Raw genomic sequence first — 94,450 nt, 5'->3', positions numbered from 1 at the left:
GCCCGCGCGTTCGCCGATGCGGCGCCGCGCACGCGTGCCGGCGGCGCGCTCGCGGCGCTCGTCGAACGCATCGCGCGCGGCACGCACGCCGATCGGCGGGGCCCCGATCCCGAGCTGATCGACTACTTCCGCACGACGTGGTCGAAAATCCGCACCGAGCAGCAGTATCGCCAGTCGCTCGACCAGGTGCCGCGCAATGCAGGGCCGCTCAATTCGAACAGCCTCGTGCATCGGTCGCTGTCGACGATGCGCGCGTTGTCGCCCGACTACCTTCAGCAGTTTCTGTCGTACGTCGACGCGCTCGCATCGCTCGAAGATCTGACCGGCGGCGTCGCGCAGCCCGACAAGGACGCGTCGCGCGCGAAGGCGGCGAAACCGGCAAGGAAGGCTGCACGCACGAAGGCGCGCTAGGCGCCCGCCCGTGCGGCGCCGCCGCGACGGCCGCCGCTCGCCACGTCACGCGGTCGCGTGACGCCCGCCGAACGCGTGCCGGATCCGCGCGAACAAGCCGTGCTGCGCGATCCATTCGGCGTACGCGCGATAGTCGGGATCGCGCATCAGATGACGCTCTTCGGTCTTCGCGCGCAGATAGTAGATCAGGTTGACCGCGACGAGCGCCGCGCAGTGCATCAGCGCGACCTGCCAGCCGAGCGGCTCGACGAACGGCACCGACACCATCCAGTACGACAGGTTCTTCGCGATGTACGCGGGATGCTTCGTGAAGCGGTACGGACCGGACGTGATGATTCCGCGGTTCGTCAGGTTCGAGAAGCGCAGCCCGAACGAGATCGTCGACAGCGCGTAGGTCATCAGCAGCAGGATGATCGCCGTGCCCCAGATCACGCGGATCGTCGGCGCGGACAGCAGCCAGTTGTCCCAGAACAGCGAGCCTTCGTAGCGGATGTAGTTGGTCGAGATCAGCGACCAGAACGGTTGATAGCAGATCAGCGCCGCGAGCCAGCCGAGCGTGGTCGGCTCGACCGAGCGCACGTGGCTGTCGAGGATGCGGAACGTGCACAGATAGCCGACGGTGCCGAACATCAGATCCATCGTGAACGACAGGTCGTACAGGAACACGAACGTCGCGAGCGTCATCGGCGCATGCAGCGCGTTCGCGAGCGACGCGCTCAGGTGATCGGCGTCCTTCGACAGATACACCGTCATCAGCGGCAGGAAGAATGCCTTCACGCCCCAGCCGGCGAGCATTTCGCGCACCGGCTGCCAGTTCGCCGGCTTTTCGCGGCGGAACAGGAAGCGGCCCCACAGCAGGTACGCGTCGTCGGTTTCGCGCTGGTGGCGGTCCATCCACGCGAAGTAGAACGGCGCGGCGACGATCACGTACGGCGCGAGCGAGCGCAGCAGCGACCAGAACGGCAGGTAGAACGCGCCGTGATATTCGGGCAGCAGCCAGTAGATCGCGCCGATGCCCGCGTAGATCGACGCGAGCGCGCCGAGCCGCGTCGCGACGCGCGCGATGCCGAGCGGGCGCACCGCGTGCCGCGACAGCCCCGCGCTCGGGCGCAGATAGACGCGCGAGATGAAGATTTCGTGCAGCGCGATCGTGCCGATGATCGCGAGGCTCGCGATGACCGCGCGCGTCGCCGCATCGAGGGCCGGCTGATCGCGGGTGATCCACAGCGCGAAGAGTCCGGCCGCGATGCCAAGCAGGCCGGCGCGGAAAGGCGTGGCGGAACGGGGCGGGCGGTCGTGGACCGCGGCGATGCCGTCGAGTGTGGAATTCATGATCGAATCCTCGTATGGGTGAGGGCCGGCGCCCCCGCTTTGCGGGTGACACCGGCCGTCGGCCGGGCATTGGAATGGTGTGCGCCCGGCCATTGGCCTGTCGTTCTGATACGTGAAGCGTTACTTCTTCGTGCCGCCGCCCAGCAGACCGCCGAGCAGGTTCGTGACCGGCGCGAGCAGGTTGTTGGTCGTGCCTGCCGTGCCGCCGTTCGAGCTGCCACTCAGCCCGGTCGACACGGTGCCGCTGCCGGCCGGCGCAGTCACCGTGCCGCCCGTACCGCCCGCCGGCGACGTCAGCGAGCCCGTCAGCGTGCCGACCGGTCCGCTCGACAGTAGCCCGCCGAGCGTGCCCGTCACGTTGCCGCCGGGCGTCGTGACGGTGCCGGTCAGGCTTGCGCCGAGCGGCGTCAGGGCGTTGACGAGGTTCGTGACGGGAGCGAGCAGGCCGCCTGCGCCCGAGCCGCTGGTGCCGCTCGTTCCGCCGGTGCCGCTGGTCCCGCTCGAGCCGACGCTGCCGAGCGCGCCGGTCAGCGTGCCGAGCAGGCTGGTGACCGGCGCGAGCGGGCCGCCGCTGGTGCCGCTCGTACCGCTCGATCCGCCGGTGCCGCTCGAGCTGCCGCCGCCGAGGCCGCCGGTCAGCGTGCCGAGCAGGCCGGTGATCGGTGCGAGCGGATTGGTGCCGCTGCTCGAGCTGCCGGCGTTGCCGCTGTACAGCAGGCCGCCGCCCGACGCCACCGTGTTGCCGAGCTGCGTGACGCCGCCGCCGACGCCCTGGCCGACCGGCGTGTCGGTTGCGCCGCCGATTCGGGTGCCCGCCAGGCCGAGCCCGCTGCCGAGCGTGCCGAGCAGGCCGCTGAGCGGCGCGCCAAGCAGCGTCACGTTGCCGAGCGTTTGCGTGACGCCCGGCGTCGTGACGCCGCCCGTCAGCGTGTTCGTGATCGGGTTGATCACCTTGCCGACCTGCGTTTCCAACTGCTGGACCGGCGCGCTGTTCAGCGCGGTGTTCAGGTTCGTCGCGGTCGAGTTGACTGCCGTGCCGACGGTGTTGAGCAGGTCGCCGACGAGCGTCGTCACCGGAGACAGCGGCGACAGCGGTCCGGAGCCGAGGCTCGTCACAGCGTTGCCGAGGTTGTTGACTGCGCCGCCGGTGCCGGTCAGCAGGCCGGTGGTCGACGTGAGCGTCGGGCCGAGCGGGTTCGACGACACGCCGATCGAGCCGAGGCCCGCGGCGATACCGTTGCCGAGCGACTGGACGCCGTTGCCGAGGCTCGAGACGGCATTGCCGATGCTGGTGGCCGTCGTCGAGTTCGTGCCGGGGATCTGCACGCCGCCGATTTGCGAGCCGCCGTTCACGACCGCCGTGCCGAGCGACGTGACGAGGTTGCCGCTTTTCTGGAGCACGTTGCCGAGCGGGGTGACGCTGGTGCCGGAGGTGCCTGAAGTACCGGAGGTGCCGGAGGTGCCCGAAGTACCCGACGTACCGGAAGTGCCCGAGGTGCCGGAGGTGCCGGAGGTGCCGGAAGTGCCCGAAGTGCCCGAAGTGCCGGAAGTGCCCGAAGTACCGGAGGTGCCCGAAGTACCGGAGGTGCCCGAGGTGCCGGAGGTGCCCGACGTACCGGAGGTGCCCGACGTACCGGAAGTGCCTGACGTACCGGAAGTGCCCGATGTACCGGAAGTGCCCGACGTACCGGAAGTGCCCGACGTACCGGAAGTGCCCGACGTACCAGAAGTGCCCGACGTACCAGAAGTGCCCGACGTACCGGAAGTGCCCGATGTACCGGAAGTACCCGACGTACCGGAAGTGCCTGACGTACCGGAAGTGCCCGACGTACCGGATGTGCCCGAAGTGCCGGAAGTGCCCGACGTACCGGATGTGCCCGAAGTACCGGAAGTACCGGAAGTACCTGACGCCCCCCCGGACGTCCCCGAGCTACCCGAAGTCCCCGAGCTGCCGCCGGACGTGCCGCCCGACGTACCTGACGTACCCGACGTGCCGGAAGTCCCCGACGTGCTCGGCTTGACCGTGGGCGGCGTGGTCGGTCCGTCGACCGAACCGCAGCCGTACAGCACGAGCAGCGACGAGACGGCGAGCGACACCGTCGTTTTCTTGAAGTAGTTGTGCATGGTGGCCTCGACATTGGATGATTGCCGGGACCTTTACTGCAAGTTCCGCACCATCCCGATCTTCCACGCATCGCGTCGCATTTCGTTGCGGAAAACCCGCGGTTTGCAGCGATTTAAACGCTATCGCGCGTTATTCACGCGCCAGGCACACGCAGTGCGCCGCGCGGGCGTCGCGATGTTCCGGCCGCGCGGCGTAACGCGCGCGCGGATGTTACGTAGCGTTCCGGGCGACGTCCGGCGGCCGGCGCGCGACAGGGCGGCGGCCGAACCGAGCGCCGCGTCTTTGACGAAACGCCGGGCAGCCGCGACCATCACGCGACACCGATACGCGGCGGTCGCGGCGCCGAAGCCGCGATCGCCCGTCAATCACCGTCTATATGGAAAGGACCGGGAAATGAGCGAACAGGACAGGGAATACGGGAAGGCGCGCAGGATCGACGTGATGGGCGAGGCGTTCGTCGAGCGCGCGATGCGCGACCTCGACGGCTTTTCGCGGCCGCTGCAGGACTGGCTGAACGAACACGCGTGGGGCAGCACGTGGCAGCGCGGCGGGATCGACCTGAAGACGCGCAGCCTGTGCACGTGCGCGATGCTCGCCGCGCTCGGCCGCAGCACGGAGCTGAAGGGGCACGTGCGCGGCGCGCTGAACAACGGCGCGAGCCTCGTCGAGATCCGCGAGGTGCTGCTGCACAGCGCGCTGTATGCGGGCGCGCCGGCCGCGGTCGAGGCGTTCCGCAGCGCCCGCGAAGTGATCTCGGACCTCGGCCTGACGCTGCCGGACGACGAAACCTGACCCGCAGCACCGCGGAGCGGATGGCGAGCGCGGCATGCGGGAACCGTCGTCGGCATGCGATGCCGCGTTCCGCCCGCGTCGCGCGCTCGTCAATGCGCGGTGCGCGCGGCCGGCGCCGCGTCGACCGGCGTGGCCGCGACGTCGAGCAGCCAGTCCGCGGTCGCGTCAGGAATCGTGACCGGCAGCATGTGCCCGCCGTCGACCACTTCGAGCCGCACGCGCGCCGATTTCTTCGCGAGCGCTTCGCCGTGTTCGCGCCAGTTCAGGATCGCGTCGGCCCGGCCGTACAGCACGTCGACCGGCACCGCGAGTTCCGCGTAGCGGCGCTCCATGTCGGGCAGGTCGGCCGGCACCGCGAGCAGATCGGTCGCCGTCGCATAGAACGTGCGCGGCCGCAGCCCGAGCAGCCCGCCGCCCTTGACCGGGAAGTCGCGCGGCACGTCGTCCGGCGCGAACACGAGCCGCACCGCGTTGCGGCCGGTGACGATCGTCAGCGGGATCGCGAACGTCCACGACACGAAGCGGCGCACCAGCGGCGACGGCAGCATCAGCGGCCGGAACGGCGCAGGCGGCGCCGACTGCATGTGCGTGAGCGGCGCGATCAGCGCGAGCCGGCTCACGCGCTCCGGATGATCGAGGCCGACCGCGAGCGCGATCGCGCCGCCGAGCGAGTGACCGACGAGCACCGGCTTGTCGAGCTGCAGCGCGTCGATGAACGCGGCGATCGTCCGGGCCTGCGCGAACACGTTCGCCTGCGATGCCGCGCCGCGCGTCGAGTGTCCGGCACCGGGCCGATCGACGAAGATCACGCGATGCCGTTCGGCGAGCCGCGCGAGCGGCAGGTACGCGAAGTTGCGCCATTGGCCGGCGAGCCCGTGGACGAACACGATCGGCGGCCCGCTGCCGTATTCGACGTAGTGCAGGCGGTCGCCGCCGACGTCGACGAAGCGGCCTTCCGGCGGAAACGCGCGCGTCACGCGCCGCGCGACGTAGCCGGAAAACAGCGCGAGAGCCGCGAGCACTGCGGCGACGGCGATCAGCACGTTCAGGATCAGATGCAGCGTAGGACTCATGTTCGCCTCAGCGGGTGTCGAGTACGGGATCGGCGGCCGGCGCGGCGGCCGCGTCGGCTTGCGCGCGGCGTTCGAAACGCATCGCCGAATCGGCGAGCGCGCTGAACTTCAGCGATGCGAGATCGAGCACGTAGTTCTGATGGAACTTCCACGGCTTGCGGCGCCCCTGCTTCGGCAGGATACCGGCCGCGCGCCGGATGTAGCCGGAACTCAGGTTCACGGCCGGCACGTCGCCGAGATCGCCGGGCGCGAGCCGCGGCACGCACGTGTCGTACCCGTTCGCGCGCATGTGGTTGAGCAGCCGGCACACGTAGCGCGCGATCAGTTCGGCCTTCAGCGTCCACGACGCGTTCGTGTAGCCGAACGACGACGCGAGATTCGGCACGTCGCTGTACATCATCCCCTTGTACGACACGGTGTCGGCCAGATTCACCGCGCGGCCGTCGACGCTCACGCGCGCACCGCCGAGCATTTTCACGTTCAGCCCGGTCGCGGTGACGATCACGTCCGCGTCCAGCTGCCGGCCGCTCTTCAGCCGCAGGCCGGTCGGCGTGAAGCGTTCGATCTCGTCGGTGACGATCGACGCGCGGCCCGCGCGGATCGCCTTGAACAGGTCGCCGTTCGGCACGAGGCACAGCCGCTGGTCCCACGGCTTGTAGCGCGGCGTCAGATGCGTCGCGACGTCGAAGCCGGGGCCGAGCTGGCGGGCGGCCGCGCGAACGATGAACTTCTTCGTCGCGTCCGGCCGGCGGCGCGCGACATTGTAGAAATACATCGTCAGCAGCACGTTCTTCACGCGCACGAGCCGGTGCGCGAGCCGCGGCGGCAGCACGCGCCGCAGCGCGTTCGCGATCCTGTCGCGCGCGGGCAGCGACACGATGTAGGTCGGCGAGCGCTGCAGCATCGTCACGTGCTGCGCGTCGGCCGCCATCGACGGCACCAGCGTGACGGCCGTCGCGCCGCTGCCGATCACGACGACGCGCCGGCCTGCGTACGACAGGTCGTCCGCCCAGTGCTGCGGATGCACGATGCGGCCCTCGAACGTGTCCATGCCGGGCCAGTCCGGCAGATAGCCTGCGTCGTAGTCGTAGTAGCCGCTGCACATGTACAGGAAGCGGCACGTGTAGATCAGCGTATCGGTCGTGCCGCCGTGCGTGTGCTCGACGTGCACGGTCCAGCGCGCGCGACGCGAGTCCCAGTCGGCCGCGACGACCTTCCGGCCGTAGCGGATCATCCGGTCGATCCCGTACGTGCGCGCGGTATCGCGGATGTAGTCGAGGATCGTCCGGCCGTCCGAGATCGCGTTGTCGCTGTGCCACGGACGGAAGCTGTAGCCGAGCGTGAACATGTCGGAATCCGAACGCACGCCCGGATAGCGGAACAGGTCCCACGTGCCGCCGATCGCATCGCGCGCTTCGACGATCGCGACGCTGGCGAACGGACAGCGCTGCTTCAGGTGATACGCGGCGCCGATGCCGGACAGCCCGGCGCCGACGATCAGCACGTCGACGTCGTTGTCGTCGCGATGCGCGTCGGCTGCGGGCGGCGCGTCGCGCCGGTCGGTCGTCGTAGTCGTCGAGGTCATGCGGCGTCCTTGGTCGGCGTGGCCGGGAGTGCGGCCGACGCGTGTGCGCGTTCGAGATTGCGCGCACGCGCGCGGCGCACGTGACGAAGCACCAGCCGTTGATAGCCGGCGCCGAGCAGCCGCGCGAGCCTGTCGAGGCGGCGCGCGTCGGCGCCGATCAGCACGCGGCGCGCATTGCGCTCGACGCCCGCGAGGATCTGCCGCGCGGCGTCGTCGGCCGTCGTCGCGCGGATCATCCGGTTCGCCTGGCGGCGATGCGTCGCTTCGTCCTGCCCGGTGATCGCGCGAATGCCGGCATCGATGCGGCCCGCATCGACGATGTTCGTCGCGACGCCGCCCGGATGCACGCAGGTCGCGCTGACCGGCGCGCCGTCGAGTTCGAGCTCCATCCGCAGCGCTTCGGTGAAGCCGCGCACCGCGAACTTCGTCGCGTTGTACGCGCTTTGCGTCGGCATCGCGACGAGCCCGAACAGGCTCGACGTGTTGACCACGTGGCCGTCGCCCGACGCGCGCAGGTGCGGCAGGAACGCCTGCGTGCCGTGCACGACGCCCCAGAAGTTGATGCCGACGATCCATTCGAGATCGACGAGGCGCGCAGTTTCCGCGCTCGCGGCGAGCGACACGCCCGCGTTGTTGAAGATCAGATTGACCTTGCCGTGCTCGGCACGCACGAAATCGGCCCACGCGAATACCGCGTCGCGGTCCGACACGTCGACGCGCCGCGTCGTCACGCGCATGCCGTGCGCCGCGCACGCGGCGGCCGTGCCGGCGAGCCCGACTTCGTCGACGTCCGCGAGCGCGACGTCGCAGCCGCGCCGCGCGAGCTCGACCGCGAGGCTGCGGCCCATGCCCGAACCGGCGCCCGTGATCGCGGCCACCTTGCCGGAAAACCCGTTCATCCGTGTCCCCCCGTTCCGCTTGCGCTGCGTCGGCGGCGCGTCTATTGTGGTGTCGGTCGTCACCACTTTAGTTTTTCGGGCGTCGCGATGTCAAACAGCGGAATGGAGAAACCACTCGAAACGGAAAAACGCGGCCGGTCGTACGGCGGCGTCGCGCCGGAGGTGCGCGCCGCCGAGCGGCACGACGCGCTGATCCGCGCGGCGACGCGCGTGTTCGGCACGGTCGGCTTTCGCAAGGCGACCGTGCGGTCGATCTGCCAGGAAGCGAAGCTGAACGACCGCTATTTCTACGCGGCATTCGCCGGCACCGAAGACCTGCTGCGCTGCACGTACCTGCATCACGCGCAGCAGCTGCACGATGCGGTCGCGGCTGCGGTCGCCGCGCGCGGCGGCGACCTGCGCGCGCGTATCGACGCGGGGCTCGGCGCGTTCTTCCGCTTTTTGCGCGACCCGTGCGCCGCGCGCGTGCTGCTGCTCGAAGTGATGGGCGTGAGCGCCGATACCGACGCGACGTACCAGCGCATGCTGGTCGACTTCGGCAAGCTGATCATGGCGATCGGCGCGCCGCGCGCGCCGCGCACGGCGGCGCAGCGCACCGAGCATCGGCTGATCGGGCTCGCGCTCGTCGGCGCGATGACGAACGTCGGCGCCGCGTGGCTGCTGACCGGCTATCGCGATCCGGAAGCGCGGATGGTCGCGAGCTGCAGAAAGGTGCTGCTCGGCACGTTGCAGGCGGTGGCGTAGCGCAGTCCACACCGACGCCGGTCGCGAACGGAGAAACGACGTGCGCCGCTCGCGGTCGATCGCGCGGAGCCGAACGATTCGCGTCGTTTCGCCGTATCAGCGTGCGCGGCCTTTCGAACGTTTCGCGCGGGCCGCCGCGGGCCGCGGCGGCGCTGCGCCGAGCTGCGCCTTCATCGCGTCGATGAACGCGCGCACTTTCAGCGACGGCAGACGCGTCGACGGATACACCGCGTGTATGCCCGCCGGTGCCGTGCGCCATGCGGGCAGCAGCCGCACGAGCCGGCCGGACGCGATGTCGTCCGCCGTCGAGAAGTCGGTCAGCAGCCCGAAGCCGCCGCCGGCGAGCACGATCGCGCGGCATGCGGTCGCGGTGTTCGACACGACCGCCGCGACGCAGCGCACCGCTGCGTGGCCGCCGCGCGTGTTTTCGAGTTCGAGCGTGTGCGGACGCGACAGCGTCGACAGCATCACGAACGGCAGCGCGGCGAGCGCGTCCGGCGAGCGCGGCAGCCCGTGGCGCGCGATGAACGCCGGGCTCGCGACCAGCCATTTTTCGTACGTGCCGAGCTGCACCGCGCGATAGTTCGAATCCGCGAGGCGGCCGATGCGGATCGCGACGTCGAGATTGTCGGCGACGAGATCGACGACGCGGTCGTTCGCGATCAGCTCGACGTGCAGCGCCGGATGCGCGTCGCGCAGCGCGACGACGGCCGGCGCGACGACCTGCGCGCCGTAGTCGACCGGCACGCTCACGCGCAGCGTGCCGCGCAGCGGCCCTGCGTCGGACGACACCGCGTCGAGCGCGTGTTCCGCTGCCTGCACGATGTCGCGGCACGCGTCGTAGAACGCACGCCCCGCATCGGTCACGCTGAGCCGCCGCGTGGTGCGCACGAGCAGGTTCGCGCCGACTTCCGACTCGAGGCGCTGCATGTGCGCACTGACGACCGTCTTCGCGATGCCGAGCCGTTCGGCCGCGGCCGTCAGCGAGCCCGCGTCCACTACGGCGACGAAGGTCGCCAGCCGGTTCAGGTTCACGTCGCGCAGATCGGCCATCGTCGATTGTCCTATGAAAGCGGATGATTTTTCCGCGATTATCCGTCTTCTGGCGGTGAACGACGAGCGCTACGCTGGAGCCGTTCGTCGCCGATTCCCGGCGGCGCGAGACTCCGGAGTGTTCCATGTCTGTCGTCAGCAAGCCCGCATCGCCGATTCGCGTGTACTCGTTCCCGCTGTCGGGGCACGCGCACCGCGTCCGGCTGTTCCTGTCGCTGCTCGGGCTGCCGTTCGAAACCGTCGACGTCGATCTTGCCGCCGGCGCGCAGCGCGAGCCCGCGTTCCTCGCGCTCAATCCGCTCGGACAGGTGCCGGTGATCGACGACGGCGGCGTCGTGCTCGCCGATTCGAACGCGATCCTCGTCTATCTCGCGAAGCGCTACGGCGACGCGCACTGGCTGCCGGACGATCCGGTCGGCGCGGCGACCGTGCAGCGCTGGCTGTCGTACGCGGCCGGGCCGATCGCGACCGGGCCGGCAGCCGCGCGTCTCGTCACCGTGTTCCGCGCATCGCTCGATCACGACGCGGCGAAGCGGACCGCTGCGAAGGTGCTCGACGTGATCGATCGCGAACTCGCGGCGAAGCCGTTCGCCGCCGGCACGCAGCCGACGATCGCGGACGTCGCCGCGTACACGTACATCGCGCACGCCCCGGAAGGCGGCGTGTCGCTCGACCCGTATCCGCATCTGCGTGCGTGGCTCGCGCGCATCGAAGCGCTGCCCGGTTTCATCGGCATGCAGCCGACCCGCGCCGGGCTGCTCGCCGCGTGAGCGCGCGGCGGACGCACGCACGTACCGGGAGAACGCGATGAACGCACCGACCGCTGCCGTACCGGGCTGGGACCTCGACACTGCGCCGTTTCACGCGGGCGAGCTTGCCGTGCAGCAGCGCGCGGGCGTGACCGATGCCGCGGGCGCCGCCGGCCGGCGCGGGATCCGGCGCTTCATGCCCGACCAGCATCGCGCGTTGTTCGCGCAGCTGCCGTTCTTCGCGATCGGCGGCGTCGATGCGCGCGGCCAGCCGTGGGCGACGCTGCGCGCCGGCGCGCGCGGCTTCGTGACGTCGCCGGACGCGCGCACGCTGCGTATTGACGCACCGGCGCTGCCCGGCGATCCGCTCGCCGGCGCGTGGAACGTCGGCGCGCCGCTCGGCGGGCTCGGCATCGAATTCGGTACGCGCCGGCGCAATCGCGTGAACGGCGTCGTGCGCGCGGTCGACGGCGATGCGCTGACGATCGCGGTCGAGCAGAGTTTCGGCAACTGCGCGAAATACATCCAGCGCCGCACGCCGACGTTCGTGCCGCGCGACGCCGCCGCGCCGGCCGATGTCGACGTGTCCGACCGCTTCGGCGACGCGGATCGCGCGCTGCTCGCGCGCGCCGATACGTTCTTCGTCGCGAGCGCGAACACGTCGGCCGATGCGGGCGCGGCACGCGGCGCGGACGTGTCGCACCGCGGGGGGATGCCGGGCTTCGTGCGCGTCGACGATGCGCAGACGCTGACCACGCCGGACTTCAGCGGCAACCGCTTTTTCAACACGCTCGGCAACCTGCAGCGCGATCCGCGCGCGGGGTTGCTGTTTATCGATTTCGACAGCGGCGACCTGCTGTATGTGGCCGCGCACGCGGAGATCGTGTGGGACGGACCGCTCGTCGCTGCGTTCGACGGCGCGCAGCGCGTCGTGCGCTTCCATGTGCGCGAAGTGCGGCGTACGCGCGGCGTGCTGCCGTTCCGCTGGTCGGCGGCCGAGCCGGCGCCGCAGTTTGCGCGGGCGGCGGGTGACGGAGCCGGAGCGAGCGCGACCACACACGCGTCGGTTTCGGCGCGCGCCGTAGTGCCGGTGCCAGCGTCGGCGTCGGTATCGGCGAGCGCGTGGCGCACGCTGCGCATCGCGCAGATCGTCGACGAAGCGCGCGCGATCCGCTCGTTTCACTTCGAGCCGGCCGACGGCGGCCCGCTGCCCGCCTACGAAGCCGGCCAGCATCTGACGCTTCGCATCGCGCTGCCGGGCGAGCGCAGCGCGGCGATCCGCAGCTACACGCTGTCCGATGCGCCGGGTCGCACGCATTACCGGATCACCGTGAAGCGCGAAGGGCGCGTATCGGCGTGGCTGCACGATCACGCGCGCATCGGCACGACGATCGATGCGCAGATGCCGCGCGGCCGCTTCACGTTCGACGCGGCGAGCGCGCGGCCGGCCGTGCTCGTGTCGGCCGGCATCGGCATCACGCCGATGTTCGCGATGCTGCGCGCCGCATTGGCAGACGCGGCACCGGCGCGCCGCGTCGTGTTCGTGCACGGCGCGCGCGATCCGGCCGAGCGGCCGTTCGCGGCGGAGTTCGCGGCGATCGCGGCCGCGGATTCGCGCGTGTCGCTCCACTGGTTCGACAGCCGCCCACGTCGCGACCACGCGGCGCGGCCCCGCCGCATCGACGTCGCGCAGCTCAAGCAGATCCTGCCGTTCGACGACTACGATTTCTACCTGTGCGGGCCGTCGGCGTTCATGCGCGACCTGTACGAAGGGCTGCGCGCGCTGAACGTGCCGGACGAACGGATCCGCTTCGAGGCGTTCGGTCCGTCGACGGTCGTGCGCCGCGCGGCGCAACCGGCATCCGCGCCGCAGCATGCGGCGAGCGTGCCGGTCGTGTTCCGGCGCACGGCGCGCGAAACCGCATGGACGCCCGCCGACGGCACGCTGCTCGAGTTCGCGGAAGCGCGCGGCGTCGCCGCCCCGTCCGAATGCCGCTCCGGTTCGTGCGGCACGTGTGCGACGCGCGTGCTGTCCGGTGCGGTCGACTACGTGCAGCCGCCCGATGCGCAGGTCGAACCCGGCTGCGCGCTGCTGTGCGTCGCGCGTCCTGCGGAGCGCGGCACGACGCCGCTCGTGCTCGATCGTTGACGCATGTCGGTCCGCAGGCGCCGCGGTCGAGCGCCGCGCGGCCCGGACGCGCGAATGCGGCCCCCGCACTTCGGTACTTCCGAATGATTCGCCCACCGCGAGCAAGCGCGCGTGGATCGCGAATCGAACGTCTTCTCGGCCGCCCGGCCTGCCGCGTTGGCAGGCCTCCAGCCCGCCCGCGGTAAAATGCGCGCCGCGCCGCGATGTCGCGTGCGTCCGGCATGCCGCGCGAACGGCGCGATGCCGGTGCGTCGCGCGTGCACCGCGGCGTCCGAAGCGTCCGCCGCCTGACGATGCCGCACGATGCGATCGGCGCGACGGATCGGCGGCTGCATCGGCCGCCGGTGCGCCGATGCACCCGAAGTCCCATCCTGCGTGTTCGCGATCGAATCGGCACGGGCGCGATCGCGTCGACGATCGCCGCGTCGATGCGCGCGGTGCGCACGCATCGGTTCGACGCCGCGTCGCGCGGCGACTCGATGCGGATTCGATCGATCAATCGACAGGACCGCGCTTCGCAGTTTCGTAACGAGTTTCGATCGCGCCGAGCGGCGCGTTTTCCATCCAGAACGATGACGGTGAACAGAACAACAGCGTCGCGCGCATCGCGGCGGCGCGCGAAGGTCGGGCGTGGAGTCGGTGTCGGCCTCGCGCTTTTCGCGGCGCAGGCCGCCGCGGCACAGGGCGATGCGCGCGCGTCGGACGCCGACGCGTCGAACGCGACGCTGCCGGCGATCACGGTCAGCGGCGAGCGCGGCGGCGGGTTCCGCGCGCGCGAAGCATCGGTGGCCGGCCTGGACGACACGCCGCTGCGCGACACGCCCGCGTCGGTCAGCGTCGTCACGCGCGCGCAGATCGACGACCAGCAGGCGAAGCGGCTGAGCGACGTGTTGCGCAACGACGCATCGATCGTCAACGCGTATGCGCCGGTCGGCTATTTCGAAGGCTTTGCGATCCGCGGCTTCCCGATCGATCTCGCGAGCGCGATCCGGATCGACGGGCTCACCGTGTCCGGCGAGCAGAACGTGCCGCTCGAGAACAAGGAGCGCGTCGAAATCCTGAAGGGGCTGGCGGGCATCGACAGCGGCGTCGTCGCGCCGGGCGGCGTGATCAACTTCGTGACCAAGCGTTCCACAAACGTTGCGAGCGCAACGGTGGGCACCGACAGCCGCGGGTCGGCGTCGGCGGCCGTCGACGTCGGCCGACGCTTCGGCCCCGACAATCGGTTCGGCTTCCGGATCAACGCCGCGAAAGAGAACATGCATTCGTACATCGACGGCACGAACGGACGACGCACGTTCGGCTCGATCGCCGCCGACTGGGACATCAGCGCGCGTGCGAGCCTGCAGTTCAATGCCGAGTTCCAGCAGTGGATCCAGCGATCGGCGCCGGGCTACCAGCTGCTCGGCGGCACCGTCGTGCCGTCCGTGCACACGACGTCGAAGGCGCTCGGCGCGCAGCCGTGGGCGAAGCCCGTGACGACCGATGCGCTGAACCTGAACGCGCGATTCGACTACCAGTTCGACGACGACTGGAAAGCGTACGTGGCGGTCGGCCGCAGCCGCACGATGATCGACGACAACAGCGCGTTCGCGTACGGCTGCGCGTACGCGCCGAGCTGCGCGGCCGGCACGACGTCGCCGTTCTTCTTCGGCGCGAACGGCGACTACGACGTCTACGACTTCCGCAGCCCCGGCGAATACCGTCGCAACGACGACGTGCGCGCGGTGACCACCGGCAAGTTCGCGACGGGGCCGCTGCGGCACGAGCTGACGCTCGGCGTCGGCGTGCAGCGGCGCGTCGTGCACATGGCCGATGCCGTGTACGACTACGTGGGCAGCGAGAACATCTACGGACCGGACCAGACGTTCGCACCGTCGCCGAACGAGCCCGGGCCGTCGTATCCGCGTCTCGACGCGTGGCAGTACGGCGTGTTCGGTCTCGATCGCGTGCGCATCGGCGAGCGCTGGCAGGTGCTCGCGGGCGGCAAGCAGCTGCTGCTGCGCCAGCGCAGCTGGGACAGCATCGACGGCGCGGCCGCGCACACCGACCGGACGGTGTTCCTGCCGCAGGTCGCGCTCGTCTACCAGCCGGTGAACGCACTGTCGCTGTATGCGTCGTACAGCAAGGCGCTGTCGCTCGGCGATCAGGCGCCCGTGCGCGCGACCAATGCGTATGCGTTCCTGCCGCCCGTCGAATCGCACCAGATCGAAGTCGGCGCGAAATACGACTGGCTCGACCGGCTGAGCCTGACGGCCGCGGTCTTCTCGATCAGCAAGCCGTTTCAGTTCGCGGAGCCCGACGCGTCCGGCACGCGCTACACGTTCGTGCAGCGCGGCACGCAGCGGCATCAGGGGATCGAGCTCGGTGCGGCCGGGCAGCTCACGCGCCGGCTGTCGCTGACGGCGAGCGTCGCGGCGATCCGGGCGCGCGCGTACGATTCGGGATCGCCGGCATACGAAGGGCACCAGATCATCAACGTGCCCGCGTTGCGCGCGTCGCTGTACGCGGACTACGCGGTGCCGGGCATTGCCGGGCTCGACGTGCTCGGCGGCGTCGAATACAGCGCGAGCCGCAACGCGAACGAGGAAGGCACCGCGCGCGTGCCGTCGTGGTTCGTGTTCAATCTGGGCGCGCGCTATACGACGAAGATCGCCGGTCATCGCACGGTGCTGCGCGTGTCGGTGGACAACCTGTTCAACAAGTTCTACTGGCGCGATGCGGGCGAGCAGCAGGGCGATGCGTATCTGTTCCCGGGCGCGCCGCGCGTCGCGCGCGTATCGTTGACCTATGATTTCTGATCGTTGGGCGCGGGCCGCGTAACACGCGGCCGCGGCCCACACACGGGAGAGCACGAACGATGTCCGCACTCGAAATCGCCGGCGTGATCGTCAGCGCGCTCGCGATCTGGCTGACCGCGAAGCGACGGATGCTGTGCTGGCCGATCGGGCTCGCGTCGGTCGCGCTGTACGGCTGGATCTTCTTCGACGCGAAGCTGTATTCGGACATGCTGCTGCAGGGTGCGTTCGCGGTGCTGCAGGTGTACGGCTGGCGGCGCTGGCTCGCGCAGCGCGCGCTCGATGCGAACGGCCGCGCGGCGGCGGCCGAAGGCGACGTCGCGCCCGTGACCGGCGTGCGGCCGCGGCAGATGCTGCCCGAACTCGCCGCGGCCGTCGTCGGCAGCGCGCTGCTCGGCACGACGATGGCGCGCTGGACCGATGCGGCGCTGCCGTTCGTCGATGCGTCGCTGACCGCGTTCAGCCTCGTCGCGCAATACTGGACCGCACGGCGCTACATCGCATCGTGGGGCCTGTGGATCGTCGTGAACGTCGTCTATGTCGGGATGTTCGTGTTCAAGGCGCTGTATCTGACGGCCGGCCTCTATGCGCTGTTCATCGCGCTCGCGGTCGTCGGCTGGCGCGACTGGAGCCGCACCGCCGCGGCGCTGCGCGCGGGCGGCGGCACGGCGCTCGCAGCCGGCGACGGCGCGCGCTGATTCGTCGACGGAGCGACGCCGATCATGTCATTTCCACTCGAGCCGGACCGGCCCGGATCACGCGACGCCGCTGCGCGCGACGTCGCGCCGCCGCAGTTCGGCGTCGACGGCGAGCAAGCCGAACGCGACTGGCCGCTGATCGCGCGCGACGAAGTCGCAGCCGTGCTCGAGCGGATCGACGGCGCAGGCGAGCCCGCGCGGCTCACGTGGCATAGCCCGCGCCCGTTTTCGGCGGCCGTGCTGGTGCGCACGACCGACGGGCGCGCGCTGTTCGTCAAGCGGCATCACGCGAGCCTGCGCGACGTTGCCGCGCTGCACGAAGAACACGGTTTCATCGCGCATCTGCGCGCGCACGGCGTGCCGGTGCCGGACGTGCTGGCCGGCCGCGACGGCGCGACCGCGTTCGCATTCGGCGACTGGACGTACGAGGTGCACGTGGTCGCGCCCGGCGTCGATGCGTATCGCGGCGTGATGTCGTGGAAGCCGTTCGCGCATTCGTCGCACGCGTATGCGGCCGGCCGCGCGCTGGCTGCGCTGCATCGCGCGTCGGCCGGCTACGACGCGCCCGCGCGTCCGGTGCGCACGCTGCTGTCGAGCTTTCGCGTGCTGTCGTCCGCGGATCTCGGCGGCGCGCTGGAACGCTGGGTCGCCGCGCAGCCGCTGCTCGTGCGCGCGCTCGGCGCGCGCGACTGGCGCGGCGACGTCGCCGACGCGATCGGTCCGTATCACGCGCGCTTCGCGCCGCTGCTGCCGGCATTGCCGCCGCTGTGGACGCACGGCGACTGGCACGCGTCGAACCTGCTGTGGACCGATACCGCGCCCGGCGCGCAGGTGCAGACCGTACTCGACTTCGGTCTGGCCGACCGCACGTGCGCGGTGATGGACATTGCGCTCGCGATCGAGCGCAACGCGATCGACTGGCTCGCGCCGGCCGATGCGCGCCGCGTCGAGTACGAGCAGATCGACGCGCTGCTCGACGGCTACGAGTCGCTCGCGCCGCTGAGCGACGCCGCGTACGCGGCGCTGATCGCGCTGCTGCCGATCGTGCATACGGAGTTCGCGTTGTCGGAGGTCGCGTATTTCGGCTGCATCGTCGACGCGCCGGAGATCGTCGACGTCGCATACGACGGTTATCTGCTCGGACATGCGCGCTGGTTCGGCGAACGCGACGGGCAGCGACTGCTCGACTGGCTCGCGCAGCGCCGGCGTGCGAAGAACGAAGGCGGATAAAGCCGGCGGCCGGGTCGCGCGACCGCACCGAGCGAACGATCGCTGCTTGCGGTCGCGATGCGCGCCGGGATGCTGCGCGCACGCGCCGTTACGTGCGGTTATGCGCCCGCCCCGACCCGCGTCGCAGCGCCGCTGCGTCGAAAACCGCCGCGCATCGCCCGTTGTTGCGATGCACTCGACGCGTCGGGTGAGCGTCTCTCGGATTACCGACATTACCAACCGTAAGCGTTCAGTTTTGCGCGGAAGCAGGTGATTATTTCCCGGTGTCGTGCGTCATACTTGCCGTCACGGAGCTCAACCGGAGAGAACGAATGTCCACCGTGTGCAAGCAGGCTGTCGTGAGCGGTAAAACTGTCCAGGTGGTCCTGATTTCCGACGCCGCTACCGCCAAAATTTACATCGTCGACGACGAAGACGGCCCGCTGCCGCCTCGAACGATGAGCGTCGAGCAGTATGCGCGGGCCGGCATGTCGAGCGAGGAAATCGCGCGCCACGTGCTGCATGTGGTCAGCACGTCGATCGAGCAGCTCGCGCGCGTGCAGGCGACGCACGACGACGCGGCAGCGCAGTCCGGCTAGCGGTCGCCGTTCGGCGCAGGCGCGCCGAACGAACGGGACGCTGCGCACGCCGCGTGCGCGTCATGCGTCATGCGTCTCGCCGATGCCGCACTTCGGCGTCGACGCGTTTGAGCAGCTCGTCGAGCGCGCTCATCGAGATCGGTTTCGCGAAGTGGTCGTTGAAGCCGGCGCGCTGCGTATTCGCGCGGTCCGACGAACGGACGTGCCCGGACAGCGCGACGCACACGGTGCCGGCCGTCGCGTCGCTCGACCGCACTGCGCGCAGCACGTCGAAGCCGTCCGGTTCCGGCATCGTCAGATCGATCAGCATCAGATGCGGCGCGTACTCGCGCGCGAGCGCTATCGCGTCGCGGCCGTTGTACGCGACGCGCGGCGCATAACCTTTCACGCGGAGCAACGTGCCGAGCGTGTCGGCCGAATCGACGTTGTCGTCGACGATGACGATGCGCAGCCGGTTCGGATCGGGCAGCGGCGTCGGGTTCGGCGCAGGCGCCGTGACGTCCGCGGACCCGAATCGTTCGATCGGCAGCCGCACGACGAACGTCGAGCCCTGGCCGACGCCCGCGCTTTCCGCCGCGATGCTGCCGCCGTGCAGTTCGACGAGCTTCCGGCTGATCGCGAGGCCGAGGCCCAGCCCGCCGGACGTCTCGCCCGCTGCGCCGCCCGGCTGCTCGAACATCCCGAACACGCGCTCGAGCGCATCCGGCGCGATGCCGATCCCGTGATCGACGACGCGGATCTCGGCCGTATCCTGATCGACGCGCACGTCGACGCCGATGCGCGCGTTGCGTGCGGAGAACTTGGACGCGTTGTCGAGCAGGTTGTACAGCACCTGAACCAGACGCGCGTCGTCGCCGCGCACCGTGACCGCGCTGCCGGGCAGCGTGACGTCGACGCGCTGTCCGCGCGCGTCGAGCTTTGCCTGCATCCCGTCGACGCTGCGCGTGACGACGTCGCGCAGGTTCACCGACGCTTCGTCGAGCGTGACCTTGTCGGACTTGATGCGGCCGATGTCGAGCAGATCGTCGACGAGTCGAACCAGCTGCGTGATCTGCCGGCCGGCGACGTCGCGGCAATGCGCGAGCGCGGGCACCAGCGCCGAAGACGGCAGGCTCTGCAGCACGCCGACCGTGTTCTGCAGCGGCGCGAGCTGGTTTCGCAGTTCATGCGCGAGCGTCGCGATGAAGACGTCCAGCCGCTGTGTCGCGACCTCGAGTTCGTCGAGACGCTTGCGCTCCGTCATGTCGCGCGTGATCTTGATGAAGCCGCGCAGGCTGCCGCTTTCGTCGTGAACCGCCGTGACGGTGACGAATGCCCAGAATGCGGAGCCGTCCTTGCGCACGCGCCATCCTTCTTCCTCGTAATGGCCGTGCTTGGCGGCCTGCTCGAGCACGTACGACGGGCGGCCGGCCGCGATCGCGCCGGGCTGGTAGAAGCGCGAGAAATGGCGGCCGATGATTTCGTCGGCGCGGTAGCCCTTGATGCGCTCCGCGCCGGCGTTCCACGTGACCACGATCCCGTTTCGGTCGAGCATGAAGACCGCGTAGTCGGTCACCGATTCCACGACGGTCTGGAAGCGGAATTCGGCAAATTTCTGAACCAACGCGTGAGCGTCGTGCAGTTCTTCCGGTTCGCTGGAATCGACCGGATGTGATGAGCTATCTGGCATGTCTGATCGGTCGCAGCACACAGGTTGCAAGATCAATCTCGCGAAGTCGGTATCGAATCGCAAAAACTCCTTCGCGGGAATGCGTTCCTTCGCAAGGATAGTTGATGCTGGCGAACGAGTGGGGCCAATTTAACGGTCGATTTCGAATGGATCAACGCCGCCGTGTGCAGCGGCGGCGTTGCGCGTGTGGACTGCGGCGTTTTTTTGAATGCCGTACCGAATGCGGGAAGAACGCCCGCGGCGGTACGCGCGGGCGCGGCGCTTATCGCGCCTTCAGCATTTCGTCCGCGATCCGGTACGCGTTGATCGCGCGTTTCGATTCGTAGTCGGCGATGCCCGATACGTTGCGGCCCGCGTCGCGCGACAGCAAGCCTTGAAGCGCCGCCGCCGCGAAAAAATCGCGCAAGTCCGGCATCGTTTGTTTCGGTTCCGGCCGCGGTTCCGCGATCACCGGCTCCGGCTTCCAGAACACCGGCGAGACCTTCGAGACGGTCGAAGCGTCCTTGGTGTTCACATTCTGGGACAACGGCGTCATATCTTCCCCTTTATAACGAGTCGGTGATGAAGCAACGTATGGTCTCCAGCGGCACAAGAAGGCGTGGATTTTTGTGTTATCGGCGGTAGATCGACGCGAATATTCGCCGGTATTGCGAATCGCGTCAAAAGAAATAAATAGTGCCAATTCTCATTGTGCAGAGCATTATTCGTTCCCGACTGCTGAAAGTACGAGGTCGCATAGTCGATCGGATCGTCGCGGCGCCAAGTGCAATATCGGTTTCGAAGCAATAGTCGATAAACCGATTGTTTAAAAAGACGCATCGCCGGTTGAAAGGGTTCGCGCAATGCCGTGCGGCGAATCGTGTATTCGTTGCCAGGACGTTCTGAATAGAATGCTTTTTTACAGACGAAAACGGACGCCATGGATCAGGATCAGTGGAACGCGGTGGACGCGTATTTCTCCGCGACGCTCGTGCCGTCCGACGACGTGCTCGACGCCGCGCTCGCGGCGAGCGACGCGGCCGGATTGCCGGCGATCAGCGTCGCACCGAACCAGGGCAAGCTGCTGCAACTGCTCGCGACGATGTGCGGCGCGCGGCGCATTCTCGAAGTCGGCACGCTCGGCGGCTACAGCACGATCTGGCTCGCGCGCGCGTTGCCGCCCGGCGGTGCGCTCGTGACGCTCGAGCTGAATCCTGAGCACGCGAAGGTCGCGGCGCGGAACATCGCGCGTGCGGGGTTCGCGGACGTCGTGTCGATCGTCGTCGGCAACGCGAAGGACAGCCTCGCGCGGCTCGTGGATCGCGGCGAACCGCCGTTCGATTTCATCTTCATCGACGCGGACAAGGACAACAACGCGGCCTATCTGGATGCGGCGCTGAAGCTGTCGCGGCCCGGCACCGTGATCGTCGTCGACAACGTCGTGCGCCGCGGGCGCGTGGCCGATCCCGGCAATCGCGATCCGGACGTCGTCGGCGTGCGCGAAGGCTTCGCGCGCATCGTCGCGGAGCCGAAGCTCGCGACGACGGCCGTGCAGACGGTCGGCCAGAAAGGGTGGGACGGCTTCTCGCTGTCGATCGTCGGCGCGTGACGCGAGCCGGCGCGCCGCGTCAGCCCTTCACGCACACGACCTGGCGCAGCGTATGCACGACTTCGACGAGGCTGCGCTGGGCCGCCATCACCGCGTCGATGTCCTTGTACGCCATCGGGATCTCGTCGACGACACCGGCGTCCTTCCGGCATTCGACGCCCTGCGTCGCCTTCACCTGATCGTCGACCGTGAAGCGGCGTTTCGCTTCGGTGCGGCTCATCGTCCGGCCCGCGCCGTGGCTGCACGAACAGAAGCTTTCCGGGTTGCCGAGCCCGCGCACGATGAAGCTCTTCGCGCCCATCGAGCCGGGAATGATCCCGAGCTGTCCCTTTTGTGCGGACACCGCGCCCTTGCGCGTGACGAATACGTCCTCGCCGAAGTGGCGTTCGCGCTGCACGTAGTTGTGGTGGCAGTTCACCGCGTGTTCGTCGAGCGCGAACGGCTTGCCGATCGCGTCGCGCGCCGCGCCGATCACCGCGTCCATCATCACCTGCCGGTTGCGGCGCGCGTAGTCCTGCGCCCAGCCGACCGCTTCGACGTAATCGTCGAAGTGCCGGCTGCCTTCGGTGAAATACGCGAGATTGCGGTCCGGCAGATTCGCGACGTGCCGGCGCATGTCGGCCTGCGCGAGCTCGATGAACAGGCTGCCGATCGCGTTGCCGACGCCGCGCGAACCGCTGTGCAGCATGAACCACACGCGCTCGGCTTCGTCGATGCACACTTCGATGAAGTGATTGCCGGTGCCGAGCGTGCCGAGATGCGCGTAATGATTGGTCTTTTCGAGCTTCGGATACTTGTCGACGATCCGCCGGAAACCCGGCAGCAGCGCTTGCCAGGTGTCGCTGACGGCCGCCGGCGGACGGTCGCCCCACGCGCCCGGATCGCGCCGGCCCGGCGCGCGGCCGTGCGGCACCGCGCGTTCGATCGCGCCGCGCAGGCCCGCGAGCGAGTCCGGCAGGTCCGATGCGGTGAGCGTCGTGCGCGCGGCCATCATTCCGCAGCCGATGTCGACGCCGACCGCGGCCGGGATGATCGCGCCTTTCGTCGGAATCACGCTGCCGATCGTCGAGCCCTTGCCGAGATGGACGTCGGGCATCACCGCGACGTGCCGGAAGATGAACGGCATCTGCGCGGTGTTGCGCAGTTGCGTGCGCGCGTCTTCCTCGACCGCGACGCCGTGCGTCCACATCTTCACCGGCTTGCCGTTCGCCAGTTCCATGAGTTGATAGTCGGTTTCGGTCATTTGATTAACCTGAGTCGGTCGGGCGGCATGTGCGGGAGCAGCTCTACCGCGTGACAGATCTCTCCATTGTTGTCCTTTTCTTCAACGATCGCCGGGCGACGCAATTCGTCGTCGTGATTGCCGGCATCAGTGGCTGCGCCTGGACAAGGAGGGGCGGATCGTCGCGGTTCGCTTGCAACGGGAAGGCGGAATGCCGACGGCGCTCGACGGTGGTGGGACGGAGTGGTATCCGAAGCATCCGTCGATGCGGTTTTTTACGCGTCCGCCGGAACGCCGCTCATATGTACGTGCGGTGCGTGTCGCCTGTCGGGCGGTTGCGCCCGCGAGGCCGGCGTGACGAGAAGGCGCGCCGGGCGTCCGCCGTCACGCCCGACAGATCGCGATGATCTCCGCGCTCGTCGCGTCGTCGAACGGCCCACCTTGCCAATCGCCGCACCAATTCGCCGACGAGAATCCTGCCGCCGCCACCCGTGCACGCAGCTCGCGTTGCGCGATGAACCGCAGCCGGCTCGTATTCTTCAGCAGCACGTCATCGCGGCGAAAAAGATAATGCGTGTCGAACGACACGATGGGCCCGTCGACCGAGCACGCGGCATGACTGAGTTCGACGATGCCGAATTCCGGTGACTCGACCGTGCGCGTCGAACGCTCGCGCGTCCATGCGCGCCACGGCTCGACGCGCGGGTTGCGGGTCTCGAACATGAACCGCCCGCCTTCGACAAGCACTTGCCGCACGCCGCGCAGCGTCGTGTCGATTTCGTCGTCGGTCAGCAGGCACTGAAACGCATGCCCGGTCATCACGACGGCATCGAACCGTTCGTCGGACCGCACGCTGCGCAGGTCGCCCGCGCGCCAGTGCACGGCGTCGGCACCGGGCTGCCGGCGCGCATGGTCGATCATCGCCGGCGCGGGATCGATCGCGACGACGTGATGTCCGGCCGCCGCGAGCCGTCGCGCGAACGTGCCGGTGCCGCAGCCGAGATCGAGGATGCGCTGCTGCTCGAGTCCGATGCGCGACGCATAGAACGCGAAGTCGTGATCGCCCGCGTTGAACAGGTCGTAGATGGCGACGAGGCGCGGGTCGCTGTAGAGCGTTTCGCGCGCGGGCGCTGCGGCGGACACCATGCGGATGCCGTTCGTTACCGTTGCTGCACCGCGACGCGCAGCCCGAGCGCGATGAAGATCGAGCCGATGATTTTCCCTTGCCAGCGCGTGAGCCACGTGAGCCGCTTCACGACGCGGCCGAGCGGGCGGATCGAGCACGCGATCAGCGTCGTGTACAGCGAGCTGAGCACGACGAAGACCAGCCCGAGCACCGCGAACTGCGCGAACGTCGAGCCGCGTTCCGGATGCACGAACTGCGGCATGAACGCGAGGAAGAACAGCGCGGTCTTCGGGTTCAGCACTTCGGCGGGGATCGCCTGCAGATACGCGTTCAGCGGCGTGACGGGCGGCACCTTCGGCAGCGACGGATCGGACGCCTTCTCGAGCAGCGCGCGCACGCCGAGGTAGATCAGGTACGCGGCGCCGGCCAGCTTCACGACGTTGAACGCCAGCGCGGACGTCATCAGCAGCGCGGACAGCCCGACCGCCGCGAACAGCGTATGCACGAAGTCGCCGCTCGCGACGCCGAGGCCGGTCAGGATGCCGGTCTTGCGTCCGCCCTGCACGGTGCGGCTCAGCACGAGCAGGACGGCGGGACCGGGAATCAGGAACAGCCCGAGGACGACGGCGATGAAGGTGGTCAGCGTGGTCAGGTCGAACATGGCGGCTCCTGCACAAGTGGGTAGGGGCGGGGATCGACGCATTGTATTCGGATCGGTGCGCGCTTGCCGACGCATTGCACGCCGCGCCACGCATCGCGCATCAAGCGCGGCGCACCGCACACCGCACACCGCACACCGCACACCGCACACCGCACACCGCACACCGCACACCGCACACCGCACACCGCACACCGCGCACCAAGCACCAAACGCCAAACGCCAAACGCCAAACGCCAAACGCCAAACGCCAAACGCCAAACGCCAAACGCCAAACGCTAAGCGCCAAGCAACGCGCACACGCACACGCACACGCACACGTGCGCCGCGCCGCCACGGAACCCGGCTACGAGCGCGCCGCGCTCCATGCCCGCCGTCAGCGGCCGAGCTCGCCCGCCAGAAAATCCACGAACGCGCGAATCCGTGCGGACATCTGGTGGCGCTGCGCATACACCGCGTAGATATCCGCGCTCGGCGTCTCGTGGTCGGGCAGCACGACGACGAGGCGGCCGTCTGCGAGATAGTCGCGGATGTCCCATTCCGCGCGCATCAGAATGCCGTGCCCGTCGAGCGCCCATTTGACCGCGATTTCGCCGTCGTTCGTCGTCAGGTTGCCGCCGATGCGTACGGCTTCCGTGTGGCGCGCGGCGCCGCGACCGCTCGTCAGGCGCCAGATGCCGTAGCCTTCGTCGCCCTGCCGGATGCCGATGCAGTTGTGTCGCGTCAGATCGTGCGGCGTCGCCGGCACGCCATGCCGCGCGAGATACGCGGGCGCCGCGCACAGCAGCCGGCGATTCGGCGCGAGCCGCCGCGCGACGACGCGCGTGTCGGGCGGCTCGCCGAAGCGGATGCAGACGTCGAACGCGTCGTCGGTCAGCGGCGGCGGCATTACCGACAGCTGCAATTGCACCGACACTTCCGGATAGCGCGCGACGAAGCGCGAGATCGCCGGCCCGACGTGGCTGCGCCCGAAGCCCAGCGTCGCGTTTACGCGCAGCAGCCCTTTCGGGCGCTGCTGCGCGCTGCCGAGCAGTTCGCCGAGCTCGTCCATCTGATCGAGGATGCGTCGCGCGTAGTCGAGATACACGTCGCCTTCCGGCGTGAGCATCATGCGCCGCGTCGTGCGGTTGACGAGCGTAACGCCCGCGCGCCGCTCCATCTGCGTGAGCCGCTTGCTGACCGCCGCCGCGGTCAGCCCGAGTTCGCGCGCGGCCGCGCTGAGGCTGCCCGACGCGGCCAGCGTCGAGAAGAAGCCGAGATCGGCCGGCTGAATGGCGTCCGCCATGATCCGATTCGTGAATTGAAGTTAAAGATGCTTTGAGTCTAGCACCGGTTACCGCATTTTCAGTTCGGTAAAGTGCGTTCACGCTCACGACCGATCGAGGATGTTCAGCATGAAGACCTACCGTATCGCGACCATTCCCGGCGACGGGATCGGCAAGGAAGTGGTGCCGGCCGGCAAGCAGGTGCTGCAGGCGCTGGCGCGCGGCAGCGACCGCTTTGCATTCGAGTTCGAGGACTTCGACTGGGGCGCCGACTACTACCGCGCGCACGGCGCGATGATGCCGGCCGACGGCCTCGACGCGCTGCGCGACAAGGACGCGATCCTGTTCGGCTCGGCCGGCGACCCGGACGTGCCCGACCACGTGACGCTATGGGGGCTGCGCCTGAAGATCTGCCAGGGCTTCGACCAGTACGCGAACGTGCGGCCGACGCGGATCCTGCCCGGCATCGACGCGCCGTTGAAGCGCTGCGGGCCCGACGATCTGAACTGGGTGATCGTGCGCGAGAACTCCGAGGGCGAATATGCGGGCGTCGGCGGGCGCGTGCATCAGGGGCATCCGCTCGAGGCCGCGACCGACGTGTCGATCCTCACGCGCGCCGGCGTCGAGCGGATCATGCGCTTCGCGTTCCGGCTCGCGCAATCGCGGCCGCGCAAGCTGCTGACCGTCGTCACGAAGAGCAACGCGCAGCGTCACGCGATGGTGATGTGGGACGAGATCGCGAAGCAGGTTGCGCAGGAGTTTCCCGACGTCACGTGGGACAAGGAACTCGTCGATGCAGCCACCGCGCGGATGGTCAATCGGCCGGCGTCGCTCGACACGATCGTCGCGACGAATCTGCACGCGGACATTCTCAGCGATCTGGCCGCCGCGCTCGCCGGCAGCCTCGGCATCGCGCCGACCGGCAACATCGATCCCGAGCGCCGCTATCCGTCGATGTTCGAGCCGATCCACGGCTCCGCGTTCGACATCATGGGCAAGGGCCTCGCGAATCCGGTCGGCACGTTCTGGTCGGTCGCGATGCTGCTCGACCATCTCGGCGAGACCGACGCGGCCGCGCGCGTGATGCGCGCGATCGAAGCCGTGACCGCGGACCCGTCGCTGCACACGCGCGATCTCGGCGGCCGTGCGACCACGGCGGACGTGACGGCCGCCGTGTGCGAGCACGTCGCGCGCGCGGCGCTGGCGGCGTGACCGCGGACGACTGACCGCCGACGCGAACGCGGCGGCATGGTCGCGGCGTGCGTACGCGTCGCCCGACGTTCGCGATCGTCCTGTACCGGACACCGATTGCCCGTGACTCGCGCGCCCGACGCGAGCCGGGCGCCGATGCGCGCTTCGTCGCCGCATCGGCGTGCATTCCGATCACAGAGCACCGCTCGACCTCGAAGGAGGAGACACATGCAGGCGAATCTGGAAACGCGCGTCGCGCGGAAACTGATGTGGCGCATCATCCCGTTCGTGATGCTGCTTTATTTCGTGAGCTTTCTCGATCGCGTGAACGTCGGCTTCGCGGCGATGACGATGAACCGCGCGATCGGCCTGTCGCCGACCGCGTTCGGTCTCGGCGGCGGCCTGTTCTTCATCGGCTACTTCCTGTTCGAGGTGCCGTCGAACCTGATTCTCCATCGCGTCGGCGCGCGCATCTGGATCGCGCGCGTGATGATCACGTGGGGCATCGTGTCGGCCGCATCCGCGTTCGCGGTCGGGCCGACGAGCTTCTACGTGCTGCGTTTCCTGCTCGGCATGGCCGAGGCCGGATTCTTCCCCGGCATCATCCTGTACCTGAGCCTGTGGTTCCCGGCGAGGCAGCGCGCGGTGGCCGCCGCATGGTTCATGGCGGCCGCGCCGATCTCGACCGCGATCGGCTCGCCGCTGTCCGGCGCGATCATGCAGATGCCGCCGATGCTCGGGCTTGCGGACTGGCAGATGCTGTACATCATCGAAGCGTTGCCGGCGATCGCACTCGGCTTCGTCGTGCTGAAGTGCCTGACCGATACGCCGTCGAAGGCCGCGTGGCTGCAGCCGGACGAGCGCGACTGGCTGATCGCGAAGCTGAAGGCCGAGGCCGACGTCCGTCATCTGCATGCGGGGCACACGGCGGGCGCGTGGCAGGCGCTGCGCGATCCGCGCGTACTCGCGCTTGCGCTGATCTACTTCGGCACGTCGGCGGGGCTGTATACGCTCGGCCTGTGGGCGCCGCTGATGGTCAAGCAGTTCGGCTTCAGCGCGTTGCAGACGGGCTTGCTGACCGGCATTCCGAGCGTCGCGGCCGTCGTCGCGATGATCGGGTGGGCGCGGCATTCCGACCGCGGCGGCGAGCGCACGTGGCACGTCGTGATTCCGTGCGTGCTCGCCTGCGTCGGCTTCGTGTTTGCCGGACAGGCGAGCACCGCGCTGTCGACCGTGCTCGCGCTCGTGATCGTGAACGTCGGGATCAGCGCCGCGAAGGCGCCGCTGTGGGCGATGCCGAGCGCGTTTCTGTCGGGGGCCGGCGCGGCTGCCGGGATCGCGATGATCAACTCGATCGGCAATCTCGGCGGCTTCGTCGGCCCGTTCGCGATCGGCTGGCTCAAGCAGGCCACCGGCGGCTATGCGGCCGGACTGTACGTGGTGGCCGGCACGCTCGCGCTGTCGGCCGTCGTCACGCTGATGCTGAGCCGCAAGGGTGCGCGCGGGCAGGCCGTCGCAGGCGCGCGGCAGCATCGCTGATGCTGCGCCGTGCGTCGCGCGCCATCATGCGCGGAACGTCGCGACGCGTTCGGCGATCTGCTGCGCGCACGCATCTGCGGACGCTTTCGACGTGTCGACGAAGCAGTCGCTGAACGCGCGCGACGCATAGCCTTCGCGATACATGGCGGCGATGCGTCGCCGTTCCCATTCCGTCAGTACACGCTCGCCGCGATCCGACGACGCGACCGCCTCGGGCGGTGCGAGCGTCACGACGAACAGGCGCGCGCCGCGCGCATCGCATGCGGCGCGCAGCCGTGCGAATTCCGCGTCGCCGATCGGATAGGCGATCACCAGATGACCTTCGCGCGCGGTCGCGATGTGGTCGACGATGCGCGCGAGCGCGATCGCCCATTGCACGTCGAACGGCGCATCGTCGGGCGCGTCGTGATCGTCGCCGTCGATGAAGCGCGCATCGGGCAGCCGCTGAGCGAGCGCGACGCCGATCGTCGTCTTGCCGCTGTTGATCGGGCCGTTCAGGTGGATGACGGTGAGGGGATGGCGAGCGAGCATTGAACGTGTGTGTGGTGGGCGGGCTTGCATTGTGCCTTTGTTGGAAATCGGTTTGTAATCTTGTCCGACCAGCACGGGCGGCACGATCGATCCGCCGACGCCGGTCGGCAACATCGCGGCGACCATCCAGGCGCCGAACCAGTCGATTTCGTCGAATGGGCAGATCCAGAACGTCGGCAACGTGCTGGGCACGTACGTATCGCTGACGGGCCAGAAGTTGATCAACGGCATCACGACCGCGAATACCTACACGCCGCGCGTGAACGCGCCGTCGCAAGTCATTTCGCTGAGTCCGGTGGACCTGCCGGGGCTGAACCTGTCGGTGCCGCGCGCGATCGGCACCGGCACGCTGCCGACGCCGGTCGCCGGCAAGGCGTCGTACGTCGACGCGTCGCTCGGCGGCTCCGCGCTCGGCTCGCGCGGTCCGCAGGACCTGCTGAACAATCTGCCGCCGAGCCTTCAGCCGTCGTCCACGCTGTTCTACTACAACCCGCAGGAAGAGGACCTCCTGCTGCAGCAGGCAGCGTTGAAGCAGACCGGCAAGTCGAGCTTCGTCGACGGGCTGACGTACGACAGCACGCGGAATGTGTCGGTCACGACGCAGGAAAAGGAGTACCTGTATCAGAACGCGATCGACTACTCGAAGGCGCATGACCTGCAGCTCGGCGCTGCGCTGACGCAGGAGCAGATCAACGCGCTCGACAAGCCGATGCTGTGGTACGTCGAGCAGACGGTGCCGGACCCGACGTGTCATGCGACGGGGACGGCATCGTGCCCGACGATCACCGCGCTGATGCCGCAGGTGTATCTGCCGCAGGACACGCAGCGATGTCGGCGGGCGGCAACATCTCCGGACACGACGTCACGCTCAAGTTCAATCAGGACGGCAACGGCAGCATCCTCAATATGGGGAGCATCACCGCGTCTGGGACGCTGAGCGTCGACACGCACACGCTGACGAACCAGGCGAACCAGGTCGACGTCGGCGAGATCTGGCAGAAGGTCGACGGCGGCTATCTGAAGACGACCGGGACGGTGGTGCAGCCCGGCGGGTTCATGAGCGCGGCGAACATGGACCTGAACGTGCAGACGCTGAACCAGATCGGCGGGGCGCTGCAGAAGCTGGCTGCGGATGGGACGGTCGATGCGGCGTCGACGCAGGCGATGCTTGCGTCGCTGCAGCGGCAATTCGGCGGCGAGTTCACGCAAGAGACGCTGGCTGACCATCTGCATTCGGAGTTCGTGAAGCAAGGAGGCTTCGGTCCGGAACAGCTTCTCTCGATGGCGGCCGCTGTTGCGTTGTCCACGATGGGGATGCCGGTCGTGGGCGCGATGGTGTCGTCCGCGATGAACCAGGCGTTCAGCGACCAAGGTTTCAGCTTCGGGCAGGTGCTTAAGGCCGGGGCGGTTGCTTCGATCATGCAGGATTTGACTGCGGGATTGGGGTTCGGTGCGGTGTCGCTGCAGGCGATTGGAAACAGCATCGCGTCAAATACGGTGACGGCGCAGCAGCTCCTGCAGGCGGCGCTTCAGATTGCGGGCCGGGGGTTGGTGTCGGCCACGGTCAACACGGTCGCGTATGGCGGGAGCTTCGGGACTGCGCTGCGAGGAAGCGTGGTGAGTGATCTGGCCGCTGTCGCGGCAAGCGCGGTCGGGCAGCTCAACGAACTTCACTTTTTCGGCGAAGGCGGACTGGGCAAGATCGGAGATGTGACTGCGCATGCTGCACTCGGATGTGCTGCGAGTGCGGCAGGTCCACCGGCTGGGCTTTCGGTTTGCGAGGCATAAACTCTCCTTGGGAGCATGTTATGCCTTAAACACAAAATTCCCGACAGGCCCTGAAACGTATCTGTAAGAATATCTCGCCTTAACCAACTAGAAAAGCCATTCAAAAACCCTAAAGAACGCCGCGCCCCTGCCGTTATCTCCCTCGGTATCGAAAAAAGTATCGCTAAAACCGTACAACCACACGACCAAACAAACAGCGGCGCACGACCGGCGAAGCCGTGTGCACAAAACAAACATGGAACATATCGATTCGACGCGACATGTGCGCAACCGAGGGCTCGCGCGTCGTTACTCTTGCTCGCCGCGGCACGACTGCCGCGGCATTGCCCGATCGTCGCCGCGAACATCGTCTCGCGCAGTGGCGGATCCGTGCATATCTCTGTTGCACCGATCGGCGGCCTATCCATTTCCAAGCTTCAATTTCTCCTGACCGCAATACCACGGTACTTATTCAATGTCGTCCACGGAGGTACAAAAAACTGACTAGGAATTAATTCCTGAATCGACGCACGAGCGCAACAAACAGATTCGAATCTTGACCAAAAAAAAGCATCATCAATCGGGGGTTGAATTGAACAAGCAGTCTCTTTGTTTGCTGGCGGCAGCCGCAATCTCGGTATTCGTCGTCGCGGGTTGCGGCGGCGGCGACGGCTCGTCGAACGCAAGCGGAACGCCCGCGAACACCGGCGGCACCAATAACGCGGCCAGCGCACCGGCCGTCGCATCGACGCCGCTCGCGGCCCAGCCGGCAAGCGCGCCGGTCGCATCGTCTCAGCCGGTGATGGTCGGCGAGGCGCTGCCGAGCCTCACGAGCCCGCAAGCCGGCTCGACCGCCGCAACGGCGAGCGGCCCGATCGGGATCTGGACGCAGTCGGGCAGCCTCGGCTACTCGACGATCGCGTTGATCGATCCGCACAACAACCTGACCACGCTCAACCTGCTCGGGTCGTTCGTGATGTCCGACGATTTCGCGAGCCTGAACGTGAACGGCACCACGTGGTCGCTGAGCTCGGGCGTGAACTTCGCCGCGACGACCGGCTTCGTCACGCAGATCGATTCGGGCTCCGGCGCATACAGCCCGAAGCAGACGTTCTCCGGCACGATCAGCCGAGGCGGTACGGCATCGAATCTGACGTGGACCTACAACGCGGAAAACGCACTGAGCGTCACGCAGGACAGCGTCACGGGCGCGTGGGCGACGACGAACGCGTCGTTCACGATCGCGTCGGGCGGCACGGTCACCGGCACGCTGAGCGGCTGCAACATGACCGGCACGCTGATGCTCGCCACACCGGCCTCGAACCAGAACATGTACGACATGACGCTCACCGCTTCGGCGTCGTCGGGCTGCAAGCTGCCGGCCGGCGTTCCGCTGTCGGGCAGCGCCGCGATCATGTTCGTGCCGATCAAGGGCAGCAACGGCTTCCAGCGATCGATCCTGTACGTGCTGCGCGCGGCCGACTACAGCTTCGTCGCGTACGGTCAGGTCATCAAGCAATAAACGCACGGTCGCGCACACGGCGCCGTCATGCGCCGCGTGCGCGCGCCCGACGAAAACAATTCCGTCAACAACGAAACCTCCTTTCTACTCGATGAAGAACTCTTCCAAAGCGACCCTGTTCGGGGCCGGCGTGCTCGTCACGCTGCTGTCCGGTTGCGTGACGTTGCCGAACACCGATCTGAATGCGCAAGCGCGCGAAAAGCTGCGTTCGATCGCGGTCCTCGAAGTCGCCGAACCGAAACGCGTCGCGGTCGTCAATTTGGGTGGCGCCGCGAGCGGCTTCGGCCTGGTCGGCGCACTCGCGCAAGTGGCGGTCAACACAAGCCATACGAACACCTACACCGAGCGCGTGACGACGAGCAAGATCGCATTCGCGCCGGACATCGTGGACGGCGTCACCGGCCGCCTTACCGACAACGGTTATCAGGTCGTGAAGCTGAACCAGAAAACGAAGCTCGCAGCGGACGGCAAGTCGGACGACTATTCGGACATTCAGACCGACGCGGACGCGATCATGAACGTGTGGTTCACGTCGTTCGGCTACATCTCGCCGGCCAATCAGCCCGACTACATTCCGTGGGTGGTCATCCGCGCGCGCATGGTCGACGCGAAGACGAAGCAGGACCTGTACTACAAGACGTTCGCGTGCGGCCACGACATCAAGGCGAACAGCGTCCACATCGACAGCGATTTCGCTTACACGTACGGCAGCTTCAGCGATCTCGAGAAGAATTTCGACAAGTCGGTGGAAGGGATCAAGTGGTGCGAGAAGTCGGTCGCGGAGATAATCGGCCAGGATCTGGCGCGCACGCCGGCATCTGCGCCGACATCGGCATCGGCCAATGCCAATGCCACTGCTTCCACGGCGTTGACGACTGCGGCCACCGCGACCGCGACGGCCACTGCGCCGGCCACCGCATCGAAATGATCGCGACGCGCCTGCAGAACCGTCACGAGGTGCGTTTCGAATCCGGCAGAGCTTGAAGAAAAAGCGGAGGAGGGAAGTACTGCGTGCAGCCGGGCGGTTTTCATGCCGCCCGGCCGCGTGTGAAAGCGACTGGCTTACTTGCCGCTGTCGCCCTTGATCTGCGGCAGCGCCGACGCGTCGCCCGGCGTCAGCAGACCGACTTGCGTGTACACGCGCAGCTTGTCGCGCGTATCGGTGATGTCGAGGTTGCGCATCGTCAGCTGGCCGATCCGGTCGCGCGGCGAGAACGTCGATGCGACCTTCTCCATCGACAGGCGTTCCGGCTGATACGTGAGGTTCGGCGACTTCGTGCTGAGGATCGAGTAGTCGTTGCCGCGGCGCAGTTCGATCTTCACTTCGCCGGTGATCGCGCGTGCGACCCAGCGCTGTGCGGTTTCGCGCAGCATGATCGCCTGCGGATCGAACCAGCGGCCCTGATACAGCAGGCGGCCGAGACGGCGGCCGTTCTCGCGGTACTGCTCGATCGTGTCTTCGTTGTGGATGCCGGTGACGAGACGCTCGTAAGCGATATACAGCAGCGCGAGTCCCGGTGCTTCATAGATGCCGCGGCTCTTCGCCTCGATGATCCGGTTCTCGATCTGGTCGCTCATCCCGAGGCCGTGACGGCCGCCGATGCGGTTCGCTTCGAGCAGCAGCTCGACCTGATCCTTGAACTCGACGCCGTTCAGCGCGACCGGCTGGCCCGCTTCGAAGCGCACGGTCACTTCTTCGGCGGCGATCTTCACGTCGTCGCGCCAGAACGCGACGCCCATGATCGGGTTCACGATCTTGATCCCGCTTTCGAGGCTTTCCAGATCCTTCGCCTCGTGCGTCGCGCCGAGCAGGTTCGAGTCGGTCGAATACGCCTTCTCGGCCGACATCTTGTACGCGAAGCCGGCCTGGTTCATGAACGCGGACATCTCCGCACGGCCGCCGAGCTCGTCGATGAACGTCTGGTCGAGCCACGGCTTGTAGATCTTCAGATCGGGGTTCACGAGCAGCCCGTAGCGGTAGAAGCGCTCGATGTCGTTGCCCTTGTACGTGCTGCCGTCGCCCCAGATGTTGACGCCGTCTTCCTTCATCGCGGCGACGAGCATCGTGCCGGTCACCGCGCGGCCGATCGGCGTCGTGTTGAAGTACGTGACGCCGGCGGTCGTGATGTGGAACGCGCCGCTTTGCAGCGCCGCGATGCCTTCGGCGACGAGCTGCGCGCGGCAGTCGATCAGGCGGGCGCCGGCTGCGCCGTATTCGAGCGCACGTTTCGGGATCGCATCGTAATCGTCTTCGTCGGGCTGGCCGAGGTTCGCCGTGTATGCGTACGGGACGGCGCCCTTCAGTTTCATCCAGTGCAGCGCGGCGCTGGTGTCCAGGCCGCCGGAGAAGGCGATACCGACCTTCTGGCCGGTCGGGAGGCTTTCGAGAATCGTGCTCATAGGAATTACCGTGGATTGAAGTCCGGTGGGATCGTATTTCGCGGAATATGCGAGTATCGGCTGTCCGGGAAGTTGCGGCAAGGGCTGAATTGCGCGCGAATGCGTGGTTCGGCTCGGTGCGGCGGGCCCGGCCGGCGCGGCGCGGCGCGCCGCGCGCGGTGCCGGCCGGCGTTGCGCCGGCGCCGAATGGCGCGGCGGCAGCGCGACGCCATTTCCGGGGACGGACCGCCGCCGGTCGAGCGCTCCGCCGCATTGTATGCGAAATGAAAGAAATGGCCTCGCGCGGCACCGACAACCCGACGCGCCGGCGTCAAATATTCCACGACCGCGCGGTATCGAGCAGCTTCTCGCGCAATTGATCGACTTCGCCGGCCAGCTTTGCGGTGATCGACACGTACCCGGACAGCAGCTGCGGCGGCACGTCGGGCGGCGGCTCGGCCGGCCGGCGGCGCTGCGCGAGCCGGCTCGGCGTGCCGAACTTCAGCGCGCGGCTCGCGCCGACCAGCGTATCGCGGATGCGCCGGTTCTCGGCCTTCATCCCGCTGCGCATGTAGTCGCGCGCCGCTGTGTCGTCGCGTGCCGGCAGCGCGCTGGACAGAATCTCCAGGTAGCCGATGCACAGCCGCAGGCTGCGCTGGATCGCCTCGAGCTGCGTCATCGAGATCGCGCACTCCTTCGACACCGACGGCATCAGCGAACGCAGCTGCACGAGCAGCGCGCTCAGCGTCGCCATTTCCTTCAGATGCGCGTCGTCGCTCACCGGCCGGTCGCCGGCGAGGCGCGCATGCACGGCCGCGCAAGCGCGCAGCGCGTCGGCGAGCTTGTAGCGCCACGAATACGTCGCGTAGAGCGGCAGCGCGAACGAGAACGCGAGCGCGATCGCGATGCCGGTCAGCACGTTCACCGCGCGCCACAGGCCGTCGACGATTTCGTTGTCGCCGTGGCCGGCGACGATCACCATCGTGATCGCCGACAGCAGCGCGATGTAGCCGGCCTTGCCGATCGCGTGATACGCGCACACGCCGCACGCGATCGCCATCAGCAGGTAGATGACGAGCGGCGCATGCGCGACGGAATACAGCACGATCAGCGCGAGCCCGGCGAGCGCGCCGATCGACGTGCCGAGCGCGCGTTCGGCGGCCTTCTTGCGGATGTTGCCGTGATGCTGCAGGCCGCCGACGACGATCAGCACGGTGATCGTCGACCATTCGCCGTGCGGCACGTTGAGCCCGGTGGACAACGCGATCGACACGAGAATCGCGAGCGCGACGCGCGCCGCATGGATCAGCTTCGCGTGCCGATAGCGGCGGTACGGGTCCAGCAGCGGACGGAGTGCATTGCGCAGAACGGGCGGCAGCCGGGCAGGAAACTGGGCGGTCATGACGGAGCGGGAGTGGCGGGGGGCGCGCGGCGTGGTGCCGCGAGCCGGCGTCGCGCCGCGTGCGCGGCACACGTAACGCTAGCCGAACGCGCGCGGGCTGTCCACGGCGAACTCGCGCGGTGCGGCGGGCCGCGGCTACGCGTCGGCCGCGCTCGGCTGCGCGTCGGCCACGCGGTTGCGGCCGCCGGACTTCGCGCGGTACAGCGCCTCGTCGGCCAGCCGCAGCAGCGTCGCGGCGTTCGTCCGCCCGTTCGCGGCGGTCGCGGTGCCGATGCTGGCCGTCACGCGTCCGTACGGGCTCTTCACATGCGCGATGTCGAGTGCGGCGATCGCGCGGCGGATGCATTCGGCGACGGTCGCCGCACCGTGCGCATCGGTTTCGGGCAGCGTGACGACGAATTCCTCGCCGCCGTAGCGCGCGATGTGGTCGCTGTCGCGGCGCAGGCAGCGCGATGCGCACTGCGCGACGCGACGCAGCACGTCGTCGCCGGCGAGATGGCCGTAGTAATCGTTGAACGCCTTGAAGTGATCGACGTCGACGAACAGCACGGACAGCGGCCGCCCGCTGCGCGACGCGCGTCGCGCTTCCGTCGCGAGCACCGCGTCGAACGTGCCGCGATTGTCGACGCCCGTCAGCGAATCGGTGCGCGCGAGCCGGTACAGCTTCGCTTCGGCGATCTGCCGGCGTTTGAGCTCTCGCGACAGCGCGAGCGAGCCCCACGCGATGAAGCCGGTAAAGAGGCTCATCAGCACGACGGTCCATATCGCGCGATGACGCCACGGTCCGTAGATGTCGACCTCGGCCGGCGCGACGTCGACGAGCAGCGGCAGCCCGGCGAGATGCTTGTATACATAGACGCGCCGCACGCCGTCGATCGCGCCCGTGCCGGTCACCGCACCTTGGCGGCGGCGCTGCGATTCGATGAAAATCGGCGCCGCGTGCAGGTCGAGGCCGACGACGCGCGGGTCGTACGGCAGCCGGCACACGAGCGTGCCGTTCTCCTCGATGATCGCCGCGCTGCCGTGCTTGCCGACCTCGATCCCGTCGAGCAGCGCGCGGAAGTAGTCGATGCTCAGCGTGCCGACGACCACGCCGCCGAACGAGCCGTCGGGCAGCGTGATCCGGCGGCTCAGCGCGATCGTCAGCGCGCCGCCGCGCAGCCGCGACGCGTACGGCTTGCTGATGTACAGGCCGCGCACGAGCCCGTTGCGTTGCACCTGGAAATAGTCGCGGTCCGCGAAATTGCCTTGCCGCGGCGGCGACATGCTCGAATCGATCACGATGTTGCCGTGCGGGTCCATCACGAAAATCGATCCGAGATACGCGCCGGTGGACGCGCGGTCGAACAGCAGCCGGTGACGCTGGCGCGGCGGCAACGTCATCAGCTCCGGATCGGCGATACCGTCGACGACGTTTTGCAGCGACAAATCGTAGAGCTCGATATTGCGCGCGATATCGCGTTCGATCAGCAGCATCAGGTTGTGCGCATTTTCGATCGCGTGATCGAGTGCATCGCGGCGCGCATCGATCAGCAGCAATGTGGAAAGTCCCCAGCTGAACAGCAACAGCACGATGCCGGCGACGAGTACGCCGCGCGGCGACAGGATGCGGGCGACGATCGACGCGGTTTGGCGGCGGAGTGCGGCGAGTAGCGGGTGCGGGTTCATCCTCGGCGGTTTGGCGGCGGATATTCGCGTCGTCGACGGTTCCGCGCAGTGATTTATCTCGAATGATTCGCATTATCTCGCGAATCCTTGCCGTTCCGTCCGAAATGAAAATCGCATATATGGAAAACGACCGTTTGAAACGATTACGTATCGTTACCGTGTCGCATGCCGCGATTGAACGGAATCGATTCGGAAGCGAGCGTTTCGTCTGAATATCCGCAATTTCAGATCGAGGTTCGGTTTTGCTGTCGGGTATTAAATGTTTGTCGTGGCGCGTAGTGAAAAGCGCGCACCGCGCTGCGCCGTATCGACGCGGGACGCTTGCCGCCGGAGCGCGCGATCGTCCGGCGAGCGCATCCAACCCGTTGATTCTTCGACGTGCACAAGCACAGCGTCGCGCGCGTCGCCCGAACTGTCCCCGTGGCGAATCGGGTAGAATCCGCGCTTCGCCGCAGGCGCCCGGCGCGCAACGCGTATCGGGGCCGTATCGACGTGTCGCAGCACGCGCGCCGCGCGCGGGTCTGCATGCGCGCCGGCTCCGGATGCCGGCGGCCCGCTCAACGTTCGTCTCGTTTATGTCCGCAATCCCGAATTCCGACCCACCCGGTTCGCCCGCGAACCCTCCCAAGCTTCATCGCGCGCTGAAGGCGCGTCACCTGACGATGATCGCCATCGGCGGCTCGATCGGCACGGGCCTGTTCGTCGCGTCCGGCGCGTCGATCTCGCAGGCCGGCCCCGGCGGCGCGATGGTCGCGTACATGCTGATCGGCCTGATGGTCTATTTCCTGATGACGAGCCTCGGCGAGATGGCCGCGTTCATGCCGGTGTCCGGTTCGTTCGCGACCTACGGCGCGAAATACGTCGACGCGGGCTTCGGCTTCGCGCTCGGCTGGAACTACTGGTACAACTGGGCGGTGACGATTGCGGTGGAGCTCGTCGCCGCGCAGCTGGTGATGCATTACTGGTTCCCGGACGTGCCGGGCGTCTGGTGGAGCGCGGCATTTCTCGCGGTGATGTTCCTGCTCAACGCGCTCACCGTGCGCGGTTTCGGCGAGGCCGAATACTGGTTCGCGCTGATCAAGGTCGTCACCGTGGTCGCGTTCATCGGCGTCGGGCTGCTGATGATCTTCGGCATTCTGAAGGGCGCGCCGAGCAACGGCTGGCACAACCTGACGATCGGCGATGCGCCGTTTGCCGGCGGCCTGCCGGCGATGATGGGCGTCGCGATGATCGCCGGCTTCTCGTTCCAGGGTACCGAGCTGATCGGCGTCGCGGCCGGCGAATCGGAAAACCCGCGCACGACGATTCCGCGCGCGGTGCGTCAGGTGTTCTGGCGAATCCTGCTGTTCTACGTACTGGCGATCTTCGTGATCGGCGTGCTGATTCCGTACACCGACCCGAACCTGCTGAAGACCGACGTGACCGATATCGGCGTGAGCCCTTTCACGCTCGTGTTCCGCCATGCAGGCCTCGCGTTCGCGGCCGGCGTGATGAACGCGGTGATCCTGACGGCCGTGCTGTCGGCCGGCAACTCGGGGATGTACGCGTCGACGCGGATGCTGTACAACCTCGCGACCGAGGGGCGCGCGCCGAAGCTGTTCGCGAAGCTGTCTCCGGGCGGCGTGCCACGCAACGCGCTGTACGCGACGACGGCTGTCGGCGCGCTGTGTTTCTTCACGTCGCTGTACGGCGACAAGACGGTCTATCTGTGGCTGCTGAACACGTCCGGGATGACGGGCTTCATCGCATGGCTCGGCATCGCGGTCAGCCATTACCGGTTCCGCAAGGGGTACGTGAAGCAGGGCTACCCGGTCGATCAATTGCCGTATGAATCGAAGTGGTTTCCGTTCGGTCCGCTGTTCGCGTTCGTGCTGTGTGTCGTGATCGCGCTTGGACAGGACTATCAGGCGTTCCTCGCGAACCGGATCGACTGGGCCGGCGTCGCGGCGACTTACGTTGGCATTCCGCTGTTCGTCGTCGTGTGGCTCGGCTACCGGTTCGTGAAGAAAAGCCGCTTCGTGCGTTACGAAGACATGGAGATCGCGCCGTGGGTGGCCGCGAACCGCCGCGCGCAGCAGGTCGCGAATCGCGAAACCGCGAGCTGACGCGATGCGGCGCAGCGCCGCGACGGACGAATCGAACGGGAAGCCTATGCGGGCTTCCCGTTTTTTTTCGAGCGCGCGCGGGCGGCGACGGCGTTCGGTGTCGCCGCCGGAACGCCGCGCATCAGTACGACACGCGCGCGCCGTTCTGATTGCCGTGCACGCCGATGCGCACGTGCTCGCTTTCGAGATCGGTGCGCGCGACGACGAAGCTTGCGCCGGCACGCAGACGCGTCGGATTCGCGATGCCGGACGCGCCGGTGAGCGCGCTGCTCCATTGCGGCGACGCGGCGGTGCCGATGTTGTAGTCGATGTGAACGTCGATGTCGTCCGGGCCGGGATTGGAGATCTCCACCGGCGAATGCTGGCCGAAGTCGAACAAAAGCGTCGTTTCTGCTGCGATGTTGACTTGAGGCATGGTGCGCTCCTCGGAATCGTTTCGGGATCGCGTTGCGGCGATGCGGCTCGCATGCCGATCGCGCGCGACGCACGAAAACGCGACACCAACCGGCGCGCGTGCAACTGAGGTTAAGCATCGCGGCCGCGCGGCGAAATGCACCGTTCGTCATGGGATGTCGTGCACGGGACGATGCGCGACCACGACCACGACAAGGGCCCGCAGGCGTTCGGTGCAACGGCGCGGAGAAGTTCGTCGTCGAGCGGCCGCGAGCGCGCGTTCCCTGCTTTTTTGCGGGTTTTTGCGTACGCGCGGCCAAACGCGGTTATATTTCCCGGCCCTGTCGGGCGACGGTCCGGCCGGCGCAGCGAGCGGCGCGGATCGCATCCACGCGTGCAGCGCGCGACGGCCGGCGGCGTCCGACGCTCTCGTCGTTTGTTTTCATCGTTTCGCCGCGGCCGGCATGGCGCGCGGCGCGTGCAACCCAGAGGAATTCATGAGCGCATCACCCGCCGAGCGGAAGGCCGGACCTGTTTCCATCGTGCGAATCGAAGCCGCGATCAACGCGTGGCGCGAAGTGTATCCGCCGGCACCGGACGGCGAAGACGGCTACGCGCTCGACGCAGGCAGCAACTGTCTGGCCGAGCTGTACGGCACGATGATCTGCTATCGCTTGCCGGACGTGCCGCTCGATTCGCTGAGCGACGAGCAGCGCGACGCGCTGTACGCGACGGAGGTGTAACGGCGGGCGGCGGCGATCGCGACGCGGCATCGAACCGGGAGCGGGAAGCCGCGCGCTTCCGGTTCTGCGCTTCGCGATACGGAGCGCGCGGGCCGGGATCGCCGCTTTCTGCGGTATCGTCACGGCATCCGGCGCGCATTCGGAACGATCGCGCAACACGTCCGATCGCCGCACGGTAGTGCAGTCGCCAACTGTCCGAGAGGAGGCGAAATGGAGCTGAGACATCTCCGCTACTTCGTCGCGGTCGCCGAGGAGCGGAATTTCACGCGTGCGGCCGAACGTCTGCACATCGCGCAGCCGCCGCTGAGTCGCCAGATTCAGCAGCTCGAGGAGGCGCTCGGCGTGTCGCTGTTCGAGCGCAGCGCGCGGCCGCTGAAGCTGACGGATGCCGGGCGGTTCTTCTATTCGCATGCGGTGCAGCTGCTTGCACAGACGGCCGAGCTCGAATCGATGACGAAGCGGGTCGGCAAGATCGAGCGCAGCATGTCGGTCGGCTTCGTCGGCTCGACGCTGTACGGCATGCTGCCGAAGATCATCCGGCGCTTTCGCAGCGAATATCCGGCGGTCGAGCTCAGCCTGCACGAGATGTCGACGATGGACCAGATCAAGGCGCTGAAGGAAGGACGCATCGACGTCGGCTTCGGCCGCATCCGCCACGAGGATCCGAGCGTGCGGCGCGTCGTGCTGCGCGAAGAGCGGATGATCGTCGCGCTGCCGGTCGGTCATCCGCTCGACGGCGCAAAGGCGGTGCTGTCGCTGCACGATCTCGTGAACGACACGCTGATCATCTTCCCGAAGGCGCCGCGGCCGAGCTATGCGGACCAGGTGCTCGCCGCGTTCCACGATCGTGCGCTGCAGCCGCGGCGAATCTACGAGACGCGCGAACTGCAGATCGCGCTCGGCCTCGTCGCGATGGGCGAGGGCGTGTCGGTCGTGCCGCACAGCGTGTATGGCCTCAAGCGCGACGACATCAGCTACAAGCCGCTCGACGATCCGAATCTCGTGTCGCCGATCATCATGAGCATGCGAATGCTCGACGAATCGGAGGACATCCGCGCGATGCAGGCGCTGATCTATCGGCTGTACGACGAGGCGCAGATGGAATATCTGCCGCCGCAGCCGCAATGAACGCGGCGTGCGCGCGGCGGCTTGACGTGCCGCGCATGCGAGCGCCAACATCGGCGAGATTCGACGCAGCATGCCGCATGCCGCCGCTTTTTGCGCAGACGACATACAGATGACCGATATCGACACCGAGGAGACGATCGTCGAGACGCCGCAAGGGCGTCTCTTTGCGAAGCGCTGGCGCGGCCGGGCCGTGCGGGAGGTGCGCGAACCGGTAACGCGTGCGCAGGCTTCGGCTACGCCGGCCGCACCCGATCCGGCCGCGCCGATCGTCCTGCTGCACGATTCGCTCGGATGCGTCGAACTATGGCGCGACTTCCCGGCCCGGCTCGCGCGCGCGACGCAACGCGACGTGATCGCGTACGACCGCCTCGGCTTCGGCCGTTCCGATCGTCATCCGGGCACGCTGGACACGACGTTCGTCCGCGACGAGGCCGAGCACGGATTCCGCGCGCTGCTCGCGCAGTTCGGGATCGATGCGTTCATTGCGCTGGGACACAGCGTCGGCGGCGGGATGGCGGTCGGCTGCGCGGCCGCGTATCCGGAACGCTGCCGCGCGCTCGTGACGATCGCCGCGCAGGCGTTCGTCGAGGATCGCACGCTCGCCGGCATCCGCGACGCCGGCCGCCAGTTCGACGCGCCCGGCCAGCTCGACCGGCTCGTGCGGTATCACGGCGACAAGGCCGAGTGGGTGCTGCGCGCGTGGGTCGATACGTGGCTGTCGCCGTCGTTTCGCGACTGGAGCCTCGACGACGACCTGCCGCGCGTGCGCTGCGCGACGCTCGCGATTCACGGCGCGCACGACGAATACGGCTCCGACGCGCATCCGAAGCGGATCGCCGCGCGCGTCGCGGGCCCGTCGTCGTTCGTGCTGCTCGACGCGTGCAGGCACGTGCCGCACCGCGAGCGGACGGACGACGTGCTGGCCGCGGTTGCGACCTTCCTGCGCGACGCCGGCGCGTGAATGCCGATGCAACGGCCGGCGGCGTCGCGCGCCGGCGATCAGAACGCGAGCTGGATCGCGAGATCGATCGCCAGCAGCGCGATCGAGCAGCCGATGCCGAGCACCACGTTCGGCACGCGGTGCTCGAAGTCGCGATGGTCCTTGCGCATCGCCGCGCCGAGCAGGAAGATCGCCTCGACGACGATCTGCAGGCCGACGAACAGCAGCATCAGCAGATACTCGTAGCCCATCTGCTTGTACGCGGCGAATTGCATCCCGTGATCGCGGATCCACTGGCCGACGCGCAGCAGTTCGTACACGAACAGCAGCGCGGGAAACAGGTAGCTGACGATATAGGTCGGCGCGGTAGCGTGCCGCAGTTCGAGGTGGAAGTGCTGATGCGTGGTAGCCATCACGAATCCCTCCTTGCAACGCATGATTGCGGTCGCACGGCCGCGCGACGACGTGCGCGCGGGTTCGCCCGATGCGCGATGCGCAGCCGTACGACGCCAGCATACTGCTGCGCGCGGAATTTGGCATGCTGCGCGTGCGTTCGCGGCGTCGATCCGTCGGTGTCGCGCAACGCGCTGCGGCACGCGTCACCTACGCGTTCGCTCGCGCCCCTTCGACGAACAACCGGACGATCGCGTTGAATTCGCGCGTCAGCGCGAGCCCGGGCACGGTCAGCCAGCGCAGCATGGCCGCCAGGTACAGGTGATGGAACCACGTCGCGAGCTGCTCGGCCGGCAGTGCGCGGTTCAGCTCGCCGGCCTGCTGACCGGCCGCGATCAGCTGCTGCCATACGAGCGCGATATCGCTGCCGTCCGCATCGTCGCGTTCCGCTTCGACCGTGCCGATGCTCAGGAACCGGTGCCGCAGATACGCGAGCAGATACGCCGGATGCTGCTCGCACCATGCGGCCGACGCGTCGAGCACGCAGCCGATTTTCGACGCGAACGTCTTGCGCCGTGCAACGTCGCGCTGCAGATGCGCGAGGTCGCGCGCGAGTTCGCCCTCGAGCCAGTGCGCGAGCAGCGCTTCCTTCGTCGGAAAGTGGTTGTACAGCGTGCGCTTCGCGACATCGGCGTGCGCGGCGATCTGCTCCATCGTGACGGCGTCGTAGCCGTGCGCGTCGAACAGGCGCGCGCCAGTGGCTGCCAGATGCGCAAGCATCTGGATGCGCTTGCGCGCGCGGCGGCCGGTATCGTCGGTGGTGGTCGGCATTGAACGGTAGTTGGCAGAAAGTGTACGAGTTGCATTAGTATACGACGTGCATTTTTGCGAATCCACTCGTTCTCGTCGTATACGAGGAGTCACGCATGAAGCTCGTCATCGCCACTTACGGCACCGAAGGCGACACGCGCCCGCTGGCGGCGCTCGGTCGTGCGCTGATGGACGCCGGTCACGACGTCCGGCTGCTGGCGGATGCCGCGACGCTCGGCTCGGCCGCCGCGCTTCGTGTGCCCTGTGCAGCGTTGTCGGGCGACATGCGCGCGGCGCTGGCGCCGGACGGCGAACTGTCGGGCGCGGTGAACGCGCGCGGCGGCTTCAACGACACGTCGAAGGCGCTCGCGGCGATCGCGAACGCGAATACGGCCGCATGGATGCGCGAAATCGCGGACGCGTCGGCCGGCTGCGATGCGATTCTCGTGTCGGGGCTCGCATCGTTCGTCGGGCTGTCGGTCGCCGAGTATCGCCGTGTGCCGGCGATCGGCACCGGGATGATCCCGATCACGCCGACGGCCGAGTTCGCGTCGCCGTTCCTGCCGCCCGGCAAGCTGCCGCGCTGGCTGAACCGCGCGAGTCACCGGCTCGTGAATGCGCTGCTGTGGCAGGCGTTCAGGAAAGCGACGAATGCGGCGCGCGAGAACGTATGCGGGCTGCCGCCGCGCAAACGCGTATGGACCGATCATCCGATGCTGTACGGCGTGTCGCCCGCGTTGCTGTCCGGCCCGCGCGACTGGCCGTCGAATGCAATGGCATGCGGTCAGTGGCGCATCGATGCGCGCGACTGGACGCCGCCGCGCGAATTGTCGGTGTTTCTCGACGCGGGCGAACCGCCCGTGTACGTCGGTTTCGGCAGCATGGCCGGTTTCGATCGGCACGCGATGGCCGCTGCACTCGCGAACGCGCTCGACGGTCGACGCGCGCTGTTCTATCCGGGCTGGAGCGGCATCGACGCGTCGCTGCTGCCCGCGCACGTATGCGTGATCGGCGACACGCCGCACGACTGGCTGTTCCCGCGCACGTCGATGGCGATTCATCACGGCGGATCGGGCACCACGCATTCGGCTGCGCGCGCCGGCGTGCCGTCGGTCGTCGTGCCGTTCGCCGGCGATCAGTTCTTCTGGGCAAACCGGCTGCGACGGCTCGGCGTGGCAGCGGCGCCGATTGCCGGCCGACGCGTCGATGCTGCTGCGCTCGCGCGCGCGATCGCGTTTGCCGAACACCGCGATACGAAGGCGCGCGCGGCCGAGCTCGGTGCGCGTATCGCGCAGGAAGACGGCGTGCGGCGTGCGGTCGATGCGATCGAGCGATGGGCGCGGCCCGCCGCGCGGTGACGCGTGCGCGTCAGAAATGCCCGGTGAATCGATAGCGGCTGCCCGGGTGCCACAGATTCGCGACCGACGCGACCATCCCTTGCGACCACGTGCGCCGATGCAGCAGCAGACACGGTTCACGCTCGTCCATCGCCAGCAGCCGGCGTGATTCCGCATCGGGCATCGCGGCTTCGATCCGGTATTCGACACGCTGCAGCGGCGCGACGCGCGTCAGGTACTGGTTCGGCGTCGTCGTCGTGAAGTCCTGCAGCGCGTATTCGGGCGCGCACGCGGGATTGACCCAGCGCTCCTCGAGCTGCACCGGCGTGTCGTTCTCGAAGTGCAGCACGCGCGAATGGAAGATCGCGCTGCCGGTGTCGAGCTGCAATTCGTCGGCGAGCTTCGCGTCGGCGACGGCCGCGCCGACCTGCAGCACCTGCGCGCGATAGCGGTGGCCGCGTGCGGCGACTTCGTCGGAGATGCTGCGGATCGCGACGAGCGTCGATTCGTATTTCGGCGATGCGACGTACGTGCCGGACCCGCGCGTGCGCGTGAGTACCTGCTCGGCCGTCAGTTCGCGCAGTGCGCGGTTGACCGTCATCCGCGCGACGTTGAATTCCCGCGCGAGCTCGTTCTCCGACGGCACCTGGTCGCCTTCCGCCCACTCGCCGGAATGAATGCGCGCGAGGATGAAGTCCTTGATTTCCTGATAGATCGGTGTGGTCATTGCATCGCTGTTCAAGAGACGGCGGCCGCGCATGCCGGCCTTCGTGCGGTGTCCGCGGAGTGTACCGGTTCGTCGTCGCGCCGAGCGCGCGATCGACACGGGAGCGCCGTCGTTCCGGCATGCGTCGCGACGCGGAACCGCCGGCGGATGTCGCCGCTCGCCGCACCGCAGGTGCAAAAGTATAGACAAAACCCACGTGCGCGAGCGGCGCACCGGCTGCACGCCGAAAGCGCGGATTCAGCCGCGTGTAATTCGTAGATAACTGAAATATAAGAAAAACGCTGCGAAAGGGACGGTCCGGACGCAACTAGAGACAAACACGGATTGCCGGCCTCGCGCTCGAAAAGGCAAAGTTGTATGTACAACTTGGGCGCTGCGGCGAACGCAGGTTCCGGGTTGGAAGGGTGGTTGGCGAACTGCCGTGCGGGGGCGCGCGGCGAGCGTCGACCGAGTTCGCCAATACGCCAATACAGCACGCGATGAAAGAGCGCGCGTCCGGTATTGCCGTTGCGTGCGTCGCGATCGGCTCCGCTGTGGGCGGCCGATGCCGTCGCGACGCATGCGGCGATTGCCGCGCTGCGTCGTTCATCGTTTCGAATCGGGACACGCTCAAATGATTTTCCAGGGATTTGGTCCGCTGCTGTGGGCCGGCACGGTCGAAACCGTGAAGCTCGCGGTACTGTCGCTCGCCGCTTCGCTCGTGCTCGGCCTCGCGGGCGCGGCCGCGAAGCTGTCGACGAGCCGCATGCTGAAGTCGCTCGGCACGTTCTATACGACGCTGATCCGCGCGGTGCCGGACCTCGTGCTGATGCTGCTGCTGTTCTACGGGATCCAGATCCTGTTGAACGACGCGACCGACCTGCTCGGCCGCGAGCAGATCGATATCGATCCGTTCGCTGCCGGCGTCGTGACGCTCGGCTTCATCTACGGCGCGTACTTCACCGAGACGTTTCGCGGTGCCTTCCTCGCGGTGCCGCGCGGGCAGCTCGAGGCCGGTTTCGCGTACGGGATGAGCGGCTGGCGCGTGTTTCGCCGCATCCTGTTCCCGCAGATGATGCGCTTCGCGCTGCCGGGCATCGGCAACAACTGGCAGGTGCTCGTGAAGGCGACCGCGCTCGTATCGATCATCGGCCTGGCCGACGTGGTAAAGGCTTCGCAGGACGCCGGCAAGAGCACGCTCGATTTCTTCTTCTTCACGCTCGCGGCAGGCGCCATCTATCTCGCGATCACGACGATGTCGAACGTCGTGCTGTACCGCCTCGACAAGCGTTATTCCATCGGCGTCCGGAGGCCCGCACTGTGATCGAACTCGTCAGCCAGTACTGGCAGAACTATCTGTACACCGACGGCTATCGCTTCAGCGGTCTCGCGATCACGCTGTGGCTGCTCGTCGTGTCGATCGTGCTCGGCTTCGCACTCGCGGTGCCGCTCGCAATTGCGCGCGCGTCGTCGGAGCGCTGGATCGCGGGCCCCGTTTGGCTCTACACGTACGTGTTCCGCGGCACGCCGCTCTACGTGCAGCTGCTGATGTGCTACACCGGCATCTACAGCCTGCAGGTCGTGCACGATCACGTGCTGCTCGACACGTTCTTCCGCGACGCAATGAACTGCACGCTGCTCGCGTTCGTGCTGAACGAATGTGCGTACGCGACCGAGATTTTCGCGGGTGCGATCAAGGCGACGGCGGCGGGCGAGATCGAGGCCGGCGTCGCATTTGGAATGTCGCGCGTGAAGCTTTACACGCGGATCGTCGTGCCGTCGGCGCTACGCCGCTCGCTGCCGAGCTACAGCAACGAAGTGATCCTGATGCTGCACGCGACGACGCTCGCGTTCACCGCAACCGTGCCCGATATCCTGAAGGTCACGCGCGACGTGAATTCCGCGACCTACATGTCGTTCCAGGCATACGGCATTGCGGCCGTGCTGTACGCGGTCGTCGTGTTCGCGCTGATCTGGGCGTTCCGCAAGCTCGAGGCGCGCTGGCTCGCCTATCTGTCGCCGCGTCGTTGACGCATTCGAAGGAAGAACTCCGTATGTACAAGCTCACCGTTGAAGACCTGCACAAGAAGTTCGGCGACAACGAGGTATTGAAGGGCGTGTCGATGAAGGCGAAGGCCGGCGACGTGATCAGCATCATCGGCTCGAGCGGTTCGGGCAAGAGTACGTTTCTGCGCTGTATCAACTTCCTCGAGCAGCCGTGCGCCGGGCGGATCACGATCGGCAGCGAGCCGATCCGTACCGAACGCGACCGCAACGGCTCGCTGCACGTGGCCGACCGGAAGCAGTTGCAGCGCATGCGCACGAAGCTCGCGATGGTGTTCCAGCACTTCAACCTTTGGGCGCACATGACGGTGCTCGACAACGTGATCGAGGCGCCGATCGCCGTTCTGGGCATCGGCAAGGACGAAGCCGTTGCGCGCGCACGCAAGTATCTGCGCAAGGTCGGGCTGCCGGAGCGCGTCGAGCGCATGTATCCGTCGCATCTGTCGGGCGGTCAGCAGCAGCGCGTCGCGATCGCACGCGCGCTCGCGATGGAGCCGGAGGTGATGCTGTTCGACGAGCCGACGTCGGCGCTCGATCCGGAACTCGTCGGCGAAGTGCTGAAGGTGATGCAGGCGCTCGCCGAAGAAGGGCGCACGATGATCGTCGTCACGCACGAGATGGGGTTTGCGCGCAACGTGTCGAGTCACGTGATCTTCCTTCATCAGGGGAAGATCGAGGAGGAGGGCGATCCGCAGCAGATTCTCGTCGATCCGAAGAGCGAGCGGCTCGCGCAGTTTCTGTCGGGGCGGTTGAAGTAGCGTGAACTGCGGCGATGCGTGCGCGCGCCGAACAGCGGCGCACGCCTCCGCCGATTCTCGCCGGCCTCGGACGGCCGCGCGCGGAACACGGCCGCGCGTGCAGCGGCTCACGAAAGGTTGCGCCGCATGTCGCGGACGTGCAGCCATATCGCCGATATCAGGAAATAGACGGCGCCTACCGTCGCATAACCGGAAATCTTCACGATGGCGGCCGGCATCGGCGCGTAGCTTTGTGCGATGAAGAGCGCGCCGGCCAGCGCGGACTGTGCGCTGCTTAACCCCACCATCCACTGCGCACCGAAAAGAATCGCGCAGATGCCGTATGCCGCGAGCACCGCGTACACGTGCGCATTCAGCACGACAAGGCCGCAACGAGCGCGATTGCATTGATCGTGACGTTGGCTGCTCGCGCGTGATTTCCGGCCATCCCGCAGCTGCGCGACATATCGACGCAGTTCGCAAACGCGTCCCGGGCCGGATAACCGGCGAGCAGAACCGCTGCACCTGCAGGGTGTTGCCGGCCGACGGAAAGCGCCAGATGAGCGATTTTTATTAGTGTCCTTAATCGGTCCTGGTCGTTCCGACACAGTGGCCCGTGGCGTTTTCGTCTACGGGCACGGTGTGTTCTGTGGTCACTAAGGAGATTGGGCATGAGTGTAAATTCGGTGATGGCGACGCGGATGTCGATACATAATCACGATGGTAAAAGGTTGCGGAGTTTTTTGCGACGTCAAATGAAAAGACGGTGCATAAATTCCAGATAAAGGAATTTACGCGAGAACTGAAGAAGGTTGCCAGTGGGTTGGCAAAAATGGAAAGCGGAAATTTACCTTTTATGGAAAAACTATCGGCGCGAGACGATGTTGCGAAATCACTCGCTCGCTGTGCGAGTATGAGCCGAAAGATCGAGGATGATTTCCAGAAAACGACTTATCGACATAATCCGAAAAAATTAAAAGAATTTTCTGCGGGACAAGACAAGCTGCTCCGTCTGCAGAGTCGAGACAAGGCTGTGAAAGAACGGGACGCTTTTCAACTGTATAGCTCAGCGCGGCAAGAGGACGTGCGAGCCATCGATGCCGAGCAGCGCACCGCACGGCGCGAGCTGCTGAAGAAAAATCCCGACGCCAACTTCAATGGCGGCATGGTCCGATGATGGATCGATCGGCAGCCCGAGAAAGGGTCGACGATATCGTCGATTGAATGACGATCTCCGGCAGCATGATTGCGTGGCCCGGCTTCGGGCCGCGCAGCGAGCGACATGGCGGTTCTGCGCTAATGCGGGGGCCGTCGCCGCACCACATTGAAATGGCCGAAGCGTTTACAGCGCCACCGGAGGTTTGGTTGTGAAATCGATCATGCTCAGATCAACGGCTCGCGTCGATTGCGTCGCGGAATCGAGCGTGCGGAAACAGACAGCGTGCGGCGACGACATCCGAACGGCGATCCGTATTGGACGATTCGGTGCCTTCGGCGTGCGCCGATCGCCAATGCACCGAATGCCAGCTTCGGCCTGCCGCAGTCGCTGGTTTTCCGAATGCGCAAGCGGATTTGCCGCGGCGTGCCGGTACCCGGACACACGCGCAAGCCGGTGATCGATTTTTTATATTGGATCAATAGATTGCGGGCTATCGTTTGCCGACGGCGAACGGCTGTGTTGTGGTCTAGCAGACTGCAGTAGGGGAAATACAGCTCGCAAATCTTGAATCCACTGAATCGATCATCTTCGGAGTATTTCACGTATGGAAAATGAGGCTCTCCGGGAAATTTTTGATGACCTCGACGGGCTCCGCGGCCTCCCGCATCAGCAGGATTCGCGTAAAGATGGGGCGGTGCGCGGCACATTGAGAAAGTTCGCCGCGCTGGTCGAGCGAATCGACGTGTCGGATTTGAACTTCGAGCAGATGAAGGCGCTGCGTTCGTCCGTCATCGACGCCGCGAGGCGTGCCGAGTCGGCATTTTCCGATAGTCGAGCGAAAGGCGGTACGAAGGCAGCGCGATGGATCGGCGAATCGATCCTGGCAATCGAGAGCAAGGCAATCAGATACTGCGAGGACAAGATTGTCGAGAGCGAAAACAGGATAAATGACCTGAACAGGCAGGTGGAGCACAGCAGGGAGAATCAAGAGACGCTCGTTGCGGGGCGGCGGCGTGCTGAACGTCGGGTCAAGCATCTGGAAGAGCGGCTGAGAATCGAGATCGGCAAATACGTACGCATTACCGAACAGGCCCGCGATATCGGCATGAAACGGACACTGCGCAACGCGTATCGTTTTCGGCATCGCACGTATCGGAACAACGGGGTCGACCGTGCGTTGCGTTATGACATTTTGAGCGACCGCACCGCTAGCCGATTTCGCATCGCGACGAGCAGCGGGCAAAATATGGACCGCATCGTCTGCGCGTCGCCGGTCCCCGAGTTCGACAAGGCAAAGCGCGCGCTCGACAAGGTGGTCGAGTGTGAGCGAATGATCGGCAATGTAAGGGCCGGCCAGCTTCCCGGCGAATATGTCAACGCCGTCTACGAGGCCGAGCGGAAGCGGATCACGGAGAGCAGGCGGAAAATAGCCGGACTGAGGGGCGAGATCCAGCGGCTGCGGAATTTCAAGGCGAGCATTATCGACGGGCTGCGGCTGAACGCCGGCCAGGCATGCGCGCCCCGCTCGAGCGGCGGCCGCGTCGTCTGTCGGCATGCTTGCGATAGGCGTGGCTTCGCGGCGGTATGACGAACCGGACGGCGTGCGAGCATGGCGGTCGGCCGGCGGTTTGCTTCCAGCCGCGATTGCTACGTGCCGGTTCGGCCCGAATCGGATTGCCGATACATTGGCAAGCGGATAACGAAATCCGTTCCGTGTCCGGGCGCGCTGGACACTTCGACCGTACCCCGATGCCGTTCGACGACCGCCTTGACGAACGGAAGTCCGAGCCCGACCCCGCCGTCCTCGCGTCGTCCGCGCTCAACCTGAAAGAACGGTTCAAAGAGCCGCTGCAACGCTTCCGCCGGTATGCCGATACCCTGGTCGACCACGTGAAGCGCTAGCTCGGCGTCGCCGATTCTTTCGATGCGCACGTCGATTGCCGTGCGCGGCGGCGAATACTTGATCGCATTGTCGATCACGTTGACGAGCGCGCGCATCAGCATGTGCGCGTCGCCGCGAATCAGCGTATCGTCGACATCGCCGGACGGGCCGTGCAGCGAAATCGACTTCTTGCGGGCTGCAACGAGCGTCTGGCCGACTGCGTCCACTGCGAGATCTTCGAGCATGACGGGCTCGAACGCGCTATCGGACAGGCGCTCGGCGCGTGACAACTGTACGAAACCGTTCGCAATTCGTAGCGAGTAGTCGGCCTGTCGCCGAAGATCCCGAAGAAACGCCTGATCGCCGGTACCGTCTTGCTCCTCGTGCCGGTGCTCGATCAGCGCGAGAATCGACGTCAGCGGGCTGCGCAGATCGTGAGCGATATGGCGCAGCACCTGCGTGTCATACGAAACTGCGTTGTCGGCCTCGATCAGGCAGACGAGGTGCGACCGCTGAGCGTCGTCGCGGCCGGCCGGGACGGAACCGTCGGTCGCTGCCGGGCTCGATAGCGGCTCGCATAACAGCAGATGCGCGCGCCCGTCCCACGCGATTTCCCGGCTGACATCGCCGCCCGTGCGAAGACTTTCGGCGATCGCGTCTTCGATCGGCGCGACGCGCTCGTGCGCCGCACCGGTTCGCGCGGGCGACGCGTCGCCGAGAAATTCCGCCGCTCGCGCATTCCAGACAGCGACCTTGCCTTCCAGCGCCAGAAAAACCGGGTACGGCAACTGGTTGATCATGTCGACGTAGATCTTTTGCCAGCTCCGAATCTGCCTCATGGCGGTCTGCACGTCGCCCAGCCCGTCTGCCGTTTCGGCTGCCTGTAGCGCCGAGGCCGGCAGCGTACCGATCGATTCGGAGATCGATCGCAAGCTCGAGATCTCCGTGCGCATCATCGCGACCATGCTGCTGTGGCGCTCCCACGCGAAGTATCCGTAGATGAGCAGGCAGATGACCGGCAGCAAGCCGACCGGCAACCATATCCTGAGCGTCAGCAGCAGCGGCGGAATGACCACCAGTGCGATGCACCACGTGAGCGCAATGACGTGTATCGCCCGTCCGGAAAACCGCAGGCAGATCACAATCATGCCGGCCGCCAGTACGGCGTAAATCAGCATCTCCATCGAATCGGGAAGCTCGCGTACGAGATGATGGCGCTCGACCGCGTCGGTAAACAGCAGGTCCAGATATGCGCGCGGCACGACATTGCGGCTGAGCAGCGAAAGCGGATAACGGCCCTCGCCGAGCCACGCCGAATGGCCGACGAACACGATCTTGCCTGCAAACGCCTGTTGTGGCACGCGGCCTTCGATGACGTCGAGATACGAATATTGCGTCACATCGTCTTGCTGATGGAGCATGGCCAGCACGTAGTCGGTCCGGAACTGGCCCGGTGCGTCGCGATTCGCAGCCGGTCGAACGTACTTGAGAACGTCGGCGCTGCGGTCGATCCCTACGGTTCGCAACGCGGTCAGCGCGACGTGCGCGAACACGCCGTCCGGCATCGTCGCGTACGGCACGAAGCCGGACACGGTTCCGAAATGCCCGAGCACCAGGTCGCGCTGCGCGATGGCGGCGGCATTGACGCGCAGGGTGTTCCATGGTGCGGACGGGAGCATTCGCGGCGCTTCCTGACTGGTGCTCGGCAGCACCAGAACGACCCGCCCGTGGCGGCGCATCGCGCTCTCGAGCCGCGTATAGTCCTGAGCCGGCAGCATCGGGACATCCAATACGACGGAGCCCGCGGCGCCAAGCTGCGCGAGCAGGCGCTCGGGGTCGCCGGGCAGATTGCTCAAGCCGAGCGCGGCGACCGTCCGCGCATCGATATTTACCAGCACGATGTTCGTGGGCGCCCCGCGCGCGTACCACCTGACCACGGCGTCGTAGAGCAGGCGATCGAGGGCGCCGGACACCGTTCGGCCGGCTGGCCGGCCGGCCAGCAACGCGAGTACGACCAGTAGCGCGATCAGCAACATCTTGGGCGCACCCCGCACCCGCATCGTGTCGAGCAATTTGCGCATGGTTCCTGCCGAGTTGTGTGCTTGCGCCGGACGCAAGCCGAACGTGCCGCTTATTCGTCGCTCGCGCGCTGAAGCCGATATCCGTGCCCGTAGACTGTCCGAATCTCGAGGCCGTGCTTGTCCTTGCGAAGGCCCAGCAAGTTGCGTAGCCGGCTCACGTAAGTGGCGAGCGTGACCGTGTCGCCGCCATCGGTCGCTCCCCACAGGCGCTGGTATAGCGCGTCCTTCGACACGACGCGACCTGCTTGCTGAAACAGGCAGGTCGCCAGTTCGAATTCCCGGGTCGGCAGCGAGACCTGCTTGCCGCCCGGCACCGTCACGGTGAGGCTGTGCCGGTCTAGCGTATAGCCCCAAACGCTGAGGTTTTCCTTGCCTTGCGCCCCGGCGTGGTAGCTGCGGATCTGCGCTTCCACGCGCGCGAGCAGCACCGCCTCCTTTACCGGCTTGATGATGTAGTCGTCGGCGCCGTCCGTCAGGCCGCGGACGATATCGCGATCGTCGTCGTGTTGCGTCACCATCAGAATCGGGAACGCATGGCCGAACCGCGCGCGCATCTCGCGAAGCACCTGATTGCCGTTCTTCCCCGGCACATCCCAATCGAGCAGCAGGAGATCGAACCGCGTATCGCCGACGAGCGCGACGAGACCGTCTCCATCGTGACGGACCTCGGTTTCATAGCCCGCCTTGTTCAGCCATTTTTCGATCGTTCTGGCCTGGAAGACGTCGTCTTCCAGGATGGCAATGCGCGTTGCCCGGGCAGGCGGATGTTCCGTCATGGTCGGTCGGGGTGGCAAGCGATGGTGTCGAGGGTTTTGGCGCTAAGAATAGCAAATTCGGACAAGTCTGTATCGGGGCGGCATCGGAATCATGCTGGTGGCCGCGTGCCGCGCCGGTCCGCTTCCGGCAAAAAATGGGCGGAAGCGGCTAAACAAGTTCAAGCCGCGGGTCGTTTCCTGAATGCGTGTGGCCGTCGAATACAGCAAGCGATGGCCGATTTTCCGGATGACCACGACCAATGGAGTTTGAAACATGATGGCAATGAGCGTACATACCAACTCGGCAGCGCAGACGATTCGACGGAACATGCAAAGCATCAGCAGCGATCTCAACACTTCGATGACGCGCCTGGGTACCGGCAAGGCGATCAATTCGGCCAAGGACAATGCGGCCGGCCTGCAGATGGCAGTCCGTCTGGAGGCGCAGAAGCGCGGCATGGCGGTCGCGATGCAGAACACGCAGAATGCGACTTCGATGCTGCAAACGGCCGACGGCGCATTCGGCGAAGCGACGAACATCCTGTATCGGATGAAGGATCTGGCGACGCAGGCGGCCGACGGTGCGGCGACCGAAAAGGATCGCGAAGCGATGCAGGCCGAGTACAACGAGCTCGGCGCGGAACTCGCGAACATCATGACCAATACGAGCTTCGGCGGCGAGAAGCTGCTGGCGGCCAACGGCGGCAAGCTGGCGTCTGCGCTGACGTTCCAGATCGGCGCGGACGCGTCGGAGACGATGACGGTCGATTTCTCGGGCGATCTCAAGAAGCTCGACGATTCGTTCGGCGCCATCTCGTCGGCATACAAGGCCGACGCATCGGCCGAAAAGGGCACCGAACTGATCGACGGCGCGAACGAGCAGATCGGCCTCATCAACGCGGCGCTCGACGACCTCGGCGTGGCCCGCTCGTCCTTCGGTGCGACGCAGAACCGTCTTAGCCACGTGGCGAACAACCTGAACAACATGATGGCGAACACGACGGATGCGCACGGCCGCATCACCGACACGGACATGGCGGCCGAAAGCGCCAACATGACCGCGAAGCAGGTGCTGATGCAGACCAGCACGGCGATGCTGAAGCAGACGTCGAGCATGAGCCAGATGGTGCTGTCTCTGGTCCAGTAAGGCCGGCGCCGGTCGCCTGGCGGCCGTTCGTCGAGCGACAAGGCCGGCCGCGTTGCGGCCGGCCTTTCTTCGTTCCGTTCAGGATTCGTTCAGGGTTGTCGTGACGGAGCGACAGGCCGCCGAAAATGCGTTCAACATCATTTTCGGAACGCCTGAACCCGATGACGACTGCCTCACATCTCCCGTCGGCCGAAACGCGGTCCTGCCTTGCGCTCGACCCGTGTACGCTCGGCCGGCCGTTTCACCTGCTAGGCGATTTCCATGCGGCGTTGCGACGACGAATCGGCACGTATCTGCAAGACAGCTACAACCACCGTTGCGGTGCGCGACTGATCGTGTCGGACAGCGCGATCGTCCCGCATCGTAGTGGCGAAGCGCTTGCCGCCTGGCACGGCTTCGGCGACGACCAGGGCGCGATAGGCATTCGCATCGAGCGCGGCTTGCTGCTGCTGCTGCTTGCCTATCACTATGGCGATCGGGCCGAGCGCCTCGAGGCCGACAGCTTGCCGGCCGAAACGCGGACCGAGCAGCGGTTCGCGATGCAGACGCGCCGTGCATTGCTCGGCGAACTGCTGCCGTTGCTGGAGCTCGACGCTGGAGCGCTTACGCCGCAACAGTTCGACGGCATCGGACCGGGCTCGCAGATCCTGTCGGTAATCGTGCGCGACGAATCGCTCGACGTGACGGGCCGCATCGAGTTCGCGCTCGACGACGCATGGCTCGCCCGCCTGTTTGCAACGTGCGTACCGAGGCGAGTGCGCGACAGGGCGCCGTCCGACGACGACGGAGCGTTGGGCGCACGCATTCCTGTCGCGTTGAACGCGACGATCGTGACCAGGGAACTGCTGCTGGGCGATGTGCTGGACCTGAATCGCGGGTCGATCTTGCCTATCCGGTTGCCGGATGCTGCCGACGTCGACGTCGATGGACTGAAGGTCTTCCGCGCGGCCGTCGTGGAGCACGGCGGAAAAATCTGTCTCACTGCCTTCGAACTCGTGGAGTAGCCGATGAACCAGAACGATGATCTCAACCTCGATGCCGCCCTCGACGATTTCCCCGACGCGCCGGCCGACGGCGGCCCGTCCGCCGGCGCAGCCGGCGCATCGCTGCGCATGCTGCGCCGGATTCCGGTACGGCTGACGCTGGAGGTGGGCGGCGCAACCGTGCCGCTCGCTGATTTGCTCGGTTATGGCACCGGTTCCATCGTGGAGCTGGACCGGATTGCCGGCGAGCCGCTCGTCGTGAAGGTGAACGGCTTGCCGATCGGCGCGGCCGAAGTGGTGGTCTGCGGCGACAACTATGGGATGAAGCTCGTCGAACTGGGCGACCTGTCGTCGCTCACGACGTGATGGGCCGCGGCATGTTCAGCTCCGCCGCTTTGCGCCGCGTGCTTTGCGCGTCGGCCGCGCTGGTATGCGCGGGGCCCGCGCTCGCCGATACGTTGACGATATCGTCCGGCGGCGACGGGCTCTCCATCAAGACGCAGATTCTCGTGCTGATGACGCTGCTTGGCTTGCTGCCGGCATTGCTGATGACGATGACGAGCTTTCTGCGCTACGTGATCGTACTGTCGCTTCTGAAACAGGCGCTCGGCCTGCAGCAGGGGCTGCCGGCGCGCGTCATTACGGGCGTCGCGCTCGTTCTGACGCTCCTGACGATGCGTCCCGTCGGCGAAGCCATCTGGGAAAAGGCCTATGTGCCGTACGAACAGGAGAAGATCGGCCTGCGTCAGGCGCTGAAGGCGGCGGACGCGCCGTTGTCGCAGTTCATGCTGGCTCAGACGAGCAAGGCGACGCTCGCGCAGATCGCGAAGCTGTCGGGTACCGAGGCGATCAAGGAGCCGACGCAACAGCCGTTTCTCGTGAAATTGTCCGCGTTCGTGCTGAGCGAGTTGAAAACAGCGTTTCAGATCGGCGCGATGCTGTTCATTCCGTTTCTCGTGATCGACATCATCGTCGCGTCCGTACTGATGGCGATGGGGATGATGATGCTGTCGCCGCTGGTCATCTCGCTGCCGCTCAAGTTGCTGCTGTTCGTGCTGGTCGACGGCTGGTCGCTGACGGTGAGTACGTTGCTCACGAGCGTGAGGGGCGGCTGATGCTGACGCCCGACCTCGCTGCCGGTCTCGCGATGGACGCCTTGCGTCTCGTGCTGGTCGTGCTGCTCGTGCTCATCACGCCGGGCCTGATCACCGGGCTGCTCGTCAGCCTGTTCCAGGCCGCGACGCAGATCAACGAGCAGACGATGAGTTTTTTGCCGCGTCTCGTCGTGACGCTGATCGCGCTCGCGTTTGCGGGGCCGTGGGTGCTCGAGCGCGTGATGCACTACACCGTCGAGATATTTCAGCGCGCCGCGCAGACGGCTGTTTGATCATGGAATTGCTGCTGCCGGACCTGATGCGCATCGCCGCGGCGATCATCTGGCCGTTCTGCCGGATCGCTGCCGCGCTCGCGGCTGCGCCGATCCTCGGCGACGCGATGATTCCAATGCGCGCGCGGGCGCTTGCGGCGCTCGTTCTCGCATTCACGGTGCAGCCCGGCATTCCGGCAGGACCGTCGATCGACCCGCTGTCGCTGGCCGCGGTCGCGGTAATCGGCGAGCAGGTCGCCATCGGCGGATTGCTCGGTTTCGCGTTTCACCTCGTGCTGTCCGCGCTTTTGGCGTTTGGCTCGATCGTTTCGTCGCAGATCGGCCTGTCGATGGCGCAGATGAACGATCCGATGAACGGCCAGCCGTCGGACGTGCTGTCCAACGTGATGTACGTGCTGTTCATCCTGTTGTTTTTCGCCGTCGACGGCCATTTGCTGATGACGCAGGTTCTGGCACGCAGCTTCGACGTGTGGCCGATCGGCGGCAGCGCGTTCGATTTTTCGGCATTGCGGCGATTCGCCCTTGCCGTCGGCTGGATGTTCTCCGCCGCGGCCGCGCTCGCACTGCCGGTGACGTTTGCAACGCTGGTCGTGCAAGTGGGCCTCGGCCTGTTGAACCGTGCGGCGCCGACGTTGAACCTGTTTTCGCTCGGTTTCTCCGTGACGACGATGTTCGGGCTGCTGCTCGTCGTGCTGCTACTGCCGTCGCTGCCCGATCACTATCACCGGATGGTGATCCACGTACTCGACGTATACGACGGTCTGGCCGGAACAGGCGCGGAGGCTGCGCGATGAGCGGCGGCCAGTCGACCGGCGACAAGACCGAAAAAGCGACCCCGCAGAAGCTGCGCAAGGCGAAACAGCGAGGCCAGGTCGCCCGGTCCAGGGACATCGCGACGGCGATCGGCACGCTGGTGTCGCTGAAGCTCGCAATCGTCCTTGCGCCGGCCTGGCTCGACGATTTCCGTCGGCTGTTCGCAGCGTCGCTCGTCGAACGCTTTGCGGACGGCGGCGCGGAGCACGCGATGTCGACGTTGTTCGTCACGGCCCTGCTGCTGATCGGCAAGATGCTGGCGCCGTTTGCCGCGGTGCCGGCATGCATCGTCGTCGGCTCGCTGTTTCCGGGCGGATGGGTATTCAGTCACGAGAACTTCATGCCGAAGGCCGAACGACTGAACCCGATGTCGGGGCTGAAGCGTCTCGTGTCGGGCAAGCACTACATGCAGCTCGCGATCACCGTCGCGAAGGCCACGGTACTCGGCGCGACGCTGTGGCACGTCGGCCGTTCCAGCATCGACCGCTTCGTCGGACTACAGCGCGTGCCGTTCGAAACGGCGCTGGCCGGCGGGGCGGCGTTGTTCGTCGATGCGACGCTCGTGCTTGTCGGTGTGCTCGTTGCATTCGCAATGATCGACGTACCGCTGCAGCGAATGCTGTTCATGCGCGGACAGCGCATGAGCAAACGGGACGTCAAGGACGAGATGAAGCAGTCGGAGGGCAAGCCCGAGGTGAAAGGCAGGATTCGGCAGATTCAGCGGCAAATGGCGAGGCGGGGCATTCGCAAGGTTGTCCCGGACGCGGACGTCGTGCTCATGAACCCCACGCATTACGCAGTCGCGTTGAAGTACGACGTGTCGAAGGCGCAGGCGCCGTACGTGGTCGCCAAGGGAATCGATGAAACGGCGCACTTCATTCGCGACGTTGCGCGCGAACATGCGATCGAGGTCCTGGAGCTGCCGCCGCTCGCGCGTGCGATCTATCACTCGAGCCAGGTCAATCAGCAGATTCCGGCGGCGCTCTACCAGGCAGTCGCAAAGGTGTTGTTCTACGTGCTGCAGATCGATGCGTTCAGGCAAGGCAAGAGAGCCACGCGTCCCGCTGTACCGACCGAGCTCGATATTCCGGAGAACTTGCAGGATCGAAATCTATGAATGGAACCGCTTCTTTTCTTCAAGCGCTGAAACGGACGAGGCTGGCCGTTCCGGCCGCGCTGCTGATCATTCTGTCGATGGTGATCCTGCCGCTTTCGCCGCTGGTGCTCGACGGATTGTTCACGTTCAACCTCGTGCTGTCGATCATGGTGATCATCGCCGCGGTGACGGTGCGCCGGCCGCTCGACTTCTCGGCGTTCCCGACGATCATCCTGGCGTCGACGCTGATGCGGCTCACGCTGAACGTCGCATCGACGCGCGTGGTGCTGCTCGACGGCCACACGGGTAGCGACGCGGCAGGCAAGGTGATCGAATCGTTCGCGAACGTCGCAATCGGCGGTAACTTCGTCGTCGGCCTCGTCGTGTTCGTGATCCTGATGATCATCAACTTCGTCGTCGTGACGAAGGGCGCGGAGCGTATTTCCGAGGTGTCCGCGCGCTTCACACTCGACGCGCTGCCGGGCAAGCAGATGGCGATCGACGCCGATCTGAACAGCGGGCTGATTGGGCAGGACCAGGCGCAGAAGCGCCGCGCGGAGGTGACGTCCGAGGCGGACTTCTACGGCGCGATGGACGGCGCGTCGAAATTCGTGCGCGGCGACGCGATCGCCGGCATTCTGGTGCTCATCATCAACATGGTCGGCGGCCTGGCGATCGGCGTCACGATGCACGATCTGTCGGCGGCCGACGCGTTTCGGCAGTACGCGCTGCTGACCATCGGCGACGGTCTGGTTGCGCAGATTCCTGCGCTGCTGCTGTCGGCCGCTGCGGCGGTAATCGTTACCCGGATCAGCGATGAGCGGGATTTCGAGCAGCAGATCGGGCAGCAGCTTCTTGCATCGCCCGGCCTGCTGTACAGCGCGGCCGGCATGTTGGCCGTGCTCGGCCTGATCCCCGGCATGCCGACGTTCGCGTTCCTGCTCTTCGCGGCAGTAATGGGCTTCGCGGGCTGGAGAATGTCGAAGCGTGCGAATACTGCCGCGCGTCACCGCGCGGAACAGGACACCGGAGCCGTCGAAGCCGCGCTCGTCGCCGCACCGGAGGCGTCGCTCGACTGGTCCGCTCTTCCGTATGTGGACACGCTGTCGGTGCTGCTGGGCTACAAGCTCGTCACGCTGGCCGATCCCGCGCACGGCGCACCGCTGGTCAAGCGGCTGCAGGGCACGCGCCGCAGCCGATCGGAGGCGCTGGGATTCCTGTTGCCGCCGATCGGCGTGCGGGACGATCTCGGCTTGCCGGCCAGCAGCTACGCGATCGTGCTGAACGGCGCAACCGTTGCGCAAGCAACGGTCCATGCAGACAAGCTGATGGCGATTCCGTCGCCGGTCGTGTACGGCGAGCTGGATGGGATACCTGACGTCGATCCGGCTTACGACATGCCGGTGACATGGATCGATCCGTCGCATAAGGCGCATGCGCTCGGCTTCGGATACCAGGTCGTCGATTGCGCCACCGTCATCGCGACGCACGTGACCAAGGTGATGGTCGACTCGCTGCCGGAGCTGTTCAGCTACGACGCCGTCAAGGCGCTGCTCGAGCGGCTGTCGGCGATCGCCCCTGCGCTGGGGGACGCGCTCGGCAAGCAGCTGACGTACGTGCAGCTTCGGAAGGTCTGCCGTGCGTTGCTGGCGGAAGGGGTATCGCTGAAGGATATAGAGACGATCGGCGCGACGCTGGTCGACGCGATCGAAACGACGAAGGAGCCGTTGCTGCTGGCAGCGGAAGTGCGTTGCGCACTGCGCCGCCAGATCGTCGCGGCAATCAACGGGCCGCATGCGGAGATCAAGGGCTTCGGCTTGACCGGAGAACTCGAAAGCTTGCTGCTCGCCCAGCTCGGCCGTGCCGAGCAGCAGGCGGGCGGGCGCGTGCCGCTCGACAACTTCCCGGTCGATCCGAACGTGCTCGCGCAACTGCAGAGCCATATGCCGCAGGTGCGCGAGCAAATGAAGCTGGCCGGTTCGCCGCCGCTGATGCTGGTGGTTCCGCGAATCCGCCCGTTGCTGGCGCGCTATGCGCGGCTCTTCGCGCCCGGACTGCAGGTGCTGTCCTACAACGAGATCCCGGAAGGGAAGGAAATCGGCATCGTAGGCACGGTGGGGTGATGTCGCGGTCCGACGCGGCCAGCGACGGCTTCGGGCAATCAGTCAGATTTTCGTGAAGGGTTTTCTGATCAGTCAACGCAATGTGCGGGCAAATTTCGGTTGCGTGCTATTGGTTCAGAGCACTGTGTGCCGCAGAATTTCACTTCTTGAACGATTGATTTCATGCCCGCTTCCATGACGTAACGTGACTATAGGGTATGAGGTCGATGTCGAAAAGAATGGTGAAAAAAGAGCGGGCGTATGGCGTGATGCGCGGCTGGCGTTCCCGGTGTGGTAGTTCCATCGCGTGGATTGTCCGATGGGCGGGCATCGTCGTGGGCGTGGCGCTGCCGCTCCGTGCAGATGCGATGTGCTTCGAGGATGCGGGTGCGCGATACGGGATCGACCCGAATTTGTTGCACGCGATCGCTATCGTCGAGTCGAACATGAATCCGAACGCAATTGGCAAGAACCGGAATGGAACCATTGACGTCGGTTTGATGCAAATCAACAGTTCGCATTTCCATCGGCTTCAGCGTCAAGGCATTTCACGAGAGAAGCTGACGCGCGATCCGTGCACGTCGGTTCTCGTCGGTGCGGAAATTCTGTCGACTTTCATCGAAAGACACGGATACACATGGCGCGCGGTCGGCGCCTACAACGCAGGAAGCGGCGAAAAACGCGAGGCTGCGCGCAAGTCGTATGCGGGCAAGGTCGCGCGTCAATACTGGAAACTAGTTAACTCCGCAAGCGTATTGGTCGTTTCACAAGGATGGACGGATGATTGATGAAGGAGCCAGAAATGGCCGAATCGGTGGAACTGCCACTGGAAGGGCAAGCGCCGGATTCAGCGGAAGGCGCCGTGCTCCGCATCTTGAGCGGATCGCTGCACGGCTGCGAGTATCGGATACAGGCGGGCACGACGCTATTTATCGTCAAGCCGGAGCAGGCATTGATGACCGGCGAAATTGCGCCGGATCTGCCCGATAACGCAATCGTCATTCCCGGCGACGACGCGGCCGAAAACTTCGAGTTGATCCTGGGCGATCCGGACAGCGAGACGTTCGTGGTCAGGCGTCTCGGTGACGATGGTGTCGATGAGTCGACGCACCCCTATCGCGCGCTGTGCGAAGTAGGCACGCTGATGCTGGCCGTTCGCCCGCCGGAAGAGGAGTGGGTCGATCCGTTGGCGCAAGCGCCGGGCGACAGTGCGGAGCCGGTTGCCGAACGGCGATTCCGATCGTGGGGAAAGGTTGCAGGTGCGGCGGCAGTAGCGATCGCCGGTGCAGTTGCCGCGATGATCGTTTTGAACGGCGTGGACGAATCCGCGCCTCCGGTTCCGGACATCGAAACCGCAATCGGCAGCATGGCATTCAAGTACGAGGTACTGACGGCCGAGACACGGAACGTCGCATATGTAATCGCGCCCACGCAGCGGGATGTCGCGCGGGCAAAGCAGGCTTTGATGCGCAGCGGGCTGGCCGGGAACGTCGAAGTTGTCGCGCGACGCGACGAGGAGTTACGCGCATATCGGCAATTGCTCGAAAGCGATCCTGGTGCGGCGATTCATCGCGTGCGGCTCGATGATCCGGCGCGGCCGGTGCTCGTGCTGAGCGACGAGCGGGCCTCGCGCGACAAGCAGGTCGAGGACGGGTGGCGAGCGGTTTTGCGAACCCGGTTGCCCTATGCGAAGACGGTTGAAATCGAGCGTCTGAGCGATGCGCTCGTCGAGCAGCACGCGGCGGCAGGGATCGAGGCGGCCGGCGCCACGTATCGGCGAGTTGGCACTGAAAGCGGAGTGGTGTTCAGGATCGGCGGGGAGCTGGACGATGTGGTCCGGGTCAAGGTGGGGCGATTCGTCGACGAATTCGAAAGAGCATTTGGTGCGCACTACGTGTCGTTCGTGACCGAATCAGGCGCGGAATGGGTGAAGGGAAAATCTTTCAAATACGGAGGCGTCGGATATGTGAAGGAGAGTGGACAACATTGGTATTTCGAGAATGAGTTGTTCTAGTATTTTTATTTTTCTTCAATGAAATTAAGGAGTTTTTATGCGTGTCGATAATTTGGACGTGACCAACCCAGCGGATCCGACGGAGCCGGTGGAGCTCAACGGCTTCCTGATCTCTATCTATGCAGCCCTGGAGCCGACGATCGGCAAGCTGCATACGGAGGAAGAGAAAATTCGCAAGGAGATGGAATCGGGCGCGATCTCGGACCCGGCGCTGCTGGCGCGGTATCAGGCGGTGACGTCGGAACTGTCGATTGCGCGAAACGCGCAGTCGTCGGTGATCAAGATGTTCAAGGACGTCGATTCGGGGATCGTCGGTAACTTCCGTTAATCGGGAAGCGGCCAACGGGGCGCCGGCGCGTATATACGCCCGGCGATCCGTTTGGCCTTCGTATGGATGGAGGCGTTATGGAAGCAGTGCAGGCGGCCGACGCGGTATTGAGGAGTGGGCTGGTCCGCGTCGGTGCGGCACCCGGCGAGCAGGTGTTGCCGATCGAGAGCAGGATCGGCACGGCGTTCGCGGACCTTACCGCCGAGACCCAGCGAGAGTACGAATATCTGCTGGCGAGCGTACGCGATGAGAACATCGACTTATCCTTCGAAGCGATGATCGAGCTTCAGTCCAGGCTGGGCGATTATCGAAACCGTATCGAGCTTTACAGTGCGATCACCCGAAAGGGCGTTTCGGCGGTCGAAACGCTGCTGCGTTCATGATCGGCCGGCTCATTCGTCTCGGCGTGCTCGGGACGACTTTCGTGCTGGCTGCATGCAAGGCGGATTACCTGATGCAGAACCTCGACCAGACGCAGGCCAACGAGGTAATGGCTGCACTGTATCGTCACAATATTCCGGCAAAGAAAGTCGGAACGGTCCGTGACGGCTTCAGCGTCGAGGTCGGTCGTGCAGATTTTGCGGCGGCGGTCGATATTCTGAAGACCTACGATTTGCCTTCGTCGAAGTCCGTCAACGTCGCCGACATGTTTCCGGCAGATTCGCTGGTCGCATCGCCGCGGGCCGAGCGGGCGCGCTTGCTGTCCGCTGTCGAACAGCGTTTGCAGCAGTCGGTACGCGCGCTCAACGGCGTCGTATCCGCTCGCGTGCACGTCGCCTACGATCTCGAGGAGTCGAGCGGGGCGACGAGCACGACGCGTATTTCCGTGCTCGTTGTGCACGACGACGCCGTGTCGATACAGGCGCTCGTCAGCGATATCAAGCGCCTGTTGAAGAACAGCATGCCTAAGCTCGAATACGACAATATTTCGGTCGTGCCGTCGAGGCAGTCGGGATTGCAGCATGCACCCCCGCATGTGGCCGGCGAGCGTGCCTCTCCGGTGCGACCCTATGCCGTAGCGGCAGCGATCGCGTCGCTCGGCGTCGTGTCGGCAAGCGTGCTGTATGGCTGGTCGCGGTCCGGCGGTTCGACGTCGGGACGGGGCAAGGCGACGGCCATGCTCGGAAAGCTGCGTCGTTTTCGCGGGCGTGAAAGCGACGATGCGGGCAACGACAACGGCGATACGGAACGGACATGAGCGAACTCCGTGATACGCCGAGCGCCGTGGAGCGCATTCTGTTCGATCCGGTTTCGTATATTCATCCGGGACGCGTGACACTGCCGGACTGGGCGTCCTTTACGGGCATGCGTGCTGCATTGAACGACATGATCATCGATGCCTATGGTCTGTCGGTCGGGTGGCGCGCAATGCCGTCGTCGGCCGAGCGATGCCTGATCGACACGTGGCCGCGGCTGATCGATGTCTGCGAGCTGATCGGTGCGCAGCTGCTGAAGGCAGAGCTGACGTGGGCGGGGCGGCAGATGACGCTGCCGCGCAGGATTCGGACGTTCGTCGCAGCGTCGGGCGGAACGCCGGCGAGAAGCGACGGGACGCACCGGCGAGCATTGCGGACGTCGGGTATGGCGACTGTTCAGGCGGCAGGTATCGACCACGTGATGGCGTGGCAACAGGCTTCTGCACCGGCGCTTCGGGAGCGGGTGGCGCTGATGTTCGCGCCGGAGACCGACCGACTGACGTCCGGGGCGCCGTCGAGCGGATCGGCAGACATCTTCCTCATCCACAGAGCGATCCAATATGCGAAAAATCATCCAGCTGGTACGTCCTAGTATCGCAACGGACGGCGTGCTGATACGCGGCAGCCTGCTGCAGAACAACGCACGCGCGAACGATCTGATTCGGCATGCCAGGCGTCGTGCGCATCAAATCGTCGATGACGCGCAGAAGCAGGCCGCCGAGACGATGCGCGTCGCGAGCGCGCAAGGCTACGCGGACGGTCTCGTCGCAGTTGCCGAGGAACTCGCGCGGTACCTCGCGGCACATGTCGAACTGGCCGAGCGGATCAGGAGCGCGACGGTCGAGCGAACGACGGCGCTGCTGCGCGACTGTCTGGGTCGGCCCGACGTGATCGCGGCAGCGATGCTGGATGCACTGCCGGCACGAGAAGACGGCCTCGGGCGCGCGGAACTGCTGTTGCCGCGAAAGCTCGGCGATATGGATGCGCTCGTCGAGCAGTTTCAAGCGCGCTTCGGCGACGCGATCGCGGTTCAGCAGTGGGACGGCGATGCCGTGTTGCTGCGCGTGGGGGAGAACGTTCTGGAACTGTCTATCGACGCCGTAGCGGCGGAAGGTGCGGCGCAGGTGATGAGCGCGATCCCGTCGATTTACGCGGAGTCGGACGGCATTGCTGCCGAATGCAGGGAGCGCCTCGCGGCGGTGCTGCGGGGCATCGGAGCGTCGAAAGACGCAGCACGCAAGGAGAAACAGCGATGACCATGCCTATTTCAATGCGCGACTATGTCAGCGCGGGCGGAGCGGACGATGCCGTCGTGCCGATCGCGCAGCGACTCGGAAGCATGACGGAGGAGATCGACAAAAAGCCTTTCGATGCGCTCTACGCGCTTATGAAGGCTCACTGGGAAGCGAATTCGTCGATTGACGCGCAGGCGTTGATCGACCTGATGGTCGAGTTCACCAAAGACGACGGGACGAAGCCCTTTGCACCGATTTCGACCCACACCAGTACGCTCATGGAGATCATGATGCGAGCGAAGGCGGACGGCGGGGAAGATTTGCCAGTCTACAAGGAGCTTTACGCAGCTCAGGTCTACTCGTTTGCGGGCAATATCGTTCTGGAGAACTTCGTACAGGCAATGCTGGTGCGCGAGGAGTACGAGCCCTGGTAGCCGTGCGGCGTGGCGCCGCGCAGCAGCACGGCGCCAGGTTTACTGGCCGGCACTTTGCCACGAGGCCGTCGATGTACATTGCGATTCAGGGACTGCCGTGCCGAATCCCATTTCATAAGCGGCCCGGAAAAGGTCGACGTCGCGCTCGACTCCCAGTTTTTTCATCGCTCGTTGTTTCTGCGCGCTTATCGTCTGCTTGGTGCGGCGCATCTGCGTCGCAATTTCGTTGATCGACATGCCTGCGACGTAAAGCCGCAATACTTCCGCCTCACGCTTGGTGAGACTCGTGCCAGACATCGTGTCCGGCATGTATTCGGACGCCGCGGCGTGCGCCAGGTTTTGCGCACCGGGCGAATAATAGGCGGCGCCGGCGAATACCGTATGAATGGCGGTGATCAGATGGCCGATGTCATCCACCTTGTTGAGCACCGACCGGATGCCGATCCTCGCGATCTCCGAAACGATCGCGGGACTGATGCCGGCCGTCAGCACCATGATCTTCAGTAGCGGAAAGCGTCGACGCAACAGCGCGAGCATGCTGAGGCCGTCGCCGTACTCGCCGCCCGGCATCGCATAGTCGGTCATCAGCACGTCGCACGGACTACGCTCGAGCAACTCGATCAGCTCGGTCGAATTACGGGCTGTACCTATCACCTGGATAGTCGGGATATCGGAGAGTACGTGCTGTACCCCGTACAGCAGAACCGGGTGATCGTCGGCAATGGCCAGGCGAATCTTCAAACTATTCATGATGACGTTGCGTTCGATAAAAATCCGGTAGCCCAGACCAATGAATGCGGGCACCGTGTTGCGATTCTTTGGGCTGCGCCCGATTTCGGATACCGAACCGGATGCGTCGGAGGGCGATCTGAAGAGCGACGTGCGCACCGGCGTCGCAACGAATTGGCATGCTGCGCCGCGTATCGAAGACGCTGCGGCGCGCCGATACCGCCGGGACGGTCGGCACGTACCGCGAACTTTCGCGGCGAGCGGTTGCGGGGACGCGGAGCTGCTGCCGACACGATCAATCACAAGACACTGAAACTGCTCGCAAGCATGACGATCGCGGGTAGAGGGCGTGTGGACGAGTACGTAGCGCATCCGGAGCGAAACGTCCCTATGGTGCCGTATTCCCGTGTCGAAGGGAACCACGTACGGTCGAATTGCGCGTTTTCTGCAATTGCCGCACCGTCGGCAGGGCGTCGGCAGCCGGCAGGCCGGTGCAGTCCGCGATTGCGATGCCGGCCCAACCGCCCGCAAGCCGCAGTCGTGTTGCGACCCCTTGAGAATCATACTGGTCAGATCGCTCCAGCGCGTTTCTGCGATGAGTCAGATTTAACGTCCGGATTTCTAAACTTAGACTGACTGGCGGTCGTTTTGCATAGGTGTGTCCGCCACTCGGACACGGCATGTGTCGATGAGCGATTCATCGGCTCTATCGAGTGCAGGGGTTCGATGTGAGAGCAAATGATGTCCACGAGCTGCCGGCGCTGCTGGCGTTTATCGACTTCGGGTATGCCAGGCGATACAACGGGTTTCGTCCGGAGCCGATCGGCGACGTCGCAGCGTTCATTTCGGAAAGATCCGACGGAATGTGCGCGAAGCGCTGGTTGCTGCGCGAAGCATTTCTCGATTCCGACGATTATCGTTGCGTGGCCGACGTGCTGCGACGAAGCGAAACGTACGGAATGGTGTCGTTCCTTCTTTGCCACGATGGCAAGCTCGGCGCAGTAGTCCCCAAGTATGGGCTCTCCGCCGCGCATTTCCGCCGCGTTTTCAGGAGCGCGCTCGGGATGCCGCCGAAGACCGCGCTGAAGGCATGGCGTCTGGCGCGTGCGGTGCTGGCGATTATCGAGCGCAGGGGGGCGATTACGGAAGTGGCGATGGACCTCGGCTATGCGTCTCCGTCCCACTTGTCCAGCGACTTTCGAGCCGCGATGGGACTGAGCCTAACTCGGTTGCTGGACCTGAGCGACCGACAACAAGGAAGATCAAGTGAAGCGAAAGGCAATATTCATTCTGTGCTGCCTGGCGATGATGATGAGTCAGCCGGCGTCGGCGTCGCCGAGCGAGGAGGGTAGCGAGACCGGCGAGCCCCGGCACGGCTACGTCGCGCGCAAGGAGAGCCTGCGCTCGGTATTCGAAGCCATCTCGAGCAGGACCGGTACGCCGATTATCGTCAGCAAGGCGGCAGCGGCGAAGAAAATGACGGGCAACTTCGACCTGACGAATCCGCAGAGCGTGCAGCTTCTGAGCCGGCAGTTCGCGCTGATCAATTTCTACGACGGCCATACCATCTACGTTTACGACGCGAGCGAAACCAAGAATGCGTTGATCACGCTTCGGAACGCGTCGCCGTCGGCCGTTACGAATTTTCTCAAGCAGGCGAATCTGTACGACGCGCGCTATCCGGTTCGAAGCAACCACGCCAGCACGCTATACGTGTCCGGACCGCCGATCTACGTCGATCTGGTCGTGCAAATGGCGAATTCGCTCGACCAGGAAACGGCATCGATCGACGAGAAGCGCGTAGAAATCATCAAGGTTCACAACACGTTCGTCATCGATCGAACGTTCACGCGTCGCACCGGCGACGTGGTCATTCCCGGCATTGCGACGCTAGTCCAGAGAGCGATCGGCGAAGAGAATGCAATTGTGGAGACGAAGCGGCTCGATGCATCGGCTTCGAAAGAGGCGGTGAACCCGGCCGCGGCCGACGGCACCATGCCCGCTCTAGACGCGGCGATCGGACCGCCTCCGACGAGGCCGAGCGGGGCCGTTCAAACTTCGTCGTCCCACGGCGTACGCATCGTCGCCTATCCCGAAACGAACAGTCTGATGGTGAAGGGCACTCCCGAGCAGGTGAAGTTCGTGCGGCAGCTCGTCCAGGCGCTCGACGAGGAGAAGCGTCATATCGAACTGGCGTTGTGGATCATCGACCTCGAGCGCGAGGCGCTCGATCAGTTGGGCGTGAACTGGCGCGGCACCGTGTCGCTCGGCGGCATGTCCGCGAGCCTGAATATGAACAACAACACGTCGCTGTCGACTGTCGGCGGCACCGAATTCATTGCATCAGTGACAGCACTTGCTCGCGACCGGCGCGCGCAGATCGTGTCGCGTCCCGTGGTGCTAACGCAGGAAAATACGCCGGCAGTCTTCGACAGCAGCCAGACCTTCTACGCGAAGCTGGTCGGCGAGCGTGCGGTCGATCTGAAGGAAGTGACATACGGCACGATGGTGAACGTGGTCCCGCGCTTCAATGCGAAGGACGATATCGAGCTCGCGCTGAACATCGAGGACGGCAGCGCGAAATCGAGCAACGTGGACCAGGATCCGATGCCGACCGTGAACCGTACCAAGATCAGCACGGTCGCACGGGTTCCGAAAGGCAAGAGTCTGCTGGTGGGCGGATACACGCGCGGCGAGACAGGCGACGTGGTCGAGAAGATTCCGGGCCTCGGAAGCCTTCCGTTCATCGGTGGCCTGTTCCGCTTCAAGACGGAGGTGAATCGCGACACCGTACGAGTGTTTTTGATCAGCCCGCGCGAGATAACCGACGGATTGGATACGGACTTCAGGACCATCGACCAGGATGCGGATTTTGGGTCCATGATCCGCCGCGCTGACAGGACGGCCGACGTGGTCGCGCAGTAGCAGGGAACTCGATGGCATCGATCAACGGTACGTCGTTCGGCAGTCATGTGGGCAGCATCCAGACGCGGATGCTGACGGAGGCGCGGCACAAGGATGCTCGTCAGGCGGCGAGCGAGCGGTCGCCGACACCGGACATCGACGAACTGGAGAATCCGGACGATCTGTCGCCGGCAGCGCTCCATCAGAGAGTGGCCGACCTTGCAAGCCACATGGGCAGCATCATGACGCAGTTTCACCGACGCCGCGACTTCGAGCGAAAGCGCAGCGGCGAAAGTGATGGTCTCGACCGCGTGCTGGATGAAGAGGTGGAGCCGAAGGCCGAAAAGCTCTTTCAGATCGTCACGACGCAACGTCCGTCTGCAATCGGGCTCTTTCAACAGGCGATGAAGCTGTTTCCCGATGAGAGCGACTTGTACGCGGTATTGAAGCAGCTGCTGAAACGCAAACAGCTGACGCGCGCGCAGCGCAGCCTGCTGCAGAGCGTCCTGGAGGAAGTCGAGCAGCGTGCGAATCCGAAAGCGCTGAAGGGCGGATTCAACTGTGCACTCAAGGCGAGGCTGTTCGGCAAGCGGCTGCAGATCCGGCCGGCACTGCTTCGGCTGACGTATCGGAACTTCCTCGAATGCGACGGCGCGGTGCTCGATCAGTATGAGGCGTGGATCGGAACATACGGACACGAGCATCGCCACGCGGTGATGCGGTTCGTCGGCGAGTCGTTGTCGACCGACATTCACGCATCCGATCCGAGCTGCAGTGTCGTCGAATTCGGCTACCTGATCGGGCATGTGAAAAAACTGCAGCGTCTGCAGGCCGCGGACGAACAATTTGTCGCGGCGCTGCTGTCGCGCGCGCTGCTTGCGGGCGCGGGGGCGCCGGCGCAGCACGACGTCGGCGAAGAGGAGCTGTGGCTGCTGATGCTGTGCAGTTTCCTTCGCGCGGAGCACAGCGTGGGCGCGATCGTGGCGAACATCGTATGGCACCGCGCGGAGCGGCTGTCGAATCGCGAGCGATCGATACTGATCGAGGCGTTGAGACGAGCCTATCGAGCCCTCCCTGACGACTTGTTCGTCGAGCAGCGGGATGCGGATGAAGTGAAAAATGAATTCGATCGCATGATGGACGTGGCGTATCAGGATGAGCTGCGCATGATCCGGTCGGAGAAGTGAAACGGGATAGCGGATGTTATCAACCTTATTGAAGGCCTCGAAATCGAGGCCGGAGCTGATCATCGTCGCGCTGATGGTTACGATCATCGCGATGCTGATCGTGCCCTTGCCGATAGTGCTGGTCGATTTTCTGATCGCGCTGAACATCGTGATCGCGATCCTGTTGTTCATGGGCTCGTTCTATGCGGAGCGAATTCTCAGCTTTTCGACGTTTCCGACGATCCTGCTGATCACGACGCTGTTTCGGCTGGCGCTGTCCATCAGTACAAGCCGGCTGATCCTGACGGAGGCGGACGCGGGCGAAATCATCGCGACGTTCGGCCGGTTCGTGATCGGCGACAGTCTTGTGGTCGGCTTCGTGATTTTCTCGATCGTCACGATCGTTCAGTTCATCGTGATCACGAAGGGCTCGGAGCGCGTGGCGGAAGTGGCGGCCCGTTTCTCGCTGGACGGGATGCCGGGCAAGCAGATGAGTATCGACGCCGATCTGCGCGCCGGTGTCATCGACGGCGACGCGGCCAAGGAGCGGCGCGGCATTCTCGAGCGCGAAAGCCAGCTGTACGGTGCGTTCGACGGGGCGATGAAGTTCATCAAGGGCGACGCGATCGCCGGCATCATCATCATCGTCGTCAACCTGGTCGGCGGCATTGCGGTCGGGATGTCGAGCCACGGGATGACGATGTCCGCAGCGATGTCGACGTACACGATGCTGACCATCGGCGACGGCCTGGTGACGCAGATCCCCGCGCTGCTGATTTCCATCAGCGCCGGCTTCATCGTGACCCGTATCAACGGCGACGACATGAACCTCGGGCGGAACATCATCCGCCAGACGGTGGGCGTTCCGGCTGCCGTGGTCATGACGGCGGTGATCGGCGCGCTGGTCGGACTGGTACCCGGCTTTCCGGTGTGGGCGTTCCTGATGCTGTCGGGCGTTCTCGCGCTCGTCGTTTACTTCGGACGCAAGCGCGGCTCAGGCGGCGAAAGCACCGGCACCAAGTCAGACGAGGCGGCCAGAGCTGCGACGCCGGATGCGGACGGCATCATCGAAGACCTGGACAGCGTTGGTCCCGAGACGGTGCGATTCATGCTGCTCGTGGGCGCCGATCAGGCCGAGTGGTATCAGCGGCGCAAGATCGGGCAGCGCGTACGAAGTCAGTTCTTTCTCGATTACGGCGTCAAGTTGCCGGACATCGCGATCAAGGCGTCCGACAAGATGGAACCCGATCACGTCGGTTTCCTGATCAACGAGATCAACTGCGGGCTCGTGCACATCCGGCCGGAACGACTGCGCATCGTGTCGGCTCCGGACGAATTCGCGGATCTGGATATCGATGTCGAGTCGTATGCGCTGAGCGAATTCGAGTCGAGCTACTGGGTGCCGCGGGAAGAGCGGGACCGTCTCGCGGAGATGGGCGTCGTTGTGCGAAGCGCGGAGGACGAGCTTTACAAGTGCATCGTGCCTTTGCTCGTCAAGCTCGTACCGGAGTTCTTCGGCATTCAGGAAACCAAGCTGATGCTCGATCACGTCGAGAAGAATGCGCCGGACCTGACGAAGGAAGTTTCGCGCAGCATGAGCGTGCAGAAGATCTCGGAAGTGCTGCAGCGCTTGCTGGCAGAGCGGATCTCGATCCGCAACATGAAACTGATCCTTGAGGCACTGGCGCAGTGGGGGCCGAGGGAAAAGGACGTGATTGCGCTTGTCGAGCACGTGCGGGCCGCGATGGCGCGGTATATCAGCGACAAGTTCTCGATCGGCGGACGGCTGCGGGTGATCATGGTTTCGCCGGAGACAGAAGAGGTGTTTCGAAAGGGCGTGCGGCAAAACTCGAGCGGCGCATTTCTCAATCTGGACCCGGCGTCGAGCGAGGAAATCATCGATCGGCTGGGGGTGCTGTTCGGCGAGCTACCGCTATCGCAGAAGGACGTCGTGCTTCTCACGGCTGCCGACGTCAGACGCTTTGTGAAGCGTCTCGTCGAAAACAAGTTTCCCGATCTCGACGTGATTTCGTTTGGCGAACTCACGAGTAGCGCATCGGTGAGCGTCGTCCGGTCGATCTGATCGGGGTCGACGTGTCGACAAATTCTATAAGGAGGTTTTCATGCAAGGCAATGATATCGGTACGATCGTCCGCGCAGCGTTGAACGAAGCCGGTTGCGATTCGAACCTGATCGACGATCTCGACCCACGGGCGACTGTCGAGATCGCGCTGAAGGACACACCGACGATCTACATCGGTTACAAGAACGATGACGAAAGCAGCGTGATGATCTGGTCGTCGCTTTGCGATTATCACGAGAGCGTGGTCCGCGCGGGATCACAGCGTTTTCTCGAAGAGTTGATGAAGGGCGTGTCCTTTTCCGTAAGCGAGCAGCTGGTGTTCCGCGAAGCGGCTGGGGAACTGCAGGTTTCCGCCGAGATTCGGCCGGACGTGCTGGAGAGTCCCGTCGAAATGGCGTCGGCGATCCAGGAATTCTTCGATTCGCTCGTGCAGTTCGTGGAGATCGCGAAGCAATGATGCCGCTGCGTGTCGTCAACCGGTTGACGCACCCGACGCGGATGACGGGACCGATCATCGAGGCACCGTTGAATCGAGCGTTCATCGGCGAAGTGTGCGAAATCCGGCGCCATTGGCGCGATACGGACGCCGTCGCACGAGCCCAGGTCATCGGATTTCGGCAGGATGCCGCGGTGCTGAGTCTGCTCGGGAGCGCGGCGGGATGCTCGCGGGAGTCGGTGCTCGTGCCGACCGGCCGGCCGTTGACGGTCCGGCTTGGCGACGACTTGCTCGGCGCCGTCGTCGACTCGACCGGTCGGATCGTCGGCCGGATTGCCGACGCGCGACCCGAACGTGCAGCCGACACGTGGGCGGCGCTCGAGGCGCCACCGCCTTCGATCGACAATCGCTTGCCGATACGCACGCGCTTTCTTACCGGGGTGCGCGCCATCGACGGGTTGATGACGTGCGGCATCGGACAGCGCGTCGGCATCTTCGCCGAAGCCGGAACCGGCAAGACGACGCTGTCGAAGATGCTGATCGATCACGCGTCGGCGGACGTCAGCGTGATCGGACTGATCGGCGAGCGTGGCCGCGAAGTGACGGAACTCGTTGAAGAGCTCTCGACCTTTGCACGCCGCGAGCGGACCGTCATCGTCTTCTCGACGTCGGACGCGCCGGCGGTCGACCGTTGCAATGCGGCCCTGCTTGCGACGACGGTGGCCGAGTATTTCCGCGATCGCGGGATGAACGTGCTGCTGCTGCAGGATTCGTTGACGCGGTACGCGCGTGCGCTGCGGGACGTCGCATTGGCGGCGGGCGAAGCGCCTGCGCGCCGCGGCTATCCGGCGTCGGTGTTCGAAGCGCTTCCGCGTCTTCTGGAGCGACCGGGCGCTACGGCGAGCGGGAGCATTACGGCGTTCTACACGGTGCTGCTGGAGAGCGACGAGGAGGCCGACCCGATGGCCGAAGAGATTCGCTCGATTCTCGACGGGCATTTGCATCTGAGCCGGCGGCTCGCATCGGCGAATCACTATCCGGCGATCGACGTGCGGCGCAGTCTCAGTCGCGTCGCGTCGCAAATATGCGACGCGAAGCATGTGCACGCGGCCGGGCGCATCCGGACCAAGATGGCGCGGATGGACGACCTGCAGATGCTGGTCGATCTCGGCGAGTATCGCCGCGGTGAAAGTGCCGACGACGATGCGCTGCTCGCTTTGCGCCCGCAGCTCGACGCATGGTTGCGCCAGCGCCACGACGAGCGCTGCGAGGAAGCGGAAATGCTGAGAGGGCTCCATGTACTCGCCGGCTAAGTATCGTCAGTTGATCGGCATGTGCGAGCGCCGCAAGTCGGCGGCCGAGCGCCGGCTGCTGACTGTTCGCCGCGAGCGGCAGGCGATCGACGCTGAACGCGACCGGCTGCAGCGCACGATCGATCTGATCGTCGAATCGGGCCGCGTTGCAGCGCTCGACGAGCGCGTGGTCGATCGCGGCGGGCTATACGACTGGCTGCGCAGAGGCGCGTCGTTGCGTCACCGGACGCAGATGCTGCGGGTCGAGCTCGAACAGAACGACGGACGGGCAAGCGACTGCGATCGTCGCATCGATGCCCATCTCGAAGCTTGCCGCGTAGCGGAAAACAAGCGCGAGCGCTACGCAGACGCGCATCGGAAGGTCAATGCGCGGATTCGGCGCATGCAGCTCAATGCCGAGGAATCTGAACTGGAAGAGCGGAAATCATGGTTGACGTAATCAGAAGCGGTGACGCGCTAGCGCATCCGTCCGTCGAGCGACCGATTGTGCGCTCGATCGAGTCATCTTTCCGGGCAGCGAACCCGACGGTGGACGACGTGCCGGACGATTTTTCAAACGGCGATATGTCCGACGACGACACGTCGTCGGCTGTCGACCGCAAATGGCGTGATCGTGCCACGTCGCGTGAGGGCGTTGTGGCGGCGCAGGACGGCGGCATCAGCGATGTGGCGCCGCAACGCGAGGAGTTGCACGGCGGTGTGCTGGGCAACGCGCGGTCCGACGATGTCAATGCCGAATTGGGCCGAAGCAGACATGACGGAGGCGCGTCAGAAAATGAGGCGGCAGGCGGCGGCACGGAGCCGGGTCGGCATGCAGCTGCGAGCGGCGCAACGACACGGTCGGCTGCGCCGACGCGACTGCAGATTGGTGAAGATCGGCTGTCCGGCTCGGATTCGACGGTCGATGAGCAGACGTCGTTCGAGTTTGTCGAGCAGCGTGAGTCGCGAACGTCGAAAGTGAAAGAAGGCCGCGAGAATGCGCTGCCGAACGGCGACGACGGTACGACTGCACCGTCCGTCCTGGAACGCGGCCGGCAGATGGACGAGCAGCGTCGCCACGAACCTGCGCAGCAACGGATGCAGTCGTGGATCGAACAGCGCGAAATGCTCGACGCCGGCGACGGCGCGCAAGGCCCGCGCGAGTTTGTGTACCGGTTCGAATCGTGGGGGGCCGGTCATACGGTTCGTATCGTGCAGGATCCTCGCGAGCGCGACAGGTTTACGTTGATTCCGTCGAGCAGTTTCGTGGGCGAGCAACTCGACCGCCGTCGTCAGCCGCTGCGCAAGCTGAGCGTCGAGCGCCCGCTGTCAAGCGACGGCTGGCTGCTGGCCGATTCGCCGCACGGCGCGCCGGCCGATACGGGTGATATGGAGGAGACGACATGACCCTCGCGCGCATCAGGCGAACTACCCGCGACGCGTTGAGCATGCGGCAATTGCTGGACGCATGGACGCGCCGCGATGTGGCTTGGCGTCATGAGCCGCCGCCGGCCGGCGATACGTTGGCGATCGTGGATGCCCATTGCGACGATCGCCGCTGGAGCGGCTATATCGATCTCGATGCCTGGCTGGAGCGCGCAGCACCGCAGATCGCAGCCCTCGCGCGGTGCGGCCGGCGCGGTATGGAACACGCGATGCGGTTGTTCAATGCGCACGACCGGCCGATCGACGTGCCCGCGTCGTTGTACGAATTGTCGTACCACCGCATGACCGTGCGGATGCCCACGGACACGGATGCGGCACCGCCGTCGGTGGTCGCGGTCGACTTCGCGCATGGACCGCTATGGCTGACCGGGCTGCCTGCGGCAATGCCGGACCATGCATCGACGTTGTCGCGATGGGCACGCTCGCTGCCCGTATCGCTCGAGTTTCGGCTCGGCGCCAGCCGGCTGCGGCGCGAGCTGGTCCGATCGGTCCGCCCGGGCGACCTGCTGCTGATTATCGAGCCGCGCCACGTCGTCTGCGTCGAAGGACGCGTACTGGGCGCTTTCAGGATTGACGAAAAAGGACTGCACATCATGAATACCGACCGCAACGACAATCAGGACGTTCGAGCACCCGACGGAGACGGCGTCGTACCGATCGACGTGTCGGATCTGCCGATCCGCATCGATTTCGTGCTGCATCGCTGCACGACCAGTGTGTCGGACGTCGACGCATTCGCGCACGGCACGTTCCTGCCGCTGGCTGCCGACGCAGAGCGGCGGGTCGAGATCACGACCGGCGGCACGGTGCTCGCCGTGGGCGAGCTCGTCGAACTCGACGGGCGGCTGGGCGTCGAGATCCATCAGGTTGCGAGGGCGCGCCGCGATGGATAACCATATCGCCATGATCGGCCTGCTGGCCTTCGTTTCGTTGCTGCCGTTCGTGTTGGCGGCAGGCACGTGTTATCTCAAGTTCTCGATCGTATTCGTCATCGTGCGAAATGCGATCGGCCTGCAGCAGGTACCGTCGAACCTGGTTCTGAACGCGGTCGCGCTGATGATGTCGATTTTCGTGATGATGCCGGTGGGTAAGGCCATCTACGATCAGCAGCTCGACAACCCGGTCGATTTCACCAGTCGCGAATCGGTTCAGCAGTTTGTCGACGGTGGACTGGGCGGCTACCGGCAGTACTTGCAGCGCTATAGCGATCCGGAACTGACCGCGTTCTTCCAGAAGATCCAGGTCGATCGCGCCGTTGACGCGGATCACGCGGCCGACGCATCCGACGAAGAACCCGCGATTGCCGCACTGCTGCCGGCCTATGCGCTCAGCGAGATCAAGAGTGCGTTCAAGATCGGCTTCTACATTTATCTGCCGTTCATCATTGTCGACCTCGTCGTGTCGAGCGTGCTGCTTGCGCTCGGGATGATGATGATGAGCCCGGTCGTGATATCGGTACCGATCAAACTGATTCTGTTCGTGTCGCTCGACGGCTGGTCGATCCTGAGCAAGGGGCTGGTCAAGCAGTATCTCGATCTGGGAGGGGCATGATGGGTGATGTTGCTTACGCATCCAACAAGGGGTTGTATATCACGCTGATGCTGATCGTCGGGCCCGTCGCGGTGGCGACTATCGTCGGTCTCGTCGTCGGTCTTATCCAGACCGTCACGCAGCTCCAGGAACAGACGCTCTCTTTCGGCGTCAAGGTGCTCGCAGTGAGTCTGTGCCTGTTCCTGCTGGCGGGATGGTACGGCGAAGTGATGCTGGCCTTCAGTCGCGAGATGATCGGGCTTGCGCTGGGATAGATGACCGATGAACGTAGCCCTGCTTTTCGACGTGCACGGCTGGCTGCTCGCGGCGGCGCTCGGTTTCGCACGGATCGGTCCGATCTTTTTCATGCTGCCGTTCCTCGACAACAACGTGCTCACCGGCAGCGCACGCAACGCCGTGATCGTGATCGTCGCGCTGGGCTTCTGGCCGCCTCCGCTGAACACCGTTATCGAACTCGGCACGCTGCCGTATCTGGCAGCGGTCGCGCAGGAGCTGACGATCGGCGCGGTGCTCGGCGCGTTGCTCGCATGGCCATTCTGGGTGTTTCACGCGGCCGGCAGCCTGATCGACAACCAGCGCGGCGCGACTTTCAGCAGCTCGGTCGACCCGGCCAACGGCATCGATACGTCGGAGCTTGCGAACTTCCTTAACCTGTTTGTCGGTGCGGTCTATTTGCACAACGGCGGCCTCGACGTGTTCGTTCGCGCGATCGACGGCAGCTATCGCCTCTGCGATCCGTTGCAGGGCTGCGCGCTCGAATGGACGGCGGCTACGCAGATCATCGACGCCGTCATCGTCAAGGCCGTCGTCGTCGCGAGCCCGGTTATCGCGTTGCTTTTCTTATGCGAGATGTCGTTAGGTCTGCTCGGGCGCTTTACGCCGCAGATGAATCCGTTCTCGGTGTCGATGACCGTAAAGAGCGTCGTGGTGTTCGGCATGCTGCTGATCTACATGTCGCCGTTGTTCTCCGGCGAAATCATCGCGCTCAGTCCGACGCTCGACGATATTCGCGCCTTTTTGAAGACTGGGTAACGTATGTCGGCACAGAGCAAAACCGAAGAAGCAACACCGAAAAAGCGGCGGGATTCTGCCGAGCGCGGGCAGATCCTCAAGGCGCGCGACGCGGTCGTCGCATGCGTGATGCTGTGCGGCGTTTTCGTCGTATCGAAGATGAGCCTGCATGAGATCGGTGCCGTGATGATCGACATGATGCAAAACGGGTTCGACGTCGATACGTCCAGCTATGTGAAATCGTTGCTGGTCGCGTGCCTGAAGGTCGTGGCGCCGGTGCTGCTGGTCTGCATCCTCGCGGCTGCGGTGCCGTCGCTGATGCAGAGCAAGTTCGTGCTCGCGACGAAGGCGCTCAAGATCAACTTCGAAGCACTCAACCCGGTTCGCGGTTTCAAGAAGATCTTCAACCTGAGAACGGTCAAGGATTTCGTCAAGTCGCTGCTGTACCTCGTGGTGTTTTCGGTGGCGGTATCGATCGTATGGGTACGAAACAAGGAGAAGCTGCTCGCCCAATTTTATTCCGACCTCCATGGTGTCGTCGGGCTATGGAAAGACCTGATGGTCGATCTCGTCTTGACGTGTCTCGGATGTGCGCTCGTGATCCTGATTCTCGACGTACTCGTGGAAATGCTGATTCACCGCAAGGAGCTGCGAATGGCGAAGGAGGAGGTCAAGCGCGAGCGCAAGGAAAACGAAGGCTCGCCGGAGATCAAGGGCAGGCGTAAGGAAATGCATCAGGAGCTGCTGTCGGAGCAGGACAAGCACGACATCCAGAACTCGAAAATGATCATTGCGAACCCAACGCACGTGGCGGTCGGCATCTACTTCAATCCGTCGCATCTGCCGTATCCGCTCGTGTCCATCAGCGAACGGAATCAGCGGGCGCTCGCGGTACGGCGCTATGCGGAGAAGATCGGCGTGCCCGTCATCGTCGACGTTCCGCTTGCGCGCCAGATCTACAAGTCGCACAAGCGCTACGAGATAGTGAGTTTGGACGTACTTGAGCCGGTCGTACGGCTGATGGTATGGCTGCGCGACGTCGAGCTGGCTACGGCGGGCGACACGGACGATCACGCTTCGACGCAAGCACAGGCACGTGCGGACGAAGCGCCGGAATCGAAGGACGAGAGCGTGACGCAGACCGAAGCGAATGGAAGTTCGGGCCGCGGCGAAAAAAGCGCCGAAAAGGCAGTTGAAAAATGAGCCGGTGAGCGTTTTTTTAACGCGCGATTATCGTGACCTATACAAAATATGATCACCGTTTGGTGGTCGATGGGAGTTTGTTTATGGAACATCAAATGGGCACCGATGAAGAGTATCTGAACGTAGTTTTGGAGTCGGTGGGCAACGGCATCACTCTTAAGGAAATTCACGGGCTCGGCGAAGATCATATGGAGTCGATTTACGGCCTCGCATATGAGTTCTATCACCAGGGGCGGCTCGACGATGCGGAGAAGTTCTTTCGCTTTCTCTGTATCTACGACTTCTACTGCGTGGATTTCTGGATGGGTTTGGCCGCGGTGCATCAGATGAAGCGCGAGTATCAGAAGGCTGCGGACTTCTACGCGGTCGCGTTTGCTCAGGGAAAGGATGACTATCGTCCCATGCTTCATGCGGGTCAATGTCAGCTCGCGATGGGGCGACGCGGTAAAGCTAAGCAGTGCTTCACGGTCATCGTCGAGTCATCGTGCGATGACGTGTTGAGAGAGCGTGCTGCGACTTATCTGGATGCGATCAAGGAGAAAGTGCGGGAGCATGAACAAGGGAAGGTAATCGATGAGTGAGATCAATAACGACGGAATCAGTGGGGCATGGCAGGTATCGCCGCGGTTCGTTTCGGCAGATCTGCAGCGCGCGGCCGCTGCTAACCGTCTGGCCGTGGGCGGTGCCGACTGTCAGCAGCTGCTGGCGGAAATGGTCGAAGTGTTCGGCCGTCAGGACGACGGCGCGAAAGGCGAGCGTCCGGACGGCAGTCCGCTGCGGCAGCCGTCCGTGCCGTTCGGTCGTGCACTCGAGGTCGTGAAGAGCGTGCTGCCGCAATTGCAGCAGATGCCGCTGAGCCGGTTGGCGGAGAACGCATCAGCGATCGAACAGCGGCGAGCCGCGGAGGCTCACGACCGCGAGACGCACGTGAGCGGCTACGCCGCTGCAGTCGGCGAGCTGGAGACAGAAGTCGAGGGCTTCGGGCGCATGCTCGAGCAATATGCGAAGCTGGACGCGCATGGTAAGACGGCCGATGACGAAATTGCGCGGGTGCAGACCGCGCGTGTCCGCGCGTTCGATGCATTCGAGGCGGCAGACGAAGCGGCTCGCCAGCCGCGAGTCGGTGCGCCGGACGCGATGCAGCGCGAGGTCTCGGCGCTGGAAACGCTGCTGTTGCTGTTCTCGAAATTCTCGGAGATGTTGTCGGAGCGGGCCGAGTCGCGAATCGAGCACGAGAGCGCTCAGATCGACATCGCCCGCAAGGAGCGCCTGCAGAAGATGCTCGACGAAATGGACCGCGTGGAAAAGGAGAACGCGAAAGCCGAGGAGTTGAACAAGACGGCCGGTTGCGTCGGCAAGATCATCGGTGCGGTCGTGACCGCGGTGGCCACGATCGGCGCGGTGTTCACCGGCGGCGCAAGCCTGGCGGTGGCCGGCATCGGCCTCGCGCTGATGGCGGCGGATTCCATCGTCCAGGCGGCGACGGGCAAATCGTTCATGGAAGAGCTTTTCAAGCCGGTAATGGCTGTTTTGCAGCCGGTGCTCGAATTCCTGTCCGACAAGTTGTCCGACGTGCTGCAGGCGCTCGGTGTCGGGGAAGAGATCGCGAAGATGATCGCGATGGTAACCGTGGCTGTTGCGATGGTCGGGGCGATCGCCGCGGTGTCGCTAAGCGGCGCGGGCAGTCTCGTTGCGAAGGGTGCGGGCAAGGTCGCGTCGCTGCTCGCGAAGGGCGTCGAGCGTACCCTCGGCAAGCTGGTTCCCGAGGCGCTGAAGCAGGCCGCGTCGCAAGGCGGACGACGGCTGGCTTCCGGTGCATCCAACATGGTCGAAGCCGCGATGGAGCGCCTCGGCATGAAGAGCGATGCGATCAGCCGGCAAATGTACGGCCACCGCATGCAGCAGATGGCTGCCGGCGGCGCCGTCGTCCACGTTGCCGCGACCGGCGGGCTGAACATCGCTGCCGCGGTGCACGGAGTGGAGGCGGCCAAGGGGGAGGCCAAGGTGAAGGTGCTCGAGAACGAAACGGAATTGCTCGAGCGGTTGATGCAGGCGCTGCTTGATGCGGTGGCGAGGTCCGCGGAGCAGGCGAACGCAGTCTTTGCGGCGATCAGCCGCGTTGTGCAGACACATACGGACGCCAACGTGGCTGTGACCCGCATGATCGCGGGAAGCCGCGTCGTTTGAAGATGAGCGCGTTTTTTACAATGAGCGTGTTTTTTACATACAGGAATACAGATATATGGCAGGACTGATCATGACAATCGCATCTCCGGTCGGCGACTTCGTCCCCCTCGGTAACGTCGAGCCATCGACCGGCAGCCAGAAAACCGCCGAGGCTCGGGCCATCAAGCAATCGAACGGTGAGCAGATCGCTCCGTACGTCGCTCCCGAAGCGCACACCTTGAGCGTGCCCGATCTGGCCCGCCTGATGACGCGCGACCTCCAGTCGCTGGAGCCGCAAACGCGCGACCGCGTGCTCGCCGACCTGCATACAGACACGGAGCGGCTGAACGGTGAACTCGACGCGCTCGAACAGCAGTTTGCGTCGGCGACGCGTGACCGTCGGACGGAGCCCGTCGAGCGCGATCCGCGCGACATGCGCGGTGTACCCGAGGGCGGCGGCGAGCCGGGAACGGAGACGCCGAAGGGTGACAGTTTCTCGCGCCTGACCGATCTTTTGGCCCGCGCGCTGATGCTGCTCGGAAAAATCTCGAGCGAGCGTAACGCCAACGGCATGCAAATGGCCGTGACGTCTGCTGAGCATGCACGCAAGGCGGGCGACAAGATCGTTGAAAGCGCGCGGCACAATCTCGGCGGTGCGATTGCCGGCGCGGCGGTCGGGCTCGTGACGACGGGCACCGGCACTCGGCAGGTCATGAATTCGCAAACGCGGCAGATCAAGAACCTCAAATTCAACGACCAGAAGGCGGTGAGCTTGCGCGACGACGCGCGCGCGATCCGAAAGTCCATCGCACAGGCGGATGCGCCAGAACTGCAGCCGGATCGCCTTCGGAATGTCGGCGGGGATCGCCATCCCGCGACGTTGCAATCCAGCGAGCGGAATCTGACGCGGGCCGAGCGCGACACGCTCGAAGTGCAGGCCAGCGAGATGGATCAGCGCGCGCTTGACCTCGAGCAGCGGTCGAAGGAGGTTTCGTTCGAGCAGCAGCGTAAAACGGTACTCGGTCAAGCCATCTCGTCGATGGCCCAGCCGGCTGCCGGCATCGCGCAGTCGGGCGCCGGCGTGGCGGCTGCGGCGGCCACGGGGCAGGTCAAGGTCGAGGACAGTTCGAGTGCGCTTGCGTCGGGTATGCAGCAATCGCTGGTGCAATCGGCGGTGCGCACGGAGGAGTCGGTCAAGGCTCTGTTGTCGAAGCTCGAGCAACTGATGGCGGGCCGGCAGAGCCTCGTTTTGGGCATGCTGCGCGCGTGACGGCGCCGTAATCGCAAGGCCGCCTGGACGGACGATGCGTCCCGGCGGCATTTTTTGTATCAACACGGATTGGAAGAGAGGAAGAGATCGTGACGGAGTTGTCTATCGGCACTTTCGTGAGTCGAAGCGTCCCCGGCTTTGGGGACTACGTTGTTGCGAAACGGGTTGACGAGCAGCCGGCTCCGTCTGCAACGGCGAGCGAACGCAATCTAGAGGAAGAACGAGGTGACGCGTCGCCGCGGATGCGGTTGCTCGGTGAGCTGCAGGCTGCGCATGCGGCGTACGCGGAGGCCGAGCGTGACGTGCTCGATATTCGCCTGAGTCTGGCGGATTCGCCGCGGCAGCCGCGGACCATCGGCGCGCGCGAGGCGCTTGAGGAGGCGTTGGCGAAGCGGGATATGGCCGGAGTTCGTTTCGAGAACATCATGCAATCATTGCATAGCGAAAGCGATGCGCCGGCGACCCAGCGTAAGCTGTCTCAGGACGAGATTATTGAGCTGATTTTCGAATGGCTCGACGTCAAAGATGATAAGGAATTCTTGCAGATTGCGTTGTTGTTATATCGGGAATTAATTTCCAGCCTCCCTGAATTTGAAGACTTATTCCCGGCGGAAAAGGATATTATTCGGCTGATTTTTGAGGAGCTCAGTAAAGATCCGGAGAGTCGCGACTGGATTGTCAATCTCGGTGCACTGATATACGCGATAGGGATGCTATTCTCGTATACGGAGGGTGATGTCGGGAAAGTTAAAAAACTTCTCCAGGATTTTAAACTATTGGTCGAAGCTATAGCGAGGGGTGAGCGAGAAAAGCCGGATCTTGAGTCCATATTGGCTGGGTTGCTGGAGGGTATTTCTGAGAATAGGCGGGAACTTGAGCGCCTTCTAGAGATTTTTCGTGAACGCGTGGAGCAGTCGCCGGAGGATTGGGACGCGCAGATAAGATACCTCCTCCTGCAGTTACTCGATGAGGTGCTCAAAAACATTGAGGGACAGATTGAGGAAAACAGGGATCGTATTGATCTGATTTTTTACGGCTTCCAGTTGATGGTGGAACTCGCCCTGTGGAAATTGAGACGCCCGGAACCGGAACCGGAACCGGAACCGGAACCGGAACCGGAACCGGAACCGGAAGGACCGGGAGGACCGGGCGGTACGTTGCCGCCGATCAAGCCGCTGCCGCCGGTGACGCTACCTCCGATTACCGGTAAGCCGATCGGGGACATATGGGCGGAGCTCGTAAAGTCGATCAAGTATGGGGCAGCCAAGCTGAAGGCGTATGAAAGTTGGTTTTCGGACGTCGTTTTTGTATATGATTTATTTGTCAAGGATATTTATTCTAAGCTTGGGAGCTTCTATAGCTCCACGAGTGATGGTGACAAAATCTTCAATACTAGCCGTCTCGCACGCGCGATTGAAGATTTTGTCCAGGCTGAACTGAATGGTGCTGCGGTTTATGCAGAATCGAGGGAGCAACTGAAGAGTTTGTTCGATGAACTCGGACTCTATGTGCCAGAGAGTGCGTTTAAGAAGGATCATCTTGGGAGATGGTATGTTGATCGAAAAGATGTGCCGGATCATCCTTTGAATAAGCTGTATGAAAAACTAAAGGCGGCCGTGACTTCTGTGCATGGATCCTGGGATGACCTTGTGTCCGGAGACTGGTATGTCTACGTAGACAAAGAGGGTGGTGCCACATCGATTGCGAAACTTATGTCTGCCATGGAGCAGGCAATGTCTCGTTTTGAAGAGGATATGCAACTTTACGGCCAAAAGTACGCGGATATGCATTCGAAGTTCGAGAACCTCAACAAGACGATCGCGTCGATCATGCAGATCATGGCCGACATTGCACAATCGATCACACGGAACATTTAATGGTGAACCGCTGCGCGATTCACGCGTAGCGGTCTAATATGACTGGAGTAAATGATGCCCGAGATTCTTTCGGCTTCTCATCGTACCCCTGTTGTCGGCGCAATGCATGAAGCGTCGACGCAAGACGCGCTGCAGTCAAACCGTATCGCTGATTGTTTGACGGGGGCAGTCTCGGATTCGACGCACTATGTTGAAGTGCGCGGTCGTGGTACATCGGCCCGGCTTGCCGTGGCACCCTGGGGCGATTCGTCTGTCGGCACGGTGTCCGATCGGGCCGGTAGCTCGCTGAGCGTCGAGGATCGACAGCGCATAGCGCACGGTCTGGTGACCGAGCGGGTTCGTGAACTGATGGAGAACCGAAGCGCGGACGGTAGCGAGCGCGGTCGTTCCACGCCCGTGGCGCAAGAGCGCGCGTTGCACGGGGTTCATACGACATTCGAACTGAAAAGCCGGAGTGCGCAGCAAGCGCTTGCTGCGCTGATCGATGGCGACGCGAAGGTGCTGCAGTCCGTAGAATCGGCTGACGTCTCTCCCGCCGCGCGCCGACGATTGCAGAATATCGCGACGATGCTGGACGTCGCGCGGCGGTCCGGTGTGCAGGCACAAGAGTGTGACGCATTGGCGAAACAGGTCCGCGATCTCGTTTTGAGCAAGGGGCTGGGTAGCAATTCTCCTTTCGCCGGATACAACGGCAAAGGGAACGGCAGCACGCGGCTCTCGGAGATCGAGGACGAGGTTAGCAAGCTCGTGACGAAGGAAGCGTTCCAGAGGGAAGTCGGGCATGTGAGCGCACGCGTCGCAGCCGCTCAGGCCGATTACGTCGAAGCACGTCTGGGGGGGGCGCTTGACGGACCGCGACGGCAAGCGATCATCGATAACGGCGGCATCATATCGGAGCGCGCGAAAGCGGCGTTGCAGGCCCTCGTCCATAACTGGAACGAACACTCGGGGATGAACCGGGTATTTCTGCTCGAAATCCTGCTGGACGCGGAAAGGTTGCAGCGGGCGCTTGACGTGCCGGCGCGCGAGCCTGCCGCACATGGCGTTGCCGATGCCGACGGTGAGCGTGCGGGGCCGCAAACAGACGGGCGACACGGCGGCGTGCGCGCCGAGGAGGTGTCGCCGGGCGGCGTGCGCGCCGGGGAGGTGTCGCCGTATGGTCCGTACAACAAAATCGTGTTCTCGCCGACGATCACGGTGTCCTGTGGTGGTGCTTCGGAAGGCCCGCAGCATGTCGGCACGGCCGATGGCCTGGTGTCGCCGATGAAGCCCGGCGGGAATGACGATTCTCACGATGCGACATCGATCACCGCTACGCGGCAAGAGAATGAGTTCGAGGATCGCGACCAATGGTCCGAACCCGTGCGCGGCGATAGGAACGGTGACTCTGACCGGGACGATGACCGATCATATGATGGTGGATCGGTGTCCCGTATGAAGTGGGATCGGGAGTTCCGCACTTCCAGCGACGTTGGCACGCAAACGGATTTTGCGGATGTTCAGCGCCGGGAAGTCGGTACGCAGACTGAACCATTGAGCGGACCGAACGCTCATCCCGATGCGAACACGCTGGCCAAGCCTACCTTGGCCTCGCAGTTCACGTTCGCGCGCATCTTTAGCACCGTGCCCCACACGCACGGACCTGTTTTCAGTATGCCGTATCGTCCGCTCTTGCCCAGCTTCGCGGCTCCCCTGCCGCCTCGGACGGGCGTTGACCAGTACGACGGATTTGCGCTGAGACATAGCGGATCGTATCTGGAGTTGGCGGATCTGGATCCCGTTGTGACGACCCAGCGATTCTTACGTGAGAATCGATACAACGTCGCTGTGCCGAAGCCGTTCGAGTCTGCCTTCGATGGCCACGCGCGGCATAAGCCTGCCGGCGCGGAGGACGAGCGCTCGAAGAGTCCCGACGGCATGAGCGGGGCGAACGGGGCGCAAGGGAAGGAGGATTGGCAGCGTACACCGGCGTCCCCGCATGATGAAGGCGGGGCGGACAAGCGTGTCGGTCCGCATCCGGACGATAACACGCCGCCTATCGTCAACAAGCAAGACAGCCGCGCCGTCTTGCGTCATTGGAAAGAGTTAGTTGGACCGGCGCCTTCGCTCGGCAGGGGCTTTGCGCACGAGCATACCGGCTCGTATCTGAACAAGAACCTTGGCAAAGTCGTCACGACCGAAGGGTATGGGCGAGTTGGAGGATAGGGAAATGAAGGGGGACGTAATGGGCGGTACGAATGCGATTGCGCACGGAACGGATGTCGGTTGCGTGCCGAATGAGGTTCGGAGCTTCCTCGCAGATTACTTTTCGTTTAGGGAGCCTCTGCAGGACGACCTGAAACTCATCGACGACATCGGAGCCGATTCGCTGGACATTCTGCAGGTCGCGGTTACGTTGCAGGACATGTACGGCATTCATATCGACGCCGATGCATTGCCAAGCATGTTGACGGTAGGCGGCACATGCGACCTGGTACAGCAGTTGATCGACGAACGACGGCAGACCGGTCGGATACTGCATTCGTGAAATCGCTTTGCGCAAGCGGTGTAAGCCTCGATGGGCAAGCGTTTCGATACACCGCAGGTCGAAGCCGGGGGGAGCCGGCCTACATGCCTATAACTGGAGAATGGTAGAGGTGTTCAATCATACGATCGCAAAATTGTTGTTGGAATTTGCTCGATTGACGGTCAATGATCGGAAAGATTTTCTGAATGAAGTCAATCTTTATCTCGTGTCGTCCGCTCAGGCTCAAAGAAAGAGAGCGAAAGTGTGGAATGGTGGAGTGCGTGGCCAGGTCGCGAGAGAACTCGCGGCTGTGAGATCGAAACGCGCCGAACGATGAAGCCATAGCGGCTCGGCGGTTCGGATCTAGTCGGGGCCTGTAGCTCAGCGGTGAGAGCAGTCGACTCATAATCGATGGGTCGCGGGTTCGAATCCCGCCGGGCCCACCATTCGACACGCATCTTTATCGCACATCACCATTTGTCGCTTGCCGCGCAGCATGCACCGGGGCGCAGGAAAAGCCGCGTTGCGCATTCATATTTCGTTGATTTTGAAAAATCGTATCGCCGGTCGTTTGTGTTGCAGCGATTCAGCCGGCAGATGACGCCAAATCGACCTCATTTGCGATAATAGTCTCCACCGGCAGAGGATCGGGATCTGCGGTCGGAAAGAGCGTCCGGAATGAGCGATTTTTGCATTGACTCGATCTGGCCCGTCCGTCAGCATGCGTGAACCGTTTTCGCGATGGGGCATATTGGAATTACGACTGGAGACTATCGATATTGCATCACGTTCGCGATGGAGGGAGGTGGCGGCTGATGCTGGCCGCTTATATATGCGGTTCGTTCCGAACGTTGCGTCGGGGCAGCTGCTATTTTATTTATTTTATAGATATGCGATATGAAAAAAATAATTCTTTCTGCGCTCTTGCTCGGTAGCGGTGCGGCTGCGTTGGCTTACGAAGTGGAGTGTGGCGGCAAGATCGCGTGCGGCTACCCGTCGTATGATCAAAACGCAAATGTGACCATTCTTCATCCGGGAATGGCTTTCAAGGAGGCTTCCGGATATCCGGTCAATCCGAAGGTCGGTGCGCGGGATTTCATTCTTCAGGGAAAGCTCAAGCATATCGATACTTACCTGAACGAGCGGTCGTCGTATAAGGTGATAGGGCAGACGCTCGAGGATGATGGCAAGTGGCACGACGAGGGTTCGCGGCCGCTAAGCGTCGTGATATCGAATCAAGGCACCGACGCGACTCAAATCGTCGGTGAGTATATTCGCGATCGTGTTCTCGACGCGCTAACGGGCGGCAATGTTCAGCTTGTGCAAGGTAAGCTCGATGAAATTGCAAAAAGCATGGGGCTGTCGCTGCCGAGCGAGAGTCTTCAGCAAATGGCGAGCGCGATTGATAACAAGGGGAAGTCCGAGTCATTCAACTACCTGGTTAACTACTTTATGCGCCTGAAGAACGGAGCGAATGCGGCAGGTGGCCATATGGTGATGGCCAATAAGCCGCTGATCGTCACGTTGACGACCTATCCCGCACCGAAGACCAACGCACGCGCCGTTTGTAGCCTCGGAAGCGCGACGGTTACAGTGGACAAGGTACGTGCAACCGTCGACAACTTCTTCAAAAACAAGGGCTGCGATTGATTCGCCGGGGATTTCCGCTTGATGTGCATTGCCGCCTTGCGTTCGTTCCGATTCAATGACATATGAGTCGCAAGACGAGCGATGCTTCGCAGGGGCCGAGTCGACACGTGTGTCGGCTCGGAACGTTCGCGACGGGAACGCCGGACGGGCGTGGCGCGCGCGATTACGATTGCAGCGTTCGTCTGGACTGCCATAATTGCTGCCGCCCGGCGCGTGCTATGGAGGCTCCGATACCGTACGCCCGCGCGCGTCGACGGGTCGGCTCACTCCGTGGCCGATGGCGAGAAACCTGCCGTCGCATCGAACGAAGCACGGGCGCACCGGCTCGTCGCTGAAACGAGCGTGTCCGATCAGGCCGACGAGGAAAGAACCTTGTTCGTCGCTTCGATCGGTCACGAAATCCGCACGCCGCTCAACGCGATCGTCGGTCATCTGGAGCTTGCGTTGCGGGGCGCTCGTGGCGATCGCGCGCAGCTCGATCGCCTGAACGTGATCAACGATGCCGCGAACGACTTGCTGGCGACGCTCGACGGCATGCTCGAGCTCTCGAGAATCGAGGCCGGCGAAATGTCATTGCGGGACGATCCGTTCGACGTGGTCGACGTTTATGAACGTGCGCTTGCCATCTTCTCGCCCCTCGCGCGAAGGAAAGGCATCGCATTTCACGGACACTTCGATCTGCAACTGAACGCGCGCGCGCTGGGCGATGCCGGCCGCCTGGGGCAGATCGTCGACAACCTGGTGAGCAACGCGCTGAAGTTTACGGCGCAGGGAAAAGTGACGCTGGGGTTGCGGGGCGAGCCGGCGATATGTGACGACGGGAAGGACATGACGACGCTGATCGTCACCGTCGAGGATACCGGTATCGGCATTCCCGCATCGGGCATCGACCGGCTTTTTCAACCGTTCGCCCGGATCTCGCACGCGTCGGACGATCGATGCGCCGGCACGGGGCTGGGACTCGCGCTATGCCGGCGTCTCGTTACGCTGATGGGAGGGTCGATCGACGTCGACAGCACGCCCGGACAAGGCAGCCGGTTCGTGGTCCGGGTTCCATTGCGTGACAGCCGGCCGGTATGGCCTCTGCCGCGCTTCGATGGCGAGCCGGTCGTTGTCGTGTCGCCGATGGCGGAATGGCGCGATTGCATCGAGCGCCATCTCGGCGCGTGGAATTTATGCGTCAGCCCGTTCGATTCACCCGCTGAGGTCTCGTCCGTGCTGCTCGACCGCAATCCGATCGTGATCGTCCACGGCGGAAAAAAAAACTGGCCGCAGGCGCACGAAGGCCGGTTGCTCGATGCGGCGCGCCATACGTTGCGTTGCGTCGAAAACGGGCCGATGGAGCCGCAGCGGGTCGGCAGGTGCACGGAGCTCGCGTGCTGCTCGCTACGCGGCGTGGCGGACACGCTGTCATGCGTTGTGGCCTGCGGCGAAATTCCGCACGCGCACAGCGAACCGGCCGTATCCGGTTCGCGTGCCGGTATCGACCGGCCTTTGTCGATACTGGTCGTCGACGACAATCCCGTCAATTGCTACCTGCTCGAGCAGCAATTGCATACGCTCGGATGCAGAGTCGCCACGGCGCGCGGCGGCCGAGCAGTGCTGAAGATGTTCGACGGGGGCTCGTTCGACGCCGTCCTCACCGATGTCTGCATGCCGGGTATGAGCGGCCCCGAGCTTGCACGTGCGTTGCGCGCGAAATCGGTCGACGTGCCGATTTACGCGCTGACTGCGAGACCGTTCGAGGCAGAGAACCGGCGCTGCGTCGAGGCCGGTATCGACAAGGTCGTCACGAAACCGCTGTCGCTCGACAGGCTCTACGAAGAACTCGAAGACCTGGCGTGCAACGTCGGCGCGGCGCTTGTCCGCCCGACCCGGGCTGCAGATGGCGCGAGCGCTCGTGCACCGGTACATCTTCGCAACATATTGCTCGAGTCCACCGGCGTGTCGTTTGCAAAACTGAGAGCCGCGTGCCGCCATCGCAATCGCGAAGCCGCGCTTGCCGAGCTGCATGCGCTCAAGGGGTGCTTCGGACTGCTTCCGGCCCCGGCGCTTAGACGGCAACTCGCGTGCATCGAGGCGGACGTGGCCGCCCGCGGTATCGAGGCGCTCGACCATTTGCTCGATCCTTTCGAGGCGGCGTATTGGGAAATCGCGAAATCGATATGACGCCGTGGCGGAGCGTGCGCGGTGATCGGGATTTTGTTTTTTGTATCGAAGTCACGGCTAATATCGACATCGGTTTTTTTATGGGGTAGTCATGTCGTCATTTATGATCTTCTCGGCGGAGAATCTCAAGCGGGCAAATGTACGCGGAATTGAAAAGGAATTCGTGGAATCCCGCCCCGAGTTGTCTCGCAACATTGATAGTGCGCGGAAATGTGCGGTGCAGTATGAGCGATTTTTGGGAGCGAGGGCGGATCGAATCCAACGAGAAGTTCGATCCCTCGCAGAAAGCAGGAGAAATGGCGGAAACTTTTCGCCGAGGCGACATGACCTGGCTGCCTACGTTTTCGCACGTCAGATCGTCAATCGACCCATTAACCACCGTCTTCCCTTGCTGATTGACGCCACCGACACGGTTGAAGATGTCCGTAAAATCATGAAGTACGGAGCGGACAATGCGGGATCCGGTAATGTCCATATTCTGGAAGCGAGCCGGCGCATTCGATACGCAAGGGAATACTTCGAAAAGCATAAGCCGGGAACGGCGTTTGAAGCGGCGGCGGCCATGAAGATCGAAGCCGGAAACTGTCAGGAACAGGCCTACGCATGCGTCGCACTTCACGGAAAGAAGCTGGACAGCGACGGTTCGATATCTGTTGTGTCGAGCACGACCGCCGATCACATGTGGGTCGAGGCGAGAAGCGGTCGATTCGGCGCGTCGATCGTCATGGATCCGTGGTGTAAAGGGCCCGCCGTCATGGCCACGGATATCGCAGCGTCTTTTCCCCGGCGACAGAATGTTGAAATTTCGAACAGGATGGGGCAGGCCGATGCGTTGAAATTCTCGAATAAAGTAGAAGAGATTTTCGGAAGCAAGCATGCTCTCAAGAAGTTTGAAAAGGGGCTTGTGAAAACAAAAGCGCCACGGATGGTCGTGTCCGGGCCGAATTTTCATGCTCCGTCGGTGTTGGGCGAACCGATCAAGGCGGCGGTCAAGGAAAAACTGCTGAACGGGAGCTCTGGCAACGATTCATCGACACCGGCGATCGAGAAGTCGAAAGAATCGGTCCAGGGTCCTCCGTCTAACTCCAGGAAATTTTTCATGGAAATTGGCGCGGTACACGCGGCCCGCGAACTGGGGGCAACTATTCGACGGGCCGTCGATGCGTCGCCTTGGGTGATCGAAGCACTGAAACGTCTGATCAGCTAGTGTCCCGTTCCGCTGATTCGCGAACAAAGTCGGTGTAGCTTTTCGAGGATGGAATCGGCAGACGCGGTCCAGA

At 64.7% G+C, this 94,450-nt stretch carries 86 protein-coding genes, 1 tRNA gene and 1 pseudogene; 64 read left to right on the top strand and 24 right to left on the bottom strand.

The window, feature by feature from the left end; all coding sequences use genetic code 11:
- Positions 1-411, top strand: a 411-nt coding sequence (locus tag BUB20358_RS10155) for a DUF2894 domain-containing protein (RefSeq protein ID WP_174905069.1), incomplete at its 5' end; no start/stop codon positions are given.
- 45 nt (positions 412-456) lie between these two features.
- On the opposite strand, the gene BUB20358_RS10150 is transcribed toward BUB20358_RS10155, so the two are convergent.
- Positions 457-1,743, bottom strand: coding sequence for an isoprenylcysteine carboxylmethyltransferase family protein (locus BUB20358_RS10150; protein WP_035974966.1), 1,287 nt, complete (start codon positions 1,741-1,743; stop codon positions 457-459).
- Positions 1,744-1,863: 120 nt separating this feature from the next.
- On the bottom strand, positions 1,864-3,867 hold the full coding sequence (locus BUB20358_RS10145; RefSeq protein WP_174905068.1) for a collagen-like triple helix repeat-containing protein: 2,004 nt from the start codon (positions 3,865-3,867) through the stop codon (positions 1,864-1,866).
- Positions 3,868-4,261: 394 nt separating this feature from the next.
- On the opposite strand from BUB20358_RS10145, the gene BUB20358_RS10140 reads away from it, so the two are divergent.
- The gene (locus BUB20358_RS10140) at positions 4,262-4,660 is read left to right on the top strand and encodes a carboxymuconolactone decarboxylase family protein (RefSeq protein ID WP_006766883.1); all 399 of its coding nucleotides are present in this window, start codon (positions 4,262-4,264) and stop codon (positions 4,658-4,660) included.
- A gap of 89 nt (positions 4,661-4,749) precedes the next feature.
- On the opposite strand, the gene BUB20358_RS10135 is transcribed toward BUB20358_RS10140, so the two are convergent.
- The 3 genes from BUB20358_RS10135 to BUB20358_RS10125 are packed head-to-tail and all read right to left on the bottom strand — an operon-like array spanning position 4,750 to position 8,217.
- Positions 4,750-5,733 (bottom strand): alpha/beta fold hydrolase, encoded by a 984-nt coding sequence (locus BUB20358_RS10135; protein ID WP_006766884.1) that lies wholly within the window; start codon positions 5,731-5,733, stop codon positions 4,750-4,752.
- A gap of 7 nt (positions 5,734-5,740) precedes the next feature.
- Positions 5,741-7,318, bottom strand: a complete 1,578-nt coding sequence (locus BUB20358_RS10130) for a flavin-containing monooxygenase (protein ID WP_006766885.1) — start codon at positions 7,316-7,318, stop codon at positions 5,741-5,743.
- A complete protein-coding gene (locus tag BUB20358_RS10125) occupies positions 7,315-8,217 on the bottom strand; it encodes an SDR family NAD(P)-dependent oxidoreductase (protein ID WP_035974975.1) in 903 nt (300 codons plus the stop codon). Before BUB20358_RS10125 ends, BUB20358_RS10130 begins: the two co-directional genes overlap by 4 nt.
- Positions 8,218-8,319: 102 nt before the next feature.
- On the opposite strand from BUB20358_RS10125, the gene BUB20358_RS10120 reads away from it, so the two are divergent.
- Complete coding sequence (locus BUB20358_RS10120; RefSeq protein WP_081293634.1) at positions 8,320-8,961, top strand: TetR/AcrR family transcriptional regulator; 642 nt, start codon at positions 8,320-8,322, stop codon at positions 8,959-8,961.
- 96 nt (positions 8,962-9,057) lie between these two features.
- Here BUB20358_RS10120 and BUB20358_RS10115 read toward each other — a convergent pair whose 3' ends face one another.
- A complete protein-coding gene (locus tag BUB20358_RS10115; RefSeq protein ID WP_006766888.1) occupies positions 9,058-10,014 on the bottom strand; it encodes a LysR family transcriptional regulator in 957 nt (318 codons plus the stop codon).
- A gap of 125 nt (positions 10,015-10,139) precedes the next feature.
- On the opposite strand from BUB20358_RS10115, the gene BUB20358_RS10110 reads away from it, so the two are divergent.
- The 6 genes from BUB20358_RS10110 (at position 10,140) to BUB20358_RS10085 (ending at position 18,216) form a co-directional block, all read left to right on the top strand.
- Complete coding sequence (locus tag BUB20358_RS10110; protein WP_006766889.1) at positions 10,140-10,784, top strand: glutathione S-transferase family protein; 645 nt, start codon at positions 10,140-10,142, stop codon at positions 10,782-10,784.
- Positions 10,785-10,821: 37 nt separating this feature from the next.
- Positions 10,822-12,912 carry a pyridoxamine 5'-phosphate oxidase family protein gene (locus tag BUB20358_RS10105; RefSeq protein WP_035974978.1) on the top strand — a complete coding sequence of 697 codons (2,091 nt, stop codon included), beginning with the start codon at positions 10,822-10,824 and terminating at the stop codon, positions 12,910-12,912.
- A gap of 572 nt (positions 12,913-13,484) precedes the next feature.
- Positions 13,485-15,713 carry a TonB-dependent siderophore receptor gene (locus BUB20358_RS10100; protein ID WP_035975419.1) on the top strand — a complete coding sequence of 743 codons (2,229 nt, stop codon included), beginning with the start codon at positions 13,485-13,487 and terminating at the stop codon, positions 15,711-15,713.
- Positions 15,714-15,772: 59 nt separating this feature from the next.
- Positions 15,773-16,408: a nicotinamide riboside transporter PnuC gene (pnuC, locus tag BUB20358_RS10095; RefSeq protein WP_006766892.1), complete on the top strand. Its 636-nt coding sequence runs from the start codon at positions 15,773-15,775 to the stop codon at positions 16,406-16,408.
- Positions 16,409-16,432: 24 nt separating this feature from the next.
- Positions 16,433-17,638: a phosphotransferase enzyme family protein gene (locus BUB20358_RS10090; protein ID WP_035974980.1), complete on the top strand. Its 1,206-nt coding sequence runs from the start codon at positions 16,433-16,435 to the stop codon at positions 17,636-17,638.
- A gap of 311 nt (positions 17,639-17,949) precedes the next feature.
- Positions 17,950-18,216, top strand: a complete 267-nt coding sequence (locus BUB20358_RS10085) for a hypothetical protein (protein ID WP_035974982.1) — start codon at positions 17,950-17,952, stop codon at positions 18,214-18,216.
- Positions 18,217-18,283: 67 nt separating this feature from the next.
- On the opposite strand, the gene BUB20358_RS10080 is transcribed toward BUB20358_RS10085, so the two are convergent.
- Together BUB20358_RS10080 and BUB20358_RS10075 are read right to left on the bottom strand one after the other, a co-directional pair.
- Positions 18,284-19,885: a PAS domain-containing hybrid sensor histidine kinase/response regulator gene (locus tag BUB20358_RS10080; RefSeq protein ID WP_006766896.1), complete on the bottom strand. Its 1,602-nt coding sequence runs from the start codon at positions 19,883-19,885 to the stop codon at positions 18,284-18,286.
- Positions 19,886-20,147: 262 nt separating this feature from the next.
- The gene (locus BUB20358_RS10075) at positions 20,148-20,567 is read right to left on the bottom strand and encodes a hypothetical protein (protein WP_006766897.1); all 420 of its coding nucleotides are present in this window, start codon (positions 20,565-20,567) and stop codon (positions 20,148-20,150) included.
- Between the two features lie 237 nt (positions 20,568-20,804).
- On the opposite strand from BUB20358_RS10075, the gene BUB20358_RS10070 reads away from it, so the two are divergent.
- A complete protein-coding gene (locus BUB20358_RS10070) occupies positions 20,805-21,473 on the top strand; it encodes an O-methyltransferase (RefSeq protein ID WP_006766898.1) in 669 nt (222 codons plus the stop codon).
- A gap of 19 nt (positions 21,474-21,492) precedes the next feature.
- Here the strand turns inward: BUB20358_RS10070 and BUB20358_RS10065 are convergent, their stop codons facing one another.
- The 4 genes from BUB20358_RS10065 to BUB20358_RS10050 all read right to left on the bottom strand — a co-directional run bounded on the left by BUB20358_RS10065 (position 21,493) and on the right by BUB20358_RS10050 (position 25,764).
- Positions 21,493-22,716, bottom strand: coding sequence for an RtcB family protein (locus BUB20358_RS10065; protein WP_006766899.1), 1,224 nt, complete (start codon positions 22,714-22,716; stop codon positions 21,493-21,495).
- A gap of 363 nt (positions 22,717-23,079) precedes the next feature.
- Positions 23,080-23,841, bottom strand: coding sequence for a class I SAM-dependent methyltransferase (locus BUB20358_RS10060; RefSeq protein ID WP_006766900.1), 762 nt, complete (start codon positions 23,839-23,841; stop codon positions 23,080-23,082).
- A 14-nt stretch (positions 23,842-23,855) separates the two neighbouring features.
- On the bottom strand, positions 23,856-24,482 hold the full coding sequence (locus BUB20358_RS10055) for a LysE family translocator (RefSeq protein ID WP_006766901.1): 627 nt from the start codon (positions 24,480-24,482) through the stop codon (positions 23,856-23,858).
- 373 nt (positions 24,483-24,855) lie between these two features.
- Positions 24,856-25,764 (bottom strand): LysR family transcriptional regulator, encoded by a 909-nt coding sequence (locus BUB20358_RS10050; protein ID WP_006766902.1) that lies wholly within the window; start codon positions 25,762-25,764, stop codon positions 24,856-24,858.
- A 109-nt stretch (positions 25,765-25,873) separates the two neighbouring features.
- On the opposite strand from BUB20358_RS10050, the gene BUB20358_RS10045 reads away from it, so the two are divergent.
- Both BUB20358_RS10045 and BUB20358_RS10040 read left to right on the top strand, forming a co-directional pair.
- On the top strand, positions 25,874-26,956 hold the full coding sequence (locus tag BUB20358_RS10045; RefSeq protein ID WP_006766903.1) for a tartrate dehydrogenase: 1,083 nt from the start codon (positions 25,874-25,876) through the stop codon (positions 26,954-26,956).
- Between the two features lie 207 nt (positions 26,957-27,163).
- Complete coding sequence (locus BUB20358_RS10040; protein ID WP_035974988.1) at positions 27,164-28,474, top strand: MFS transporter; 1,311 nt, start codon at positions 27,164-27,166, stop codon at positions 28,472-28,474.
- 24 nt (positions 28,475-28,498) lie between these two features.
- Here the strand turns inward: BUB20358_RS10040 and BUB20358_RS10035 are convergent, their stop codons facing one another.
- Positions 28,499-29,005 (bottom strand): shikimate kinase, encoded by a 507-nt coding sequence (locus BUB20358_RS10035; RefSeq protein ID WP_035975420.1) that lies wholly within the window; start codon positions 29,003-29,005, stop codon positions 28,499-28,501.
- A 58-nt stretch (positions 29,006-29,063) separates the two neighbouring features.
- On the opposite strand from BUB20358_RS10035, the pseudogene BUB20358_RS10030 reads away from it, so the two are divergent.
- The 3 genes and pseudogenes from BUB20358_RS10030 to BUB20358_RS10020 all read left to right on the top strand — a co-directional run.
- A pseudogene (locus tag BUB20358_RS10030) lies at positions 29,064-30,757 on the top strand (adhesin); the annotation flags it as partial.
- 628 nt (positions 30,758-31,385) lie between these two features.
- The gene (locus BUB20358_RS10025; RefSeq protein ID WP_035974990.1) at positions 31,386-32,294 is read left to right on the top strand and encodes a hypothetical protein; all 909 of its coding nucleotides are present in this window, start codon (positions 31,386-31,388) and stop codon (positions 32,292-32,294) included.
- A 91-nt stretch (positions 32,295-32,385) separates the two neighbouring features.
- Positions 32,386-33,222, top strand: a complete 837-nt coding sequence (locus BUB20358_RS10020; RefSeq protein WP_006766907.1) for a hypothetical protein — start codon at positions 32,386-32,388, stop codon at positions 33,220-33,222.
- Positions 33,223-33,356: 134 nt separating this feature from the next.
- Here BUB20358_RS10020 and argG read toward each other — a convergent pair whose 3' ends face one another.
- From argG to BUB20358_RS10005, 3 genes are all read right to left on the bottom strand, one after another.
- Positions 33,357-34,694: an argininosuccinate synthase gene (gene argG, locus BUB20358_RS10015; protein WP_006766908.1), complete on the bottom strand. Its 1,338-nt coding sequence runs from the start codon at positions 34,692-34,694 to the stop codon at positions 33,357-33,359.
- 310 nt (positions 34,695-35,004) lie between these two features.
- A complete protein-coding gene (locus BUB20358_RS10010) occupies positions 35,005-36,075 on the bottom strand; it encodes an FUSC family protein (RefSeq protein WP_006766909.1) in 1,071 nt (356 codons plus the stop codon).
- 135 nt (positions 36,076-36,210) lie between these two features.
- A complete protein-coding gene (locus tag BUB20358_RS10005) occupies positions 36,211-37,743 on the bottom strand; it encodes a sensor domain-containing diguanylate cyclase (RefSeq protein WP_035974992.1) in 1,533 nt (510 codons plus the stop codon).
- A 575-nt stretch (positions 37,744-38,318) separates the two neighbouring features.
- Between BUB20358_RS10005 and BUB20358_RS10000 the strand changes: the two genes are divergently transcribed.
- Positions 38,319-39,848 carry an amino acid permease gene (locus BUB20358_RS10000; RefSeq protein WP_035974994.1) on the top strand — a complete coding sequence of 510 codons (1,530 nt, stop codon included), beginning with the start codon at positions 38,319-38,321 and terminating at the stop codon, positions 39,846-39,848.
- A gap of 121 nt (positions 39,849-39,969) precedes the next feature.
- Here the strand turns inward: BUB20358_RS10000 and BUB20358_RS09995 are convergent, their stop codons facing one another.
- Positions 39,970-40,263, bottom strand: a complete 294-nt coding sequence (locus BUB20358_RS09995) for a hypothetical protein (RefSeq protein WP_094190688.1) — start codon at positions 40,261-40,263, stop codon at positions 39,970-39,972.
- A gap of 475 nt (positions 40,264-40,738) precedes the next feature.
- Here BUB20358_RS09995 and BUB20358_RS09990 point away from each other — a divergent pair, with 475 nt between their 5' ends.
- From BUB20358_RS09990 to BUB20358_RS09980, 3 genes are all read left to right on the top strand, one after another.
- On the top strand, positions 40,739-40,984 hold the full coding sequence (locus tag BUB20358_RS09990) for a DUF3717 domain-containing protein (protein WP_035975421.1): 246 nt from the start codon (positions 40,739-40,741) through the stop codon (positions 40,982-40,984).
- Between the two features lie 210 nt (positions 40,985-41,194).
- Entirely contained in the window at positions 41,195-42,112 is a 918-nt protein-coding gene (locus BUB20358_RS09985) for a LysR family transcriptional regulator (protein ID WP_006766914.1), read from the top strand.
- 109 nt (positions 42,113-42,221) lie between these two features.
- Positions 42,222-43,073 carry an alpha/beta fold hydrolase gene (locus BUB20358_RS09980; RefSeq protein ID WP_035975422.1) on the top strand — a complete coding sequence of 284 codons (852 nt, stop codon included), beginning with the start codon at positions 42,222-42,224 and terminating at the stop codon, positions 43,071-43,073.
- A gap of 38 nt (positions 43,074-43,111) precedes the next feature.
- Here the strand turns inward: BUB20358_RS09980 and BUB20358_RS09975 are convergent, their stop codons facing one another.
- Positions 43,112-43,465, bottom strand: coding sequence for a hypothetical protein (locus BUB20358_RS09975; protein WP_035975423.1), 354 nt, complete (start codon positions 43,463-43,465; stop codon positions 43,112-43,114).
- 190 nt (positions 43,466-43,655) lie between these two features.
- Complete coding sequence (locus tag BUB20358_RS09970) at positions 43,656-44,276, bottom strand: TetR/AcrR family transcriptional regulator (protein WP_035974998.1); 621 nt, start codon at positions 44,274-44,276, stop codon at positions 43,656-43,658.
- Positions 44,277-44,371: 95 nt separating this feature from the next.
- Between BUB20358_RS09970 and BUB20358_RS09965 the strand changes: the two genes are divergently transcribed.
- On the top strand, positions 44,372-45,613 hold the full coding sequence (locus tag BUB20358_RS09965; protein ID WP_006766918.1) for a glycosyltransferase: 1,242 nt from the start codon (positions 44,372-44,374) through the stop codon (positions 45,611-45,613).
- A gap of 10 nt (positions 45,614-45,623) precedes the next feature.
- On the opposite strand, the gene hutC is transcribed toward BUB20358_RS09965, so the two are convergent.
- Positions 45,624-46,319: a histidine utilization transcriptional repressor HutC gene (hutC, locus tag BUB20358_RS09960; RefSeq protein ID WP_035975424.1), complete on the bottom strand. Its 696-nt coding sequence runs from the start codon at positions 46,317-46,319 to the stop codon at positions 45,624-45,626.
- A gap of 613 nt (positions 46,320-46,932) precedes the next feature.
- On the opposite strand from hutC, the gene BUB20358_RS09955 reads away from it, so the two are divergent.
- The 3 genes from BUB20358_RS09955 to BUB20358_RS09945 are packed head-to-tail and all read left to right on the top strand — an operon-like array spanning position 46,933 to position 49,120.
- Positions 46,933-47,622 carry an ABC transporter permease gene (locus BUB20358_RS09955; RefSeq protein ID WP_035975001.1) on the top strand — a complete coding sequence of 230 codons (690 nt, stop codon included), beginning with the start codon at positions 46,933-46,935 and terminating at the stop codon, positions 47,620-47,622.
- Positions 47,619-48,329, top strand: coding sequence for an ABC transporter permease (locus BUB20358_RS09950; RefSeq protein ID WP_006766921.1), 711 nt, complete (start codon positions 47,619-47,621; stop codon positions 48,327-48,329). Before BUB20358_RS09955 ends, BUB20358_RS09950 begins: the two co-directional genes overlap by 4 nt.
- 23 nt (positions 48,330-48,352) lie before the next feature.
- Positions 48,353-49,120, top strand: a complete 768-nt coding sequence (locus BUB20358_RS09945; RefSeq protein WP_035975003.1) for an ABC transporter ATP-binding protein — start codon at positions 48,353-48,355, stop codon at positions 49,118-49,120.
- Positions 49,121-49,227: 107 nt separating this feature from the next.
- Here the strand turns inward: BUB20358_RS09945 and BUB20358_RS09940 are convergent, their stop codons facing one another.
- On the bottom strand, positions 49,228-49,464 hold the full coding sequence (locus tag BUB20358_RS09940; RefSeq protein WP_123806737.1) for a hypothetical protein: 237 nt from the start codon (positions 49,462-49,464) through the stop codon (positions 49,228-49,230).
- Between the two features lie 401 nt (positions 49,465-49,865).
- On the opposite strand from BUB20358_RS09940, the gene BUB20358_RS09935 reads away from it, so the two are divergent.
- Positions 49,866-50,276 carry a hypothetical protein gene (locus BUB20358_RS09935; protein ID WP_123806736.1) on the top strand — a complete coding sequence of 137 codons (411 nt, stop codon included), beginning with the start codon at positions 49,866-49,868 and terminating at the stop codon, positions 50,274-50,276.
- A gap of 586 nt (positions 50,277-50,862) precedes the next feature.
- Complete coding sequence (locus BUB20358_RS09930; RefSeq protein ID WP_035975004.1) at positions 50,863-51,846, top strand: hypothetical protein; 984 nt, start codon at positions 50,863-50,865, stop codon at positions 51,844-51,846.
- Positions 51,847-51,905: 59 nt separating this feature from the next.
- On the opposite strand, the gene BUB20358_RS09925 is transcribed toward BUB20358_RS09930, so the two are convergent.
- On the bottom strand, positions 51,906-54,221 hold the full coding sequence (locus tag BUB20358_RS09925) for an ATP-binding protein (protein WP_035975006.1): 2,316 nt from the start codon (positions 54,219-54,221) through the stop codon (positions 51,906-51,908).
- A 50-nt stretch (positions 54,222-54,271) separates the two neighbouring features.
- Positions 54,272-54,997 (bottom strand): response regulator transcription factor, encoded by a 726-nt coding sequence (locus BUB20358_RS09920; RefSeq protein WP_006766924.1) that lies wholly within the window; start codon positions 54,995-54,997, stop codon positions 54,272-54,274.
- 253 nt (positions 54,998-55,250) lie between these two features.
- On the opposite strand from BUB20358_RS09920, the gene BUB20358_RS09915 reads away from it, so the two are divergent.
- The 16 genes from BUB20358_RS09915 (at position 55,251) to BUB20358_RS09840 (ending at position 67,711) form a co-directional block, all read left to right on the top strand.
- The gene (locus BUB20358_RS09915) at positions 55,251-56,123 is read left to right on the top strand and encodes a flagellin N-terminal helical domain-containing protein (RefSeq protein ID WP_006766925.1); all 873 of its coding nucleotides are present in this window, start codon (positions 55,251-55,253) and stop codon (positions 56,121-56,123) included.
- Positions 56,124-56,284: 161 nt separating this feature from the next.
- Positions 56,285-57,127, top strand: a complete 843-nt coding sequence (locus BUB20358_RS09910) for a FliM/FliN family flagellar motor C-terminal domain-containing protein (protein WP_158380452.1) — start codon at positions 56,285-56,287, stop codon at positions 57,125-57,127.
- 3 nt (positions 57,128-57,130) lie between these two features.
- The gene (locus BUB20358_RS09905; RefSeq protein ID WP_035975011.1) at positions 57,131-57,472 is read left to right on the top strand and encodes a FliM/FliN family flagellar motor switch protein; all 342 of its coding nucleotides are present in this window, start codon (positions 57,131-57,133) and stop codon (positions 57,470-57,472) included.
- On the top strand, positions 57,472-58,221 hold the full coding sequence (gene fliP, locus BUB20358_RS09900; RefSeq protein ID WP_081293637.1) for a flagellar type III secretion system pore protein FliP: 750 nt from the start codon (positions 57,472-57,474) through the stop codon (positions 58,219-58,221). Before BUB20358_RS09905 ends, fliP begins: the two co-directional genes overlap by 1 nt.
- Positions 58,221-58,493, top strand: coding sequence for a flagellar biosynthetic protein FliQ (locus BUB20358_RS09895; RefSeq protein WP_035975013.1), 273 nt, complete (start codon positions 58,221-58,223; stop codon positions 58,491-58,493). Before fliP ends, BUB20358_RS09895 begins: the two co-directional genes overlap by 1 nt.
- 2 nt (positions 58,494-58,495) lie before the next feature.
- Positions 58,496-59,287 (top strand): flagellar biosynthetic protein FliR, encoded by a 792-nt coding sequence (gene fliR / locus BUB20358_RS09890; protein ID WP_035975015.1) that lies wholly within the window; start codon positions 58,496-58,498, stop codon positions 59,285-59,287.
- Positions 59,284-60,423 carry a flagellar type III secretion system protein FlhB gene (gene flhB / locus BUB20358_RS09885; RefSeq protein WP_006766929.1) on the top strand — a complete coding sequence of 380 codons (1,140 nt, stop codon included), beginning with the start codon at positions 59,284-59,286 and terminating at the stop codon, positions 60,421-60,423. Before fliR ends, flhB begins: the two co-directional genes overlap by 4 nt.
- Positions 60,420-62,525, top strand: a complete 2,106-nt coding sequence (locus tag BUB20358_RS09880; protein ID WP_006766930.1) for a flagellar biosynthesis protein FlhA — start codon at positions 60,420-60,422, stop codon at positions 62,523-62,525. The genes flhB and BUB20358_RS09880 overlap by 4 nt, the downstream gene beginning before the upstream one ends.
- A gap of 218 nt (positions 62,526-62,743) precedes the next feature.
- Positions 62,744-63,292 (top strand): lytic transglycosylase domain-containing protein, encoded by a 549-nt coding sequence (locus tag BUB20358_RS09875; RefSeq protein ID WP_223296961.1) that lies wholly within the window; start codon positions 62,744-62,746, stop codon positions 63,290-63,292.
- Positions 63,293-63,306: 14 nt separating this feature from the next.
- The gene (locus BUB20358_RS09870; protein WP_158380451.1) at positions 63,307-64,518 is read left to right on the top strand and encodes a PrgH/EprH family type III secretion apparatus protein; all 1,212 of its coding nucleotides are present in this window, start codon (positions 63,307-63,309) and stop codon (positions 64,516-64,518) included.
- Between the two features lie 37 nt (positions 64,519-64,555).
- The gene (locus BUB20358_RS09865) at positions 64,556-64,846 is read left to right on the top strand and encodes an EscF/YscF/HrpA family type III secretion system needle major subunit (RefSeq protein ID WP_006766932.1); all 291 of its coding nucleotides are present in this window, start codon (positions 64,556-64,558) and stop codon (positions 64,844-64,846) included.
- 77 nt (positions 64,847-64,923) lie between these two features.
- Positions 64,924-65,229: a type III secretion system inner rod subunit SctI gene (gene sctI, locus BUB20358_RS09860; protein ID WP_035975022.1), complete on the top strand. Its 306-nt coding sequence runs from the start codon at positions 64,924-64,926 to the stop codon at positions 65,227-65,229.
- On the top strand, positions 65,226-66,044 hold the full coding sequence (gene sctJ / locus BUB20358_RS09855; protein ID WP_052688607.1) for a type III secretion system inner membrane ring lipoprotein SctJ: 819 nt from the start codon (positions 65,226-65,228) through the stop codon (positions 66,042-66,044). The genes sctI and sctJ overlap by 4 nt, the downstream gene beginning before the upstream one ends.
- The gene (locus BUB20358_RS09850) at positions 66,041-66,634 is read left to right on the top strand and encodes an OrgA/MxiK family T3SS sorting platform protein (RefSeq protein ID WP_045552277.1); all 594 of its coding nucleotides are present in this window, start codon (positions 66,041-66,043) and stop codon (positions 66,632-66,634) included. Before sctJ ends, BUB20358_RS09850 begins: the two co-directional genes overlap by 4 nt.
- Positions 66,603-67,298 (top strand): HrpE/YscL family type III secretion apparatus protein, encoded by a 696-nt coding sequence (locus BUB20358_RS09845; protein WP_108623507.1) that lies wholly within the window; start codon positions 66,603-66,605, stop codon positions 67,296-67,298. Before BUB20358_RS09850 ends, BUB20358_RS09845 begins: the two co-directional genes overlap by 32 nt.
- Complete coding sequence (locus tag BUB20358_RS09840) at positions 67,295-67,711, top strand: hypothetical protein (protein WP_035975028.1); 417 nt, start codon at positions 67,295-67,297, stop codon at positions 67,709-67,711. Before BUB20358_RS09845 ends, BUB20358_RS09840 begins: the two co-directional genes overlap by 4 nt.
- Before the next feature lie 39 nt (positions 67,712-67,750).
- On the opposite strand, the gene BUB20358_RS09835 is transcribed toward BUB20358_RS09840, so the two are convergent.
- Positions 67,751-68,599, bottom strand: a complete 849-nt coding sequence (locus BUB20358_RS09835; protein WP_223296962.1) for a response regulator — start codon at positions 68,597-68,599, stop codon at positions 67,751-67,753.
- A 554-nt stretch (positions 68,600-69,153) separates the two neighbouring features.
- Here BUB20358_RS09835 and BUB20358_RS09830 point away from each other — a divergent pair.
- From BUB20358_RS09830 to BUB20358_RS09720, 23 genes are all read left to right on the top strand, one after another.
- The gene (locus tag BUB20358_RS09830; protein WP_052688604.1) at positions 69,154-69,792 is read left to right on the top strand and encodes a helix-turn-helix domain-containing protein; all 639 of its coding nucleotides are present in this window, start codon (positions 69,154-69,156) and stop codon (positions 69,790-69,792) included.
- The gene (gene sctC / locus BUB20358_RS09825; RefSeq protein ID WP_006766934.1) at positions 69,707-71,365 is read left to right on the top strand and encodes a type III secretion system outer membrane ring subunit SctC; all 1,659 of its coding nucleotides are present in this window, start codon (positions 69,707-69,709) and stop codon (positions 71,363-71,365) included. The genes BUB20358_RS09830 and sctC overlap by 86 nt, the downstream gene beginning before the upstream one ends.
- A gap of 11 nt (positions 71,366-71,376) precedes the next feature.
- Positions 71,377-72,531: a type III secretion system gatekeeper subunit SctW gene (gene sctW / locus BUB20358_RS09820; RefSeq protein ID WP_006766935.1), complete on the top strand. Its 1,155-nt coding sequence runs from the start codon at positions 71,377-71,379 to the stop codon at positions 72,529-72,531.
- A 13-nt stretch (positions 72,532-72,544) separates the two neighbouring features.
- The gene (locus BUB20358_RS09815; protein WP_006766936.1) at positions 72,545-74,593 is read left to right on the top strand and encodes an EscV/YscV/HrcV family type III secretion system export apparatus protein; all 2,049 of its coding nucleotides are present in this window, start codon (positions 72,545-72,547) and stop codon (positions 74,591-74,593) included.
- Positions 74,594-74,633: 40 nt separating this feature from the next.
- Positions 74,634-75,050: an InvB/SpaK family type III secretion system chaperone gene (locus BUB20358_RS09810; RefSeq protein WP_006766937.1), complete on the top strand. Its 417-nt coding sequence runs from the start codon at positions 74,634-74,636 to the stop codon at positions 75,048-75,050.
- A complete protein-coding gene (gene sctN / locus BUB20358_RS09805; protein ID WP_035975032.1) occupies positions 75,047-76,342 on the top strand; it encodes a type III secretion system ATPase SctN in 1,296 nt (431 codons plus the stop codon). Before BUB20358_RS09810 ends, sctN begins: the two co-directional genes overlap by 4 nt.
- Positions 76,326-76,781, top strand: a complete 456-nt coding sequence (locus tag BUB20358_RS09800) for a SpaM family type III secretion system protein (RefSeq protein ID WP_006766939.1) — start codon at positions 76,326-76,328, stop codon at positions 76,779-76,781. Before sctN ends, BUB20358_RS09800 begins: the two co-directional genes overlap by 17 nt.
- Positions 76,769-77,728, top strand: a complete 960-nt coding sequence (locus BUB20358_RS09795) for a SpaN/EivJ family type III secretion system needle length determinant (RefSeq protein WP_006766940.1) — start codon at positions 76,769-76,771, stop codon at positions 77,726-77,728. The genes BUB20358_RS09800 and BUB20358_RS09795 overlap by 13 nt, the downstream gene beginning before the upstream one ends.
- On the top strand, positions 77,725-78,660 hold the full coding sequence (locus BUB20358_RS09790; protein WP_006766941.1) for a FliM/FliN family flagellar motor switch protein: 936 nt from the start codon (positions 77,725-77,727) through the stop codon (positions 78,658-78,660). Before BUB20358_RS09795 ends, BUB20358_RS09790 begins: the two co-directional genes overlap by 4 nt.
- On the top strand, positions 78,653-79,318 hold the full coding sequence (locus tag BUB20358_RS09785; protein ID WP_035975042.1) for an EscR/YscR/HrcR family type III secretion system export apparatus protein: 666 nt from the start codon (positions 78,653-78,655) through the stop codon (positions 79,316-79,318). Before BUB20358_RS09790 ends, BUB20358_RS09785 begins: the two co-directional genes overlap by 8 nt.
- Positions 79,315-79,572: an EscS/YscS/HrcS family type III secretion system export apparatus protein gene (locus tag BUB20358_RS09780; RefSeq protein WP_302477222.1), complete on the top strand. Its 258-nt coding sequence runs from the start codon at positions 79,315-79,317 to the stop codon at positions 79,570-79,572. Before BUB20358_RS09785 ends, BUB20358_RS09780 begins: the two co-directional genes overlap by 4 nt.
- 7 nt (positions 79,573-79,579) lie before the next feature.
- Entirely contained in the window at positions 79,580-80,350 is a 771-nt protein-coding gene (gene sctT, locus BUB20358_RS09775; RefSeq protein WP_006766944.1) for a type III secretion system export apparatus subunit SctT, read from the top strand.
- A gap of 3 nt (positions 80,351-80,353) precedes the next feature.
- Positions 80,354-81,532, top strand: coding sequence for an EscU/YscU/HrcU family type III secretion system export apparatus switch protein (locus BUB20358_RS09770; protein WP_006766945.1), 1,179 nt, complete (start codon positions 80,354-80,356; stop codon positions 81,530-81,532).
- A gap of 32 nt (positions 81,533-81,564) precedes the next feature.
- Positions 81,565-82,113, top strand: a complete 549-nt coding sequence (sicA, locus tag BUB20358_RS09765; RefSeq protein WP_006766946.1) for a type III secretion system translocator chaperone SicA — start codon at positions 81,565-81,567, stop codon at positions 82,111-82,113.
- The gene (gene sctE, locus BUB20358_RS09760; protein WP_006766947.1) at positions 82,106-83,719 is read left to right on the top strand and encodes a type III secretion system translocon subunit SseC family protein; all 1,614 of its coding nucleotides are present in this window, start codon (positions 82,106-82,108) and stop codon (positions 83,717-83,719) included. Before sicA ends, sctE begins: the two co-directional genes overlap by 8 nt.
- Before the next feature lie 55 nt (positions 83,720-83,774).
- Positions 83,775-84,968, top strand: coding sequence for an IpaC/SipC family type III secretion system effector (locus BUB20358_RS09755; protein ID WP_006766948.1), 1,194 nt, complete (start codon positions 83,775-83,777; stop codon positions 84,966-84,968).
- A gap of 89 nt (positions 84,969-85,057) precedes the next feature.
- Positions 85,058-86,845 carry a hypothetical protein gene (locus tag BUB20358_RS09750; RefSeq protein WP_045552275.1) on the top strand — a complete coding sequence of 596 codons (1,788 nt, stop codon included), beginning with the start codon at positions 85,058-85,060 and terminating at the stop codon, positions 86,843-86,845.
- Between the two features lie 54 nt (positions 86,846-86,899).
- Positions 86,900-89,050 carry a hypothetical protein gene (locus BUB20358_RS09745; RefSeq protein ID WP_123806735.1) on the top strand — a complete coding sequence of 717 codons (2,151 nt, stop codon included), beginning with the start codon at positions 86,900-86,902 and terminating at the stop codon, positions 89,048-89,050.
- Positions 89,051-89,054: 4 nt separating this feature from the next.
- The gene (locus tag BUB20358_RS09740; protein WP_158380450.1) at positions 89,055-89,372 is read left to right on the top strand and encodes an acyl carrier protein; all 318 of its coding nucleotides are present in this window, start codon (positions 89,055-89,057) and stop codon (positions 89,370-89,372) included.
- Between the two features lie 349 nt (positions 89,373-89,721).
- Positions 89,722-89,797 (top strand) — tRNA-Ile (locus BUB20358_RS09735).
- A 451-nt stretch (positions 89,798-90,248) separates the two neighbouring features.
- The gene (locus BUB20358_RS09730; RefSeq protein WP_123806734.1) at positions 90,249-91,001 is read left to right on the top strand and encodes a hypothetical protein; all 753 of its coding nucleotides are present in this window, start codon (positions 90,249-90,251) and stop codon (positions 90,999-91,001) included.
- Between the two features lie 270 nt (positions 91,002-91,271).
- Entirely contained in the window at positions 91,272-93,170 is a 1,899-nt protein-coding gene (locus BUB20358_RS09725; RefSeq protein ID WP_035975055.1) for a hybrid sensor histidine kinase/response regulator, read from the top strand.
- Between the two features lie 91 nt (positions 93,171-93,261).
- The gene (locus BUB20358_RS09720) at positions 93,262-94,377 is read left to right on the top strand and encodes a hypothetical protein (RefSeq protein WP_123806733.1); all 1,116 of its coding nucleotides are present in this window, start codon (positions 93,262-93,264) and stop codon (positions 94,375-94,377) included.
- The last annotated feature ends 73 nt before the right edge of the window (positions 94,378-94,450 follow it).

It is taken from the genome of Burkholderia dolosa (genome assembly GCF_902499135.1).
GTDB lineage: Bacteria > Pseudomonadota > Gammaproteobacteria > Burkholderiales > Burkholderiaceae > Burkholderia > Burkholderia dolosa.
This window is presented reverse-complemented; position numbering and strand designations above follow the sequence as displayed.

Excerpts from the sequence above, each read along its gene's own strand:
- BUB20358_RS10150 (WP_035974966.1), bottom strand. The coding sequence starts at position 1,743 with ATGAATTCCACACTCGACGGCATCGCCGCGGTCCACGACCGCCCGCCC.
- BUB20358_RS10145 (WP_174905068.1), bottom strand. The coding sequence starts at position 3,867 with ATGCACAACTACTTCAAGAAAACGACGGTGTCGCTCGCCGTCTCGTCG.
- BUB20358_RS10140 (WP_006766883.1), top strand. The coding sequence starts at position 4,262 with ATGAGCGAACAGGACAGGGAATACGGGAAGGCGCGCAGGATCGACGTG.
- BUB20358_RS10135 (WP_006766884.1), bottom strand. The coding sequence starts at position 5,733 with ATGAGTCCTACGCTGCATCTGATCCTGAACGTGCTGATCGCCGTCGCC.
- BUB20358_RS10130 (WP_006766885.1), bottom strand. The coding sequence starts at position 7,318 with ATGACCTCGACGACTACGACGACCGACCGGCGCGACGCGCCGCCCGCA.
- BUB20358_RS10125 (WP_035974975.1), bottom strand. The coding sequence starts at position 8,217 with ATGAACGGGTTTTCCGGCAAGGTGGCCGCGATCACGGGCGCCGGTTCG.
- BUB20358_RS10120 (WP_081293634.1), top strand. The coding sequence starts at position 8,320 with ATGGAGAAACCACTCGAAACGGAAAAACGCGGCCGGTCGTACGGCGGC.
- BUB20358_RS10115 (WP_006766888.1), bottom strand. The coding sequence starts at position 10,014 with ATGGCCGATCTGCGCGACGTGAACCTGAACCGGCTGGCGACCTTCGTC.
- BUB20358_RS10110 (WP_006766889.1), top strand. The coding sequence starts at position 10,140 with ATGTCTGTCGTCAGCAAGCCCGCATCGCCGATTCGCGTGTACTCGTTC.
- BUB20358_RS10105 (WP_035974978.1), top strand. The coding sequence starts at position 10,822 with ATGAACGCACCGACCGCTGCCGTACCGGGCTGGGACCTCGACACTGCG.
- BUB20358_RS10100 (WP_035975419.1), top strand. The coding sequence starts at position 13,485 with ATGACGGTGAACAGAACAACAGCGTCGCGCGCATCGCGGCGGCGCGCG.
- pnuC (WP_006766892.1), top strand. The coding sequence starts at position 15,773 with ATGTCCGCACTCGAAATCGCCGGCGTGATCGTCAGCGCGCTCGCGATC.
- BUB20358_RS10090 (WP_035974980.1), top strand. The coding sequence starts at position 16,433 with ATGTCATTTCCACTCGAGCCGGACCGGCCCGGATCACGCGACGCCGCT.
- BUB20358_RS10085 (WP_035974982.1), top strand. The coding sequence starts at position 17,950 with ATGTCCACCGTGTGCAAGCAGGCTGTCGTGAGCGGTAAAACTGTCCAG.
- BUB20358_RS10080 (WP_006766896.1), bottom strand. The coding sequence starts at position 19,885 with ATGCCAGATAGCTCATCACATCCGGTCGATTCCAGCGAACCGGAAGAA.
- BUB20358_RS10070 (WP_006766898.1), top strand. The coding sequence starts at position 20,805 with ATGGATCAGGATCAGTGGAACGCGGTGGACGCGTATTTCTCCGCGACG.
- BUB20358_RS10065 (WP_006766899.1), bottom strand. The coding sequence starts at position 22,716 with ATGACCGAAACCGACTATCAACTCATGGAACTGGCGAACGGCAAGCCG.
- BUB20358_RS10060 (WP_006766900.1), bottom strand. The coding sequence starts at position 23,841 with ATGGTGTCCGCCGCAGCGCCCGCGCGCGAAACGCTCTACAGCGACCCG.
- BUB20358_RS10055 (WP_006766901.1), bottom strand. The coding sequence starts at position 24,482 with ATGTTCGACCTGACCACGCTGACCACCTTCATCGCCGTCGTCCTCGGG.
- BUB20358_RS10050 (WP_006766902.1), bottom strand. The coding sequence starts at position 25,764 with ATGGCGGACGCCATTCAGCCGGCCGATCTCGGCTTCTTCTCGACGCTG.
- BUB20358_RS10045 (WP_006766903.1), top strand. The coding sequence starts at position 25,874 with ATGAAGACCTACCGTATCGCGACCATTCCCGGCGACGGGATCGGCAAG.
- BUB20358_RS10040 (WP_035974988.1), top strand. The coding sequence starts at position 27,164 with ATGCAGGCGAATCTGGAAACGCGCGTCGCGCGGAAACTGATGTGGCGC.
- BUB20358_RS10035 (WP_035975420.1), bottom strand. The coding sequence starts at position 29,005 with ATGCTCGCTCGCCATCCCCTCACCGTCATCCACCTGAACGGCCCGATC.
- BUB20358_RS10020 (WP_006766907.1), top strand. The coding sequence starts at position 32,386 with ATGAAGAACTCTTCCAAAGCGACCCTGTTCGGGGCCGGCGTGCTCGTC.
- argG (WP_006766908.1), bottom strand. The coding sequence starts at position 34,694 with ATGAGCACGATTCTCGAAAGCCTCCCGACCGGCCAGAAGGTCGGTATC.
- BUB20358_RS10010 (WP_006766909.1), bottom strand. The coding sequence starts at position 36,075 with ATGACCGCCCAGTTTCCTGCCCGGCTGCCGCCCGTTCTGCGCAATGCA.
- BUB20358_RS10005 (WP_035974992.1), bottom strand. The coding sequence starts at position 37,743 with ATGAACCCGCACCCGCTACTCGCCGCACTCCGCCGCCAAACCGCGTCG.
- BUB20358_RS10000 (WP_035974994.1), top strand. The coding sequence starts at position 38,319 with ATGTCCGCAATCCCGAATTCCGACCCACCCGGTTCGCCCGCGAACCCT.
- BUB20358_RS09995 (WP_094190688.1), bottom strand. The coding sequence starts at position 40,263 with ATGCCTCAAGTCAACATCGCAGCAGAAACGACGCTTTTGTTCGACTTC.
- BUB20358_RS09990 (WP_035975421.1), top strand. The coding sequence starts at position 40,739 with ATGAGCGCATCACCCGCCGAGCGGAAGGCCGGACCTGTTTCCATCGTG.
- BUB20358_RS09985 (WP_006766914.1), top strand. The coding sequence starts at position 41,195 with ATGGAGCTGAGACATCTCCGCTACTTCGTCGCGGTCGCCGAGGAGCGG.
- BUB20358_RS09980 (WP_035975422.1), top strand. The coding sequence starts at position 42,222 with ATGACCGATATCGACACCGAGGAGACGATCGTCGAGACGCCGCAAGGG.
- BUB20358_RS09975 (WP_035975423.1), bottom strand. The coding sequence starts at position 43,465 with ATGGCTACCACGCATCAGCACTTCCACCTCGAACTGCGGCACGCTACC.
- BUB20358_RS09970 (WP_035974998.1), bottom strand. The coding sequence starts at position 44,276 with ATGCCGACCACCACCGACGATACCGGCCGCCGCGCGCGCAAGCGCATC.
- BUB20358_RS09965 (WP_006766918.1), top strand. The coding sequence starts at position 44,372 with ATGAAGCTCGTCATCGCCACTTACGGCACCGAAGGCGACACGCGCCCG.
- hutC (WP_035975424.1), bottom strand. The coding sequence starts at position 46,319 with ATGACCACACCGATCTATCAGGAAATCAAGGACTTCATCCTCGCGCGC.
- BUB20358_RS09955 (WP_035975001.1), top strand. The coding sequence starts at position 46,933 with ATGATTTTCCAGGGATTTGGTCCGCTGCTGTGGGCCGGCACGGTCGAA.
- BUB20358_RS09945 (WP_035975003.1), top strand. The coding sequence starts at position 48,353 with ATGTACAAGCTCACCGTTGAAGACCTGCACAAGAAGTTCGGCGACAAC.
- BUB20358_RS09930 (WP_035975004.1), top strand. The coding sequence starts at position 50,863 with ATGGAAAATGAGGCTCTCCGGGAAATTTTTGATGACCTCGACGGGCTC.
- BUB20358_RS09925 (WP_035975006.1), bottom strand. The coding sequence starts at position 54,221 with ATGCGCAAATTGCTCGACACGATGCGGGTGCGGGGTGCGCCCAAGATG.
- BUB20358_RS09920 (WP_006766924.1), bottom strand. The coding sequence starts at position 54,997 with ATGACGGAACATCCGCCTGCCCGGGCAACGCGCATTGCCATCCTGGAA.
- BUB20358_RS09915 (WP_006766925.1), top strand. The coding sequence starts at position 55,251 with ATGATGGCAATGAGCGTACATACCAACTCGGCAGCGCAGACGATTCGA.
- BUB20358_RS09910 (WP_158380452.1), top strand. The coding sequence starts at position 56,285 with ATGACGACTGCCTCACATCTCCCGTCGGCCGAAACGCGGTCCTGCCTT.
- BUB20358_RS09905 (WP_035975011.1), top strand. The coding sequence starts at position 57,131 with ATGAACCAGAACGATGATCTCAACCTCGATGCCGCCCTCGACGATTTC.
- fliP (WP_081293637.1), top strand. The coding sequence starts at position 57,472 with ATGGGCCGCGGCATGTTCAGCTCCGCCGCTTTGCGCCGCGTGCTTTGC.
- BUB20358_RS09895 (WP_035975013.1), top strand. The coding sequence starts at position 58,221 with ATGCTGACGCCCGACCTCGCTGCCGGTCTCGCGATGGACGCCTTGCGT.
- fliR (WP_035975015.1), top strand. The coding sequence starts at position 58,496 with ATGGAATTGCTGCTGCCGGACCTGATGCGCATCGCCGCGGCGATCATC.
- flhB (WP_006766929.1), top strand. The coding sequence starts at position 59,284 with ATGAGCGGCGGCCAGTCGACCGGCGACAAGACCGAAAAAGCGACCCCG.
- BUB20358_RS09880 (WP_006766930.1), top strand. The coding sequence starts at position 60,420 with ATGAATGGAACCGCTTCTTTTCTTCAAGCGCTGAAACGGACGAGGCTG.
- BUB20358_RS09875 (WP_223296961.1), top strand. The coding sequence starts at position 62,744 with ATGGTGAAAAAAGAGCGGGCGTATGGCGTGATGCGCGGCTGGCGTTCC.
- BUB20358_RS09870 (WP_158380451.1), top strand. The coding sequence starts at position 63,307 with ATGGCCGAATCGGTGGAACTGCCACTGGAAGGGCAAGCGCCGGATTCA.
- BUB20358_RS09865 (WP_006766932.1), top strand. The coding sequence starts at position 64,556 with ATGCGTGTCGATAATTTGGACGTGACCAACCCAGCGGATCCGACGGAG.
- sctI (WP_035975022.1), top strand. The coding sequence starts at position 64,924 with ATGGAAGCAGTGCAGGCGGCCGACGCGGTATTGAGGAGTGGGCTGGTC.
- sctJ (WP_052688607.1), top strand. The coding sequence starts at position 65,226 with ATGATCGGCCGGCTCATTCGTCTCGGCGTGCTCGGGACGACTTTCGTG.
- BUB20358_RS09850 (WP_045552277.1), top strand. The coding sequence starts at position 66,041 with ATGAGCGAACTCCGTGATACGCCGAGCGCCGTGGAGCGCATTCTGTTC.
- BUB20358_RS09845 (WP_108623507.1), top strand. The coding sequence starts at position 66,603 with ATGCGAAAAATCATCCAGCTGGTACGTCCTAGTATCGCAACGGACGGC.
- BUB20358_RS09840 (WP_035975028.1), top strand. The coding sequence starts at position 67,295 with ATGACCATGCCTATTTCAATGCGCGACTATGTCAGCGCGGGCGGAGCG.
- sctW (WP_006766935.1), top strand. The coding sequence starts at position 71,377 with ATGGCATCGATCAACGGTACGTCGTTCGGCAGTCATGTGGGCAGCATC.
- BUB20358_RS09815 (WP_006766936.1), top strand. The coding sequence starts at position 72,545 with ATGTTATCAACCTTATTGAAGGCCTCGAAATCGAGGCCGGAGCTGATC.
- BUB20358_RS09810 (WP_006766937.1), top strand. The coding sequence starts at position 74,634 with ATGCAAGGCAATGATATCGGTACGATCGTCCGCGCAGCGTTGAACGAA.
- sctN (WP_035975032.1), top strand. The coding sequence starts at position 75,047 with ATGATGCCGCTGCGTGTCGTCAACCGGTTGACGCACCCGACGCGGATG.
- BUB20358_RS09800 (WP_006766939.1), top strand. The coding sequence starts at position 76,326 with ATGTACTCGCCGGCTAAGTATCGTCAGTTGATCGGCATGTGCGAGCGC.
- BUB20358_RS09795 (WP_006766940.1), top strand. The coding sequence starts at position 76,769 with ATGGTTGACGTAATCAGAAGCGGTGACGCGCTAGCGCATCCGTCCGTC.
- BUB20358_RS09790 (WP_006766941.1), top strand. The coding sequence starts at position 77,725 with ATGACCCTCGCGCGCATCAGGCGAACTACCCGCGACGCGTTGAGCATG.
- BUB20358_RS09785 (WP_035975042.1), top strand. The coding sequence starts at position 78,653 with ATGGATAACCATATCGCCATGATCGGCCTGCTGGCCTTCGTTTCGTTG.
- BUB20358_RS09780 (WP_302477222.1), top strand. The coding sequence starts at position 79,315 with ATGATGGGTGATGTTGCTTACGCATCCAACAAGGGGTTGTATATCACG.
- sctT (WP_006766944.1), top strand. The coding sequence starts at position 79,580 with ATGAACGTAGCCCTGCTTTTCGACGTGCACGGCTGGCTGCTCGCGGCG.
- BUB20358_RS09770 (WP_006766945.1), top strand. The coding sequence starts at position 80,354 with ATGTCGGCACAGAGCAAAACCGAAGAAGCAACACCGAAAAAGCGGCGG.
- sctE (WP_006766947.1), top strand. The coding sequence starts at position 82,106 with ATGAGTGAGATCAATAACGACGGAATCAGTGGGGCATGGCAGGTATCG.
- BUB20358_RS09755 (WP_006766948.1), top strand. The coding sequence starts at position 83,775 with ATGGCAGGACTGATCATGACAATCGCATCTCCGGTCGGCGACTTCGTC.
- BUB20358_RS09745 (WP_123806735.1), top strand. The coding sequence starts at position 86,900 with ATGCCCGAGATTCTTTCGGCTTCTCATCGTACCCCTGTTGTCGGCGCA.
- BUB20358_RS09740 (WP_158380450.1), top strand. The coding sequence starts at position 89,055 with ATGAAGGGGGACGTAATGGGCGGTACGAATGCGATTGCGCACGGAACG.
- BUB20358_RS09730 (WP_123806734.1), top strand. The coding sequence starts at position 90,249 with ATGAAAAAAATAATTCTTTCTGCGCTCTTGCTCGGTAGCGGTGCGGCT.
- BUB20358_RS09720 (WP_123806733.1), top strand. The coding sequence starts at position 93,262 with ATGTCGTCATTTATGATCTTCTCGGCGGAGAATCTCAAGCGGGCAAAT.